This is a genomic window from Terrabacter sp. P2_E3, from assembly GCF_056403915.1.
This window is the reverse complement of record NZ_JBFUEN010000007.1, coordinates 57,672-169,890: the sequence shown is the minus strand read 5'-3', so window position 1 is coordinate 169,890 and position 112,219 is coordinate 57,672. Positions and strand designations below refer to the sequence as shown.

104 protein-coding genes and 3 tRNA genes (2 of these 107 only partly in view) are annotated in these 112,219 nt (G+C 71.1%); 48 read left to right on the top strand and 59 right to left on the bottom strand.

All coding sequences use genetic code 11. From position 1 onward, the window contains the following. The 3 genes from AC1DW8_RS11005 to AC1DW8_RS10995 form a co-directional block, all read left to right on the top strand. Window positions 1–18, top strand: partial view of a macro domain-containing protein gene (locus AC1DW8_RS11005; protein ID WP_478093957.1) — the 3' end only. The gene continues 837 nt to the left of window position 1, outside the view; the window shows 18 of its 855 coding nt (coding positions 838–855); its start codon lies off the left edge, out of view; its stop codon occupies window positions 16–18. Next, window positions 15–452 (top strand): HIT family protein, encoded by a 438-nt coding sequence (locus AC1DW8_RS11000; RefSeq protein ID WP_478093955.1) that lies wholly within the window; start codon window positions 15–17, stop codon window positions 450–452. Before AC1DW8_RS11005 ends, AC1DW8_RS11000 begins: the two co-directional genes overlap by 4 nt. A 630-nt stretch (window positions 453–1,082) precedes the next feature. Next, a complete protein-coding gene (locus AC1DW8_RS10995; protein ID WP_478093953.1) occupies window positions 1,083–2,834 on the top strand; it encodes an AIPR family protein in 1,752 nt (583 codons plus the stop codon). 400 nt (window positions 2,835–3,234) lie between these two features. Here the strand turns inward: AC1DW8_RS10995 and AC1DW8_RS10990 are convergent, their stop codons facing one another. The 3 genes from AC1DW8_RS10990 to AC1DW8_RS10980 all read right to left on the bottom strand — a co-directional run bounded on the left by AC1DW8_RS10990 (window position 3,235) and on the right by AC1DW8_RS10980 (window position 6,491). After that, the gene (locus AC1DW8_RS10990) at window positions 3,235–3,798 is read right to left on the bottom strand and encodes a hypothetical protein (protein ID WP_478093951.1); all 564 of its coding nucleotides are present in this window, start codon (window positions 3,796–3,798) and stop codon (window positions 3,235–3,237) included. Window positions 3,799–4,211: 413 nt separating this feature from the next. Continuing rightward, entirely contained in the window at window positions 4,212–6,119 is a 1,908-nt protein-coding gene (locus tag AC1DW8_RS10985) for a CocE/NonD family hydrolase (protein WP_478093950.1), read from the bottom strand. A 177-nt stretch (window positions 6,120–6,296) separates the two neighbouring features. After that, window positions 6,297–6,491, bottom strand: coding sequence for a hypothetical protein (locus AC1DW8_RS10980; protein WP_478093948.1), 195 nt, complete (start codon window positions 6,489–6,491; stop codon window positions 6,297–6,299). Window positions 6,492–6,720: 229 nt separating this feature from the next. Here AC1DW8_RS10980 and AC1DW8_RS10975 point away from each other — a divergent pair, with 229 nt between their 5' ends. After that, the gene (locus AC1DW8_RS10975) at window positions 6,721–7,578 is read left to right on the top strand and encodes a hypothetical protein (RefSeq protein ID WP_478093946.1); all 858 of its coding nucleotides are present in this window, start codon (window positions 6,721–6,723) and stop codon (window positions 7,576–7,578) included. Window positions 7,579–7,711: 133 nt separating this feature from the next. Here the strand turns inward: AC1DW8_RS10975 and AC1DW8_RS10970 are convergent, their stop codons facing one another. Beyond that, window positions 7,712–8,302 (bottom strand): sugar O-acetyltransferase, encoded by a 591-nt coding sequence (locus AC1DW8_RS10970; RefSeq protein ID WP_478094063.1) that lies wholly within the window; start codon window positions 8,300–8,302, stop codon window positions 7,712–7,714. 29 nt (window positions 8,303–8,331) lie between these two features. Beyond that, the gene (locus AC1DW8_RS10965) at window positions 8,332–9,354 is read right to left on the bottom strand and encodes a zinc-dependent alcohol dehydrogenase family protein (protein ID WP_478093944.1); all 1,023 of its coding nucleotides are present in this window, start codon (window positions 9,352–9,354) and stop codon (window positions 8,332–8,334) included. Window positions 9,355–9,525: 171 nt separating this feature from the next. On the opposite strand from AC1DW8_RS10965, the gene AC1DW8_RS10960 reads away from it, so the two are divergent. Beyond that, window positions 9,526–10,449, top strand: a complete 924-nt coding sequence (locus AC1DW8_RS10960) for a helix-turn-helix transcriptional regulator (protein ID WP_478093940.1) — start codon at window positions 9,526–9,528, stop codon at window positions 10,447–10,449. Further along, on the top strand, window positions 10,433–10,846 hold the full coding sequence (locus AC1DW8_RS10955) for a (R)-mandelonitrile lyase (RefSeq protein WP_478093938.1): 414 nt from the start codon (window positions 10,433–10,435) through the stop codon (window positions 10,844–10,846). Before AC1DW8_RS10960 ends, AC1DW8_RS10955 begins: the two co-directional genes overlap by 17 nt. A gap of 70 nt (window positions 10,847–10,916) precedes the next feature. On the opposite strand, the gene AC1DW8_RS10950 is transcribed toward AC1DW8_RS10955, so the two are convergent. Then, window positions 10,917–11,387, bottom strand: a complete 471-nt coding sequence (locus AC1DW8_RS10950) for an SRPBCC family protein (RefSeq protein WP_478093936.1) — start codon at window positions 11,385–11,387, stop codon at window positions 10,917–10,919. Between the two features lie 276 nt (window positions 11,388–11,663). On the opposite strand from AC1DW8_RS10950, the gene AC1DW8_RS10945 reads away from it, so the two are divergent. Then, complete coding sequence (locus AC1DW8_RS10945) at window positions 11,664–12,095, top strand: hypothetical protein (protein WP_478093934.1); 432 nt, start codon at window positions 11,664–11,666, stop codon at window positions 12,093–12,095. Between the two features lie 393 nt (window positions 12,096–12,488). On the opposite strand, the gene AC1DW8_RS10940 is transcribed toward AC1DW8_RS10945, so the two are convergent. Then, a complete protein-coding gene (locus AC1DW8_RS10940) occupies window positions 12,489–13,172 on the bottom strand; it encodes an alpha/beta fold hydrolase (protein WP_478093932.1) in 684 nt (227 codons plus the stop codon). A gap of 181 nt (window positions 13,173–13,353) precedes the next feature. Here AC1DW8_RS10940 and AC1DW8_RS10935 point away from each other — a divergent pair, with 181 nt between their 5' ends. The 3 genes from AC1DW8_RS10935 to AC1DW8_RS10925 all read left to right on the top strand — a co-directional run bounded on the left by AC1DW8_RS10935 (window position 13,354) and on the right by AC1DW8_RS10925 (window position 16,238). Next, window positions 13,354–13,722 carry a VOC family protein gene (locus AC1DW8_RS10935; protein ID WP_478093930.1) on the top strand — a complete coding sequence of 123 codons (369 nt, stop codon included), beginning with the start codon at window positions 13,354–13,356 and terminating at the stop codon, window positions 13,720–13,722. A 73-nt stretch (window positions 13,723–13,795) separates the two neighbouring features. Next, on the top strand, window positions 13,796–14,695 hold the full coding sequence (locus AC1DW8_RS10930) for a class I SAM-dependent methyltransferase (RefSeq protein WP_478093927.1): 900 nt from the start codon (window positions 13,796–13,798) through the stop codon (window positions 14,693–14,695). A 115-nt stretch (window positions 14,696–14,810) separates the two neighbouring features. Then, complete coding sequence (locus AC1DW8_RS10925; RefSeq protein WP_056823498.1) at window positions 14,811–16,238, top strand: hypothetical protein; 1,428 nt, start codon at window positions 14,811–14,813, stop codon at window positions 16,236–16,238. Between the two features lie 24 nt (window positions 16,239–16,262). Here AC1DW8_RS10925 and AC1DW8_RS10920 read toward each other — a convergent pair whose 3' ends face one another. The 4 genes from AC1DW8_RS10920 to AC1DW8_RS10905 form a co-directional block, all read right to left on the bottom strand. Beyond that, on the bottom strand, window positions 16,263–17,165 hold the full coding sequence (locus AC1DW8_RS10920; RefSeq protein ID WP_056780646.1) for a carbohydrate ABC transporter permease: 903 nt from the start codon (window positions 17,163–17,165) through the stop codon (window positions 16,263–16,265). Beyond that, window positions 17,162–18,157: a carbohydrate ABC transporter permease gene (locus tag AC1DW8_RS10915; protein WP_235508551.1), complete on the bottom strand. Its 996-nt coding sequence runs from the start codon at window positions 18,155–18,157 to the stop codon at window positions 17,162–17,164. The genes AC1DW8_RS10920 and AC1DW8_RS10915 overlap by 4 nt, the downstream gene beginning before the upstream one ends. Before the next feature lie 13 nt (window positions 18,158–18,170). Then, window positions 18,171–19,436 (bottom strand): extracellular solute-binding protein, encoded by a 1,266-nt coding sequence (locus AC1DW8_RS10910; RefSeq protein ID WP_235508550.1) that lies wholly within the window; start codon window positions 19,434–19,436, stop codon window positions 18,171–18,173. 162 nt (window positions 19,437–19,598) lie between these two features. Continuing rightward, the gene (locus AC1DW8_RS10905; protein ID WP_082620049.1) at window positions 19,599–20,399 is read right to left on the bottom strand and encodes a DeoR/GlpR family DNA-binding transcription regulator; all 801 of its coding nucleotides are present in this window, start codon (window positions 20,397–20,399) and stop codon (window positions 19,599–19,601) included. Window positions 20,400–20,529: 130 nt separating this feature from the next. On the opposite strand from AC1DW8_RS10905, the gene AC1DW8_RS10900 reads away from it, so the two are divergent. Beyond that, the gene (locus AC1DW8_RS10900) at window positions 20,530–21,429 is read left to right on the top strand and encodes an SIS domain-containing protein (protein ID WP_056780888.1); all 900 of its coding nucleotides are present in this window, start codon (window positions 20,530–20,532) and stop codon (window positions 21,427–21,429) included. A 146-nt stretch (window positions 21,430–21,575) separates the two neighbouring features. Here the strand turns inward: AC1DW8_RS10900 and AC1DW8_RS10895 are convergent, their stop codons facing one another. From AC1DW8_RS10895 to AC1DW8_RS10860, 8 genes are all read right to left on the bottom strand, one after another. Further along, entirely contained in the window at window positions 21,576–22,409 is an 834-nt protein-coding gene (locus tag AC1DW8_RS10895) for a class II fructose-bisphosphate aldolase (protein WP_478093923.1), read from the bottom strand. After that, the gene (locus tag AC1DW8_RS10890; protein ID WP_478093921.1) at window positions 22,406–23,362 is read right to left on the bottom strand and encodes a 1-phosphofructokinase family hexose kinase; all 957 of its coding nucleotides are present in this window, start codon (window positions 23,360–23,362) and stop codon (window positions 22,406–22,408) included. Before AC1DW8_RS10890 ends, AC1DW8_RS10895 begins: the two co-directional genes overlap by 4 nt. Further along, window positions 23,359–24,264, bottom strand: coding sequence for an ROK family protein (locus AC1DW8_RS10885; RefSeq protein WP_478094061.1), 906 nt, complete (start codon window positions 24,262–24,264; stop codon window positions 23,359–23,361). Before AC1DW8_RS10885 ends, AC1DW8_RS10890 begins: the two co-directional genes overlap by 4 nt. Window positions 24,265–24,393: 129 nt before the next feature. Further along, entirely contained in the window at window positions 24,394–24,669 is a 276-nt protein-coding gene (locus AC1DW8_RS10880) for a ferredoxin (RefSeq protein WP_478093919.1), read from the bottom strand. Beyond that, on the bottom strand, window positions 24,653–25,762 hold the full coding sequence (locus AC1DW8_RS10875) for an NADH-ubiquinone oxidoreductase-F iron-sulfur binding region domain-containing protein (protein WP_478093917.1): 1,110 nt from the start codon (window positions 25,760–25,762) through the stop codon (window positions 24,653–24,655). Before AC1DW8_RS10875 ends, AC1DW8_RS10880 begins: the two co-directional genes overlap by 17 nt. After that, entirely contained in the window at window positions 25,759–26,322 is a 564-nt protein-coding gene (locus AC1DW8_RS10870) for a ferric reductase-like transmembrane domain-containing protein (protein WP_478093915.1), read from the bottom strand. The genes AC1DW8_RS10875 and AC1DW8_RS10870 overlap by 4 nt, the downstream gene beginning before the upstream one ends. Beyond that, window positions 26,322–27,266, bottom strand: a complete 945-nt coding sequence (locus AC1DW8_RS10865) for an FAD:protein FMN transferase (protein WP_478093913.1) — start codon at window positions 27,264–27,266, stop codon at window positions 26,322–26,324. The genes AC1DW8_RS10870 and AC1DW8_RS10865 overlap by 1 nt, the downstream gene beginning before the upstream one ends. Beyond that, a complete protein-coding gene (locus AC1DW8_RS10860) occupies window positions 27,266–27,706 on the bottom strand; it encodes a hypothetical protein (protein WP_478093911.1) in 441 nt (146 codons plus the stop codon). Before AC1DW8_RS10860 ends, AC1DW8_RS10865 begins: the two co-directional genes overlap by 1 nt. A gap of 46 nt (window positions 27,707–27,752) precedes the next feature. On the opposite strand from AC1DW8_RS10860, the gene AC1DW8_RS10855 reads away from it, so the two are divergent. Continuing rightward, complete coding sequence (locus tag AC1DW8_RS10855; protein ID WP_478093909.1) at window positions 27,753–28,157, top strand: VOC family protein; 405 nt, start codon at window positions 27,753–27,755, stop codon at window positions 28,155–28,157. A gap of 12 nt (window positions 28,158–28,169) precedes the next feature. Here the strand turns inward: AC1DW8_RS10855 and AC1DW8_RS10850 are convergent, their stop codons facing one another. Then, window positions 28,170–29,132, bottom strand: coding sequence for an alpha/beta hydrolase (locus tag AC1DW8_RS10850; RefSeq protein WP_478093907.1), 963 nt, complete (start codon window positions 29,130–29,132; stop codon window positions 28,170–28,172). A gap of 160 nt (window positions 29,133–29,292) precedes the next feature. Between AC1DW8_RS10850 and AC1DW8_RS10845 the strand changes: the two genes are divergently transcribed. Continuing rightward, entirely contained in the window at window positions 29,293–29,868 is a 576-nt protein-coding gene (locus AC1DW8_RS10845) for a TetR/AcrR family transcriptional regulator (RefSeq protein WP_478093905.1), read from the top strand. 9 nt (window positions 29,869–29,877) lie between these two features. On the opposite strand, the gene AC1DW8_RS10840 is transcribed toward AC1DW8_RS10845, so the two are convergent. After that, a complete protein-coding gene (locus AC1DW8_RS10840; RefSeq protein WP_478093903.1) occupies window positions 29,878–30,222 on the bottom strand; it encodes an MmcQ/YjbR family DNA-binding protein in 345 nt (114 codons plus the stop codon). A 230-nt stretch (window positions 30,223–30,452) separates the two neighbouring features. Between AC1DW8_RS10840 and AC1DW8_RS10835 the strand changes: the two genes are divergently transcribed. Beyond that, on the top strand, window positions 30,453–31,280 hold the full coding sequence (locus AC1DW8_RS10835; protein ID WP_478093901.1) for a hypothetical protein: 828 nt from the start codon (window positions 30,453–30,455) through the stop codon (window positions 31,278–31,280). Here AC1DW8_RS10835 and AC1DW8_RS10830 read toward each other — a convergent pair. Next, window positions 31,247–31,813 (bottom strand): GNAT family N-acetyltransferase, encoded by a 567-nt coding sequence (locus tag AC1DW8_RS10830; protein WP_235508549.1) that lies wholly within the window; start codon window positions 31,811–31,813, stop codon window positions 31,247–31,249. The two genes, AC1DW8_RS10835 and AC1DW8_RS10830, sit on opposite strands and share 34 nt — an antisense overlap. A gap of 504 nt (window positions 31,814–32,317) precedes the next feature. On the opposite strand from AC1DW8_RS10830, the gene AC1DW8_RS10825 reads away from it, so the two are divergent. Continuing rightward, window positions 32,318–33,265 carry a S53 family peptidase gene (locus AC1DW8_RS10825; RefSeq protein WP_478093898.1) on the top strand — a complete coding sequence of 316 codons (948 nt, stop codon included), beginning with the start codon at window positions 32,318–32,320 and terminating at the stop codon, window positions 33,263–33,265. Between the two features lie 180 nt (window positions 33,266–33,445). Then, a complete protein-coding gene (locus tag AC1DW8_RS10820) occupies window positions 33,446–33,730 on the top strand; it encodes a hypothetical protein (RefSeq protein WP_056780606.1) in 285 nt (94 codons plus the stop codon). A gap of 117 nt (window positions 33,731–33,847) precedes the next feature. On the opposite strand, the gene AC1DW8_RS10815 is transcribed toward AC1DW8_RS10820, so the two are convergent. Then, window positions 33,848–34,672 (bottom strand): lysostaphin resistance A-like protein, encoded by an 825-nt coding sequence (locus AC1DW8_RS10815; protein WP_478093895.1) that lies wholly within the window; start codon window positions 34,670–34,672, stop codon window positions 33,848–33,850. A gap of 211 nt (window positions 34,673–34,883) precedes the next feature. Between AC1DW8_RS10815 and AC1DW8_RS10810 the strand changes: the two genes are divergently transcribed. Next, the gene (locus AC1DW8_RS10810; RefSeq protein WP_478093893.1) at window positions 34,884–35,600 is read left to right on the top strand and encodes a hypothetical protein; all 717 of its coding nucleotides are present in this window, start codon (window positions 34,884–34,886) and stop codon (window positions 35,598–35,600) included. A 10-nt stretch (window positions 35,601–35,610) separates the two neighbouring features. On the opposite strand, the gene AC1DW8_RS10805 is transcribed toward AC1DW8_RS10810, so the two are convergent. After that, window positions 35,611–36,135 carry a mycothiol transferase gene (locus tag AC1DW8_RS10805; RefSeq protein WP_478093890.1) on the bottom strand — a complete coding sequence of 175 codons (525 nt, stop codon included), beginning with the start codon at window positions 36,133–36,135 and terminating at the stop codon, window positions 35,611–35,613. Window positions 36,136–36,340: 205 nt separating this feature from the next. Between AC1DW8_RS10805 and AC1DW8_RS10800 the strand changes: the two genes are divergently transcribed. Next, window positions 36,341–37,756, top strand: a complete 1,416-nt coding sequence (locus tag AC1DW8_RS10800) for an FAD-binding oxidoreductase (RefSeq protein ID WP_478093888.1) — start codon at window positions 36,341–36,343, stop codon at window positions 37,754–37,756. 70 nt (window positions 37,757–37,826) lie between these two features. Here AC1DW8_RS10800 and AC1DW8_RS10795 read toward each other — a convergent pair whose 3' ends face one another. Together AC1DW8_RS10795 and AC1DW8_RS10790 are read right to left on the bottom strand one after the other, a co-directional pair. Beyond that, window positions 37,827–39,206, bottom strand: a complete 1,380-nt coding sequence (locus tag AC1DW8_RS10795; RefSeq protein ID WP_478093885.1) for an adenylate/guanylate cyclase domain-containing protein — start codon at window positions 39,204–39,206, stop codon at window positions 37,827–37,829. Next, window positions 39,199–40,986 carry an NAD(P)/FAD-dependent oxidoreductase gene (locus AC1DW8_RS10790; protein WP_478093883.1) on the bottom strand — a complete coding sequence of 596 codons (1,788 nt, stop codon included), beginning with the start codon at window positions 40,984–40,986 and terminating at the stop codon, window positions 39,199–39,201. Before AC1DW8_RS10790 ends, AC1DW8_RS10795 begins: the two co-directional genes overlap by 8 nt. Before the next feature lie 123 nt (window positions 40,987–41,109). On the opposite strand from AC1DW8_RS10790, the gene AC1DW8_RS10785 reads away from it, so the two are divergent. The 3 genes from AC1DW8_RS10785 (at window position 41,110) to AC1DW8_RS10775 (ending at window position 43,491) form a co-directional block, all read left to right on the top strand. Beyond that, window positions 41,110–42,345: a cysteine desulfurase-like protein gene (locus AC1DW8_RS10785; protein WP_478093881.1), complete on the top strand. Its 1,236-nt coding sequence runs from the start codon at window positions 41,110–41,112 to the stop codon at window positions 42,343–42,345. Then, window positions 42,342–42,839, top strand: coding sequence for a DUF427 domain-containing protein (locus tag AC1DW8_RS10780; protein WP_478093879.1), 498 nt, complete (start codon window positions 42,342–42,344; stop codon window positions 42,837–42,839). The genes AC1DW8_RS10785 and AC1DW8_RS10780 overlap by 4 nt, the downstream gene beginning before the upstream one ends. Before the next feature lie 163 nt (window positions 42,840–43,002). After that, a complete protein-coding gene (locus AC1DW8_RS10775; RefSeq protein WP_056780579.1) occupies window positions 43,003–43,491 on the top strand; it encodes a DUF1269 domain-containing protein in 489 nt (162 codons plus the stop codon). Window positions 43,492–43,529: 38 nt separating this feature from the next. On the opposite strand, the gene AC1DW8_RS10770 is transcribed toward AC1DW8_RS10775, so the two are convergent. The 3 genes from AC1DW8_RS10770 to AC1DW8_RS10760 are packed head-to-tail and all read right to left on the bottom strand — an operon-like array spanning window position 43,530 to window position 47,595. Next, window positions 43,530–44,024: a metallophosphoesterase family protein gene (locus AC1DW8_RS10770; RefSeq protein WP_478093877.1), complete on the bottom strand. Its 495-nt coding sequence runs from the start codon at window positions 44,022–44,024 to the stop codon at window positions 43,530–43,532. Further along, on the bottom strand, window positions 44,021–44,959 hold the full coding sequence (locus tag AC1DW8_RS10765; protein WP_478093875.1) for an FAD binding domain-containing protein: 939 nt from the start codon (window positions 44,957–44,959) through the stop codon (window positions 44,021–44,023). The genes AC1DW8_RS10770 and AC1DW8_RS10765 overlap by 4 nt, the downstream gene beginning before the upstream one ends. Further along, the gene (locus AC1DW8_RS10760; protein ID WP_478093873.1) at window positions 44,956–47,595 is read right to left on the bottom strand and encodes a molybdopterin-dependent oxidoreductase; all 2,640 of its coding nucleotides are present in this window, start codon (window positions 47,593–47,595) and stop codon (window positions 44,956–44,958) included. The genes AC1DW8_RS10765 and AC1DW8_RS10760 overlap by 4 nt, the downstream gene beginning before the upstream one ends. A gap of 109 nt (window positions 47,596–47,704) precedes the next feature. Here AC1DW8_RS10760 and AC1DW8_RS10755 point away from each other — a divergent pair, with 109 nt between their 5' ends. After that, window positions 47,705–48,640 carry a 2-dehydropantoate 2-reductase gene (locus AC1DW8_RS10755; RefSeq protein WP_478093871.1) on the top strand — a complete coding sequence of 312 codons (936 nt, stop codon included), beginning with the start codon at window positions 47,705–47,707 and terminating at the stop codon, window positions 48,638–48,640. A 56-nt stretch (window positions 48,641–48,696) separates the two neighbouring features. Here AC1DW8_RS10755 and AC1DW8_RS10750 read toward each other — a convergent pair whose 3' ends face one another. Further along, on the bottom strand, window positions 48,697–49,542 hold the full coding sequence (locus AC1DW8_RS10750; RefSeq protein WP_056823461.1) for a zinc metalloprotease: 846 nt from the start codon (window positions 49,540–49,542) through the stop codon (window positions 48,697–48,699). 141 nt (window positions 49,543–49,683) lie between these two features. Here AC1DW8_RS10750 and AC1DW8_RS10745 point away from each other — a divergent pair, with 141 nt between their 5' ends. Continuing rightward, entirely contained in the window at window positions 49,684–50,391 is a 708-nt protein-coding gene (locus AC1DW8_RS10745; protein ID WP_056780563.1) for a M50 family metallopeptidase, read from the top strand. A 239-nt stretch (window positions 50,392–50,630) separates the two neighbouring features. Here the strand turns inward: AC1DW8_RS10745 and AC1DW8_RS10740 are convergent, their stop codons facing one another. The 6 genes from AC1DW8_RS10740 to AC1DW8_RS10715 form a co-directional block, all read right to left on the bottom strand. After that, window positions 50,631–51,281, bottom strand: coding sequence for an LON peptidase substrate-binding domain-containing protein (locus AC1DW8_RS10740; protein WP_056823459.1), 651 nt, complete (start codon window positions 51,279–51,281; stop codon window positions 50,631–50,633). Window positions 51,282–51,365: 84 nt separating this feature from the next. Beyond that, window positions 51,366–52,367 carry a serine/threonine-protein kinase gene (locus AC1DW8_RS10735; RefSeq protein ID WP_082620043.1) on the bottom strand — a complete coding sequence of 334 codons (1,002 nt, stop codon included), beginning with the start codon at window positions 52,365–52,367 and terminating at the stop codon, window positions 51,366–51,368. Between the two features lie 333 nt (window positions 52,368–52,700). Further along, window positions 52,701–53,120, bottom strand: coding sequence for a hypothetical protein (locus tag AC1DW8_RS10730; protein WP_478093867.1), 420 nt, complete (start codon window positions 53,118–53,120; stop codon window positions 52,701–52,703). A 322-nt stretch (window positions 53,121–53,442) separates the two neighbouring features. Next, window positions 53,443–53,525: transfer RNA gene (locus tag AC1DW8_RS10725), tRNA-Leu, on the bottom strand. Between the two features lie 206 nt (window positions 53,526–53,731). Continuing rightward, window positions 53,732–54,556 (bottom strand): NAD-dependent epimerase/dehydratase family protein, encoded by an 825-nt coding sequence (locus AC1DW8_RS10720; protein ID WP_478093865.1) that lies wholly within the window; start codon window positions 54,554–54,556, stop codon window positions 53,732–53,734. Window positions 54,557–54,587: 31 nt separating this feature from the next. Next, entirely contained in the window at window positions 54,588–56,183 is a 1,596-nt protein-coding gene (locus tag AC1DW8_RS10715) for a MinD/ParA family ATP-binding protein (protein WP_478093863.1), read from the bottom strand. A 222-nt stretch (window positions 56,184–56,405) separates the two neighbouring features. Between AC1DW8_RS10715 and AC1DW8_RS10710 the strand changes: the two genes are divergently transcribed. From AC1DW8_RS10710 to pknB, 7 genes are all read left to right on the top strand, one after another. Next, a complete protein-coding gene (locus AC1DW8_RS10710) occupies window positions 56,406–57,191 on the top strand; it encodes an FhaA domain-containing protein (RefSeq protein WP_056823447.1) in 786 nt (261 codons plus the stop codon). A gap of 49 nt (window positions 57,192–57,240) precedes the next feature. Then, window positions 57,241–57,813 carry an FHA domain-containing protein FhaB/FipA gene (locus AC1DW8_RS10705; RefSeq protein ID WP_056780547.1) on the top strand — a complete coding sequence of 191 codons (573 nt, stop codon included), beginning with the start codon at window positions 57,241–57,243 and terminating at the stop codon, window positions 57,811–57,813. Window positions 57,814–57,817: 4 nt separating this feature from the next. Continuing rightward, on the top strand, window positions 57,818–59,254 hold the full coding sequence (locus AC1DW8_RS10700) for a PP2C family protein-serine/threonine phosphatase (RefSeq protein WP_056780544.1): 1,437 nt from the start codon (window positions 57,818–57,820) through the stop codon (window positions 59,252–59,254). 50 nt (window positions 59,255–59,304) lie between these two features. Beyond that, a complete protein-coding gene (locus AC1DW8_RS10695) occupies window positions 59,305–60,648 on the top strand; it encodes an FtsW/RodA/SpoVE family cell cycle protein (RefSeq protein WP_056823957.1) in 1,344 nt (447 codons plus the stop codon). Continuing rightward, a complete protein-coding gene (locus AC1DW8_RS10690) occupies window positions 60,645–62,105 on the top strand; it encodes a peptidoglycan D,D-transpeptidase FtsI family protein (RefSeq protein WP_056823443.1) in 1,461 nt (486 codons plus the stop codon). Before AC1DW8_RS10695 ends, AC1DW8_RS10690 begins: the two co-directional genes overlap by 4 nt. Further along, window positions 62,102–63,454 carry a serine/threonine-protein kinase gene (locus AC1DW8_RS10685; RefSeq protein ID WP_478093859.1) on the top strand — a complete coding sequence of 451 codons (1,353 nt, stop codon included), beginning with the start codon at window positions 62,102–62,104 and terminating at the stop codon, window positions 63,452–63,454. Before AC1DW8_RS10690 ends, AC1DW8_RS10685 begins: the two co-directional genes overlap by 4 nt. Window positions 63,455–63,542: 88 nt before the next feature. Next, window positions 63,543–65,393 (top strand): Stk1 family PASTA domain-containing Ser/Thr kinase, encoded by a 1,851-nt coding sequence (gene pknB, locus AC1DW8_RS10680; protein WP_478093857.1) that lies wholly within the window; start codon window positions 63,543–63,545, stop codon window positions 65,391–65,393. A gap of 90 nt (window positions 65,394–65,483) precedes the next feature. Here pknB and AC1DW8_RS10675 read toward each other — a convergent pair whose 3' ends face one another. From AC1DW8_RS10675 to AC1DW8_RS10665, 3 genes are read right to left on the bottom strand one after another with little or no spacing between them, the layout of a single operon-like run. Continuing rightward, window positions 65,484–66,122, bottom strand: coding sequence for an aminodeoxychorismate/anthranilate synthase component II (locus AC1DW8_RS10675; RefSeq protein WP_478093855.1), 639 nt, complete (start codon window positions 66,120–66,122; stop codon window positions 65,484–65,486). A gap of 31 nt (window positions 66,123–66,153) precedes the next feature. Continuing rightward, on the bottom strand, window positions 66,154–66,999 hold the full coding sequence (locus AC1DW8_RS10670; protein ID WP_478093853.1) for a DUF881 domain-containing protein: 846 nt from the start codon (window positions 66,997–66,999) through the stop codon (window positions 66,154–66,156). A gap of 52 nt (window positions 67,000–67,051) precedes the next feature. Beyond that, window positions 67,052–67,858: a helix-turn-helix transcriptional regulator gene (locus AC1DW8_RS10665; protein WP_478093851.1), complete on the bottom strand. Its 807-nt coding sequence runs from the start codon at window positions 67,856–67,858 to the stop codon at window positions 67,052–67,054. Window positions 67,859–68,260: 402 nt separating this feature from the next. Here AC1DW8_RS10665 and AC1DW8_RS10660 point away from each other — a divergent pair, with 402 nt between their 5' ends. Continuing rightward, on the top strand, window positions 68,261–68,512 hold the full coding sequence (locus tag AC1DW8_RS10660) for a cell division protein CrgA (protein ID WP_056780519.1): 252 nt from the start codon (window positions 68,261–68,263) through the stop codon (window positions 68,510–68,512). Window positions 68,513–68,815: 303 nt separating this feature from the next. On the opposite strand, the gene AC1DW8_RS10655 is transcribed toward AC1DW8_RS10660, so the two are convergent. The 3 genes from AC1DW8_RS10655 to AC1DW8_RS10645 all read right to left on the bottom strand — a co-directional run bounded on the left by AC1DW8_RS10655 (window position 68,816) and on the right by AC1DW8_RS10645 (window position 70,957). Continuing rightward, window positions 68,816–69,400, bottom strand: coding sequence for a P-loop nucleotide/nucleoside kinase family protein (locus tag AC1DW8_RS10655; protein ID WP_056780515.1), 585 nt, complete (start codon window positions 69,398–69,400; stop codon window positions 68,816–68,818). 7 nt (window positions 69,401–69,407) lie between these two features. Further along, window positions 69,408–70,358: a rhomboid family intramembrane serine protease gene (locus tag AC1DW8_RS10650; RefSeq protein ID WP_478093848.1), complete on the bottom strand. Its 951-nt coding sequence runs from the start codon at window positions 70,356–70,358 to the stop codon at window positions 69,408–69,410. Between the two features lie 80 nt (window positions 70,359–70,438). Continuing rightward, window positions 70,439–70,957, bottom strand: coding sequence for a peptidylprolyl isomerase (locus tag AC1DW8_RS10645; protein WP_478093846.1), 519 nt, complete (start codon window positions 70,955–70,957; stop codon window positions 70,439–70,441). 134 nt (window positions 70,958–71,091) lie between these two features. Between AC1DW8_RS10645 and AC1DW8_RS10640 the strand changes: the two genes are divergently transcribed. The 4 genes from AC1DW8_RS10640 to AC1DW8_RS10625 all read left to right on the top strand — a co-directional run bounded on the left by AC1DW8_RS10640 (window position 71,092) and on the right by AC1DW8_RS10625 (window position 79,793). Continuing rightward, on the top strand, window positions 71,092–71,757 hold the full coding sequence (locus AC1DW8_RS10640) for an Rv0909 family putative TA system antitoxin (protein ID WP_056780505.1): 666 nt from the start codon (window positions 71,092–71,094) through the stop codon (window positions 71,755–71,757). Window positions 71,758–71,881: 124 nt separating this feature from the next. Then, window positions 71,882–73,054, top strand: a complete 1,173-nt coding sequence (locus tag AC1DW8_RS10635; protein ID WP_056780503.1) for a hypothetical protein — start codon at window positions 71,882–71,884, stop codon at window positions 73,052–73,054. Window positions 73,055–73,566: 512 nt separating this feature from the next. Then, on the top strand, window positions 73,567–77,172 hold the full coding sequence (locus AC1DW8_RS10630) for a TIM-barrel domain-containing protein (RefSeq protein WP_478093843.1): 3,606 nt from the start codon (window positions 73,567–73,569) through the stop codon (window positions 77,170–77,172). A 179-nt stretch (window positions 77,173–77,351) separates the two neighbouring features. Further along, window positions 77,352–79,793, top strand: coding sequence for a carboxypeptidase regulatory-like domain-containing protein (locus tag AC1DW8_RS10625; protein WP_478093841.1), 2,442 nt, complete (start codon window positions 77,352–77,354; stop codon window positions 79,791–79,793). Window positions 79,794–79,877: 84 nt separating this feature from the next. Here AC1DW8_RS10625 and AC1DW8_RS10620 read toward each other — a convergent pair whose 3' ends face one another. Continuing rightward, window positions 79,878–81,050 (bottom strand): amidohydrolase family protein, encoded by a 1,173-nt coding sequence (locus AC1DW8_RS10620; protein ID WP_478093839.1) that lies wholly within the window; start codon window positions 81,048–81,050, stop codon window positions 79,878–79,880. 1 nt (window position 81,051) lies between these two features. Next, a complete protein-coding gene (locus AC1DW8_RS10615) occupies window positions 81,052–82,407 on the bottom strand; it encodes a type I glutamate--ammonia ligase (protein WP_478093837.1) in 1,356 nt (451 codons plus the stop codon). A 155-nt stretch (window positions 82,408–82,562) separates the two neighbouring features. Here AC1DW8_RS10615 and AC1DW8_RS10610 point away from each other — a divergent pair, with 155 nt between their 5' ends. Together AC1DW8_RS10610 and AC1DW8_RS10605 are read left to right on the top strand one after the other, a co-directional pair. Then, complete coding sequence (locus AC1DW8_RS10610) at window positions 82,563–82,955, top strand: effector-associated constant component EACC1 (RefSeq protein ID WP_157623328.1); 393 nt, start codon at window positions 82,563–82,565, stop codon at window positions 82,953–82,955. Continuing rightward, a complete protein-coding gene (locus AC1DW8_RS10605) occupies window positions 82,952–85,327 on the top strand; it encodes a caspase family protein (protein ID WP_478093834.1) in 2,376 nt (791 codons plus the stop codon). Before AC1DW8_RS10610 ends, AC1DW8_RS10605 begins: the two co-directional genes overlap by 4 nt. Window positions 85,328–85,475: 148 nt before the next feature. Here the strand turns inward: AC1DW8_RS10605 and AC1DW8_RS10600 are convergent. The 7 genes from AC1DW8_RS10600 to AC1DW8_RS10570 all read right to left on the bottom strand — a co-directional run bounded on the left by AC1DW8_RS10600 (window position 85,476) and on the right by AC1DW8_RS10570 (window position 93,685). Continuing rightward, window positions 85,476–85,551 (bottom strand) — tRNA-Ala (locus tag AC1DW8_RS10600). Window positions 85,552–85,569: 18 nt separating this feature from the next. Continuing rightward, on the bottom strand, window positions 85,570–85,749 hold the full coding sequence (locus AC1DW8_RS10595; RefSeq protein ID WP_056780483.1) for a DLW-39 family protein: 180 nt from the start codon (window positions 85,747–85,749) through the stop codon (window positions 85,570–85,572). 29 nt (window positions 85,750–85,778) lie between these two features. Continuing rightward, window positions 85,779–85,855: transfer RNA gene (locus AC1DW8_RS10590), tRNA-Ile, on the bottom strand. Between the two features lie 198 nt (window positions 85,856–86,053). Further along, window positions 86,054–86,719, bottom strand: coding sequence for a DUF3566 domain-containing protein (locus AC1DW8_RS10585; RefSeq protein ID WP_235508546.1), 666 nt, complete (start codon window positions 86,717–86,719; stop codon window positions 86,054–86,056). Then, window positions 86,716–89,505, bottom strand: coding sequence for a DNA gyrase subunit A (gene gyrA, locus AC1DW8_RS10580; RefSeq protein WP_478093832.1), 2,790 nt, complete (start codon window positions 89,503–89,505; stop codon window positions 86,716–86,718). The genes AC1DW8_RS10585 and gyrA overlap by 4 nt, the downstream gene beginning before the upstream one ends. 134 nt (window positions 89,506–89,639) lie before the next feature. Next, the gene (gene gyrB, locus AC1DW8_RS10575; protein WP_082620041.1) at window positions 89,640–91,856 is read right to left on the bottom strand and encodes a DNA topoisomerase (ATP-hydrolyzing) subunit B; all 2,217 of its coding nucleotides are present in this window, start codon (window positions 91,854–91,856) and stop codon (window positions 89,640–89,642) included. Window positions 91,857–92,263: 407 nt separating this feature from the next. Next, a complete protein-coding gene (locus AC1DW8_RS10570; RefSeq protein ID WP_478093830.1) occupies window positions 92,264–93,685 on the bottom strand; it encodes a M4 family metallopeptidase in 1,422 nt (473 codons plus the stop codon). A 271-nt stretch (window positions 93,686–93,956) separates the two neighbouring features. On the opposite strand from AC1DW8_RS10570, the gene AC1DW8_RS10565 reads away from it, so the two are divergent. After that, window positions 93,957–94,463 (top strand): SigE family RNA polymerase sigma factor, encoded by a 507-nt coding sequence (locus AC1DW8_RS10565; RefSeq protein WP_056780477.1) that lies wholly within the window; start codon window positions 93,957–93,959, stop codon window positions 94,461–94,463. Next, on the top strand, window positions 94,460–95,785 hold the full coding sequence (locus AC1DW8_RS10560) for a hypothetical protein (RefSeq protein WP_478093827.1): 1,326 nt from the start codon (window positions 94,460–94,462) through the stop codon (window positions 95,783–95,785). Before AC1DW8_RS10565 ends, AC1DW8_RS10560 begins: the two co-directional genes overlap by 4 nt. An 8-nt stretch (window positions 95,786–95,793) precedes the next feature. On the opposite strand, the gene AC1DW8_RS10555 is transcribed toward AC1DW8_RS10560, so the two are convergent. Continuing rightward, entirely contained in the window at window positions 95,794–97,272 is a 1,479-nt protein-coding gene (locus tag AC1DW8_RS10555) for a protealysin inhibitor emfourin (protein WP_056780472.1), read from the bottom strand. A gap of 60 nt (window positions 97,273–97,332) precedes the next feature. On the opposite strand from AC1DW8_RS10555, the gene AC1DW8_RS10550 reads away from it, so the two are divergent. Beyond that, window positions 97,333–97,854, top strand: coding sequence for a hypothetical protein (locus tag AC1DW8_RS10550; RefSeq protein WP_478093825.1), 522 nt, complete (start codon window positions 97,333–97,335; stop codon window positions 97,852–97,854). 24 nt (window positions 97,855–97,878) lie between these two features. On the opposite strand, the gene AC1DW8_RS10545 is transcribed toward AC1DW8_RS10550, so the two are convergent. The 5 genes from AC1DW8_RS10545 to AC1DW8_RS10525 all read right to left on the bottom strand — a co-directional run bounded on the left by AC1DW8_RS10545 (window position 97,879) and on the right by AC1DW8_RS10525 (window position 103,624). Beyond that, on the bottom strand, window positions 97,879–98,466 hold the full coding sequence (locus AC1DW8_RS10545; protein WP_478093823.1) for a DciA family protein: 588 nt from the start codon (window positions 98,464–98,466) through the stop codon (window positions 97,879–97,881). Further along, window positions 98,459–99,757 carry a DNA replication/repair protein RecF gene (recF, locus tag AC1DW8_RS10540; protein WP_478093821.1) on the bottom strand — a complete coding sequence of 433 codons (1,299 nt, stop codon included), beginning with the start codon at window positions 99,755–99,757 and terminating at the stop codon, window positions 98,459–98,461. Before recF ends, AC1DW8_RS10545 begins: the two co-directional genes overlap by 8 nt. Before the next feature lie 19 nt (window positions 99,758–99,776). Next, entirely contained in the window at window positions 99,777–100,913 is a 1,137-nt protein-coding gene (gene gnd, locus AC1DW8_RS10535; protein ID WP_056780463.1) for a phosphogluconate dehydrogenase (NAD(+)-dependent, decarboxylating), read from the bottom strand. Between the two features lie 139 nt (window positions 100,914–101,052). Then, entirely contained in the window at window positions 101,053–102,180 is a 1,128-nt protein-coding gene (dnaN, locus tag AC1DW8_RS10530) for a DNA polymerase III subunit beta (protein ID WP_056823375.1), read from the bottom strand. A 658-nt stretch (window positions 102,181–102,838) separates the two neighbouring features. Beyond that, window positions 102,839–103,624 carry a TetR/AcrR family transcriptional regulator gene (locus tag AC1DW8_RS10525; RefSeq protein WP_478093818.1) on the bottom strand — a complete coding sequence of 262 codons (786 nt, stop codon included), beginning with the start codon at window positions 103,622–103,624 and terminating at the stop codon, window positions 102,839–102,841. Window positions 103,625–103,742: 118 nt separating this feature from the next. On the opposite strand from AC1DW8_RS10525, the gene AC1DW8_RS10520 reads away from it, so the two are divergent. Continuing rightward, window positions 103,743–104,738 carry an NAD-dependent epimerase/dehydratase family protein gene (locus AC1DW8_RS10520; protein WP_478093816.1) on the top strand — a complete coding sequence of 332 codons (996 nt, stop codon included), beginning with the start codon at window positions 103,743–103,745 and terminating at the stop codon, window positions 104,736–104,738. A gap of 58 nt (window positions 104,739–104,796) precedes the next feature. Here AC1DW8_RS10520 and dnaA read toward each other — a convergent pair whose 3' ends face one another. Continuing rightward, entirely contained in the window at window positions 104,797–106,440 is a 1,644-nt protein-coding gene (gene dnaA, locus AC1DW8_RS10515; RefSeq protein WP_478093814.1) for a chromosomal replication initiator protein DnaA, read from the bottom strand. 542 nt (window positions 106,441–106,982) lie between these two features. Here dnaA and rpmH point away from each other — a divergent pair. From rpmH to rsmG, 6 genes are all read left to right on the top strand, one after another. Beyond that, entirely contained in the window at window positions 106,983–107,120 is a 138-nt protein-coding gene (gene rpmH / locus AC1DW8_RS10510) for a 50S ribosomal protein L34 (protein ID WP_020141619.1), read from the top strand. An 18-nt stretch (window positions 107,121–107,138) separates the two neighbouring features. Further along, window positions 107,139–107,489: a ribonuclease P protein component gene (rnpA, locus tag AC1DW8_RS10505; protein WP_056780456.1), complete on the top strand. Its 351-nt coding sequence runs from the start codon at window positions 107,139–107,141 to the stop codon at window positions 107,487–107,489. Beyond that, entirely contained in the window at window positions 107,486–107,860 is a 375-nt protein-coding gene (yidD, locus tag AC1DW8_RS10500; protein WP_478093811.1) for a membrane protein insertion efficiency factor YidD, read from the top strand. Before rnpA ends, yidD begins: the two co-directional genes overlap by 4 nt. A gap of 94 nt (window positions 107,861–107,954) precedes the next feature. Further along, the gene (gene yidC / locus AC1DW8_RS10495; RefSeq protein ID WP_056780454.1) at window positions 107,955–108,947 is read left to right on the top strand and encodes a membrane protein insertase YidC; all 993 of its coding nucleotides are present in this window, start codon (window positions 107,955–107,957) and stop codon (window positions 108,945–108,947) included. A 99-nt stretch (window positions 108,948–109,046) separates the two neighbouring features. Next, entirely contained in the window at window positions 109,047–109,772 is a 726-nt protein-coding gene (locus tag AC1DW8_RS10490) for a Jag family protein (protein WP_478093808.1), read from the top strand. Between the two features lie 72 nt (window positions 109,773–109,844). Further along, complete coding sequence (rsmG, locus tag AC1DW8_RS10485) at window positions 109,845–110,636, top strand: 16S rRNA (guanine(527)-N(7))-methyltransferase RsmG (protein ID WP_478093806.1); 792 nt, start codon at window positions 109,845–109,847, stop codon at window positions 110,634–110,636. 172 nt (window positions 110,637–110,808) lie between these two features. Here rsmG and AC1DW8_RS10480 read toward each other — a convergent pair whose 3' ends face one another. Continuing rightward, window positions 110,809–111,213, bottom strand: a complete 405-nt coding sequence (locus tag AC1DW8_RS10480) for a hypothetical protein (protein WP_156415684.1) — start codon at window positions 111,211–111,213, stop codon at window positions 110,809–110,811. A 366-nt stretch (window positions 111,214–111,579) separates the two neighbouring features. Between AC1DW8_RS10480 and AC1DW8_RS10475 the strand changes: the two genes are divergently transcribed. Continuing rightward, window positions 111,580–112,219: the 5' portion of a ParA family protein gene (locus AC1DW8_RS10475; protein ID WP_056780853.1), read on the top strand. 215 nt of this gene lie beyond the right edge of the window; the window shows 640 of its 855 coding nt (coding positions 1–640); the start codon lies at window positions 111,580–111,582; its stop codon lies beyond the right edge, outside the window.

Genomic DNA, 112,219 nt, shown 5'->3' with positions numbered 1-112,219 from the left:
CTGAAGAAGTCGTCGTGAACCACTTAGACGTCCCGGACGCCTACCCGTGCGCTTTCTGTGACTACCTGAGCGGCGTTCGCCCCTTCACGTTCCTTCACCGCGAGAAGCAGGCCGCAATCTTGGTGACGCGCGAGCAGCGTGGATCATCACACTTGCTCATCATCACCACGCGGCACGCGCCGACGGTTCTGGACATCACCGATGCTGAGTCTGAGGCCGTAATGCGCCTCATACGCGAAGCCGCGCGCGTCATTGACGAAGTAGAACGACGACCCGGAATCAGCGTTTGGCAGAACAATGGTGTTGACGCCCATCAGGCAATTCCGCACTTTCACGCACATGTCGCGGGAACGGTCCCCGGGGGTGGAACGGAGTGGGACCAGGTGCGCGAACTAACCCTCGAGGAGACCGAGGAGATCGCATCGAGGCTTCGACCAGCGCTACGACATTAGTCACGCTTACCACTAACCACGCCAAGGCGTGGTCGCCGGACGCCTCAACTCCACACTTGACCCACTTCGTCCGCGGACCGATGCTGGTTTGGTCGCGCTCGCCCGGCCAGGTTTGCATATGGGGTGCCATGTGGCCGCGACGTGTCGTAGCGCGGCCACTACCCACCCCCGCACGCTGCTCGCCGGCGCGGCACGGCAGACGGTGACTTCCCGGAGGGCACCGGGGTAACGACTCTGACTCCAGCGCGCCTGGCTCACAGCCCCGCATCAGCACTTCAAACAAGCCACTCCCCGCACCCGCCATCCTGCGCGCCAGAATGGGCCTACCGGCGGCGTCTTGACGCGGAGGAGAGCCAGTCTCGATATCCACGGCCGCCACAAGAGAGCCAGCAGCAACCAAGCACTGTGCCACTTCGCCGCCAGCCATGCTCCCCGCGCCATAGCACCCCGCGTTGACGCAATCGGCCACATACTGGTCGCACGCTCCCACGGACTGCAACTCCCCCGAGACATTGGTCCTGTCAGTGCCACTCGATTAGTTGTCCGGTACCTTTAATGCACCGACCAAGACCATGAGTTTCTCCCGCCGCGTCTTTCCCCAGAACAAACCCACTAGAAGTGGAGTGGCAGATGGCTGCAGCGCCCGACCCGCTGTCGAACGTTCAGGTCCTCCTTGAAACCCTTTTGAGGGAGCGCCACCAGTCGATGGCTCCGGACCGTTCGGACCAGGAATTCTTCGAACTACTCGCAGCGTCCGAGCTGCTCAAGGCATTCGATCTAAGCGTCGATGAGCTGCATGAAGGACTCATCGGAGGGGGAATGGACGGTGGCCTGGACGGATTCTATGTTCTTGTTTCTGGGGACCCTCTGTCCCCGACACATGGCAAACAAGGGAAGCGAAACCTGGACGTCGACGTCCTGATCTTCCAAGCCAAAGTCTCTCGATCCTTTTCAGGGACTGCGATTGACAAACTTGTGTCGACACTGAGCACCCTCTTTGACCTGTCGCGCGACATGCGTGAACTGCGGCGCCTATATAGCGAGAAACTGATTGAGCGAGTGGCGATGTTCCGCGACTTCTATCTGGACAACATCGGCAACATTGGCAACATGCGCATCCGTGTTTGTTATGTCACGCGTGGAGAGAACCCGCATCCTGCATTCGCGCCGCAAGTGGACACAATTGAGACTCTGTGTGGGCGACTCTTCCCGGGATCGGACGCACAGTTCGAATTCATCGGCGCGCCTCAACTGCTGACCCTCGTTCGCCAACCCCGGCCGGAATGGCTGACACTAGGCGTTTCCGAGGATCCACTTTCCTCGAATGGGCGCGGATTTATTTCCCTCGCTAAACTCTCCGATTTCGCGGCCTTCTTGACTGAGGGTGACGGTACGCGCCGACGCAGACTATTTTTAGCCAACGTGCGTGACTATGAGGGTGGGAATCGAGTCAATGCCGCCATCCTGGAGACGCTTGGACAACCAGGTGCCGACGATTTCTGGACCCTGAATAACGGCGTGACAATCGTCGCAGACGAAGTGCGCCAAGGGTACAGAAAACTTGCAATGCGAGAGCCTAAGATCGTCAACGGATTGCAGACATCAATGGCCATCGTGGAACATTCCCGCTTGAAGGACATGGAACTCGACGATCGGTCGGTGATGGTCCGCGTCGTGGTGCCCCAGGATGAAGCCGCAAGAGATCGCATAATTGTCGCGACGAACAGCCAGACAGGCATCACTGCTGGAGTTCTTCGCGCTGCTGAGTCTATTCACGCAGACATTGAAGATTACTTCAATGGGACCGAACTGGTCTATGAGCGGCGCAGAAACTCGTACCGAAACGAAGGATTTCCGCTCGATAAGATCGTCACCATTCCACAATTGGCAAGAGCGGTCACGGCCGCACTCCTGCAGGAACCAAACCTGTCTGCAAAAGTAAACTCGCACACGCGGCTGGTCGCGGACGATCGAAACTATGGGCGAATATTCTCAACGGAATACCCGCTCGGAACCTTCTTGGCATGCGCTCGGCTGACAAAGCGCATTGAAGGCTTTCTGGGTGAGAGCGGCCTTGACCATGAATTTGAGGTATACCACGGGCAAAAGAGGAAGACGCAGCTATGGTACACGCAGTGGCATGTAGCTATGATGCTCGCGGTGGCTTCAATTCCGGGTGGCCGTGTGACGCCAGAAGCGCTTGCTCGCATTGATGTCGCCGCGATTCCTGAAGAGACTATACGGTCAACGATTGGTCGGGTGAATACCTATTTTGGCCACGCGCGCAAGACATATCGCCGAACTGTCTACCAACTCACGAAATCAGGCCAATTGACGGACGGCCTACTCAAGCCCGCGGATAGGCTCGGCCCCGCAACCTAGGCCTCGCGGCCACGCTCGCTGTTAGAGACACGGTATTGCGTCGGTAGCGTCACCAGACGGCAGCCATGGCCAACAAGTATCTGGACGAGATCGTGGATCACCTCGTGTTGTTAATCGAGGAAGTGCACTCCGCTCCGCGAGTTCGCCCAGTGGTCCTTGGATCTGAGCCCGGAAGAGACGGTCGTTAGCCAGGGCCCGATCGCCCGTCACATGCGCGCCCGCGCTTAAGTGGTCCAGCCGTCAGGGATGGATCGGTCTCCGGCTCGAGTGATGGCCGAAAGACGCACCCCTTCGCCCGCGAGCCGGCCGATGCGTGTGCGGGCCCTGGTTCGAGCTTGATGCGTGAGCGGACCAGTGCGAGAACGGGTTGTCCAAGCCTGCGACAGCAGTGGGGATGACGCTAGTAGAGGCGAGGAGGATTGCCCTTCGCCTCTACAACGGCTCGGACGTAACCTTCCCACTTGGCAATCACATGCGCCCACGCGGGCCCGCTGAAGTACGGCTCAAGGTCACTACTGAGATCGACCTCGGGCATATATGTACCGAGCACCCCGCTTTCCAAGATCCCATCGGCTACGACTCCAGCCTCTCGAAAAATGAGCACGGGAAGTCCGATTTGATAGGCCATGGCTGGCTCGATATGGGCCCAAGGCGACGTAAGCCACACGTCTCGTAATGGGCGCTCTTCGATTCCCAGGTCGGATCGGAAGTTGCCGCTGCCTTCGCCAATGTGGGTACGACCGAAGGCAATCGTGATGAGGCCATTCGACTCGAGCATCAGGCGGCGGATGGCCTTCAATGGCGCGTCCATATCGTAGTCGGTTACCCCTAACGTGCGCGGCGCGAACCCCCGCTCGATCAGATGAGCGCGCACGCGGTCAACGAACGCCTGCTGCTTTTGTTGACAGGGCTTGGGGTAGCTCAAGAACACCGAGATGCCACTCTGCACGCCTTCGTCGCCCACTGAGGCTCCTTTCAAAAATGCGCGGCAAATCAGCGTGAAGGCTACCCGCCGTAACAGCCGCTCAAGTGATCAACAATCTCCATCGCAGGTCGTTCACGCTGCGGCCCCCAAGACGAACCTTGCCACATTTGTACCCGCCACCGAATCAGCTCGAGGCACGACGGGTCTCCCAACCGCGATCCTGGCCTCTCTACGTTTCGGTGTGACCCGGCAAGCGGCCGCGTCACTCCGCCGCGTTTGGGCGCACCGCACACGACGAGCGACCGCGTTGCGTCACGCATTTCATGCCTGCACGCTTCGGGGCGAACTCCTCACCGGGCTAAGGGGCGGCCCCCACTCCCTGCGTTCAGGAGTGGGGGCCGCTCGTACTGGAAGCCGGCGCTAGGGACTAGCGACCGCGCGTGCGCGGCGTATCACCGGGGCCAGAGGGTCTCGTCCAAGTCGGGCAGGGTGCCCTTCGCCAGGTTGTCGGTGTCCTTGGCGGTCAGGCGCCCGGGTGCGAAGCCGCTCATCGAGCCTGAGACCGGCAGGTTCAGCCGCGTGGAGCGCAGGTCGACGGCATACGTCCCTGCGCTGGTGTCGACGGCGATCACGCCGTTGCTCGCCCCGCTGACGACGAGTCCCAGCTGGTGGCCAGCTGGGACAACGATGTCGTTGGCGGCCAGCTCGACGGTGACCTGGTGCTGGCCGGCCCCGTCGAGGCGGGCCCAACCGCGGGCCAGCACCTGCAGCTGGGTGCTCTGCAGGCGACGCGTGACGTCCTTGTAGCAGGCGTCGTCCGTGGCGATGGACCCTCCCCAGCAAGTCTCCGTGGTCAGTGTCTGAGCCCCGTCACCGGAGGTGCTGACCCGGTCCATGGCGCCGTAGTCGACGAGCATGACCGACACCTGCCCGACCGGAGCCGAGTGGGTCACCGTCAGGTCGACCGTCGGCGTGCCCGAGATGCGGACGTCCTTCGTCACCGCTCCGGTGAGGAACTGCAACCGGTTCGGGTTGGCAGTCAGCGAGACGGCATTGGTCTCCGACAGGCGGGAGTTGTTGACGTAGGAGGCGGTGCCCGGGTCCTGCTTGCCGAGGGCCAGCGTGCCGTCCTCGCGTGGGTTGAGCGACATCGTGCGCGCGGACTGGATCGGCCACGTCTTGGAGGTCTCCCACTGGTCCGGGGCGGTCTCGACGCGGACGGCCGGCTCACGGTCGATCCCGTTGTCGATCCCCATGAGCTCGTGGTCGAACCACCGGTTGAGGGTGGTGACCCACTCATGCCGGTCGTGGTCGAACGGGTCGACGTGGCCGAGGCGGCTGAGCCACATCTTGCGCTCGACTCCGCTCTGCCCCAAGGCCTCCCACCACTTGGAGGCATTCATGGTCTTCACGTTGGTGTCCTGGAGCCCGTGGACGATGAAGACGCTCGCCTTGACCTTGGACGCGTCGTAGAAGGTGCCGTCGCGGTAGTCCCGCTCGGCCCAGAAGTCCGTGTAGGCGCCGGTGGAGTCGGCGTCGTTGGCGTCCATGTAGGCCAGCCGCGCCGAGCAGTCCGTCGGGATGGTGCGGCGCTGGGCGATGGTGCGCGAGAGGCTGCTCGCGTAGTGGCGCGACTTCACGGCGCCCTGCCAGCGGTTGTAGTCGTACCACGAGCTGATGGCGCTGATCGGCACGATCGTCTTGAGCCCGTCGACGCCGGTGGAGGCGACGCCGTTGGCGAGCGTCCCGTCGTAGGACTTGCCGATCATCCCGGTGCTGCCGTTGCTCCAGGTGGCCTGGACGAGGGCGCCGCTCGAGTCGTGGGCGCTGCCCTTGCCGTTGAGCCACTCGACGACCGCCTTGGCGGACTCGACGTCGGAGCGGCCGCCCTCGTCGGTGCACCCGGTCGAGCGGGCCGTGCCGGCCATGTCGACGGCGACGAACGCGTAGCCGCGGGGGACGAAGTAGTTGTCGTAGTAGAGCGGGAACTTCGTCGGGCTGCCGTCAGCCGCATACTCCTTGAACTCGCCGTCGTTGCCGCGGCCGAGGCTCAGGTAGTAGGGGCTGGCGTCCATGATGACCGGCACCCGCGCGGTGCCGTCGAGCTCGCGCGGCCGGATGATGTCGGTGGCGATGCGCTCTGCCTTGCCGTCCCCGTCCAGGTCGGGCGTGTCGACCCAGACGGTCTCGCGGATGGCGGTCGCGTAGTCGTACTTCGGCGAGGTCATCCCGTCGACGAGAGTGACGGGCGGGGTTTCGGTGACGCTGGGCGGTGCGGCGTTGGCCTCCCCGACAGTCCCCATGGCCAACGGTGCGGCCACGGCGAGCGAGCTGGCGAGGGCAAGGATCCTGGCTCTCATGTGAGTCCTTCCTGCCCCCGGAACCGGCGATGTCCCTTGAGGGTGAGGGGCTTTCTCAAAGTAGCGACGAAATGCCCGGAAAGGGAGGGTGCTGCGAACCGGATGCGATGCTGTCCGTTTGTCTGTCCGGCTGCCCCGACGACGACACCGACGACGATCGCTAGCGAGTCCGCCGGATCAGAGGAAGTCGGCCGGATCGAAGTCCCTGATGACGATGATCCGGATGCGTGGCAGCGACTCTCGGAAGGCCTGCACGTCGTACGCGAGGTCGAAGGTGGCGAGGCCGTGGGTGGTCAGCTCCAGGAACGCGCTGCTGCGGAACTCCTGGAAGCCGACGACCCCCACCCGCCGGCCGTCCAGCAGGTCGCCCATGTTCACCGGCTCGGCGGCCGGGCCGACTATGTCAGGTGCGCGGACCGATACGGGCAACAAACGGTCAAATTGCCTCACCCGGCCGCCCTCCTTCCAAGGCTGACGTCACTCGACAGACGTATTCCTGCCTCTCCTCGTGAAAGCACCCTGTTGTCCGAGCACGGACGCCGCACCACTACTCTCCTCACGATGTATCCGTGAGAGACAAGTCGATAGGGCGGGGAGCCGGGTGGCTGAGGACGTGCAGTACGAGCACCACGATGTGCGGGCGATCAGGGGCACCGAGGCGAGCAACATCGCCAAATGGGAGAAGGACGGCTGGGAGCTCGTCAACCAGAGTGCCGGGCTCTTGTGGACGGACCTCACCTTCCGCCGCCTCAAGCCGAAGACGGCCGGCACGTACCTCAAGGCGTTCGCACTACAGTGCTACGCGGCATTTCGTGGCTTTGAGCCGCAGACTCAGAAGCGCGCCGTGGCAGTGTGCGGGACCTTGGTCATTCTCATGGTGATCGCGGGCGTTGCCGTCGGGCTCCGTGCTGGAGGTGGCACTCCCGCACCGAGCGCGTCTCCCGGCACGTCGGTGGCGTCAGCCACCGAAACGCGTTCTGAGACGCCGAGCCCAAGTGCGACCACCACCGCACCTGAACCGGAGGCGTACAGCTACCACGGGCCGAAGTACGAGATCGTCTCGGTCGACGAGGGACAGACGGTGGCGAAGCTGGACCAGTACTGGATCTACACGGGCAAGCTCGATCAGTCGACGTCCAGATACAAGGACCAGGTCAAGCTGATCATCGCCGACATCGCGCGCGACCAAGCCACTGACAAGTTCTTGCTGGAAGTCGTCACGAGCAAGGAGATAGCCCTGGCAGAGTCCCCATCCACGATGGAGAACTTCGTTGCGGAACACGGGATGGACTACTTCCAGAAGGCCATCCCCAAGAAGGAAAAGACCGGGTGGGTCGCGTCATACACAGGTGGGTTTGACTCCAACGCCGTGGAACCGAGCGACACTGCTTTCGAGATCGTCTGGATGCCCGCCGGGACGCCGAAGTTCGAGAAGTGGCGGCCCGAAACAGGGGACTGACGCCGCTTTGATTGGTGCAGTCAAAGCCGTCTCCAGCCGGCAGACGTCTCCAGTCCGGGGCGGCCGTCAGTCGCGGTGCGTGCACTTGACCTCCGCTCAGCGCGAAGAGACGACTCTCGGCTGGCTCAGCACCTCAGAAGGATCCTCCATTGACGCTGAAGCCGGTCGGGCGGATGACCCTCGCGGGCACGCCGGCGGCGACGGTGTCGGCGGGGACGTCCTTGGTCACGACCGCGCCCGCCCCGATCACGGCGCCGTCCCCGATCGTCACGCCGGGCACGACCGTGACGCCGGCGCCCAGCCAGACGTTGCGGCCGATCGTCACCGGCGCCGGCTCCATGTCGGCGCGCCGAGCCGGGTCCATCGAGTGGTTGAGCGTCGTCAGCGTGCTGCCGTGGCCGATCAGCGACCCGTCGCCGATGCTGATGCCGCCGGTGTCCTGGAAGCGGCAACCCATGTTGATGAAGACGCCCTCACCGAGAGTCAGGTTCTTGCCGAACTCGGAGTAGAACGGCGGGAAGACCGTCACCGACTCGGCGACCTCCCGACCGGTCAGCCGGGACAGCAGCGCGCGCACCTCGTCCGGCGAGCGGTAGGCGCCGTTCAGCTCGGCGAGGACGCGCATCGCCTCCTGCGACGCCGAATGCATGAACGCGTGCGCCTCCGACCCGCCCTCGATGACCCGTCGCGCCCGCACGTGCTCGAGGAAGTCCTCCAGATCCAGCCGACCGCCGGGTGTCCGCTCCGTCGTCGTCACAGCGTCAGCAGCACCTTGGTCGCCCGGCGCTCGTCCATCGCCGCGTAACCGGCAGCAGCCTCCGAGAGCGGCAGGGTGAGGTCGAAGACCTTGCCGGGATCGATCGTGCGGTCCCAGATGAGCTGGATGAGCTCGGGCAGGTAGCGACGCACCGGCGCCGGCCCACCGAGCGTGTGGATGCCGGCGAAGAACAGCTCGATGCCGGGGATCTGCACGTCGTAGTTGACGCCGACGTAGCCGAGGTGCCCACCGCCACGGGTCGCGCCGACGGCCTGCATGAACGACTCGCGAGTGCCAACCGCCTCGACCACCGAGTGGGCCCCGAGGCCGCCGGTCAGCTCCTTGACCTTCGCGACACCGGCCTCGCCACGCTCCTCGACGATGTCGGTCGCGCCGTAGTAGCGCGCGAGCTTCTGCCTCTCGGGATGACGCGACATGGCGATGATCCGCTCTGCGCCCAGCTGCTTCGCGGCGAGGATCGCCATGAGTCCGACGGCGCCGTCACCGACGACCGCGACCGTCTTGCCCGGGCAGGCCTGCGCGGCGTCGGCCGCGAACCAGCCGGTGCCGAGCACGTCCGAGGCGGCGAGCAGCGAGGGGATGAGGTCCTCGTCCGGCTGCCCGGGGGTCGCCACGAGCGTGCCGTCGGCGTGCGGGATGCGGGCCAGCTCGGCCTGGGTGCCGATCCCGCCATGGACGAACTCGGCGTGGACGCACTTGGACTGGAAGCCGGCCCGGCAGATCTCGCACGTGTTGTCGGAGATGACGAACGACCCCACGACGAAGTCGCCCGCCTTGACCGTGCTCACCTCCGAGCCGACCTCCTCGACGACCCCGGCGTACTCGTGGCCCATGAGGGTGTGGTCGACCGGCTCGACGCCGCGGTAGGGCCACAGGTCGCTGCCGCAGATGCACGTCGCCGTCAGGCGGACGATCGCGTCCGTCGGCTCGATGATCCTCGGGTCCTCGCGCTCCTCCACCCGCACGTCGCCGGGTCCGTACATGACAACTCCACGCATCGCGTGAACTCCTTCAGCTCGCTTCTCGCGGGCAGACGCCCGCCGGGCCAACGGCCCACCACACGAGTGAACCCGCCGGCGAGCGGCCGAGGAAGTCCCTGTCGAGGCACGTACTGACAGGGCACCTCTCACGGCTCGGCCCACCCCTCGACGCGGCCTAGTCTCGAAGGCGTGGACAACCGCCAAGAGGTGCGCGAGTTCCTCATGACCCGCCGCGCCCGCATCACCCCCGACCAGATCGGCCTGCCCGTCAGCCGCGGCCGACGCGTGCCCGGCCTGCGCCGCAGCGAGGTCGCGACCATCGCCGGGCTCAGCGTCGAGTACTACGCCCGGCTCGAGCGCGGCCAGATCGCCGGCGCCTCGGCCGGCGTCCTCGACGCGCTCGCTCGCGCCCTGCAGCTCGACGACACCGAACGCGCTCACCTGCTCGACCTCGCGAGGGCAGCGGACGGCATACCCACGTCCGGGCGCCCGCGCCGACGCGCGGCCGGCAAGCCTGCGTCCCGGCCCAGCCTGCAGTGGGCCCTCGAGTCGATCCGCGACGCCGTCGCCTTCGTGCGCGACCCGCACCAGAACCTGCTCGCCACCAACGCGCTCGGCCGCGCCTTCTACTCGCCCGTCATCGGCGAGGGCGGCCGCCTGCCGAACCTCGCCCGCTTCCAGTTCCTCGACCCGGCCAGCCGCGACTTCTACCCCGACTGGGAGCTCTTCGCCGGGATGTGTGTCGGCATCATGCGCACCGAGGCCGGCCGCGACCCGCACGATCGCGGCCTGCAGGACCTCGTCGGCGAGCTCTCCACGCAGAGCGAGGTCTTCCGCCGGCTGTGGAGCGCCCACGACGTGCGCACCCACGGCACCGGCACCAAACGCTTCACCCACCCCGTCGTAGGCGAGCTGACCCTCGCCTACGAGGAGCTCGCCATCACCGCCGAGCCAGGCCTCGTCCTCATGGTCTACACCGCCGAGCCCGGCTCGCCCTCGGCCGAGCGCCTCCAGCTGCTCGCCTCCTGGGCCGCCGACACCCCGAGCCCCACCGCGACCACCGACAGCGCGATCCCCAACATTCAGAAGGAAACCCATGCAGATCACCCGTAGCTCCGTCGACACCGTCAAGGGCCCGAGCGACTGGTTCACCGGCGACGTCTACATCGACGCGGTCGCCGCAGCGCCCAGCCCGTCGCGCGTCTCGGCCAACCTCGTGCACTTCATGCCCGGCGCCCGCACCCACTGGCACCGCCACCCCCTGAGCCAGACCGTCTTCGTCACCGAGGGCATCGGCCTCTGCCAGCGCCGCGGCGGCCCGATCGAGGTCATCCGTCCCGGCGACCGCGTCCTCTTCGAGGCCGACGAGGAGCACTGGCACGGCGCCGCGCCCACCCGGCTCATGGTGCACGTCGCCATCAACGAGGGCGACGCGGACCACGACGTCGTGCAGTGGCTGACCCCCGTCACCGACGAGGAGTATGCCGCCGCCCCCTCGCTCACCGACTGACCGACCCAGCCCTGACGCCGACACGAGCAGCCCAGCAGGGGACGCGCGCAAGCCCGCGCTGACGGCCCTTTTACGAGGTCTCGGGAGAGCCCTCGAAGGAGCGCTCGAGGGAGGCGAGGGTGTGTGACCGCTCCCGCGTCACCATTCGCGCGGCGACTGGCTTGAACACGCGAGCCACGCCGTAGAGCTCCGCCTCGGCGGTGTGGTGGACGACCGTGGAGTCACCGTCGACCTCGAGCACGTAGCGCGGACGCGCCTGGGTGAGCGGGTGGCCGAAGATGCTGAACGTCTCGCTGAAGGCGAGGCGCGTCGACGGCACGTGCTCGGTCACCTCCCCGACGAAGCGACCCATCCGCGTCCGGTCGACATACGTCGTGCCCGACCGCACCGGCAGCGCGGACGTCAGCTCCGTGCCGCCGAACACGCCGTCACGGTGCATCCACTGCCGATAGCCGGGGAGATCGGCGAGCCGCTCGAACACCTCGCTCGCCGGGCGACGGATCACCGTCCGCGCCTCGAACCGAATCACGCTCCCAGCCATGAAGCCTCCTCGATCGGTGCGGCGACCAGTCCCAGCCTAGGCAGGTCGCGGTGATCTGCCTACACCATCACCGGGGGCGAGTGCGGACGGCACGTCCCTCGCGCGGTGGCGATTGCCGCGAGGGTCAGGACTGCAGTTTGCGGTGCGTCTTACCTCCGCGAGTCGACCCGGCCCCGACCCGCACACATGTCCGCACGGACGGGGTTCGACACACGTCAGCTGCACGAAGGTTTCAGGCGCTCGACAACCCAGCCCGATGTCGGGCAGCGTTGGGATATGGCTGAGACCAAGAAGACTGCGAAGAGCGGGTTCAGCGCGGAGGAACGCGCCGCGATGAAAGCGGCCGCCGCTGAGCGTAAGGCGTCACAGAAGCAACAGGACCTGGACAAGGCGCTCGCAGATGTGATTGCCCAGCTCCCGGAGGATGAACGGGTCATGGCAGAGAAGATCGATGCGATCGTGCGCGAGCACGCTCCGGAACTCGCGTCCAAGACGTACTACGGCATGCCCGGATGGGCACGCGACGGCAAGATCTGCGTCTTCATGCAGCCGGCGACGAAGTTCAAGGTCCGGTACTGCACGATCGGCTTCGACCCGACTGCGAACCTTGACGACGGCGACATGTGGCCGACCTCCTTCGCGATCCTGAAGATTGGACCTGCTGAGGAGGAGAAGATCATCGCCTTGGTGAAGCGGGCCGTCTCCTGACAACCGAGCTGTCTCCAAGGCGCAGCCAGTACCGGGCCCACTCTGGACGGGGGGGACCCCTCGGCGCGCCGCTGCCATCCCAGATGGGTGACGAGTGACTCGACGCCACGGAGGGTGAGGAACGGCGGAACGATCCCCCTGGTCATTTGCCATTCGTGCGTGGCGAACATGAAGACCGAATCATCAGCTCTCCGGGCTTCGTCAATCACGCAGCGGCGAACCGCGCGCTCACGACGTGCGTCACCCCGCCGCTAGCTGCCCATCCTGACCACGTGCGCTGTGACCCTCTCTGATGAGTTGATGCCGGCCTGAGCTGACCCGCTCATGGGCCGCCGGCGATATCGGCCAAAGTGCGAATGCGAGGGCTCGTCGGTAGCGCACGCGACGGACTCATCAGAAGTCGCCAGAGCGGGTTGTCCGCAGCACGTAGTCGGCCACCAACCGAGGCTGTACGAGTGGCAGCAAATGCCCACCCGGAAGGACGTCGACCTCGACGCCCAGCCGGTCGCGAGCGATCCGGCGCTGCAAGCCAACCGGGAAGAAACGGTCGTCCGCGCCCGCCAGGACACGGATCTTGACCGATGGCCAGGCCGTGAAGTCACAGACCGATTCAAACGCGACGTCCGCCTCGGCGCGCTGATACGGCTCACCTTCGGCGGCGACCTCGGCATCGACGTCGTGCAGAAAGTACGTCGCTACGTCGAAGGGACCGTAGCCACCAGCGCGGGCTGCCTCCTCTTGGGCTTCGAACGCCCCGGTGTGCGCCCACCATTCGCGAGCCGTCTCGCCCGGATCAGGGATCATCGCGTTGACCAGCACCACCTCCCGGACGGGCACCCGCTCGCAGACGAGCGGCACGGTGAAGCCTCCGAGCGACCCCGCGACGAGCACGACGTCCGAGCGTGAACCGATCGCGTTCACCACCAGCTCTGCGTAGCGGTGCAGGCCGGCGGCTTCGTCGTCGCCGGGCAGATCGACCGCGATCACTTGGTGCCCGGCCTCGAACAGGAACCTCGCGACTCGACTCCAGACCCACGCCGACCCACCTGCTCCCGGAATGAGCACGAAGGTAGGCACACCTGACTGTAACCAGACCGATAGGTCTCCGCTTGACCGTCGCACGACTGCGTCCAACCGCCGCCGGTGGGGAGCATGCCGCAATGAGTGGCGGCTGAACGCTGGCGCTCGATCCCCGTGTGATGCAACTGTTTCACGGGACGCTGCACCATGATTCGCGTGTCGGGAAGGAGCAGACGAGGTGTTCGGACATGTGAAACAGGTCGGATTCGTCGGCGTCAGTGACCTGGATGCCGCCGAGCGGTTCTACGGTGGCGTTCTCGGCCTCGATCTCGTGGACGCGCGACCGTTTGCGTTGGTCCACGACACGCCCACCAGCCAGCTTCGCATCGCAGCCGTGGAGGAGGTCCGCACAGCGCCCTACACGGTTCTGGGATGGATCGTCGCAGACCTGGACGGCGAGATAGACCGGCTCACCGCGGCTGGCGTCACCTTCAACCGCTACGACGGCATGGCCCAGGACGACCGCGCTATCTGGACCGCACCCGACGGCGCCCGGGTCGCCTGGTTCCACGACCCCGACGGCAACAACCTCTCCCTGCAGTCCTGAGCATTCTGCGAGACGCAGCGTCGCGCCCACGCCGCCCCAGCGGTCGCCGTGGAACCCGTCGTAGGGTCGGAGCGTGGAACCGGGACAACCGAGTCGGACGGCGGTCTTCGTCTGTCAGGGCCGCGCCGTGGCCGACGGATGCGCTGGGGTCGAGCCGTTCGCTGACCCCGTCGCCGAGCGGCTGTTGTCCGAGGCGGAGCTCGAGCCCGTCCGGCTGGCTCGACGCGGTGAGCTCCCCGACGACGGCCGCGCCCGGTTGGTGGTGCAGTCGGTGAGCGCCTGCGCCGCGGTGATGGCGCCGCGCACCGTGCTCATCGACACCGCGGTGAGCAGGACGCTCGAGCAGAGCGGGGCCTGGCAGGTCGTCCTTCTCGGCGCCGGGCTGGACGGCCGGCCGTGGCGCCTGCCCGCGTTGCGCGGGATCACAGTGTTCTCGCTCGACCACCCCGCATCCCAGGCCGACCTGCGCCGTCGAGCCGAGACCCTTCCTTCCCCGGTGTGCGACCTGCGGTTCGTGGCCGTGGATCTGACCCATGAACCGCTCGGTCCGCGGTTGGCCGCCGCCGGGCACGACCCGCTCCGGCCCACGGTGTGGATCTGGGAAGGCGTCATCCCCTACCTCTCGCGCCCGCAGGTCACCGCCACCCTCGACGCCCTCACCGGCATCTCCGCCGCCGGCAGCGTCCTTGTCGCGCAGTACCAGTCGCGCTCCCTGTCGGCACAGGTGGGGCGGCGCGTGGCCGGACTGGTCTCCCGCCTGTCGGGTGCCGTGTCCCCGTTGGCCGGCGAGCCCTGGCGGTCCCTGTGGTCCGAGCGACAGATCGCCCGGCTCCTGGCCGATCGCGGCTGGGTCGTCGACAGCGATGTCAGTCTGATCGAGAGCACGGCTCGCTACGACACCCCGCACGCCAGTGCCGGATCACTCGCCAACGGTCGAGTCGCCGTGGCTCGACTCGGAGCGCGATCGAGCTGACGAGCGGCGAGTCCGCTGGAAAGTCGCTGGGCAGAGCCCGCAGACGACCGGTTCGTCCACCGCACCTGCGTACCGTGTAGGCACCGCTCCTCCCTCCCGTGAAGGGGTCCGCACCATGACGGCACCGACCGCGGCGGCCACCGGCACCGCACGCACCGCCCGCCCGGGCTGGCTGCCGCCCCGGTGGCTCGTCGTCACCGCGGTGCTCGTCCTCGCCCTCGTGCTGACGGACGCGGTGTCGCAGGCCGTCGTGCCCTTCATCCGCCGCGACGACTGGCCCTTCCTCCTGCCGCCGCACACCCCGTTCGCCACGAGCGTCTACGCCAAGAACCTCTCCGAGGGCCGCTGGCTCAACTGGGCCTGGTGGGTCGGCGTCGGCCAGCACAGCACCCCGCTCACGGCGTCGCTGACGTACGTGACGGCATACGTCGTCTTCGTCGCGGGCCTGTGGCGCGTGCTGCGTCCGGTCGACCGCGCGCTGCACTGGGCGGTCGACGCGCTCCTCGGCGTCACGGTCTTCGCGTCGGCGCTCTGGGTGCAGCTGCTCTACTGGCCCGGCACCCTGACGCCGTCGGTCCTCATCGCGGCCGCCGCGGTGTGGACGCTGCCGTGGGCCTCGCGCACCCGGCCGAGGCTCGCGGTGTGGCTCCTGCTCGCCACCGTCCTGACGACCCTGACCTACCCGCCGGTGGGCGTCGTCCTCTTCCTCGCCGCCGTCGTCCAGCTGCGGACCCGCCCGTGGAAGGACGTGCTGCTGCTCGCCGGCGGTTACGTCGTGGCGTACGCCGTGGGCGTCGCCGTCATCTACGGCCTCAACGGCATCTTCTTCGGGCACCTCGGCCTCAAGATCGCCGCGTGGCGACACCCCAACCCGATCCACGACCTGCACACCCTGCGGGTCAACGCAGGCCGGTTCGCCCGCGAGGCGCTCCGCCTCGGCTCCGCGCTGTGGATCGCCGCCCTCGTCGGGATCGTCGCCGTCGTCGCCGCCTGGCTCGACCGCACGATCCGGCCGTTGCTGGTGCGCCTCGTGGCCGGGCTCGCGGTCGTCGTCGCGCTGAGCGCAGCGCAGACCGTGGTCACCGGCGTCGTCACCGACCCGCGCGGCGAGCTCTGGGCGTGGATGGCCGTCCTCGTCCCCGCGGCCCTGCTGCTCGGTGGCGCCGGGTGGTCGCCCCGCATCGGGATCGCCTGCCTCGCCGCGCTCACCGTCTTCGGCGTCCTGACGTGGCGGGCCAACATCGGCGCCCACCAGCAGACCCGGAGCGAGTATGCCGCCCTCGTCGACCGCGCGACCGTGCCGGGGCCGTCGGGCACCCGCCGCCCCGTCGTGCTCTACCAGGACCCGGCGCAACGAGCCACGAGCAAGGGCTCGATCATGGCCGGCACGCTGCGGATGATGGTGCGCCAGGCCCAGGGCGGCGTCGTGCCGCGCTGGTGCGCGCCCGCGGAGTGCGTGCGCATCAAGGCAGCCGGGACGCAGGTCGCCGACCTCGGGTCGGTCGTCGGCGTCGTCGTGCCGCCCCCACCGGCCTGGATCTGAGACCGGCCGGCGGGGACGCGTCGACTACTTGACGGACCCCGCGGTGAGGCCGCCGACGAGGTGCTTCTCGATGATCGCGAAGAGGATGACGACCGGCACGACGGCGATGACCGACGCCGCGAAGAGCTGGTCCCAGTGCTGCTCGTAGCCGGTGATGTAGGCCCGCATGCCGACCGTGAGCGGCTTCTTGTCGTCGTCGATCATGAGCGTCAGGGCCACGACGTACTCGTTCCACGCCGCGATGAACGTGAAGATCGTCGCGGTGACGAGGCCCGGCAGCGTCAGCGGCAGCATGACCCTGCGCAGGATCTGCCACCGGCTCGCACCGTCGAGGGCCGCCGCCTCCTCGACCTCGAGTGGGATCGAGGAGAAGAAGCCGTGCAGGATCCAGATCGCGAAGGCGAGGTTGAACGCCGCGTTCGTGAGGATGAGCGCGCCGTAGGTGTTGATCATGTTGAGCTCGAAGAACTGCCGGTAGAGGCCGACGACGAGCGAGGTGGGCGCGAACATCTGGGTCACGAGCACGAGCAGCAGAAAGAGACCGCGCCCCGGGAAGCGGTGCCGCGCCGTCATGAAGGCCGCGGGGATCGCGACGAGGATGACGATCACCGTCGAGCCGGTCGCGACGATGAGCGAGGTCTTGAGCCAGTTGAGGAACCGCTCGTCGCCGAGGATCTGGGCGTAGGTGTCCCACTGCCAGACCTTCGGCAGGATGCTCGGCGGCGTGCTCTTGACGTCGCTGCTCGTGCGCAGCGAGTCGAGCACCATGACGAGGTAGGGCGCGATGAAGACGAACGCGACGAGCGCGCCACCGATCGCCATGAGGATCCGCTTGCGCCGCTTGGGATCCCGGTTGTATGCCGTGGGGTTGCCTTGCGGCGCAGGCGTGCCCGCAGCGCTGGGCGCAGGAGCCGTCGTCGTGCTCATCGGCTCGTCTCCTCGCGCCAGTTGATGATCTTGAGGTAGATGCCGACGACGACGAGGATCAGCAGGACGTTGAAGATGCCCGCGGCCGCCGACATGCCCACGTCGTGTTCCTGGCTCTTGAAGGCCAGCTTGTACATGAACGTGATCGTCGTGTCGTGCAGGTAGCCGGGGTTGCGGTCGTTGAGGGTGTAGATGATCGGGAAGCTGTTGAAGACGTAGATGACGTTGAGCACCGTCGCGATCATGAGCGCCGGGCGCATGAGCGGGAGCGTGATGTTCCAGTAGCGCTGCCACGGGCTCGCACCGTCGACGGTGGCCGCCTCCATGACGTCGTCCGGGATCGCACCGAGGCCGGCGATGAAGACGAAGATCGTGAAGGGCAGCGACACGAAGACGCCGACGACCACCATCGAGAACATCGTCCAGCTGTCGTCACCGAGGAAGTCGATGGGCGTGCCGATGACGTGCAGGCTCAACAGGATGTGGTTGATGATCCCGTAGTTGTAGTCGTAGAGCAGGACGAAGAGCTGGCTCGTGATGACGAGCGAGGCCGCCCACGGGATGATGACGGCCCACCGGACGAAGCGTCGTCCCGGGAAGCTCTTCACGAGGAACTGGGCGAGCGCGAGGCTCAGGACGATGGTGATCGCCACGACCGCGACGACCCACACGACGGTGTTGCGCAGCACGGTGCCGAGGTCGGGGTGCTCGAGCACCTTGACGTAGTTGTCCCAGCCGGCGTCACCCTTGCGCAGTCCGGTGATGGAGTACTCGCCGCGCGAGGCGTCGAAGAGCTTGATCGCCGGGTAGAGCACGACGCCGAGGATGAGCGCGAGCGCCGGCGCGAGCCACAGCAGCGCGACGAGGGGGTGGACCTGGCCGATGCGTCCCGCGCGGCGCCGACGACCGGCGCGGGACGGCATACGCGAACGACGGTCCCCCGACCCCGCCACGGGGGCGGGATCGGGGGACACCGTGGTGCTGTCGCTCATCGGGGCTGGTGCCTCAGCCGCCGCTCTCGGCGGTCCGCTGCAGACCGTCGAGGGTGGCCTTCGGGGAGCCGTTCATGGCGCCACCGAGGTTCTGCTGGACGGCGAGCTTGACCTTGTCCCACGTGGGGTCGTCGGTCGGCGTGAGCTTCGCGTTGGGCAGCGTGTTGAGGTAGACCTGCAGCGCCTTCTCGTTGGAGAAGTACGCGACGCCCGACTTCGTGACCGGGAGGAAGCCCTCGGCCTTGATGAAGGTGTTGACCTGGTCGGGGGTGTAGTAGAGGTTGTAGAAGGCCTTGACCGCCTTCTCGTTGCCCGGCTTCTTGAACGCCATGAGGTAGTCGGTGACACCGAAGGTCTTGCTCTCGGTCCCGTCGTTGGACGGGAACGGCGCGACGGCGTAGTCGACCTTCTTGTCCTTGTCGAGGTCGGCCGCGAGCGGGCTGAAGCCGATGACCATGCCGGCGGTGCCGGACTTGAAGAGGTCGAAGGCGTCGGCGCGGTTGGTGCGGGCCGGGTTGTTCTGCGTGACCTTCTCGTCGGCGAGCTTCTTGAGGAAGTCGAGGGTCGCGACGTTCTTGTCGGAGTTGATGACCCAGTTGCCGTCGGTCTTCCAGTCGCCGCCGTTGTTGAACAGCCACATGGAGAACTCGCCCTGAGCCTCCTCGGGGCCGAGCGGGAGGGCGTAGCCGACCTTGCCGCCACCGAGGGCGGTGATCTTCTTGGCGTCGGCCTCGAGCTCGGTCCACGTCTTCGGCGGCGCGGCGATGCCGGCCTGCTGGAAGAGCGTCTTGTTGTAGAAGAAGGCGCGGGCCGAGGACAGGTCGGGGAAGCCGTAGAACTTGCCCTGGTAGGTGCCGTACTTGACGAACGTGTCGAGGATGTCGTCCTTGACGACGGCCGGGAGCACCGCGTCGGAGTCGTAGAGCAGGCCGTCCTTCGCGTAGCTGGCGTACGCGTTGAGGTTGAGGATGTCGGGGGCCTGGTTGTTCTGGATCATCGTCGATGACTGCTGGTCGATGTTGTCCCAGCTGACGACCTGCACCTCGAGGGTGTATCCGGTCTTCTCGTGGTACGTCTTGGCGAAGGCGTCCCAGAACGCCTTCGTGTGGTCCTTGGAGTACTCGGCCGCGACGAGCTTGATCGTCTTGGCCTCCTCGGCGGTGCCGCCGGCCGTGCCCCCCGGTGCCGTACCGGCACCTGTCCCTCCGCCGCATGCGCCGAGGGCGAGGCCTGCGATGGCCAGCCCCGCGACGACCACAGACTGCTTCGTCGACCTCATGTCTCTCCTTGGTTCGGTGCCGGACGTGGTGGCAACGTGATCACGCGCCGACCCGGTCACACAATTAGGCCAACCTAGAGGGGCGTCTTTGCCATCCGCAAGAGCAATTCTGACTGGATGTTCATCAATTCGATCACAATCACGCAAGGGGGCGTCGAGCGGTCAGACCTGGTGAATCTCGACACCGGCCTCGCGCAGCGCGTCCACCTCGTCGCGGTCAGCGCCCACCGTAGTGACGAGGTGGTCGATGCGCTCGGCGGGACAGATCGAGGCGAAGGTCCGCACTCCGAGTTTGTCACCCGTGGCGACGCAGATGACCTGTTTCGACCGTTCGATCATCGTGCGGATGATGGCGGCCTCCTCCTCGTGCCGGCACGTGGCGCCCTCGCGGGCCGACAGACCGTTGACGCCGACGATGGCGACGTCGAGCCACAGCTGCTGGAGCACGAGCGTCGCGAGCGGCCCGGTGACCTCGTAGGACTCGGGCCGCGCGACCCCGCCGAGCGAGACGCACTGGACGTGCGGGCGGAGCACCGCCTCGGTCGCGATGTTGAGGGCGTTGGTGACGATCGTGATCTCGCCGTCGGCCGCGAGGTCCTCGCGCGCCGTGATGGCCCGTGAGGTCGCGGTCGTCGTCGTGCCGCCGTTGAGGCCGATGACCTGGCCGGGCAGGACGAGCGCGGCCGCCGCCTCGGCGACCCGCGTCCGGTCGTCGTCGGCCATGCTGCTGCGGTAGCGGTAGGGCAGCTCGTAGGCGACGTTCGTCGCGACGACACCACCGTGGTTGCGGGCCACGAGCTGGCGTTTGGCCAGCTCGGAGAAGTCGCGCCGGATGGTGGCCTCGCTGACGCCGAGCAGCTCGGACGCCTCGCCGACGCCGAGTCGGCCGGTCGTCGCGAGGCGGTCGAGCATGATCGACCAACGGCTGGCGCGGTTGCGGGCGAGATCGCTCTCTTCGGTCACGCGCTGACGATACCGCGCAGTTCGAGCAATGGACATGTGCATCTATGCGCGTTTACGCTGTGTTTCGCGCAAACACAATCACCACCGTCACGGCGAGAGCCGTGTGACCGCCGAACCGTCGGGAGCCACCATGCCGCAGACCACGCACCTCGCCCAGGAGATCGCCACGCAGCCGGACGACTGGGAGCGCGTCGTCACGCGCCTCGACGACGTCGCGCGGCACCTCCCGCGCCCCGGTGAGCGGGTCGCGACGATCGGGTGCGGCACGTCGTGGTTCATGGGACAGGCGTATGCCGCCCGCCGCGAGGCGCTCGGCCAGGGCCCCACCGACGCGTATGCCGCCTCCGAGCACCAGCTCGCGCGCGGCTACGACCGCGTCGTCCTCATCAGCCGCTCCGGCACGACGACCGAGGTCATGGCCGTCGTCGAGGAGCTGCGCGCCTCGGGCACGCCGCACGTGTCGATCGTCGCGACGGCCGGCACCCCGGTGGCCGAGCGCTCCGACGCGACGGTGCTGCTCGACGACGTCGACGAGCAGAGCGTCGTGCAGACCCGCTTCGCCACGACGACCCTCGCCCTGCTGCGCGCCTCCCTCGGCGACGACCTGGGTCCGGTGGCCGAGCAGGCCCGAGCCGTCCTCGCGGAGGACGCGTCGGCGGCATACGGCCACCTCGCGCTGGCGGAGCAGGTCACCTTCCTCGGGCGCGGCTGGTCCAACGGCATCGCCAACGAGGCCGCGCTCAAGCTGCGCGAGTCGGCGCAGTTCTGGTCGGAGTCCTACCCGGCGATGGAGTACCGCCACGGCCCGATCAGCATCGCGGCGCCGGGGCGGGCCGTGTGGGCGTTCGGTGAGGTGCCGGAGGGGCTGCCCGAGCAGGTGCGCGCGACCGGGGCGCACTTCGAGCACCGCGACATCGACCCGCTCGCCGACCTCGTGCGCCTGCACCGGCTGTGCCTCGGCAAGGCCGACGCCGCCGGCCTCGACCCCGACGCCCCCCGCAACCTCACGAGAAGCATCGTCCTCACCTGACACCGTCGAGAGGCCAAAGTCTGCGGGTCTCGGCGACTCGAGAGGCCAAAGTTCGCGACGCACTTTGGCCTTTCGACGTGCGCCCACCCGCGAGCTTTGGCCTCTCGACGGTTGGGGAGCGGCCAGACGTGGCGGCCTTTCTACGGTCAGTGGAGGGCTAGGAGCTGCATCAGGCGGGCGGCCTCGTCCGTCACGGCGTCGCGGGCTGCGCCGAGGTACTTCCTCGTGTCGACCGTCGGCGACGCCGCGAGCCGCTCGGTCATCGCCTGCGTGAAGACCTGGTTGAGGTGCGTCGCGATGTTGACCTTGGTCATCCCGGCCCGCACCGCGGCCACGAGCCCCGCGTCGGGCACCCCGGACGAGCCGTGCAGCACGAGCGGCACCGGGACCGAGCGGCCCAGTGCCGCAATGAGATCCGTGTCGAGCTGCGCCGTGCGGTCGGTCATCGCGTGGCTGCTGCCCACGGCCACCGCGAGCGCATCGACGCCCGTGTCGGCGACGAACCGGGCCGCGTCGTCCGGGTCGGTGCGCACGCCCGGCGCGTGGACGCCGTCCTTGCCGCCGACCTCCCCGAGCTCAGCCTCGACGCTGACCCCGGCCGCGCGGCAGAGCTCGACGACGCGACGGGTCACGGCGCGGTTCTCGTCGTCGGACAGCGTCGAGCCGTCGAACATCACCGACGTCAGCCCGAGCCGGACCGCCTCCTCGACGAGCGAGACGTCCTCCGCATGGTCGAGGTGGACGACGACGGGCTGCGCACACGCGTCCGCGATGGCGAGCGTCGCCGCCGCGATCGGCGCGAGCGACCCGTGGTAGCGCACGCAGTTCTCGGAGATCTGCATCACGACAGGCAGCCCGACGCGCTCGGCCGCCGCGGCGTAGGCCTCGGCGTGCTCGAGCTGGATGACGTTGAAGGCCGCCACGGCACGGCCGGCGGCTGACGCCTCGGCGAGCAGGGGCGTCAGGGCGGAGCGGGTCACAGACGGATCTCCTCGATCTCGACGGTGGGGAGCAGACGGGTGACGTCGGCCGGGTCGACGGCGCCGGCGACGGGTTGGAGCACGGCCGCGGCCGACCAGGCGACGCCGCGGCGAAGGACCGAGGCCCACGCCTCGGGCCCCTGCGGCAGGTCGCCGTCGCCGTCGAGGTCGGCCGCGAGCGAGGCCGTCAGGGCGTCGCCCGCGCCAGTCGGGTTGCCCGAGAGCGGACGCGGCAGGTGGGCCCGGAGGGCGACGTCGTCGTGGACGAGGACGAGGCCGTTCGTGCCGTCGCTGATGATCGCGGCACGGGCGCCAGCGGCCACGAGGGCGCGGGCGGCCCCGGGCACGGACGGCACCTCGCCGCGGCCGAGCCCGGTGAGGGTCTGGGCCGCCTCGACCCGGTTGGGCTTGACGAGGTCGGGCCGCATGGCGAGAGCGCGCGACAGGGGAGCGCCGCTGACGTCGAGGACGATGCGGAGACCCACCTCGTGGGCCAGGCGGGTGACCCGGCGGACGAGGTCGGGATCGGTGCCCGGCGGGAAGCTGCCCGACACCGTCAGCGTCGACGCCTCCGGGGCGAGCGCCTCGATCTCGTCGGCGACGCGGTCCCACACCCGCTGCGACTGCCCGATGCCGGGCTCGTTGAGCAGGGTCACCCGGCCGCTCGCCTCGACGACAGCGACCGACCGGCGCGTCGGGCAGGGTGATGGGACGAGCCGGTGCGGCACCCGGCGGGCCCCGAGGTCGGAGGCGAAGAGGTCGAGGTCCATCTCGCCGACGGGCGCCACCGCGACGGACCGGCAGCCCATCGACGTCAGCACCGCGGCGACGTTGAGCCCCTTGCCGCCGGCACGCTCGCTGACGGAGGCGACGCGATGGGTCTCGCCGAGCGCGACGAAGGGGACGGCATACGTGATGTCGAGCGCCGGGTTGGGCGTGAAGGTGACGATCATCGACCGACGAGGTCCAGGGCGATGGTCGCGGCGCCGAGCGATCCGGCGCGGTCGCCGAGGGCGGCGGCGCGGACGGCGACGTCGTCGCGACCACCGAGGCGAGCCGTGAGGGCCGTGCGCAAGGGCTGGAGCAGGGTGTCGCCGGCGTGGACGAGCCCGCCGCCGATGAGGACGAGCTCGGTCCCGGCAGCCGCCACGACGGGGGCGACCATGATGGCGAGCGCGTCGATGGCCTCCTGCCAGATGCGTCGGGCCTCGGGCTCCCCGGCCTCGGCTCGTCGGGCGACCTCCTCGGCGTCACCGACGAGCCCGGTCGCCTCGGACCAGCGGCGCCCGATGGCGCCGGCGCTCGAGAGCGCCTCGAGGCAGCCGCGCTGTCCGCACGCGCAGAGCGGGCCGTCGGGCACGACGACGATGTGGCCGATCTCGCCGGTCCACAGCGAGCCGGTGACGAGCTGGCCCCGGCAGAGGATGGCACTCGCGAGACCCGTGCCGAGCGGCACGAAGAGCACGTTGTCGGCCTCGCGCGCGGCTCCGAGGCGGTGCTCGGCGAGCAGCCCCGAGCGCACGTCGTGGCCGATGGCGACGGGCACGTCGACGTGGGCGGCGATGCTGCCGCGCAGGTCGAGGTCGCGCCAGCCGAGGTTGGCCGACCACACCCCGATGCCGGTCACGTCGTCGACGAGCCCGGGCACGGCGACCCCGACGGCGAGCAGGTCGACGGCCTCGTCGACGCGGGCCGTCAGCTCGACGACGGCCTTGGCGGCGACCTCGCCGAGCTGCTCGCCGACCTTGTCTGGGGTCGGGCGGACGGCCTCGGCGAGCACCTGGCCGTCGGGGGTGACGAGGGCCGACTTGATCCGGGTGCCGCCGACGTCGATCCCGACCACTGCTTCGCGCATCACGACGCGCATTCTATGCGCATTACTGCACGATTGAACACTTGATCGAGCACATTTGGACACTTGAGTCGCAGCGCGGGCACGCCGCACAGCCTGCCACTCGCAGCCTTGCGCCGCTCGCGAAGTCGCTCAGCGCAGGTAGAGGGCCCGGGCCGGGCACAGCTTCACCGTCGTGTCGGCCGCCGCCCTGCCGTCGTCACCGACGACACGGTCGTCCGCGACGACCGGGTAGCCCCACTCGTCGAGGGTCACCCCCGCGAGCAGCTGCGCGCAGACGCCGTGACCCGAGCAGGCGACGCGGTCGACGGCCAGGTGCCGCTCGCGGACGAGCCCGAGGCGCCGGCGCGTGTGGTCGGCGCCGTCCTCGGTCGCGCGCTCGGCCGGCACGTCAGTGGGCGTGGACATCGGTCCCCCTCGGGGCGGTGCGGAGCTCGGCAGCAGGGCAGCGGCCGGCGCGGTGCTGCTCGAGGTGGTCGGCGAAGACGCGCAGCGCCGACCCGGCGAAGCCGGCCACGCCGTCGGGGAAGCGGCACGCTCCACGGCCGGGCAGCAGCCCGACCCGGGACACGACGCGGTCGTATGCCGTCCGGTCGCCTCCCGCGGCCAGCGCGCGCCAGTCGGTGGCGAGGGCGGGCAGCCCGAACATGCACGGGCCGCACTGTCCGGCGGACTCGCCCGCGGCCCAGGTGAGGCAGCGGTCGACGAACTCGAGCGGGCAGTCGCGGGGGTCGAGTGCCTCGACGACGCCCGGCCCGGTGCGGGCGCCGACCCCGGCGAGGTCGGCGTCGGACCAAACGAGGTCCGCCACGTGGACGGCCGCGACGAAGGTGCCGCCGAGGCCGCCGACGAGCACGGCCGGCGAGCGGTCGGGCAGGCCGCCGGCGAGGTCGAGCAGGTCGCCCAGCGGAGCGCCGGCAGCGGTCTCGACGACGACGCCGCGAACCGACGGGGTGCTGACGGCGACGAGCCGCGGCCCCGACTGGTCGGGCGTGCCGAACGACCGGAACCACGCAGGACCGTTGCGGGCGACCTGCGCCGCCCGCCAGACGGTCTCGGCGTTGAGCACGACGGTCGGGCTGACCCGGCGACCCTCGGAGTCACGACCTCCGCGCACGAACGGCTGCCGCTTCGTCATCGGACGGGCGAGACCGCCCTGCGCGAGCGAGATGATCGCCGACTCCTCGGAGGAGACGTAGCGCGGCGGCACCTCGAGCACGCGCAGCCCGGCCCCGGCGAGACGGCGCGCGGTCTCGGAGCCGCGGTGGGCGGCATACGTGACCGGGGCGCCGTCGACGACGAGGGCGGCGCCGTGGACGAGCTCGGCGAGGCGGTGCTCGACGACCCAGGCGTCCTTGGCGGCGCCGAGCTCGCCGTCGCAGGCGTTGACGACGAGGCGGGCGCCGTGGGCGTGCGCGGCTGCGACCTTGGTCGCGGTGCTGAAGGCCGCGCCGCCGCGGCCGGTGAGGCCCGCCTCGGCGAGCAGGGACGTGAAGGTCATGACCACTCCTGGGCTGCGACGGCGACGCGACGTTCGCGGTCACCGTGGGTGGAGGTGTAGCGCCAGGTGATGGCGGAGACGCCGACGACGGCGCAGGCGGCGGTCGTGCCGCGGAGGAGCAGCTCGCCGCTCGTGCCGAGTGCCAGGCCGTGGACGATCGCCATCGGCCAGAGCGCGTAGGAGAGCAGGTGCACGCGTCGCCACGTGCGCTCGGCGAGGCGGTGCCGCAGGGCCGAGGTGACGCCGACGGCGAGGAGGAGGTCGACGGCGAGCGTCCCGAGCCCGACCCACAGCGCCTCGTAGCCCGACGTGAACGGCAGGAGAGCCGACACGAGGTCGATGGACACGTACGTCTCGGCGATCGCGGTCGCGATGTGCGCGAGGAGGAAGACGCTCGTGCCGAGCGAGAGCCACCGGTGCAGGGCCATGACGATCGTCGCCGACTCGCCCGTGGGGCGCCGCCGGCCGGACGTCACGAGGCCGAGCACGACGACGACGGTGAGCAGCACGATGCCGACGACGCCGGTGGCGCGCGAGACGTACCAGAGCAGCTCGTTCATCAGGCAGCCCTCCGGGACACGTCCGGCCAGCCAGGGGTCGTGACGACGCGACCGTCGATCGTCTCGAGCCGCGCCGGGATGCCTTGTCGGGTCAGCCAGTCCGCGGCGTCGGTGCCGAGCACGACGGCGGCCGTCGAGGCGGCGTTCGCCTCGAGGCACGTCGCTGCGGCGCACGAGACCTGCGACCAGACGACGGGAGCGACGTGGCCGGTCCGGGGGTCGACGATGTGGTGGCGCGGACCGTCGTCGGTCTCCCAGACGCGCAGCTGGGTCGACGACGTCGCGATGGCCTGGCCGGTGCTCGTGACAACCTGCCGCGTGGCCCCCGACGCGTCCTCGATGCCGATCGCCCACCCGTGGGGCGGCAGGTCACCGGCGACCGCGACGTCGCCTCCGAGGTTGACGGCGAACCCGCCCGGCCGGGACTCGGCGAGGAGCGCAGCGACGGTGTCGGCGGCATACGCCTTCGCGGTGGCGCCGAGGTCGAGCAGCGTGCCGGGCGCGACGGAGACGCGGCGCGCGGAGACGTTCAGGTGCACTGTGTGCCAGTGCGGCACGCGCGCGACGCGCACCTGGTGGAAGCCGGCGCGGCGGCGCACGACGTCGAGGTCGTCGTCGTAGCCCTGGGCCGCGAGCGCCGACCCCACGGTCGGGTCGACGAGACCGCCGGTGAGGCGCGCGACGCGCAGCGCCGCCTGGAGGTATGCCGCGAAGGTCGGAGACACGAACGCCTCGGCGGGTGCCCGGCGGGCCCGCTCGGCCAGCAGGCTGACCTCGGAGTCGGGGCGGAAGCGGCTCACGGCGCGGTCGACCTCGCGCAGGTGCCGCCGGGCGATCTCGACGGCGTCGGCAAGGACCTCGGGCCGGGTGACGAGGACGGAGTTCGTCGTGCCGATGGCCTGGAAGGTGCTCGCCACGACGTGAGGGCTCGCGACGGTGTCCATCACGACCCACCCGAGCTCGTCTGGGCCTGGACGTTGCTGCCGCTCACGGGGGCGACGGCGCTGAAGCCGGAGCTCGAGCTCGAGTCGTCCGAGCTGCTCGAGTCGGACGAGGTGTCCGACGAGCCCGACGAGCCGGACGAGCTCGACGCGTTCGACGAGGTCGAGTCGCTCGTCCCGGACGAGGTCTGCGTCGCCACGGTCTGGGTCGCGTTCTGGGCGTCGGCGAGGTGGATGCCGATGGCGCCGACGAGGACGGTGGACGCGGTCAGCAGACCGGCGGTCCAGAGTCGGGCTCGGCGCAGGGGCGAGGGAGGGTGCTCATCGGGGGCTCCTTCGGTGGGGATGACTCCACCGTCGCGAGCACCCCTGTGCGCCTCCTGTGCCGTCGCCCTGCCTCCCCGATGACTTGGCCGGCCCCGCGTGACGCCGGCACACGGCATACGCAAACGGCTTGCGGCCGAAGGCGATCGGGACGACGCTGCGCTCATGGCACTGGGAATCCACAGCATCACGTTCGACTGCGCCGACGCGCGCGCCCTGGCGACGTTCTGGGCGGGCCTGCTCGGCTGGAACGTCTTCTACGACGACGACCCGGAGGTGGTCGTGGCCCCCTCCTTCCCCCATCCCGGCATGGGGCTGCTCTTCATCCCGGTGCCCGAGGGCAAGACGGCGAAGAACCGCGTCCACCTCGACCTCGAACCCGACGAGGGCACCCGCGATGACGCCGTCGAACGGGCCCTGGCCGCGGGTGCCGCCGTCCTCGCGGACCACCGCAAGGAGGACGGCACCGGCTGGGTGACGATGACCGACCCCGAGGGCAACGAGTTCTGCATCGAGCGCGGGCAGGCGGAGCGGGGTCTCCGCGCGTCCGCGGCCTACCGGATCGGCTGACCGCGCGGGGCCTCAGGCGTCTGGTGTTGCGTCCGGTGCTGCGTCCGGTGCTGCTTCCGGGGCTGCTTCCGGGGCTGCTTCCGGGGCTGCGTCGGGCCCGGCGCCGTGGCGGGCGAGGAAGGCGGCGGCGGCGTCGGCGACCTCGCGCCAGCCGCTGTCGACGACGAGCGAGTGCCCGCGCCCCGGGATCTCGATGATCTCGGTGGGGGCGGGGTTCTTCAGCTGACGCTTGTAGGAGGCGTGCGCGATGGCCCACGGCACGATGTGGTCCTTCTCGCCGCTGATGACGAGGAGCGGGCCGCGGTCGGGGTTGCCGGTGTCGACGCTGGCCTCGGTGCGCGGGTTGAAGTTCGCCGTGGCGGCCTGGAAGAGCGGGCGGCCCGGCGCCGCAACGGGATACGTGCGGTAGAGGTCGGCCGCCTCCTCGGCGCTGACGGCGTTGGCGAAGGCGTAGCGGTACTGGTCGAAGGTCAGCGAGACGTGCCGGTTGTAGTTGGCCGGGTTGGTCAGCACGGGAGAGCTCGCGCGCAGCGCCGAGACGGGGAGGGGCAGCACGCCGCGGAAGGGCGCCGGGTCGACGGCGACGGAGGCTCGGGCGAGACCCTGACCGGCGAGCTTCTGGGTGATGAGGCCACCGAAGGAGTGACCGATGACGACCGGCTCGCGGTCGAGCAGGCGGATGACGTCGGCGACGTGGTCGGTGACCTGGCCGACGGTCTTGCCGGCGAAGACCTCCGGGTGGGCACGGGCCTCCTCGACGGTCTCGGGGTCGTCGGGCCAGCCGGGGGCGAGCGTGGCGTAGCCGAGGGACTCGAAGTGCTCGCGCCACGCGTCCCAGCTGCTCGGGAGCAGCCAGAGGCCGTGGACGAAGACGACGGGCTGGCGTCCGCTCGCGTTGGCGGCCTCGACCTGGGCGCGCTCGGTGGCGGTGATGACGGAGGTGGCGGCGGGCGGGGCGGGTGGCGTGGTGCTCATGGGGTTCTCCCGTGCGGTGAGGGGTGGATGGGTCCAGCAGGCAGAACGATCGTTCTACAGTAGCCATTCCCGTCGACGCGCGCCAGAGGTCGGGCACACCGGTTTCCCCTCGGCCAACGGACCGCGCGAGCCGGTCGATCACCTGCGTTAGCGTGGCGACGTGGACGAGCCGACGACGACGCGGACCCCCGGCCGCGAGCGCCTGCTCGCCGCCGCCTCCCGGCTCTTCTACCGCGAGGGCATCAACGGCGTCGGCGTCGATCGCATCCTCGAGGAGGCCGGCGTCACCCGCGCCACGATGTACCGCCACTTCGCCGGCAAGGAAGCGCTCGTCGTCGCCTACCTCGAGTCCGAGGACGCCACGCTGCGCGGCTACTTCGCGGACGCCGAGGCCGACGGCGGCACCCCGACGGAGCTGCTCGGCCGGGTCATCGACACCATCGCGCTCGACATCACGAGCTACCACACGCGCGGCTGCCCCTTCATCAACGCGGCGGCGGAGTTCCCCGACGCCGACAGCGCGGTGCGGCGAATCGTCACCGCGCACCGGACGTGGTTCCGACAGTCCCTGTCCGAGCTGGCCCGCGCCGCAGGGCTGCCCGACCCCGAGGCCTCGGCCGCGGCGCTCGTCCTGCTCCGCGACGCCGCGCTCGTCGGGGGTTATCTCGACGGGGTCGAGGTCACGGCCCCGGCGTTCGTCGCGACGGCACGTCAGGTCGCCGGGCTCGACGCCTGAGGGTCCGGCTCAGTCGCCGGCGCGGGCGAGCGCCACGGTCTTGGGCACGACGAGTCGCCAGGCGTCGATGACGATCTCGCGCATCCGGTCGACGTCGAGCGCGTCGAGGCGCACCTCGACCCAGTTGAAGCGGAGGTCGGACCGGCGCGGCATGAGGAAGACGTCGGGCTCGCTCGCGACGAGCACGTCGCGCTCCTCCTTGGGGAAGGCGAACCCCATCAGCGTCTCGTCGGCGGAGAACGCGAGCCACACGATCTTGCCGACACGGAACTTCACGCGGTCGCGGACGAGCACCTCGTACGAGCGGGGGAGCTGCTCGGCCACGCGCCGCACGTCGTCGATGGTCACGGGCACCCCTCCACCCTGCCATGCACGCCGGGGCGACACGCCGTCCGAAGCCTCTGACTCCGAGGGACCGCTCGCTCACTCGCCGGGCACTCGCCCGGCAGCCGGCCCCGCACCCGCCCGACCCCTTCCGCGGACGCACGCGACGGCATACCCTGCCCCTGTCGCGACCTCGACGGCCCCCCGGGCCGGGCGGGCTGAAACGTCGACTCCCTGACACACCGACAAGGAGACGACGTATGCCGTCCAACCCCACCCCGCCCACCGTCCCGCAACGCCTGCTCGCCTTCCTCGACCGCCTCGGCGCCGAGCTCGACCGCCGCGGCGACGCGGTCGCGCTGCTCGGCCTCGGCTCGGTCGGCCGCGACCTGCACCGTCTCGACGAGCACTCCGACGCGGACTTCTTCGTCGTCGTCGACGACGCGGCCACCCGCGACCGCTACATCGCCGACATCGACTGGCTCGAGGCCGCGCACCCGGTCGTGTGGTCGTTCGAGAACAGTGACCTCGGCCGCAAGGCGCTCCTCGAGGGCGACCTCTTCGCCGAGTACGCCGTCTTCGCCCTCGCCGACATGGCGACCGCCTGCTACCCGCCGGGCCGCATCCACTGGAGCCGCGCCGACGCACCCGCCGGCCTCGAGGTCCCCACAGCTCCACTGCCGCAGCCGCCCTCGCTCGAGCACGAGGTCGGCGAGGCCATCACCAACCTCTACGTCGGGCTGCACCGCGACCTGCGCGGCGAGCGCCTCACCGCGACCCGCTTCATCCAGGGGTATGCCGTCGACCGCTGGGTCACGGTGCTGGGCCACCTGGGGCTCGGGCACGGCGAGCAGCAGGACGTCTTCGTCGTCGACCGCGGTGTCGAGCGTCGCTTCGGTCCCGACCTGCTGCCGCTGGCCGACCTCGTGCCCGGCTACGAGCGCAACGCCCACGCGGCTGCCACGCTCCTGCGCCTGCTCGAGGCCCACGTCGAGCTCGACCCGACGATCGTCGCGGCCGTCCGCGACCTCATCACCCGGTTGGCGGCCGACGCTCAGTCCCGGGCGGTCTCGAGCTCGAGCTCGTAGACGAGCAGGGTCAGCGTGGCGATCGGTGACCAGTCGCGCTCGGGGGCGCGGGTGAAGCCGAAGCGCTCGTAGACGCGGTGGGCTGCGTGCATCATCGGCTGGGTCGAGAGCACGACGCGGCGCCGTCCGAGGGCCCGCGACCGGTCGATGCACTCGCGGACGAGGGCCGTCCCGATGCCCCGGCCGCGACCCTCGGGCGCGACGGCGAGCGTGCGGAACTCGGCCTCACCCTCGCGCGCGACGTCGGCGAACGGGCCGGGAGCGCCGACGAAGGCCACGCCGCCGAGGACCGTGCCCGCGTCGTCGACCGCCACGAGGACCTCGGCGTGCTCGGCCCGACGCCCGACGTCGCGGAGCACGGCGAGGTAGGGGTCCGCGTCGCCGTAGTCGAGCAGCCCGTCGTCGAGGTAGGCCGCGGCCGTCAGCTCGCCGAGCCGTTCGTAGTCGTCCGGGCGCACCGCCCGGATCGTGAAGCCGTCCATGCGCGCCAGTGTCGCAGCCGCGGGCGGACCGTCGTCCGAGATGTCTCCCATGTGACCGGCAGGGTGCACCCAGCCGGTTCGCAGAAACCGCACCTACGTTCCGAGACGGCTCGAGCGAGCCGCCTCGGGGGCTACAGGGAAGGGGCACCATGCGCACACACACCAGGCGCACCAGGACCGTCGTGGGGGTGGGGCTCGCCGCGAGCGCCCTCGCGCTCGGCACGACCTTCGCGGCCGGGTCGGAGGCGTCGGCCGCCGGCACGGACGGCAGCGACATCGTCTACACCGTCCACCCACTGACGAAGCAGTTCTCCACGGGCACGAAGCCGGGCGCACTGCCGACACCGTCGCAGTGCGTGGCCAGGATCGGGCTCGCCTGCTACACGCCGGCCCTCATTCGCAAGGCGTACGACATCCCCGACGGGTGGACCGGCAAGGGACAGCGCATCGTCGTCGTCGACGCCTATGGCAGCCCGACGGTCCGCGCGGACCTCGACGTCTTCAGCCAGACGTTCGGCCTGCCCAAGGCCGACCTCAACGTCTACTACCCCGGAGGTGCTCCGCAGACGAGCACGGCCCACCAGGGCCCAGCCGCTCAGCTGGGCGGGGGAGACGAGCCTCGACGTCCAGTGGGCGCACGCCATCGCACCCGAGGCGACGATCAACCTCGTCGTCGCGCCGAACAACTACGGCAACGCGCTCAACGTCGCCGTGAAGTACGCCGTCGACCACGACCTCGGCGACGTCCTGTCGATGAGCTACGGCGCCGACGAGGCCGCGATCAAGGGCAAGGGCAACAACCTCCAGCTCCAGCAGTCGCACGCGAACTTCGCGGCGGCCGCCGCCAAGGGGATCTCGCTCTTCGCCTCCTCCGGCGACGACGGCGCCTCGAACGGCGGCCCGGCCCTCGCGGCCGGCTACCCGGCCTCCGACCCGCTCGTCACCGCGGTGGGCGGCACGAACCTCTTCGCGAGCGACACCGGCGCCTACCAGGGCGAGACGGTGTGGGGCGACGAGGCGTCGTGCGCCGTGCACCAGCCGTTCGGCTGCACGCTCGGCCCGATCGGCGCGACGGGCGGCGCCCCGAGCACGGTCTTCCCGGTGCCCGCCTACCAGGCCGGCGTCACCGGCAACGCGATGCGCACGACGTCGGACGTGTCCTACAACGCGTCGGTCTACACGTCGGTCTTCGTCTACGAGGGCTTCAACGCCAACCCGGACGACAACGGTTTCTACTTCTACGGCGGCACGAGCTCCGGCTCGCCGCAGTGGGCCGCGATCGGCGCCCTCGCCGACCAGCAGGCGGGTCACCGTCTGGGCGCCCTCAACCCGGCGCTCTACGCGATCGGCACCGGGGCGACGCACGCCCTCGCCTTCCACGACGTGACGTCGGGCAACAACGCCTGGCAGGGACCGGGCCTCGACGCGAAGGTCGGCTACGACGACCCGACCGGTCTCGGCTCACCGGACGTCTCGAACCTCGTGGGGCAGCTCATCCACTGACCCACCCCTCCGAGCACGTATGCCGTGTCGTGGGCCCCCCCCCGGGGTGCTGGGTGGCCACGGCCGCCTGCGGGTCAACCGATGTCCGGCTGCTCCCGGTGTGCGTCTTGCGCACTTCTTGCGGAGTTCTTGCCGGTGTGTCCGGCGGTGTCTTGCACCACGCGGACGAGAGTTCGCGACATGAACTCGGTGATCGTCGACGGAGCAGCCTCCCTGGCTGCGGCTTGGCCTCTCGCCCTTCTCACCATCCTCGTCGGCTCCCTCTTCGCCACGGCCTACGTCCGCGCCGGCCGGCCGACGGGCGCCGGGCCGCGTTGGGACGACGCCGGCCCGGGCCGGGCCTGCCGCGCGGCCGGACACAGCTACCTCAAGCGCGAGACCGGATGGTGCTGCTCGCAGTGCGGTGACGAGATCGCCGAGCAGACGTACGTCCCGCAGGTCGCCGGGGCGGGCGCCGGCGCCTGAGCGCACGCGTCCCAGCCGTGCGCGGCCGCGCCAGTGGTGCACGCTGCACGACGCACTCAGCGTCCGAGCGCGCACTGCTGGGTGCAGCCCGCACCGTTGAGCGTGTGACGCGGTGCGTCAGGCGGCGAGGCGCCAGGCGAGGACGCCGAAGAGCACGCCGAGCGCGTTCGTCGCCCAGTGCATGCCGACGCTCGCGAAGAGGCTGCCGCTGCGCCGGCGCAGCTCGCCGGCGAGGACTCCACCGAGCGCCGTGAACAGCACGGTGCCGCCGACGACGGCCGCCTTGGCGAAGGGGCCCAGCCCGGACACGGCGGAGCCGATCGCCTCGTTGCCGGTGGCCGAGGCCATGGCGGGGAAGATGTGCCAGAGGCCGAAGAGCAGGGACGACCCGGCGAGCACCTGCCACATCCGGGCGTGCCGGGAGAGGAAGCCCCAGAGCACCGAGCGGAAGGCGACCTCCTCGAGCAGGATCGTCCCGACGGGGATCATGACGAAGGCCGTCAACAGGGCACCCGCCGGGGGAAGGTGATAGCGGGCGTCGAGGAACGCGGTGCGCGTCGTCGGGAGCAGGATGCCGACGAGGTAGACGAGCCCGACGACGGCGATGACGCCGAGTCCCCAGCGGATGCCGCGGGCGTGGGTGTGCCGGGCGAGGCCGAGCTGGTGCCAGGACAGGCCCTGCCACCGGGCGAAGGCCAGGAGGGCGACGGCACCGACGGGGCCGAGCCACATGGTGTCCCAGCCGAGCACGTGGTTGGCGACGTTGACGCCGGCGAGGGCGAAGACGACGGCCACCGTGGCGGCCATGCGGGCGCGCCGTCCGCGAGCGATGAGCGCCAGTCGACGCAGCCGCACCGGGTCGTGACGACGGTCGTGCCGCACGTTCCGGGAGGTCGTGACGACGCCCTCGGTCGGGGACGCGACGGCGACAACGGGACTCACGGTTGGGCTGCTCATTACTCTCATTTTCGCACGTCAACCTGTGCGAGACCTGTGCTGGAACCGCCCCGCGACCCCGCCCGACACCCGGTTCACAGACGCCCCAGCCGACCCCACGGCCACGTCCGGCGCCGGAGATCGCGTCAGACATCCCGTCAGACATCCCGGGCCGTTTACGGACACATCGGGGCCCCTGTCGCCCTATCGTCTCCCCATGACGACATCTCCGGTGCAGGGGCCGGTGCTGGCGAGGGTGCAGCCGGACGCGTGGCGACGGCTCCGCTACGGACTCCTCGCGGCCTGTTTCGTGCTGCTCGGGTCCGGCCTCCTGCTCGGGTCGGCCCCCTCGACCTTCGGTGACCTCCGGGCGGGTGTCATGTCCGGCGCGGTCGACGAGGTGCACGTGTCGGGAGGACTGCCTTCGGGTGCGACGGGATACTCCACGGTGTCACTGACGTGGCGCGAGGGCGGCCGCAACAGGTTCGCTGAGGTCGTCGAGGTGAGCGACCCCACCGCGGCGTCACCGAGCGAGGTCGGTGCGCGCGAGGTGGTGACCGAGAACGTCGCCGAGACACTCCGCAGGCTCGGTGACGTCCACATCGTCACGGACACGTGGCGCGACCCCGGGCAGAAGCTCGCCGGATGGCGGGTGCCCGGGTGGCTGCCCGGGGTCGGGTTCGTGCTCTGGCTCGCCACCGTCGCCCTGGTGTCCAACGGCGCGCAGCCGTGGTGGGCCACCCGCTGGGCCTGGTTCTGGGCGCTCTTCTCCCCGGCTGCGGTCGTGGCCGTCCCGCTCTTCCTGCTCGTCTCGGGCCCGCCGCCCGGGGTCTCAGAGTCCGCATCGTCCGGGCGTCGGCTCACCGGCGGCTGGGCCTTCATTCTGCTCACCCTCGTGGCGCCCGCCGCATACCGAGCCCTCACCGGCCCCTGAGCGGACGGCCTCAGCGGCGACGCTCGACGAGGCCCCGGACGTACTCCGCCTGACCGAGGTGCTTGACCGCGTCGTCGAGGACGGAGACGAGGCGCACCGCCACCGTGACGGGCGGGTCCCAGCGGTCGTCGACGACGCGGGCGTATGCCGTGTCGTCGAGATCCTCGACGATCGCGACGGTGCGCTCGTGCACCGCGGCGTGGTAGGCCGCGAAGAGGGCCGGGTCGGCGACGGTGAAGCGGCCCACGTCGGCCGACGACATGCTCCAGCCGTGGGTGTCCGCCCGGTAGGGCAGCCCGAAGCGCTCGACCCAGCCGTCGCCCGTCCACGCCGACTCACTCGCGTCGGTCAGCTGCGCCACCTGGTCGTCCTGCTGGCGCGCGAGGTGCCAGACGAGCCACGCGATGTGGTTCGCGTCGGCGTCGGGGCGCCAGAGCAGCTCGTCGACGGAGAGGCCGTCGACGACCTCCGGCAGGCCGTCTCGGATGCGGCCGAAGCCGTCGAGCATCAAGTCGCGTGCGATGTCGGTCGTCATGTCGTCCACCTAACCAGCATGCATCCGACGCCGAAACAGGATCCGGCCGTGCCGGCACCACGCGGATCCGGATCCCTTGCACCAGAGGCGCGCCGGACGAAACGGACCTTTGCCACCCGATGTATCTGGACGGCCCCTCCGGTCTCTGAACCCCCGCGCCCACCACACGCAACGACGCCGGGCGCCCCGACCCAGGAGACCAGCAATGACGACCACCCTCACCCCCACCGCCCGACGGGCCACGAGCCTCGCCGGACTCTGCGACGGTGCGGTCCACCTCCCCGGCGACCCCGGCTACGACGCGGCACGGATGCCGTGGAACGTCGCCCTCGACCAGCGTCCGGCCGCCGTCGCCCTGCCCCGCACCGTCTCGGACGTCCAGGCCGTCGTCCGCGCGGCCGCGGCCGCCGGCCTCCGGGTCGCCCCCCAGAGCACCGGCCACAACGCCGGCCCGCTCGTCGGGCGTGGTCTCGAGGACGTCGTCCTCGTCCGCACCGAGCGGATGCGCGGGGTCAGCATCGACGCGACCCGCCGCATCGCCCGCGTCGAGGGCGGTGCCCTGTGGATCGACGCGACCGAGCCCGCGGCCGACCACCGGCTCGCGGCCCTGCACGGCAGCTCGCCGGACGTCGGCATCGCCGGCTACAGCCTCGGTGGCGGCATCGGCTGGTACGCCCGCAAGCTCGGCCTCGCCTCCAACAGCCTCACGGCCGTCGAGCTCGTCACCGCCGACGGCGAGCACGTGCGCGCCGACGCGACGCAGAACGTCGAGCTCTTCTGGGCGCTGCGCGGCGGCGGCGGCAACTTCGGTGTCGTCACGGCGCTCGAGTTCCGCCTCTACCCGATCGAGACGGCGTATGCCGGCATGCTCGTCTGGGACCGCGACCAGGCCGAGCGCGTGCTGCGTCGCTGGGCCGACTGGGCGCCCGAGGCCCCCGACGCCGTGACGACGTCGTTCCGCTTCCTCGACCTCCCGCCGCTGCCGGCGATCCCCGAGCCGTTGCGCGGCCGGTCCCTCGTCGTCATCGACGGGGCGGTGCTCGGCTGCGACGCGGAGGCCCGCGGGGTCCTCGGGATGCTGCGCGGCCTCGGTCCCGAGATCGACACCTTCGACCGCGTGCCGGCCCGGTCGCTGACCCGGCTGCACATGGACCCAGAGGGCCCGACGCCCGCCGTCTCGGACGGGACGCTCATCGGCGAGCTCGGCGACGCGACGATCGACACGCTCCTCGAGCAGGTCGGCCCCGGCTCGACGTCGTCGCTGCTCTCGACCGAGCTGCGCCAGCTCGGCGGCGCCCTGGGCCGTGCGCCCGAGGGCCACGGCGCCCTCGCGACGATCGACGCGGCATACGCCGTCTTCGCCGTCGCGATCGCGGCGACGCCGGAGCTCGCGATGCAGGGACAGCTCGACGCCCACGCGCTCATCGGCTCGCTCGAGCCGTGGTCGACGGGCCGCAGCTACCTCAACTTCGCCGAGAACGAGGCCGATGCCCGCACGGGCTACACCGAGTCGGCGTGGCTGCAGCTCAAGGGGATCCGGTCGGCCTACGACACCGACGACCGCTTCCTCGCCAACCACCGCGTCCCCCGCCTCTTCGAGGACGGTGCGGTCACCGAGTGACGACGCGAGTGCCGACGCGTTCGAGGTGATCGCGTGAGCCACGGGCCTCACGCGATCACCTCGACCGGAGTCAGAGGGTCACGAGGACGAAGGCCTCCACCGGTTCGCCCTTGCCCTTGAGGGCGAGGGCGCCGAGCGGCTCGGTCGTGGCACCGGGGAGCATCGCGAGGGTGTCGGCGGTGACCGCGACGCGCCCGACGGGGGCCTGGCCCTCGATCCGCGAGGCCACGTTGACGGCGTCGCCGATGACGGTGTGGGTGCGTCCGCCCTCGCTGCCGAGCACGCTGACGAGCACCTCGCCGCTGTTGATCCCGACCCGGAAACGCGGCCAGCCCGGGTGCTGGTCGGCGATCCGCGCCGTCTCGACCTGGAGATCCAGGCCGGCCTGCGCGGCCCGGCGGGCATGGTCCGGCTGGTCGCCGAGCCGGTTGAAGGTCGCCATGATCGCGTCGCCGATGAGGCGGTCGATCGTGCCGCCGTGCCGCTTGACGACGGCCGGGATCGCGACGGTGAAGTACGCGTTGAGCATGTCGGTGACCTCGCTCGGGTCGTGGCCCTCCGAGAAGGTCGTGAAGCCCTTGAGGTCGGCGAAGAGGATCGACATCTCGCGGCGCCCGGCGAGGGTGTCGGCGGTGTAGAGCGCGGCGTAGCGCTCCTCGTGCCAGGACTGCTGCGCCCCCCAGGCGACGAGGACGAACGCGGCGAGCATGAGGACGTGCCAGCCCCACCACGAGTAGTGCCAGTTCGGGGCCAGCACGATCGCGACCATCGCCTCGGCGAGGAGCACCATCGCCGAGGCCATCGCCGCGGGCAGCAGCCCACCGCGTTGCCACCAGAGGCGTACGTAGGTCACGGCTGCCACCCCGAAGAGCACGACCGACACGACACCCGCGACGACCATCGGCGGGGAGTCGCGGGCGAGCCCCGGCCCGGCGCCGAACGGCCCGAGCCGCAGCAGCGAGGCGACGCCCCACACGACCATCGTGACGAGCAGGGCGACGCGCAGCATCCGCGCCCGCCGCATCTCGGCGGCCGCCCGGTCGGCCTCCACCTCGCGCACCGACGCGACGGCAAAGAGCGAGCCGATGGCGATGCCGACGGGGGTGGAGATGTTGAACCCGGCCGAGGCGGTCTCGAGCAGCATGTGCGGGGTCGCGAGGGCGTGCAGCCCGAGGAAGCCCGAGGCGGACAGGAACGCGAGCGAGACGTACATGACGCGCACGTCCCCGCGTCGCACCGCCGCCGCCCCCGTGCCGTATGCCGTGAGCGCGCTGAGCACGGCCGCGCCGAGGACCATCCAGAAGTGGGTCGGGTCGTGCTGCCACTGCATGTCGAGCTGCTCGGAGAGCCGCAGGACGGCGAGGCCGAGCAGCGGCAGCGTCAGCGCGACGGCACCGACGGCCGCGCGTCGCCGGGCGCCGGGGCGTCCCTCGCCGGGTCCGTCAGCCATCGGGGTCGACCTGGGCTTCCGGGCTCCTCGACCGCGACGCCGCCTCGACGAGCGAGAGGTACTGGTGCACCTCCGACACGACGACCGACCCCTCGCCGACCGCGGACGCGACACGCTTGACCGATCCCGCGCGCACGTCCCCGACCGCGAAGAGGCCCGGCACCGAGGTCTCGTGGGCGCACGGAGGCCGCTCGAGGGTCCAGGCACCGGCCTCGCGCACGTCGGCGCCGGTCGGCAGGAAGCCCCACAGGTCGCGGGTGACCGCGTCTGGCAGCCACGCCGTGTGGGGCTGCGCGCCGATCATGACGAAGAGCCCGTCCGCCGGGATCGAGCGTCGGTCGCCGGTCGCGCGGTCGGCGACGACGACCTCGGACAGCCAGCCGTCGCCGGTCCCGTCGACGACGTCGGCGTTCGGGACGACCGTGATCGTGGGCGACGCCTCGATCTCGTCGATGAGGTAGCGCGACATCGTCGCCGAGAGGTCCGGGGTGCGGATGACGACGGTCACGTCCGCGGCATACCGCTGCAGGTGGAGAGCCGCCTGGCCGGCCGAGTTGCCGCCGCCCACGATGACGGTGTGCGCTCCGGCGAGTCCGTGCGCCTCGGAGACGTTCGCGCCGTAGTAGACGCCGGACCCGCTCAGGGCCTCGAGCGACGGCACCCCGAGGCGCCGGTAGGCGACCCCGGTGGCGAGCAGCACCGCCCGCGCCCGCACGTCACCCACGTCGGAGACCGTGACGACGAACCACGAGGTGCCGTCGGCGTCGGTGGTCCGGTCGATCGCCGTGACGCGCCGGGTCAGGACGAACCGCGCGCCGAAGACCCACGCCTGCTGGAAGCCGCGCTGGGCCAGCTCCGCGCCGGAGACCCCCCGCGAGAAGCCGAGGTAGTTGCGGATGAGCGAGCTCGTGCCGGCCTGGCCGCCGAGCGCGTGCTCCTCGACGCAGAGCACGGACAGCCCCTCGGACGAGCCGTAGACCGCGGCCGCGAGACCGGCCGGCCCGGCGCCGACGACGAGCAGGTCGACCTCGCGCACCTCGTCGTGCCCCCCATCGCCCCCGTCGCCCCGGGGCACCGAGAGGTCGGTCCCGATGCCCCAGGCCTGGCAGATCTCGACGTCGGTCGGGTCGAGCAGGACGCGACCGCCCAGCGCTGCGAGCCAGATGACGAGCGGACCATCCTCGTCGTCCGGGCGCGGGGCCTCGATCGCCCGGAGCAGGTCCACCGCCTCGGCCGAGCCGCGGTCGAGGTACGCGTGCGGGATCCCGTTGCGGGTCAGGAGGGTCCGGACCGCATGACCGCGCGGGTCGCGGGCCGCACCGACGACGACCACCTCGCGGCGGCGGTTCGCGACGGTGCGCGACCAGACCTGGACGAACTCCGAGACGGTGCGGCAGAAGAGCTCGTCCGGCGAGGTCCACGGCTGGAGCACGTAGTAGTCGATGTCGCCGAGCGACATGCCACGCAGGATCGCCTCGGCCGTGCGCCCGTCGGCCCAGGCGCCCCACGGCACGAGCAGGGCGCGGGCGGCGTCCGGGTGCAGGGTGCGCACCGACCGAAGCAGCTCGGCGCCCCCGAGGACGGGCAGCCACGGGTCGGCGAGGACGAGCGCGACGGGGTCGCGACGCTTGGCCGCGAGCTCGAGGTGGTGCAGGGCGACGGCGCTGTCGGACTCGCCGCGCACCCGGAAGTCCGCGCCGAAGCGCCGGGCCAGCTCGCCCTCGGTCCGGGCGAGTGCATCGAGGTCGTGGTCGACGACGAGCAGGAGAGGACGGGTCATGGAAACCCCCGTGAAGTGTGCGGGCAGGACGACGTGCGACCACCCCTCTGTCGACGGTAGGACGGTCCGCCCGCCTGCGGGTCCGAACGAACGATCTGCTCGCCCCTCGGCCAAGATGGGGCCATGGCACCACTGGGACCACCCACCGCGTACGACGTCGACCGGATCCGTTGGCATTTCCCCGCGCTGCACGAGGGTGCCGCGCACTTCGACGGCCCCGGCGGGTCCCAGGTGCCTGACACCGTCGCGACGGCGGTCGTCGAGACGCTCACCTCGGCCATCTCGAACCGTGGCACCGTCACGGCTGCCGAGCGACGTGCAGACCGCGTCGTCGTCGATGCCCGCGCCGCGATGGGCGACCTGTTGGCGGTCGACCCGGGTGGCGTCGTCTTCGGCCGCTCGGCCACCGAGCTGACCTTCCAGCTCGCCCGCACGCTCTCGTCGGACTGGGGTCCCGGCGACGAGGTCGTCGTCAGCCGCCTCGACCACGACGCCAACATCCGGCCCTGGGTGCTCGCTGCCGAGGCTCGTGGCGCGACGGTGCGCTGGGCCGAGTTCGACCCGGGCACAGGGGAGCTCAGCCCCGACGCGGTCGCCGCGGTCGTCGGCGAGCGCACCCGACTCGTCGCGGTGACGGCCGCGTCCAACCTCATCGGCACGCGCCCCGACCTCCCCGCCATCGCCGAGATCGCCCACGCCGCGGGCGCCCTGCTCTGGGTCGACGGCGTCCACGCGACCGCGCACGTGCTCACCGACGTGCCGGCCAGCGGCGCGGACTTCTGGGTCTGCTCCCCCTACAAGTTCCTCGGCCCGCACCACGGCGTCCTCGCCGCCGCGCCCGCGCTGCTCGAGACGCTGCGCCCCGCCAAGCTGCTGCCCTCGTCCGACGCCGTGCCCGAGCGGTTCGAGCTCGGCACGCTGCCCTACGAGCTGCTCGCCGGCACGACGGCCGCCGTCGACTTCCTCGCCGACCTCGCCCTCACCGACCCCTCGCAGCCCCGCCGTCAGCGACTCGTCTCCTCCTTCGCCGCGCTCGAGGCCCACGAGGACGGCCTCCTGGCCACGCTGGAGGCGCGGCTGCGCGCCGTCCCGGGGCTCACGGCACACGGCAACGCGCAGCGACGGACCCCGACGCTGCTCGTCACCGTGGAGGGCCACGACCCGCAGGACCTGCGCGTCGCCCTCGCCGAACGCGGCGTCAACGCGCCGGCCGGGCACTTCTACGCGTGGGAGGCCAGCCACGCGCTCGGGCTCGGCGCCACCGGGGGGCTGCGGATGGGACTCGCGCCCTACACGAGCGCCGACGACGTCGACCGGCTCGCGTCCGGGCTCGAGCAGATCTGCGGGGTGGCCCGATGAGCCGCCCGGTGCCGCTCCCGGCCGGCCCTGGCCAGGAGTCGGTCTGGGACTACCCGCGCCCACCGGCCGTCGACCTGAGCGGTGAGCTCGTCGAGGTGCACCTCGGCGGGGAGGTCGTGGCGCGCACCCGGGCCTCGCTCCGGGTGCTCGAGACGAGCCACCCGCCGACCTACTACCTCCCGCTCGACGCCTTCGTCGACGGTGCGCTCGTCGCCGCCCCGGGCAGCTCGGTGTGCGAGTGGAAGGGCCAGGCGGCATACTTCGACGTCGTCGGTGGCGGGCGGCGGGCGGCCCGGGCCGCGTGGACCTACCCCGACCCCGTGCCGACGTATGCCGTCCTCGCCGGTCACGTCGCCGTCATGCCGGGGCTCGTCGACGCGTGCTTCGTCGACGGCGAGCCGGTGCGGCCGCAGGAGGGCGGCTTCTACGGTGGGTGGGTCACCGATCGCGTCGTCGGTCCCTTCAAGGGCTGCCCCGGCTCGTGGGGCTGGTGACGGCAGACCTCACCCTGTGAGGGGGAGGATCGCGGGGGCGCCGCGCGGCAGGGTGGGTCTCGTGGGGGCTGCTCGTCCGCAGACGCATGCACGCTCCGACGACACAGCCTCGACCACCGTCGGTTGGCCATCCGGCCAGCGGCGTCACGCAAAGGAGCAGGACATGGCTGCCTTCACGGTTTGGAAGTTCGACACCCTCGACGGCGCCGCCCACGCCGAGTCCGTCCTCGAGGACTGTCAGGCGGAGGGGTTCCTCAAGGTCGTCGACCACGCCGTCGTCACCTGGCCCGAGGGCGACGAGCATCCCAGCATGAGCCACGGGAACGACGAGAAGTGGCGTGGCACCGGCTGGGGCGCGCTCTGGGGAGTCCTGGTCGGAGCGCTCTTCTTCGTCCCGGTCGTCGGGGGCGTCGTCGGCGCGGCCATCGGGGCGATCAGCAAGATGACGGAGGACGCCGGCATCACCAAGGAGCAGCTGGAGACGATCCGCACCGAGCTGACCCCGGGCACGTCGGCGCTCTTCGTCGTCACCGAGCAGGGCGACCTCGACCGCGTCGGCGAGCGCCTCCGCGGGATCCACAGCAAGCTCGTCGCCACCAACCTCACGGAAGGCGAGCGCCAGATCCTGTTGGAGACCTTCGGAGGTCGCTGAACCCAGCCTCGGGCGCGCCGGTCGGGCCGGTCGCGCGCTCAGCGCGGCAGCTGCTCGAACCGGGCGTCGACGAGCGCTCCGTCGCGCACGTCCAGCCACGCGAAGGTCCCGGCCGGCTGACGCCGACGGTCGGTCGGGGACCCGGGGTTGAGGATGCGGACCCCGTCGCCGGTCTCGTCGAGCGGGATGTGCGAGTGCCCGAAGACGACGAGGTCGGCCGTCGGGAAGCGTCGGCGCATCCGGGCGGTGCGCCCCTGGCGCTGCCCGCTGTCGTGGATCATCCCGACGCGGAGCCCGTCCAGCTCGACCTCCAGCGTCTCGGGGGCACCCCAGTCGGCGACCTCCGGGACGTCGTTGTTGCCCATGACGACGTGCACCGGCGCGAACGACGCCAACAGGTCGAGGACGTCGGGGGTGCAGACGTCGCCGGCGTGCAGGATGGCGTCGGCCGACCCGAGGTGCGGGAGCAGCGCCGGCGGGCAGGCCTTCCAGTGGCGTGGCGCGTGCGTGTCGCTGACGACGAGGACCCTCACGACCGCACGCGCTCGAGCACCTCGAGGACCGTGGCCTCGACGAGCTGCACCTTGTAGCCCGTCTCGGGGAGCGGGCTCGCGCCCTCGATGGCCAGGTGCGCAGCCTCGGCGAGCACGTCGTCGTCGAGTGTCGAGCCGGTCAGCAGCTCCTCGACGGCGCTGAGCCGCAAGGGAACCGGCGCCACGCCACCGATCGCGACACCGCACGACGTGACCGTGCCGGCGTCGTCGCGCACGACGCGGACCACCGCCTCGACGAGCGGCCACTCGGCCTCGAACCGGCTGATCGACCGGAAGTAGGCGGCCCGCTCGCCCGGAGCAGGAGGTGGCAGCGTGACGCGGGTCAGCACCTCGTCGTCGGCGAGCAGGTGGTCACGGCTGGGATCGGACCCGTCGCCGAGCACGTCGCCCACCCCGAGACCGTCACGCTGCGTCGTGTCGACGGTGGCGGCATACGTCAGCAGGGCCATCGCGAGGGACGACGGGTGCGGGTGGACGCACGGGGCGGTGTCGAAGGCGACGCCGTAGAGGTGGCGCCCGTCGCGCGCGGGGCAGCCGACGCCGCCCGACTTGAAGCACGACGTGTGCGGGTGCCGGAAGTACCAGCAGCGCGTGCGCTGGAGCAGGTTGCCACCGATGGTCGCGGCCGCACGCACCTGGGGCGTGGCCAGGCCCGCCGCCGTCAGCGCGAGCGCCGGGTAGTCGGCAGCGAGGTCGCGGGCCACGGTGGCCACCGTGACGCCGGCGCCGAGGCGCGTGCCGGCGTCGGTGCGCTCGACCGCGGCGAAGCCGGGGACCCCCGTCAGGTCGAGGACGTGCGGCGTGGCGCCCGTCGTGCGCAGCCGCTCCTGCAGGTCGGTGCCGCCGGCGCGGTAGACGAGATCGCCGGTGTCGTCGGGCCGCTCGTCGTATGCCGTGAGGATCGTGAGGCTCATCGCGTGACCTCCGTGCGGAGTCCCTCGAGCAGTCGGTCGGGCCGCACCGGGAGCGTCAGCGGTCGCCAGCCCGTGGCGTTGAAGATCGCGTTCCCGACGGAGGCCGCAGGGCTGACGGTGGCGACCTCGCCGAGGCCGACCCCACCGCCGGGCACGCGGTCCCAGCCCTCCTCGTGGAAGTGGATGTCGATCTCCGGGGTGTCGCCGAGCTGGGGGATGCGGTAGTCCTCGAGGTTGGCGGTCAGGGTGAGGCCGGTGTGCGGGTCGAGGACCTGGTTCTCGTAGAGCGCGAGCCCGATGCCCTGGATGATCGATCCCTCGCACTGGCTCCGGGCCAGGACGGGTGCGTGGATGCGGCCGACGGCGATGCCGCCGTGGACCCGGAGCACGCGGGTCTTCCCGGTGCGGGTGTCGACCTCGACCTCGGTGACATGCAGCGCCGCCGAGAAGCCGCGGCCGATCTGGATGCCGTTCATCGTCATCGGGACGGCTCGGAGACCACGGTCGCCCCCGCGCTTCGCCGTCGCCGACGCGCCGTCGGGGGCACGGCCGAGGTCGGTGCCGACCCGGTCCCGGAGGCTGGTGGCCGCCTCGACGGCGGTCGACCACAGTGACACCGTCGTGCGGCTGCCCCCGGACGCCGGGCCGTGGGCCGTGCCGCCGTGGGAGCGGCCGAGCCGGACCTCGACGTGGGACGGGTCGACGTCGAAGACACCGGCCACCGCCCGCGCGACGACCGTGCGGCTCCCGGTCCCCATGTCCTGCGCCGCCGTCGACGCGACCAGGTGTCCGGCCTGGACCGACACGACGACCTCGCAGTCGGGGTCGACGAGGTAGATCCAGTTGCCGGCAGCCACGCCGACGCCGCGCCGGAAACGCCCGGACTGGCTGCCCATGGCGGGTCGCCGCTCCCACGTCGGGAGCGCGCTGGCCCAGCGGTAGAGCGCCTGCCGCTTCTGGTTGCCGTCCCACTGGGCGCGCAGCCCGATCGGGTCGCGGCCGAAGCGGTGCGCGACCTCGTCGACGGTCTGCTCGAGCGACCAGGCGCTCGTCGGACCGCCGGGTCCCCGGAACGGCGCTCCGGGAGGCGCGTTCGTCACGACGTCGACGTCGCGGGCCAGGCGCGGGGTGCGCTCGTAGAGGAGCATCGAGAGGGCGGCCACGCTGTTGCCGATCGCGACCCCCGCGTGGCTGTCGGTGTCGACGACGAGCGCCTTGACGGCCTGCGTGTCGTCGTCGACGAGCATCGAGACGCGCGACCGGCTCCCCGGTCGGTTGCCGGTGCCGGTCAGCTCCTCGTGCCGGTCGAGCACGAGCCGTACCGGTCGACGCGCGAGGCGGCTCAAGGCGATCGCGCTCGTGGCCTCCGTCGTGAGCGAGAGCTTGGCCCCGAACCCCCCGCCGACGTGCTCGGCGACGACCTCCACCTGCGCGGGGTCGAGGTCGAAGCGGTCGGCGATGGCGTGCCGCATGAGGTCGACGCCCTGGGTGCTGAGCCAGACCCGCAGATGCTGTGGGTCGGTCCAGTCGGCGACGCAGGCGTGCGGCTCGAACGCCGTGTGCAGCTGGGCGGCGGTGTGGAACTCCAGCTCGACGAGGCCGCGTCTCCCGGCGGCGCGCGCGGCGCCGACGCGGCGTTTGGCGAGGGTGCCTAGGAAGGGGCTGCGCGAGGGTCCGTGGCGGTTGCCGTCCCAGGGTGCCGGCATCGACCCGCCCTCACCGGCGGACGGCGCGGCTTTGCGCTCGCCCCGGGTCGGGTAGACGAGCGGGGCACCCGGGCGCACGGCCACCTCGGGGTCGAGCACGAAGTCGTGGGCCGTCACGGGCACGACGAGCTCGCGCGCGACCCGGCGCGCCTCGGCGAGGGACTCCGCCGCGACGACGGCGATCGGCTGCCCGGCCCAGCGCACGCGTCGGTCGTCGCCGAGGACGTCGAGGCCGACGACGCCGTCGGGGAAGCGGATCGGGCCGACGGTCCCGGCTGCCACGTCGGAGCGCCGGATCGCGGCGTGCAGCATGCCGGGCAGGACGACGTCGGTCGTGTAGACCGCCGCGCCGGTGACCTTGGCCGGGGCGTCGACGCGCTCCACGTCACCGACCCCGCCGTCGTGTTCGCCGCGGCACGCGGCCGCGACGGCGCGGTAGATGCCCTCGTAGGAGCCGCACCGGCACAGGTGTCCGGCGAGCGCCTCGGCGATGACCTCGCGGCTCGGGCCGTCCGGCTCGTCGGCACCGTGCTCGGCCCGCCACCGGTCGTGGAAGGCGACGGCGTCGACGACGAACCCCGGTGTGCAGTAGCCGCACTGGAGCCCGTCGTGGTGGGCGAAGGCGCGTTGCACGGGGTGGAGGTCGTCGCCGTCGGCGAGGCCCTCGACGGTCGTGACGCTCGCGTCGCGCAGCCGGGTGGCAGGGGTGAGGCAGCCGAGCACCGGTTCGCCGTCGACGAGCATCGTGCACGCACCGCAAACCCCGCTCCCGCAGACGAGCTTGGTGCCGGTCAGCCCGAGGCCGTCGCGCACGACGTCCACGGCCGACTCCGTGCCGTCGACGTCGAGCACCCGCGCCTCGTCGTTGACCGTGGTGGTGAGCTCCATGAGGGCCTCCTGCGGCTGCGTCTCGACGAGACGGTGCGCCACGACGCTACCTCCGGGACCGGCCCGGGCGCGATGATGGTGTCGAGGGCTCGTGCTCGGGGCCGATGCACGGCCCCGACGAGCCGATCCGGGCGACGAGGAGGGTGCGGTCATGCGCATCGCGGTGCTGGGCACGGGCGGGATCGGCGGCTACTTCGGCGGGCGGCTCGCGGCGTCCGGGCACGACGTCACGTTCGTCGCGCGCGGTGCCCATCTCGAGGCCATCCGCGACCACGGCCTCGTCGTGACGAGCGTCGCCGGCGACGTCACCGTCGAGCCGGCACAGGTCACCGACGACGTGGCCTCGATCGGGGTGGTCGACGTGGTCCTGCTCGCCGTCAAGACGTGGCAGCTCCCACCGGTCCTCGCGTCGCTGCCCTCCCTCGTCGGCCCCGACACCGCCGTCGTCACGACCCAGAACGGCGTCGAGGCGCCCGACCAGGTCGCCGGCGTCGTCGGACGCGCCGCCGTGCTGCCCGGCATCGCCAAGATCTTCGCGTTCATCGACGGCCCCGGCCGCATCACGCACGCCGGCGGTCCGGCCTCGCTGGCCTTCGACGAGTGGTCGGCCGCTCCCGGCGCCGCCTCCGACCGGGTCACGCGGCTGCGCGAGGCCGTCACGGCGTCCGGCGCCGTCTCGCCCGTACCCGACGACATCTGGGCCGAGCTGTGGTCCAAGATGCTCTTCGTCGTGCCCTTCGGTGGCCTCGGTGCCGCCCTCGACGCGACCATCGGCGAGCTCCGCTCGCAGCCGCCCCGTCGCGCGCTCCTGCAGGACGCGATGCGGGAGGTGGAGACGCTGGCCCGGGCCCGCGGCATACGCCTGCCCGAGCGCGTCGTCGCGGGCACGATGGCGTTCGTCGACGACCAGCCGGCCGACGCGACGACCTCGCTCCAGCGCGACCTGCTCGAGGGCAGGCCGTCCGAGCTCGACGCGTGGACGGGCGCCGTCGTGCGCCTCGCCGGCGAGTCGGGTGTCGACGTCCCGCTGCACCGGCTGCTCCTCGAGGTGCTCACGTCACGCCACCCGGGAGCGCTGCTCGGCTGACCCCGGGACCCCGCCCCTGGCGTACGCCCTCGGCGGGCGCGGCGCGGTCGTGACGGTCAGAGGTCGGGGCGGCACACCCCACGGCCGAGGATCGCCAGCCCGCGCCGGTCCCCGTCGGCCGGTCCGGCACCGGCGCCGCCCGTCAGCGACATCAACTGCGACCCGTCGGAGACGTGGTTGAGCCCGAGGACGTGACCGATCTCGTGCTCGACGACGGCCCGCGCGGAGTCCCGGCGACCCGCCGCGAGCAGGTCGTCCATGGCCTTGGCATCGAGCCAGACGGAGCCGGTGACGTAGACGAGGGCCCCGTCGCCGGCCGCGCGCGGCGTGCTCCCGCCGAGACCGACCGTGCCGCCCGCGAGCCGCGGGATCTGGTCGGGCGTCGCGAACGCGATGTAGACGGGCGCCCAGCGGTCGCCGTAGCGGTCCGGCTGGTACGGGTCGCGCTCGGGCGCCGGCGCCTCGTCGGTCAGGCCGTCGTCGACGAAGCGCAGCCCGCTCGCCTCCGACATCGTCGCCACGGCCTCGCGCACGAGGGCGTCGCCGCTCGGCGGCAGGCCGACCGTGCTCGTCGTGAAGTGGATCGGCCGGCAGGGGTCGTAGGCCACCGGGTCCGTGCCGTTCGCCTGCATCCGCATGAACGTGTAGCCGCCCGTGCCGCCGGGCATCGTCGGCGGGGCGCCGAGCGGGGCCTGGGCGGCGCCGATGCCCGCGGGCGGCGAGTCGACGCCGAAGCCGTGCCGCGAGTCGAACGGTCGGGCCTGCCACAGCCAGAGCGGGACCACGACGGCCAGGACGGTGAGGACCACGGCGCCGAGCCACGCGGGCCGACGGCCGCGGGACGCGCTCGCGCCGGTGGCTCGGTGCCGACCGGGTGCGCGGACGAGGGACCCCTGACGCATGTCTTGCATGGTGCCGTGAACCGTCCGTCCTGTCGCCCCGAGAGCGTTCGCTAGCCGGCGCCTCACGCGCGACTCCTCATCCCGTACCCAACGGGACGCTGCCTCGGGCGCCCACATGGGCGTCGGCTAGGTTCTGCGTCCGTGGAGTGGTTCGAGGCAGTGCGCGAGCGGGTCGTCCCGGCGACGGGCGACGTCGCCCTGGCGGCGCCTCGCCTGCTCGTCGTCCTCGGCGTCGCGCTCGTGCTCGTCGCCGTCGAGCCCCTCTGGCGGGTCGTCCGGCTCGCCGTCACCCTCGTGCACGAGCTCGGTCACGCCGTCGTCGGGGTGCTCGTCGGCCGCCAGTTCACCGGCTTCGTCCTCCGGGGCGACATGTCCGGCCACGCCGTGACCCGGGGCCCCGTGCGCGGCGCCGGTCGCGTCGCGTCGACGTGGGCCGGCTACCCGATGCCGGCGCTGCTCGGCGCCGCGATGGTGTGGGCGGCCGAGCGCGGCTGGGCGGCCCCGGTCGTCACGGCCGGCTTGGCCGTCCTGCTCTTCGCCCTCGTCCGGGTCCGCTCGGCGCTCACCGTCGTCGTCATGGCCGTCGCCATCGCCGGCTCGGCGGCGCTGTGGTGGTGGCGCGACGACGCGCTCCAGACCCAGGTCCTCGTCGGACTCGGCGTCGTCCTCGTCATCGGCGCGTGGCGCCACCTCGTGGCCGTGCTCCAGGACCGGAGCAGCGGCAGCGACCCCGGGGTCCTCGCCTCACTGACCCACCTGCCCCGTTCCGTCTGGAACGTCTCGTTCGTCGTCATGTGCGCTCTCGCGACGTGGGTCGTCACCGCCGAGGTCGTCGCCACCCTGCGCTGAGCGGTGGACGGCGGCACCGACGATCGACGCACCGAGAAATGGGTAAGCGGTGCTCGGGTGGGGCCAGGGGGAGCCACCCGAACCACCTCGGGGGCACGCCGCATCCGGTGCATGGATGACCGCGGCAGCGGCCCGGCGGCATATACAGGGGGACCCAGGTATGCCGTCGGGCTGGGCCGCCCTCGAACGCGTCGTCGCGCTGCGGCGCGTCGCGTCGGTTCGCGTCAGTTCAGTTCGCGTCAGTTCAGGCTGAAGGGCGGGATCGGCGCCCGGCCCACCGCGCCCAGCGCGGAGGCGAACTCCCGCTCGCGCCGGACGAGCCGGATGCCGAGGCGCAGGCGGGACTCCGTGTCGCTGCTCGCGAGGAGGCGCTGGCGGTCGGCCACGTCGAGGCTCACGGTGTCCGGCACGGCATACGCCAGGGACCGGTCCTCGGTGGGGAGCTCCGGCTCGGCTCCGGTGGCCGCAGCGAAGGCGGTGAGCTCGGCGCGCAGCCGCGCCGCGAGGACGGTGATGGCCGGGACGTCACCGTCGGGCTCGGGCAGCCACGTGATGCGGGCCGTGGTGTACGGGGTGCCGGCGGACTCGTCGATCGCGTCGAGGCGGAAGCGGTCGGTGCCCTCCGAGACGGCGAGGAAGCGCTCGCCCTCCAGGGCTGCCGCTTGGACCAGCAGGGCACCGCAGCCGACGGGGTGCAGGGCGCGCACACCGTCGTCACCGACCTCGAAGCCCTCGCGGATCGCGATGACCCCGAAGACGGGCAGACGCTCGTCCTGGCCGTCGAGCAGGTCCTTGAGCAGCTGGACGTAGCGCGGTTCGAAGATCTGCAGCGGCATCCGCGCACCGGGCATGAGCACGGTGCCGAGTGGGAAGAGCGGCAGGGTCGCCATGGAAGCCAGACTAGGTCGGAACGGCGACCGTGGCAGGTGGGCTGTCGAGCCCTGGGTGCCCGGTGGGGCGCTCGGTCCCGACGCTCAGTCGCGGACTCCGGACGGCATGGCCTGGGTGGCGCCGAGCTGGTCGGCGGTCACGGCCGGGCCCGAGCCGGTGCGCTGTCCCGGGTCGCGGACCTCGCCGTGGAGCTCCTCCACCTCGTCGAGCATCTCGGCGGGCGAACCGTTGATGGCCGTCGCGAGACCCAGGGCCAGACCGCGCAGCTCTTGGTCGCCGAGGCCGAGGCGGACCGCCACGGCGGCGGCGTTGGCCGGACGCTTCTCGGGGTCCTTCTCGAGACACTCGGCGATGAGGTCGCGCAGGTCCTCGGGGACGTCGTCGGGCAGCGGCGGGGGCGGCTCGTTGACGTGGCTCAGGGCCGTGGCGATGGGGGTGCCGCGGTCGAAGGGGCGCTTGCCCACGAGCATCTCGTGGCCGACGACGCCGAGGGCGTAGAGGTCGCTCGCGCCCGTGGCCGCGTGGCCGAGGGCCTGCTCGGGGCTGATGTAGTTGGGCGTGCCGAGCATCTCGCCGTGCTGGGTGTGCCCGGACGCGTCGAGGGCGCGCGCGATGCCGAAGTCGGTGAGCTTCACGAGGCCGTCCTCGCGGACCATGATGTTGGCCGGCTTGATGTCGCGGTGCACGACGCGGGCCTCGTGGGCGACGCCGAGCGCGAGCGCGGCCTGGCCCATGATCGAGCGGACCTCGGCTGGAGGCAGCGGGCCGCGCTGGTTGAGCACGGCCGAGAGCGGCTCACCGGAGACGAGCTCCATGACGAGAAAGGCGAGACCCTGGTCCTCGCCGTAGTCGAAGACCGTCGCGATGTTCGTGTGCAGCAGCGCCGCGGAGTGGACAGCCTCGTCGCGGAAGCGGAGCGCGAAGAGCCGCTCGTGGTCGGCGTCGGGACGCATGACCTTGACCGCGACCTCGCGCCGCAGCACCGAGTCGGTGCCGGCCCAGACGTCGGCCATGCCACCGGAGGCGATGCGGCTCACCAGGTGGTAGCGGTCGCCGAGCACGAACCCTTCCTGCAGGCGGTTCATGTCAGTGGCACCGGGGCCTTTCGGTCTGAAGGTGCACGTCAGTTGACATCTCAGGGGCCTTCGTCAGCGGTCATGGTACGGGACCCGGCGATGATTGAACATTCACGGGTTTGGTCTCTGCTGAACCGTGCCCCCGGGCACGGCTCCCGCCTACATACCCCTCGGGTCAGCGCCTCGAACACCCGTTTTTGTGGCGCGTACGCCGATGCCCGGCGGCACACGATGGCGTATGCCGCCGGGCCGGGTCGGTCGTCGACGTGGCCTGGGTGGGTCCATGGGACGACGGGTCGAGCGAGGCGATCAGGCGGGGCGACCAGGCGGTGCCACGCGGGGTCAGGCGGGACGGCGCCGGTTCGTCGAGGCGATGAGGAGGCCACCCGCGACGACGACCGCTGCGGCGACGCCGAGACCGACCACGGGCAGGTCGGACGGCTGGGGCGTGGGCAGGACGATCCGGCGCGACACGGGTGCGACGACGGCGGATGTGCCCTGCTCGGCGGAGTTCGCCGATCCCGCGCCGGAAGCGGAGGACGCAGAGGATGCAGACGACGCGTCGGTGCAGGACACGACGGACCCGCCACCGACGTAGCCGCAGCTCGTCGACACGGACGAGGGCTGCGAACCGGAGACCGGATCGGGTCGCTCGGAGGCGAGGACCGGCCCGGCGACGGCCAGACAGACGATAGCGGAGGTGCCGAGCGCAGCGGCTGAGCGACGACCGAGTCGAGTGCTGGTGGAGGACTGACTGGACATGTGGCGCTCCTTTCACGTGGAGAGTCGACCCCGCACGGCCGCGCCATGGACCGCGATCGCTCCCGGGGGCGCCGGGCCTTCGAGGATTCCGTCGGGCCGTGACCGGAGCTGATCGAGCTGGGTGACAGGCAGACGCTCGATGGGGCGGTCAGATACCGAATTCGTCTGGTGTTGTGGTAGATCTCGGCGCGAGGGGGGAACCGTCGCCTCCGCTTCGCTCCGGCTCCTCCCAAATCCGCCTGCTCCATACGCGTGAAGACGAGGGCCCCCAGACAGCACGAAGGGCCCCGACCACATAGGTCGGGGCCCTCGTCTTCACGCGTGCGCGAGGGGGGATTTGAACCCCCACGCCCTTTCGGACACTGGCACCTGAAGCCAGCGCGTCTGCCATTCCGCCACTCGCGCGTGACAAGCAGACAGTGTGCTGTATGAGGCCCGCTATCGCCAAACCGGGCCCACGCTCAGCCGGCCACCTGCTCCGCGAACGTCCCTTCCAGACCGTCGAGGACGGTCGTGCGACGGCCGATGGAAGGCGTGATGGTGCTGCGTCCGGTGGGGTGATCACGCCACCGGAGGCAGGACCATCACGCACACCAAAGCGCGCGTGCTGCTCAGGAGCGGGACCGGGCGCCGCCGTGCGGCTCGCCCAGCCGGTAGTCGGGCGTGGCGAACCCGCCGCCGAGCACCCCGGGCGGACGGCTCGGGTCGCGCTGCTCGACGCCCGCGGCATACGCCTCCGCGTCGTCCTGCGGGTCGAAGCCGATCGCGAGTCCGGGCGCCAGGTCGACCCGGCGCCGCGTGTTGCGCGAGACGCCCCACACGACGTGGTGACCACCGGCCGACGTCGTCAGCGTCGCGAGCACGAGCCGCGCCATGTCGTCGGGGGAAAGCCACGACTGGAGCGAGCGCGGGCCGCCCGGCGCGTCGTCGAAGGTCATGATCCGGGCGCTGACGACCGTCATCGCGAAGCGGCCGGCATACAACCCACCGAGCGCCTCGAGCGCCGCCTTGCTGACGCCGTAGTACGTGTCGGGCGCGGGGAGCGGCATGCCCTCGGCGGCACCCGGCGAGTCCACCGGCACGTAGCCGGCCGCGTGCACCGAGCTCGCGAGGAGCAGCCTCGTCACCCCCGCCCGCTGCGCCGCCTCGCACACGGCGTGCGTGCCGTCGATGTTGACGGCGAGGATCTCGGCCCAGGACCGCTCGTCGGAGTGTGCGCCGAGGTGCACGACGAGGTCGGCGCCGGCGAACGCCGCCGCGTGGCCGTCGACGTCGCGCAGGTCGCACTCCACGGCTCGCTCGGTCGCGGTGTCGACGTCGCGGACGACGACCCCGAGGCCGTCGCAGAGGACGAGCCGGTGGCCGGCCGCGCGCAGTCGCGGGCGCAGCGCCGTCGCGATGCGCCCGGCGGCTCCGGTCAGCGCGATGAGGGCCACGTCAGCAGCCTCCCCGACCGGGCGACAAGCGTCAGAGGCCGTCGACGACGACGGCAGCCATCTCCATGCACGACTGGTGCGTCTTGGGGCTGATCTTCAGCGGGTCGAGGTGCAGGCCCGGTGCGAGCATCGGGTCGTAGGGGATGTCGACGACCGCGCGCACCCACTGCTCGAAGTGCTCGCGGGTGTGCACGCCGGCGCCGACGTCGTTGCCCTTGGCCGACGTGTGCGAGATGACGCAGACGGCGTTGCGCACGAGGTCGCCCCGGCCCATCGCGACGAGCGCGTCGAGGTTCTTGGCCGCGACGACCGACGTGTCGTCCTTGAGCGACGTCGCGAAGACGAGCATGTCGGCGCGGGCTGCGGCCGCGAGCCAGTTCGGCGACAGACGGTTGTTGCCGGTGTCGACGACGATCATCCGGTAGAAGCGTGAGAGCTGCGTGTGGAGGTTCTCGAACTCCGACTCACCGATGATGCGCATCGCCTCGTCGTCGTCGGCCGAGGCCAGCACGTCGAAGCTCAGGCCCCGCTGCTCGCGCACCCAGTGCTCGAGCTCGGACGTGCCGGCGTTGGGGTCGTTGGCGATCGTCGGCAGGGCACCGAGCAGGTCGACGACCGTGCGGTGGTGGCTCTGCGACGGTGCGCGCATGCCGAGGGTGCCCTCGGTCTCGTTGTTGTCCCACGCGAGCACCGAGCCCGAGCGGTAGCGGCCGAGGTAGCTCGCGAGCATCAGCGTGACGAGGGTCTTGCCGCCGCCGCCCTTGGTGTTGATGACCATGATCGTCTTGCGGCCGTTGAGCGGGCGGGCGATCCGGTCGATGCGGTCGCGCTCGAGCATCTCCTTGACGCTCGGGCCGAGGCCGAACGCCTTGCGCAGGCCGGAGTTGGCCTTGACCTTCTGGCGCTCACCCTTCGACCGGGCCGTGATGAGGTCCTCGGCGCTCGGGCGGTCGGAGTTGCCGGTGCGCGCCGCGGGGGTCAGGTCGTAGGACGGCTCCGCAGGGGACTCGACGTCGTGGCCGAGCTCGGCAGCCGCGGCGGCCACGTCGGGGTCGACGGCCGGCCGGGCGGCATACGCCTGCTGCGCCGCGGAGTGGTCGGTGGACGCCGCGGCCGCGGGACCGGGCACGGTGCCCGCCGCGTAGTCCGCGAGGCTCGCCCCCGCGGGGGTCCACCCGGTGTACGTCTCCTCGGGCTCGTCGCTGCTCGCGGCCGGCCACTCGGCGGTACCGGGGTCGGAGGGCTGCCAGTCGGTCCACGAGTTCGTCGCGCCGGAGGCGCCGGACGTGTCCGAGGCGCCCTGGGTCGAGCCGTTCTGGGCGTGGCCGTTGAGCTCGTGGGCGTCGCCGGCGGCGCTCTCGCCGCCGTACTCATAGGAGGCGGGCCAGTCGTCGGAGGCCGATGCTGCGTCGCCGGCGGCGACGGTCGGGATGGCACCGGTGTCGCCGGACTGCCAGGAGGTGTCCTCCCACGTCGAGCTCCACGGGTCGGCCGGCGCCTCGTCGGGCTGGGCCGCGCCGGCGGTCGCCGTCGGGATGGGAAGGGCGAAACCACCCGGGATGGAGTTGTTCGCCGAGAAGCCGGGGATGCCCTGGCTCTCGGTGTTTCCGGTCTCGTCCTTGCTCATCGAGCGCTCCTTGCTGGCCTAACCACGTGCGGGAACCCGCCGCGGGACCCCGGGTGATCGTCCCATGCTTCCGTCGCACATCAAACCCGCCGACCGGGGCTCACGGGGGCGAAACGGACGTTTCGCGGCACCCCGCGCCGACTGTCGGTTGGAGGCTCGGGGTGCTGACCCGGTTACGATGAAGCGCCCGACAGGAGCGCTCACCAAGGAGGAGGAGACGGCGTGGGAATCATCAACCGTGTCGAGCACGGTCTCGCCAAGGCTGTCCACGGTGCCTTCGCCAAGGCGTTCAAGTCCGAGGTGCAGCCCGTCGAGATCGCCTCGGCGATCCGCCGCGCCATGGACGACCGGGCGGCGCTGCTCGGCCACGGCCGGGCCATGGTGCCCAACCTCTACACGATCGAGCTGAGCCAGACCGACTACGAGCGGCTCGGCGACTATGAGGACGACCTGTCCGACGACCTCGTCGCCGCGGCGCAGGAGCACGCCGACTCGCAGGGCTACCAGCCCGGCGGCCCCCTCGAGGTCGCGCTCGTCGAGGGCGAGGGGCTCGAGACCGGTGTCTTCCGCGTGCGCCCGGCCACCGCCAAGCAGGCCGGGCGCGAGTCCGCCGCCCGCGAGCCGGCCCCGGCCGCACCGCGGCCGCAGACCACCAACGGCACGGCCATCGACGAGGCCCCGGTCCACCGCCCGGCACCCCGCTCCAACCCGTCCGCCCGTCCGTGGCTCGACATCGGCGGCGACCGCTACCCCCTCCTCGGCAGCCTGACGACGCTCGGCCGCGACGAGACCGCCGACATCGTCATCGACGACCCCGGGGTGTCCCGCCGCCACAGCGAGATCCGCGTGACGACCGACGGCCCGCACCTCGTGACCTCGATCCGCGACCTCAACTCCACCAACGGCACCTTCGTCAACGGCGAGCGCGTCTCGAGCCAGCGGCTCCAGGACGGCGACCGCCTGACGATCGGCCGCACGTCCGCGACCTTCCGCGCCGGACGCCGGTGAGCGCGATGACCCCCTTGGACGGCCCTCCGCTGATGACATCTGGTGACGCATGAGTGAACTCACCCTGACCCTGCTGCGGCTGGGTCTGCTCGCGCTGCTGTGGATCTTCATCTTCAGCGTCGTCGGCGTGCTGCGCACCGACATCTACGGCACGGCGGTGAGCCGTCGCGGGCAGCGCAAGGCGCTCAAGCAGGCCGCGAAGCAGGACCGCAAGGCGGCCCCGAGACGTACGCCTTCCCCGGCGGCCGTCGGTGCCGGCGCGGCGGGTGCCGCCGCCGTCACCCCCGAGGCGCCCGCTCGCAAGGGTCGCCGCGGCAAGGGCAACCCGACGACGCTCGTCGTCACCGAGGGCCCCCTGACCGGGACGTCGCTGCCCCTGCGCAGCGGCGGCATCCTCATCGGGCGCAACCCCGAGTGCGCCCTCGTCCTCGACGACGACTACGCCTCGGGCCGCCACTGCCGCATCCATCCCGACCCGTCGGGCCGCGACGGCTGGGTCGTCGAGGACCTCGGCTCGACGAACGGCACCTTCATCGGACGTGACCGGCTGACCGGGGCGCGACCCGTCGAGATCGGCACCACCCTGCGGATCGGCAAGACCGTCCTCGAACTGCGAGGCTGACCGGATGGCCATCGCTCTGCGCTATGCCGCGCGCTCCGACCTCGGCCTGGGACCCAAGTCCCGCAACGAGGACTCGGGGTATGCCGGGCCCAACCTGCTCGTGCTCGCCGACGGCATGGGCGGCCACGCCGCAGGCGACGTCGCCAGCTCGATGATCGTCGGCGAGCTCGCCCCGCTCGACGAGGAGGACGTGACCGCCGACCAGGCGATCCCGCTCCTGGAGGAGGCCCTCCACGCGGCGAACGCCAAGCTCACCAAGGCGATGCGGGAGAACGCCGACCTCGCCGGCATGGGCAGCACGACCATCGTCATGCTGCGCACCGGCAACAAGCTCGCCATGGCGCACATCGGCGACTCGCGGGCGTTCATGCTCCGCGGCGACACGTTCTCGCAGATCACGAAGGACCACTCCTTCGTCCAGCAGCTCATCGACGAGGGCCGCATCTCCAAGGAGGACGCCGGCCACCACCCGCAGCGCTCGGTCGTGACCCGGGTCATGACCGGCCAGCCCGACGACGAGCCCGACACCTCGCTGCGCGAGGCCAAGATCGGCGACCGCTTCCTGCTCTGCTCCGACGGCCTGTCCGACTTCGTCGGCGCCGACGTCATCGAGGAGATCCTCCGTGAGGCGCGCACGCCCGACGAGGCCGCCGACCGGTGCATCGAGGTCGCCCTCAAGGCCAGCACCCGCGACAACGTCACGGTCATCGTCGCCGAGGTCGTCGACGCCGACGGTGACGACCTGCCCACCACCGTGCCCCAGGTCGTCGGCGCCGCCGGCAAGCGGATGCGGGGCCGCACCCGTGCGATCCCGACGAGCCCTGCCGAGAAGGCCGCCGCCCTGTCGCGCGAGGCCACGGGCCGCGCCGAGCCCGACGACGACTCGCTCGAGCTCGCCGAGGACCACACGCGCTCGCGCCGGTCCAAGATCGTGCTGCGCACCATCGGCGTCATCGTCGTCGCTGCGATCCTCGTCGGCGGCGGGTATGCCGCCTGGGCCTGGTCGCAGAAGCAGTACTACGTCGCGACCGACGGAGCGCACGTCGCGATCTTCCGCGGCGTCTCCCAGGACCTCGGACCGATCAGCCTCTCCCACGTCGAGTCGCCGTCCGACGTCCTCGTCTCCGACCTGCCGAGCGACGTCCAGGCCTCGGTCGGCAACACGATCCCCGCGCGCGACCTCGCCGACGCACTCGTCAAGGTCGCTGCGTTGCGCGGCGAGGCGGAGCGCTGCCAGCGCCTCGCCGCCACCGGCACGCCGTGCGGCACGTCGCCGACACCGACGCCGGTGCCCACGACACCCCCGACGACGCCGAGCCCGAGCACGACGCTGCCGATCCCGCGGCCGTCGACGTCGCGCCCGAACCCGTCGATCACGACGCCGCCGGCCGTGGCCGCGCCCGCCGTCCGCCTCGTGGCACCCCTGGGGAGCCTCGCGTGACGACGACCGTCGAGCCCCTGACCCCGCGGACGCGCCGCGGCGCCGAGCTGATGCTCCTGATCCTCGCGATCGGCATCGTGCTGCTCGCCTGGGTCACGACCGACCTCAACCGCAACGGCACGGTGCCGGCCAACATCATCCCGATCGCCGGCGGCTTCACCGCGCTCGTGCTTGCCGTCCACCTCGTGCTGCGCTGGAAGGCGGCCTACGCCGACCCGGTGCTCCTGCCGATCACGACCGTGCTCAACGGGCTCGGGCTCGTCATGATCCACCGCCTCGACCTCGCCCGCGGCAAGCTCGGCACCGACGGTGACGCCTATCGCCAGATCATCTGGACGACGCTCGCCGTGGCCCTCGCCGTGGCCGTCCTCTTCGTGCTGCGCGACCACCGCCTGCTCCGCCGCTACACCTACGTGACGATGGCCGTCGGCTTCGTGCTGCTCCTGCTGCCGCTCGTCCCCGGCATCGGCCGCACGATCAACGGCTCCCAGATCTGGATCTCGATCGGCCCGCTCAACTTCCAGCCGGGGGAGTTCGCCAAGATCGCCCTCGCGATCTTCTTCGCCGGCTACCTCGTGCAGACCCGTGACGTGCTCTCCCTCGCCGGCAAGAAGGTCCTCGGCTTCACCTTCCCGCGCGGGCGCGACCTGGGCCCGATCCTCGTCGCGTGGGTGCTCGCGCTGCTCGTCCTCGTCTTCCAGAAGGACCTCGGCTCGGCGCTGCTCTTCTTCGGTCTCTTCGTCGCGATGCTCTACGTCGCCACCGAGCGCGTCTCGTGGATCGCCATCGGCCTGCTGCTCTTCGCCGCGGCCGTCGCCTTCGCCCTGTCGGCCTTCACGCACTTCCAGAAGCGCGTCGACCTGTGGCTCGACCCCTTCTCGCCGGACAACCTCGAGCGGTCCAACCAGCTGGCCAACGGCCTGTGGGGCATGGCCTCCGGCGGTCTCACCGGCACCGGGCTCGGCGCGGGTCGGCCCTACCTGACGTCCTTCGCCGAGAGCGACTTCATCTTCCCGAGCCTCGGGGAGGAGCTCGGCCTCTTCGGGTCCGTCGCGATCATCGTGCTCTACCTCATCTTCTGCGAGCGCGGCATCCGCACCGCCCTCGGCGTGCGTGACGGCTTCGGCAAGCTGCTCGCCATCGGCCTGTCGTTCTCCGTCGCCTTCCAGCTCTTCATCGTCATCGGCGGCGTCACGCGGGTCATCCCGCTGACCGGCCTCACGACGCCCTTCATGTCGCTCGGTGGCTCGTCCCTGCTCGCGAACTGGGTGATCATGGCGCTGCTGCTGCGCATCTCCGACCAGGCCCGAAGGCCGATGCCCGAGATCCCCGTGGGTGTCGCCGCCGACGAGCCGGCCCCGGCCGAGGTGACCCAGGTGGTGAGGCTGACGTGAACACCCCCATCCGCCGCCTGTCCGTGGTCATCGCCGCGCTCTTCACCGCCCTCCTCGTCGCGGCGACGATGGTGCAGTTCACGCAGGCGAAGACGCTCAACGGGATGGCGTCCAACAAGCGCACCCTGCTCGACAGCTACTCCCGCGAGCGCGGGTCGATCATCGTCGGCGGCCAGGCCGTCGCGAAGTCGGTGCCCGTCCAGGACCAGTACCGCTTCCTGCGCACCTACCCCCAGGACGAGCTGTACGCCCAGATGACCGGCTTCTACTCGTATGCCGTAGGCGCCCCCTACGGTCTCGAGCACGCCTCCGACGACCTGCTGTCGGGCGATGCCGACACCCTCTTCGTGCGGCGCGTCACCGACCTCATCACGGGTCGCAAGACGTCCGGCGCCACGATCGAGCTGACGATCGACCCCAAGGCACAGGCTGCGGCCGACAAGGCCCTCGGCGACAACAAGGGCGCCGTCGTGGCCCTCGACCCGAAGACCGGGGCGATCCTCGCGATGGTGAGCCACCCGTCCTACGACCCCAACCCGCTCTCGAGCCACGACCTCACCAAGGCCTCCAAGGCCTGGCAGACGCTGTCCAACGACAAGGACAAGTCCTACCTCAACCGCACCATCAACGGCGTCTACCCGCCCGGGTCGACCTTCAAGGTCATCACGGCGGCCGCCGCACTCGAGAACGGCGTCGTCAGTGACGAGAACTCCTCCGTGCCCGGCCCCGCCGAGCTCGACCTGCCGCTGACGAGCACCAACCTGCCCAACGAGGACGGCCGCCCCTGCGGGCCGGGCGACAAGACGACGCTCATCCACGCGCTCGAGATCTCGTGCAACACGACGTTCGGCTCCCTGGGACTCGAGCTCGGTGGCGAGAAGATCCGCGCCCAGGCCGCGAAGTTCGGCTTCGGTGACGCCCTCCAGATCCCGATGCGCGTCTCGGTGAGCTCGGTCCCGGCCGACCTCAACGCCCCGCAGGCCGCCCAGGCCGCGATCGGGCAGTACGACGTGCGCACCACGCCGCTCCAGATGGCCATGGTCGCGGCCGGCATCGCCAACCAGGGCCGGGTCATGACGCCCTACCTCATCGACTCCGTGCGCAGCGCCAACCTCGACATCATCGAGTCGACGCCCGACCCGGTGGAGCTGTCGCAGGCGACGTCCGAGCAGACCGCCTCGACCCTGACCAAGATGATGGTCTCCGTCGTCGACCACGGCAGCGGCGCGCGGGCGCAGATCGACGGCGTCGAGGTCGCGGGCAAGACCGGCACCGCGCAGCACGACCCGGGCAAGCCCCCGCACGCGTGGTTCATCTCGTTCGCACCGGCCACCGACGCCAAGATCGCCGTCGCCGTCGTCGTCGAGGACGGCGGCGTCACGGGCAGCGAGATCGGCGGTGGCCGCGTCGCCGCCCCGATCGCCCGCCAGGTCATGGAGGCGGTGCTGGGCCGATGACCCTCTCCACCGGCGCGACCCTCGGCGGTCGCTACACCCTCGGCACGGCCATCGCCTCGGGCGGCATGGGCACCGTCTGGGAGGCCATCGACGAGGTGCTCCGGCGTCCCGTCGCCGTCAAGGTCATGCGCCCGCAGGGCCCCGAGGACGACGCGTTCCTCGAGCGCTTCCGCGACGAGGCCAGGGGCAGCGCCTCGCTCCACCACCCCAACATCGCGTCCGTCTTCGACTACGGCGAGGAGGACGGCACGGCCTACCTCGTCATGGAGCTCGTGCCGGGACGCACGCTCGGCGAGATCATCCGCGAGAGAGACGGCGGTATGCCGGCCGAGGAGGTGCGCTCGCTGCTCGGCCAGGCCGCCCTGGCCCTGTCGGCGGCCCACGAGGCCGGCGTCGTGCACCGCGACGTCAAGCCCGCCAACATCATCGTCACGCCCGAGGGGCAGGCCAAGCTCACCGACTTCGGGATCGCCCGGGTCGGTGACGGGTCGGGGCACACCCTGACCGGTGAGGTGCTGGGCACTCCCGACTACATCAGCCCGGAGCAGGCCCTCGGCGAGCCGGCGACGGCCTCGAGCGACATCTACTCCCTCGGCGTCGTGGCGCACGAGATGATCACCGGCCGCAAGCCCTTCGACATGGGCACGCCCGTGGCGACCGCGATCGCGCAGGTCAACGACGCGCCGCCCGAGCTGCCCTCGACGGTGCCCCTGGACCTGCGGGAGGTCGTCGACGCGTGTCTCGCGAAGTCCGCGTCCGACCGCCCGGCCGACGCGCGAGCGGTGGCGGAGGCCGCCGGGGTGCCGCTCGGGTCCCTGCCCGGGGTCACGCCACCTCCGCTGGCAGCCGACTCCACGACCGTCATCCCCGCGGCCGACCCGACCCGCGCGCTGGCCGGCACACCGGCTGCGGGAGCCAGCCGCGCCGGTGCCTCTGCGGCCGGACTCGTCTCTGCCGCACGGGAGCTCGTCGGCGCCGAGCGTCGCGGTCCGTTCGCGCGCCCGTCGGAGACCGCCACGGAGCCTTCTGCGGGACGTCGCTGGGCCTGGCTGGCCGTCCCGGCCGTCGCCCTCGTGGCGTGGGGCGCCTTCGCGCTGGGCAGCGTCATGAACGGCGCCGCCGGGAGCCCGGCCGCCCGGCCGACGTCCCCCGCGACCACCACCCCGACCACCACCCCGGCCACGTCCGCGGCTCCGACTCCGACTCCGACCGCGAGCGCCTCCCGGGCGACCACGACGGCTGCACCGACCCGCTCGGCGACGAAGGCCACCGCCGCCACGAAGCAGACGAGCACCAAGCCGCAGCCCGCCCATGCCGGCAAGGGCAAGGGAAAGGGCAAGGGCAAGTGACATGACCGACCAGCCCGAGCAGCGCGATCCAGGCGCCCGACGAGTGGACCAGGATGACCCAGCACCCGAACGAGCAGAGGCCAACGACGTGAGCACCGCACCCCGTGTCCTCGGCGGACGCTACGAGGTCGGCGAGCTCATCGGTCGGGGCGGCATGGCCGACGTCCACCTGGGCCATGACACGCGGCTCGGTCGTCAGGTCGCGATCAAGATGCTGCGCTCGGACCTCGCCCGCGACGCGAACTTCCTCATGCGTTTCCGGCGCGAGGCGCAGTCGGCAGCCGGGCTCAACCACCCGGCGATCGTCGCGATCTTCGACTCGGGCGAGGACGACAGCGTCGTCGAGGGCCCCAACGGCACGCGGACGACCCTGCCCTACATCGTCATGGAGTACGTCGACGGCGAGACGCTGCGCCAGAAGCTGACCGACCAGCAGCAGCTCCAGCCGGCCGAGGCGATCCGCGTCACCGAGGGCATCCTCGACGCCCTGGCCTACAGCCACCGGATGGGCATCGTCCACCGCGACATCAAGCCGGCCAACGTCATGATCACGACCGGTGGCCACGTCAAGGTCATGGACTTCGGCATCGCCCGGGCGATCGCCGACACGGCCGCGACGATGACCCAGACCCAGTCGGTCGTCGGCACCGCGCAGTACCTCTCGCCCGAGCAGGCCCAGGGCCAGACGGTCGACGAGCGGTCCGACCTCTACTCGACCGGGTGCCTCCTGTTCGAGCTGCTCGCCGGCCGGCCGCCCTTCACCGGTGACTCGCCCGTCGCCATCGCCTACCAGCACGTCGGTGAGCTGCCGCAGCCGCCGAGCGTCTTCAACGACGCCGTCGCCGGTGACCTCGACGCCGTGACGCTGCACGCCCTCGCCAAGGACCGCGAGGCCCGCTACCAGGACGCCACGGCCTTCCGCGACGACCTCGAGAACGTCCGGCTCGGCCGGCAGATCAGCGCCGCGGCGCTCGGCACCGCAGCCGCCGTCGGGGCTGCCGCAACCCAGACCCTCCCGCAGGCGTATGCCGCACCGGGGACCCCGACCGCCGTGCAGGCCCCCGTCACCTCCCGGAGCGAGCGCTACGCGAACACCGCGGGCCTGCCCGCCGTCGGCCACGACGAGCTGGAGCAGGACGACCGGAAGGGCGGCACGGGCAAGGCGGTGCTCATCACCGGGCTCGTCATCGCCCTCCTCGCCCTCGTCGGCTGGGGCGGCGTGAAGTGGTTCGGCAACCAGACGCCGAGCGTGACGCTCGTCGCCGTGCCGACGATCGAGGGCATGCAGGAGGACGTCGCGGCGCGCACCCTGGCGACGAACGGTCTCCGCGGTGAGAAGTCCCCGGCAGCGAGCACGACGGTCACCGAGGGTGACGTCATCAGCCAGGACCCCAAGCCGGGGACGAGGATCGCGGAGCAGTCGGTCGTCAAGTACCTCGTGTCGACCGGTCCCGACAACCTCACCGTGCCCGACGTCACCGGCTTCAACAAGGACGACGCACGCACCGAGCTGGAGAAGCAGGGCTTCGTCGTGTCGGGCTTCCAGGAGGAGAACACCCCGGACCAGGCTAAGAACAAGGTGACGAAGACCGAACCGGCCGCCCAGGCCGTCGTCGCCAAGGGCTCGAAGATCAAGATCTTCTACGCCACCGGCAACGTCAAGGTGCCCGACAACCTCGTCGGCCAGGACTGGGCCCTCGCCGCCGTCGCGCTGCAGAACGCCGGCCTCAGCCCGGTCAAGCAGACCGTCGACTCCGACAAGAACCCCGACGAGGTGCTCTCGGTCGACCGGGCCGGCGACGTCGTCAAGCTCGGCACCCAGATCACCGTCAAGGTCGCGCGCACCCCGAACCAGACGGCGACCGTCACGGTGACGCCCCCGCCGCCCAGCACGACGACGACCAGCCCGGGGACCACGACCCCGCCGCCGACCCCCTAGGGTCAGCACCCGGCATACGGCACAGGGCCCCTCCCGACCGGGAGGGGCCCTTCGTCGTGCGTGCTGGCGTATGCCGTGTCGACCGTCGCGTCAGACGGCGGCGGTCACGAGGGGGCTGAGCCCCGCCGAGCGCTGCACGGCAGCGGTGTCACCGCACAGCGCGAGGAAGTTCGCGAGCATCCGGTGGCCGCCCTCGGTCAGGACGCTCTCGGGATGGAACTGCACCCCGTGCAGCGGCAGGTCGCGGTGGCGCACCGCCATCACGAGGCCCGAGTCGGTGCTGCCGGTGGCGACGAGCTCGCCAGGCAGGGTCGCCGGGTCGATGGTCAGCGAGTGGTAGCGGGTCGCGGTGAAGGGGCTCGGCAGGCCCTCGAGGACGCCGGTGCCGTCGTGGTGCACGAGCGAGGTCTTGCCGTGGAGCAGCTCCGGCGCCCGCCCGACGACCGCACCGGCGACGACGCCGAGCGCCTGGTGCCCGAGGCACACGCCGAACATCGGCTTCCCGATGCGGGCGCACTCACGGATGATGTCCATCGACACCCCGGCGTCCTCGGGAGTGCCCGGGCCGGGCGAGACGAGCACGCCGTCGTAGGCCGCGGCGTCGGTCGCCGGCACCGCGTCGTTGCGCACGACGGTGCACTCGGCGCCGAGCTGCTCGAGGTAGCCGACGATCGTGTAGACGAAGCTGTCGTAGTTGTCGACGACGAGGATGCGGGTGGGGCTGGTCATGCGGGGGCCTCAGAGGGGTGGTGGGGCGCGCTCAGCGGATCGGTGACGCGTACTGGAAGTCGACCGAGCCCGAGTATGCCGGGAACTCGATCGAGTTGTGGGTGTGCAGGGCGTAGCCGAGACCGACGGCGTCGACGTACTGCTTGTAGATGTTGACGGAGGCGTCGGCGTCGAGGCCCTGCTGCATGCGGTCGATGTCGCCGATGGCGGTGATCCGGTAGGGCGGGGCGTAGACGCGGCCCTGGAGGATGAGGGTGTTGCCGACGCAGCGGACGGCGCTCGTCGAGATGACCCGCTGGTCCTGGATCATCATCGCCTCGGCGCCCGAGGTCCAGAGCGCGTTGACGACGGCCTGGACGTCCTGCTGGTGCACGACGATGTCGTCGGCGGTGAAGCCGTCGGGCAGGGAGTCGGCGGTGCGCTTCGCGTCGTCGAGGGTCACCTCGAGGGCGGCGCCCCGGACCTTCGTCGTCGCGGCGGGGGCGGCGAGCTCGTCGGCAGCGCGGGTCAGGCTCGAGAGGTGCTCGTCGGTGGGGGCGTTCGTCTTCGAGAGCGCCTCGACCTCCTTCTGGAGCCCGTCGAGGACGCTCGCCTTCTCCGCGACGCGCGAGTCACCCTCCATGATCAGCTGGGGCAGGTCGCGGTCGGCGCGGAGGTCTCGGCCCTGCGCGGTCTGGAAGCTCATCGCGAACATCACGCCGGCGGAGGCCATGACCACCGGGACGACCAGCCCCCACGTCAGACGGGGTCGGCGGCGGGAGGGCGCGGGGGACGCTTCCACGTCGTTGGCGTCGCCGGCGTCGATGGCGTCGTCGACCGTCGCCGGTTCGGGCTGCTCGGCGTGCACGGGCGGCTCAGGCTGCTCGGCGTCCGTCATGACTCGTGTCCTCGCTCGCGCGGACCCTCCGCGCCGCCTCCATTGTGCCTCGTCACGGCTCGTGGACCGACCGGAGGTAGGGCGCGTAGGGGGAGAGCTCGCTGGTCTGGGTGCCTCCGCGGAGGGCGAGCGTCGCCGCGGCGCGGTTGGGCGCGCCGAGCTGGGTGACGAGGTGGGAGATCTCGGCCGCGACGGTGCGCAGCGAGACCCCGAGCTCGCGGGCGATCGCGGCGTCCTTGGTGCCCACGACGAGGCGCCGGGCGACGAGGCACTGCCGCGGGGTGAACGGCGGGCTCGTCCCCTCGGGGACGGCGGGCCTCGATCGGGCCAGGGTCTCGTGCCAGAGCGAGAGGACCCGGTCGACGACGTCGGACCGGGTGGCGAGCCACGCGGTGGGGAAGCCGTCCTCGCTGAGCGGTCCGGCCACGACCGTCGTGGCCTCGTCGGCGATGATGCACTGGAACTGCGCGGGCCCGACCCGGACGTCGGGCTTCTCGGACGACAGCAGCGGGTTGAGCCGCAGGGTGCGCTCCGTCGTGATCGTGAGCAGCGTGAGGCCGCGCTCGATCGAGCGCGCGTTCGTCGTGCGGCTGCCGTCGACCGGGTCGAAGTTCATGATCGGCTGGATCGACCAGACCGAGCGGCGGGTCAGCGGCTCGACCGCGGTCGCCAGGTTGCGCTCGATCTGCTCGGCGCCGACCCCGAGCCGGCGGAAGCCGGGGGTCCTGCCCCCGTCAAGACTGGTGACGGCGAGCCCGTTGACGACGGACGAGAGCTCGACGGCGGCCGCGGCCAGCGAGGGCGCTCGCAGCTGTGCGTCGTCCCTGCTCGGCCCGGAACCCGACATCGGGCTGGTCATCGCATCGTCCCCTGATCTGCTGTCCGTGACTGCCAGCATGCCCGGTTCCGGTCTCAGGTCAACTCGATGGACGCACCCCGTCCTGCAGGTTCGTGCAACGGAGGAAGCGCAGACGCGACACGCGGGCCTGCGCCTGTCATCCTCGACCCGGTCACCGGGTGTGGATCGGCAGCGGGCGGGGCGCAGACAGGGGGCGCATCCGCCCGCTCGCCGTCGACAGCCGAGCCACCCGTCGGGGTGCCCCTCGAGACCTTCTCGAGGGGCACCGCCGAGCGCAGGGGGCAACCGGACCGACCGGTCCGTCCGAGGGCATCGCCCCGATCACCGTGCCGGCACGCCTGCACGGGGACGCCGAGCGCGTCATTGGTTACCCTTGCCTCAACTCAGAGCAAGGAGAACGCAGTGCCCGAGTCCAAAGGCCGCGACCACAAGGCGGCGGCATACACCCCGCCCCGCACGAGCAAGGCCGCCGAGCCCAACCCCACCTGGTGGGCGCCCGTCTTCATCACGCTGCTCGTCCTCGGGCTGCTGTGGATCGTCGTCTACTACGTGACCGAGTACAAGTACCCCATCGGGTCCATCGGGGTCTGGAACCTCGGCATCGGCTTCGTCCTGCTCATGGGCGGCTTCATCATGACGATGCGGTGGCGCTGAGCCCACCGAAACCCCGCACCGACCCGCATCCTGAGGGCCGCTCCTGTCATCACGACGGAGCGGCCCTTTTGCACACACCCCACTGGGCGCCGGCTGTCCACACCWGTGGACAGCCGGCGCACGGCTCTCACGTCCACAGCTGTGGATGACGGCCGTGCACAACCTCCAGCGCGGATCGCGCGAGTTATCCACACAGTTGTCCCCAGCTGGGGATGAATGACACATGTGTAACTACATCCACAGGCTTATCCACACCCGGTGGACAACTCTCGGCTCCCAGGGTGGAGAAGGACCCGACGGCCGTCAGAGCCGCGGCAGCCCGAGCTCGTCGACGACCCGCTCGGCGGTGGCGCGGGCGTCTCCGTGCGCGTTGTCCAGGCGCAGGTGACGGTGACCCGGCAGCAGCTGCTCGCCGTCCCGCGCGGGGTCGGTGTTGAGGCGGGCCCGCGACTCGAGGTCGACGACGTGGGAGCGGGCCCACTCGACGTCGCGCTTGCTGCGCTTGTGGTCCATCCGGTCGGTGCCACCCTCGCGGGCCAGCCGCACGTCCTGGGGCGCGTAGAGCTCGACGACGTCGATCGGTGCGCCGGCTCGCTCGACCGGCTCGACGAGCTCGTGCAGCTGCGCGAGGTCGCCGGGGTGGTCGAGGTCGATGGCGAAGGTGAAGACGAGGCCGGGCAGGTCGGCGACGACCGACTCGGCGATGACCTCGCGGCGGATCAGGCCGTTGATCCGCTGGAACGAGGGCGTGCCGAAGTCGTAGACCCCGAGCAGCGGCTCGATCGACATGTGGTTGTGGAAGAGCCGGAAGCCCGTCAGGTCGCACACGGCACGGCCCACCGTCATCTTGCCGACGGCGGGCGGGCCGGTGACGCAGACGAGGTGCACGGCGACCTCAGCCGAAGATGCTGAGCTCGCGGATGGCCTCGGGCACCGTGAGGTACTTGACGACGGTGACGGCGACGAGCAGCACGAGGACGGCGCTGAGCGCGGCCCAGACGAGATGGCGTACGCCCTGTCGTCGGAAGACGACGATGACGCCGGCGCAGACGACGCCGGTGACGAGGCCGCCGAGGTGGGCCTGCCACGAGATGCCGGGGTAGAAGAAGCCGAAGGCCGCGTTGATGGCGATCGTCGCGTACATCGCCGCCGAGGAGCGTCCGAGGTGCCGGTTGAGGACGAGGAGCGCGCCGAAGAGTCCGAAGATCGCGCCCGACGCGCCGACGACCGGGGTGAGCCACGCGTCGTCGAGGCCGGCCCGCAGACCCGGGATCGTCGGCGATCCCGCGAGGAGCGTCACGGCGACCTGTCCGCCGATGCCGCTGATGAGGTAGAGCGCCGCGAACCGGGCCCGACCGAGCATCGGCTCGAGGTACTGCCCGAGGCTCCACAGCGCGAACATGTTGAGCAGGATGTGGAAGATCGTCGCGGGCGAGTGCAGGAAGGCCGCGGTGACGAAGCGCCACGGCTCGGTCCACCCGACGACCGGCGCGAACGCGAAGTTCTGCGTGACGCTCGGGTTGGCCCGCTGCGCGAGGTAGGCGACGGCGCAGATCGCGATGATCGTGTAGGTGACGACGGGCGTGCCGTCGGTCGCTCGCCCACCGAAGACGGTGCGCGCGCTCGGCGTCGTGCGGGCGGCCTCACGCACGCAGTCGACGCACTGGATGCCGACGGCGGCCGGGCGCTGGCACTCCGGGCACGCCGGTCGGCCGCAGCGCTGGCAGCGGACGTAGGCCTCCCGGTCGGGGTGGCGCGGGCACACGGACGGACCGGCAGCGGGCAGCGGAACCCCCGGCTCGAGCGGGGGCTGATCCTGCTGGCCGCTGGGTGGGTTGTCAGACAACGGGAGTCCCCCTGCCGGTCACGTCCGTGGGCGGTGGTTCGGTGATGCGGGTGGTGCTGTCGTGCGGGTGGAGCGGAGGCTCAGTCCTCGATGGAGACCGAGTTGATGACGACGTCCTCGACGGGCTTGTCGTTGGCGCCGGTGGCGACGGCACCGATCTTGTCGACGACGTCGCGGGACGCCTGGTCGGCGACCTCACCGAAGATCGTGTGCTTGCCCTGGAGCCAGGTCGTCGCAGCGGTGGTGATGAAGAACTGCGAGCCGTTCGTGCCCTTGCCCATGCGCTTGCCGGCGTTGGCCATGGCGAGGATGTAGGGCTTGGTGAAGTCCTTGTCGGGGCTGATCTCGTCGTCGAACGCGTAGCCCGGACCGCCGAAGCCCTGACCGATCGGGCAGCCGCCCTGGATCATGAAGTTCGGGATGATGCGGTGGAAGATCAGGCCGTCGTAGAACGGGGTCGGGTTGGTCCGACCGGCGTCGTCCTTGTACTCCTTCTCGCCCTTGGCGAGACCGACGAAGTTCTCCACGGTCTTCGGGGCCTGGTGCTCGAAGAGGTCGATGACGATGTCACCGTGGTTCGTGTGCAGGGTTGCCTTCATGGGCCCAATCCTCGCACGACCGAGCACGTATGCCGTCCGGGCGGGTATGCGGCAGGGGTGGCGGAACGCTGGGGGTGGACCCACCGTTGGCCTAGGAGAAGGATCATCCTCACAGCAGTCGAGGACGCGACCCGATGACAGCCGGCCCGGAGCCGGCGCAGGACGGAGTGCCGATGTCGTTCATGGACAAGCTGAAGAAGAAGGCCGAGGAGCTCGACCTCGAGACCAAGGCCAAGCAGCTGCAGGACGCCGCCACGCAGGCGGCGAAGCAGGCGCGTGAGAAGGCGGGTGACTACACCGCGCAGAACCGCGAGAAGATCGACGGCTACGTCGAGACGGCCACGACGAAGATCGACGAGAAGACCGAGGGCAAGTACGCCGACAAGGTGGCCAAGGTCAAGGAGCACGTCGGCCGCGGCGTCGACAAGGTCGCCGAGGGTCACACCTCGGGACCGTCGACCGCCACGGGCGCTGCCGCTGCGGCGGGAGCCACGGACGTGACGGGCGGCGAGCCCTTCCCGGTCGACCCCGACGCCCCGGCCCCGGTGTCGGCCAGCCCGCTCGAGGCCCCGGCCCCGATCGACCGTCCGACGCCGGTCGACGAGCGCGGCTTCGACGCCGCCGCCGGCGACGTGCCGGTCCCGACCCGCGAGGCGCTCACCGACACGACCCTCGAGGACACCGTCCTCGGTCTCGACCACCCGCCGACGGCTCCGGCCGCGCACCCGGGCGCCCCGGCTCCCGAGGACGCCGACGCCGCCCCGCACGTGCCGCGACCGCCGCACGACACCACGAGCTGAACGGAGCGCGTGACGGCATCCGCGATCGGGATCGGTGACGATGCCGTCCACGCACGGAGGCAACCGTGCGGTGAGTGGCCGAAGTTGGCAGGATGGGTAAGGACGAGTGGACTTAGGAGGACGTATGTTCCGAACCAAGCAGTCCCGCACTGAGGCTGCAGTTGACCAGGCACGCTCCGCAGCAGCCGATCTCGGCTCGGCGGCAGGTGACCGGATCGGCACGCTGAAAGACAGCGCCGCTGACACCGCGAGCGATGCCGCCGCAGCCGCCAAGGATCGCGCGTATGCCGCGAAGGACGCCGCGACGCCGGCTGTCCAGGATGCCGCCGGCGCAGCGCGTGAGCGGCTCGTGGCGGCCAAGGAGGCGGCGACGCCTGCGCTCCAGGACGCAGCCGACACGGCCCGTGAGCGCTTCTACGACGCTGCGGCCACGGCCAAGGACGCCGCGGGCGACGCGCTCCACGAGGCGGCCGACCGCGCCAAGCCGAAGGTGGAGGCCGCCCAGTCGACGCTCGTCGACACGGTGCTGCCCAAGGTCGGCGCGGCCATCGCGACCGCCGCAGCCGCCCTCGCGGCCGGCGCCGAGCAGGCTCGCGAGGCGGCCCAGCCGCACCTCGAGCAGGCAGCCGTCCAGGCCAGGGAGTCGGCTGCCGTCGGCGGCCACCGTGCCCAGGACGCCTATTCGGTGCTCAAGGGTGACGCGGTCGCCAAGAAGCGTGGCGGCAAGGGCAAGTGGCTCATCGCCATCGGCCTGACCGCCGCCGCTGTCGCGGCGGTCGCAGCCTTCCGCAAGCAGAAGCAGGCCGACGACCCGTGGGCCACGCCGCTCGACACGCGCGCCGGCGCCGGTGGCGGTGGCTCGACGACCTCGGCCCTGGCCTCCGACGCGGCGACGCTCAAGGACAAGGCGGCCGAGCAGGTCGGCCACGCCAAGGACGCCGTCACCGACGCCGCGAGCAAGGCCAAGGAGAAGGGCTCCGAGCTCGCCGACGCCGCCAAGGACAAGGCCGGCGACCTCGCGGCCAAGGGCCAGGCCGCCATCGCCGACGCGAAGGACCGCTCGGGCGAGGCCGTCGACGACGCGACCGACGCGACGACCGACGCGGTGGACGAGCTCGCGGGTGCACCCGCGACCGCCGAGGGTGAGGTCACCGCGGTCGACGCCGCGCCCGACTCCGACGCGATCACGTCCGATGCGGTCGAGGGCGGCACGATCAACGGCGCCTCGACGAAGTCGTCCCCGCGTGGCTCGGCCAAGGCCAAGCTCGCGCAGGAGAACGGCGACAGCACGAAGTGACACCCTCCGGTGCCGGTCCCCCCGGGGCCCGGCGCCGGACCGGAGGCACACAGAGAAGGACCCGGATGCCGTGGGCATCCGGGTCCTTCTCTGCTTGAGCTGGCTCGCTCCGACAGGGGGACAGAGCGAGCCAGCACATGCAGAAGGGCTGGGCGCGGTTCGTGCGGGCCCAACCCTTCGCTACCACCAGTCTAGACCCTGTCCGGCTGGTTGCGCGAGGGGCTCGATGAAGATTGCATCACATCAAGCGCGTCAGTTCGGTTCCTTCCACGCATCACACCCACGAGCTCCGGTGTCCCTGAAGGGACTCGGAGACTTGCTGCACCACCGAGCATGGCACCAGAGCCGGGGTTGCGCCAGAGGAAGATCCCGTGGATTCGCTGTGGGCTCTCGAGCAGGACGGAGATCGTCCAGGACTGTCTGATTTGCCCCGAACTCTTGACGCCCCTTTTCGCCCACCTCTACGGTCCTACCCACTGAGGGTGACTGAATGTGAGCGAAAGGATGCTTGAATGAGCAGTTTCAAACACACAGCGCGGAGAGGGGTGGTGGCCTTCGCGGGCGCCGCCGTCGCCCTCTCGGGCCTGGTGCTGGTCTCCGGCCCGGCACAGGCCGCCGATGCGCACCTCGGTGACGTCACGGCCTACAGCCGCAGCGGCGACACCTACACGTTCGGCTCGGGCGTGGCGAAGCTGCGCGTCGAGGTCGACGACACGGACCTGCTGCGCGTCCAGGTCGCGCCCGACGGCACCTTCACCGACCCCGCGTCGGCGGACCCGGCCGATCCGTCCGCTCCGGACGCCGACATCGTCGTCAAGCGGGACTACGCCGGCGGCGGGTCCAGCGTGACGGACACCGGCACGGCATACGTCATCTCGACGGCCAAGGCGCGGCTCACGGTCACGAAGTCCCCGATCACCCTCCGGCTGCAGGACGCGAGCGGCGCCGAGCTGATGCGTGAGACGGCGCCACTGGCGTGGAGCGCGAGCGGCATGACGCAGACCCTCGCCCGGGGAGCTCAGGAGCAGTTCTTCGGCGGCGGCATGCAGAACGGCCGCTTCAGCCATCGGGACACCTCGATCACGATCAGCCGCGACGACAACTGGGACGACGGCGGCAATCCCAACGCGGCGCCCTTCTACCTCTCCAGCGCGGGCTACGGCGTGCTGCGCAACACCTTCGCGCCCGGCACCTACGACTTCCACGCTCCGGTGCGCACGACGCACCAGGAGCAGCGCTTCGACGCGTACTACTTCGTCGGCGACACGCGGCAGGTGCTCGACGGCTACACCGAGCTGACCGGACGCCCGCTCATGCTGCCGATGTACGCGCTCGAGGTCGGCGATGCCGACTGCTACCTGCACAACGCCAACCGCGGTGAGCGCGAGACGCTGCGCGACACGACCGCGATCGCCGACGGCTACGCGGCCAACCGCATGCCGCTCGGGTGGACGCTCGTCAACGACGGCTACGGCTGCGGCTACGAGGACCTCCCCGAGACGCACGAGATGCTCGTCGACCACGGCTCCGAGCTCGGGCTGTGGACGCAGTCGGACCTGACGAACCAGCCGTACGAGGTCGCGAGCGGGGTGCGCGTGCGCAAGACCGACGTGGCGTGGGTCGGGCCGGGCTACCGCTTCGCGCTCGACGCGTGCGAGAAGGCCCGCGACGGGATCGAGTCGGGCAGCACCGACCGCGCGACCGTCCTGACCATCGAGGGGTGGGCAGGCACGCAGCGCTGCGGCGCGATGTGGAGCGGCGACCAGTCGGGCTCGTGGGACTACATCAAGTGGCAGATCCCGACGTATGCCGGCTCGACCCTGTCGGGGCAGCACGTGACCACGGGTGACATCGACGGCATCTTCGGGGGCAGCGCGGACACGTACACGCGTGACCTCCAGTGGAAGATGTTCCTCCCGATGACGTACGCCATGAGCGGGTGGGCGGCCAAGGACAAGCAGCCGTACCGCTACGGCGAGCCGTACACCTCGATCAACCGGAGCTACCTCGAGCTGCACGAGCGGCTGCTGCCCTACCTCTACACGCACACGGTGAACGGGTCCCGCACCGGTCTGGGGCCGACGCGTCCGCTCTACGCCAACTACCCGAAGGACCCCGCGACGTGGGGCGACGCGGCGAAGTACGAGTTCCTCGCCGGTGACGACTTCCTCGTCGCACCGGTCTACTCCGACACCACCGTGCGCGACGGCATCTACCTGCCCGAGGGGACGTGGGTCGACTACTGGACGGGCCGGCTCCACTCCGGCGGGCAGACGGTGAACGGCTACAAGGCGCCGCTCGACCGGCTGCCGCTCTTCGTCCGCGCCGGCGCCGTCGTGCCGATGTTCGCCGAGGGCACGCTCGACTGGAAGGCCGCCAAGGACTCGGGCCGCCTCGACCTCGACGTCTATCCGTCGGGCACGTCGACCTTCACGAACTACGAGGACGACGGCCGCTCGCAGGCGTGGAAGTCCGGCGCGAGCGCGTCCCAGCGCTTCGACGTCGCGGCGCCGGCGACCGGCAAGGGTCCGGTGACGGTGACCCTCGGGTCGGTGAACGGCTCGTACGCCGGCAAGCCTGCCGCGCGTGGCTACGGCCTGGCCGTGCACACGAACACGGCGCCCTCGGCAATTGCCGTCGACGGGGTGGAGGTCGGTGGCGTGGCCTCGACGTCGGCGCTCGACGCCACTGCCTCCGGGTGGTTCTACGACGCCGCCACGGGCGTCATCCACGTCAAGACGGCGTCGGTGTCGACGGGCACCTCGCACTCGGTGCGGATCACCGGTGCCGGCGCGGTCGGGGGCGCCCAGCCGGGTGAGCTGAACGCGACCCTCGACGTCACGGCCCCGGTCATCTCGGTGCCCGGGGAGGGCCGCGAGGTCTCGGCGACGTTCACGAACGCGACGGGCAAGCCGGTCCAGGTGACGTCGGCGTCGGTCGGCGTCCCGTCCGGCTGGACGTCGGTGGCCTCCGGGCCGACGACGGCCACGGACCTCAAGGACGGTGGCACGTTCACCGCCCGCTTCAGCGTGACACCCCCGGCAGGAGCGACACCCGGGCAGTATGCCGTGACGGCCTCGGCGGCATACACCGTGCGGGACGTCTCACGGACCGTCACGGACACCACGAAGACGCGGCTGGCGTTCCCGTCGCTCGCGAGCGCCTTCAGCAACGTCGGCGTCACGGCACAGGCGTCGCCGGCCGCCGGTGACATCGACGGCGGCGGCTCGAGCTTCATCGCCGAACGGCTTGCGGCGCAGGGCGTCTCGCCCGGGGCGAAGGTTCCCGCAAACGGCTTCGACTTCACCTGGCCGTCGTCGCAGCCGGGGACGAAGGACAACGTCGCGTCGGCCGGCGAGACGATCCAGGTCTCGGGGCGGGGCAACGCCCTGGCGTTCCTCGGGACGGGGACGAGTGGCTCGGCGGGTGGTGCGGCGACCGTGCACTACACGGACGGCTCGTCGGCCGCGGTGACCGTCGGCTTCCCGAACTGGTGCTGCCTCGCGACCGACACCTACGGCGCCAAGACGGCCGTCACGACGATGGGCAAGAACACGCCCACCGGAGCGGCATACCCGACCGTCGCGTACCGGCTCTACACGAAGACGGTGCGGCTCGACCCGGCCAAGGAGGTCACCGCGGTGACGCTGCCGGCCAACTCGGCGGTGCACGTCTTCGCGATGACCGTGGGCACCGAGGACGTCGTGCCGCCGCCGATCGCCGACGGGCAGTACTCGCTCGGCAACGTCGGGTCGGGGCTCGCCCTCGAGGCGCCGGGGGCCGACTCGGCCCAGCTCGGCACCGCGGCGGTGTCGTCGTCGGCCTCGCAGAAGTGGGTCGTGACGCTGCAGGACTCGGGCGCGTACCAGGTGAAGAACGCGCAGAGCGGGCAGTGCATGGACGTCTTCTCGAGCTCGCAGACGTCGGGCGCGCTCGTCGGGCAGTACACCTGCACCGGGACGACGAACCAGCAGTGGAACGTCACGCGGTCGGGCACGCAGCTGAAGCTGACGGCCAAGCACAGCGGACTGTCGCTCGCGGTCGACGGCTCCGGCAAGGTCGTCCAGGTGACCGACACCGGTGCGGCGACCCAGCGCTGGACGGCGACGGCGAGCTAACCGCCGCCGGGTCGGGCCCGGGACGGGCCCGGTTCGAGGTATTGCGCGCGTGGGAACGCGCACGTGAGTACCTCGAACCGGGCCTGCGCTATGTCCCAATCGTGTCGGTCCGCACTGCTACGTTCTGCTCGCCCGGCAGCCGCCGGAGCAACAGGGGACTCACAGAAGGCACCTCACACATGCGTTCAGCACTGCAGCGCGTGGGAGCGGCACTGGCGGGGGCGTTGATCGCCACCTCGGTCGTCGCCGCTCCTGCATCCGCCGAACCCGCCACCCTCTCGGGGACGGTCGTCGACGACGCCACGGGCGCCGCCGTCCCGGCCTGCGTCATCGTCTACGACACGTCGTACTCGTACATCGACCAGGCCTGCACCGACGAGCTCGGCGCGTGGAGCGTCACCACGACCGAGTCCGGCGTCGCCTACAAGGTCGAGATCCAGCCCTACGACGGCGTCCACCTGCCCGAGTGGGCCACGGACGCCGACGGCTTCGACTCGGCGGCCGAGGTCGTGGCTCCCGCAACCGTCGCGGCGCGGGTGGCCGAGGGCGCCGTCGTCACGGGGCACCTCACCCGGTCCGACGGCTCGCCCGCCGACGGCACCTCGGTGTCGCTGTGGCCCGAGAACGCTGCCGCCGCCACGGGTTTCGCCTACGTCTCGGACGGCACCTGGCGCGCGCTCGTCGCTCCGGGGAGCTACCAGGTCGAGTTCAGCAACCAGCCGTTCCACCAGTGGGCCACCGGTGCGGCTGACCGCGGAGCAGCCACGGTGTTCACCGCTGCTGCCGGTGCCGACACGACCGTCGACGACGTCCTGACCGTCGAGGAGGCGGTGTCACTCGAGGGGACCATCACCGACGCCCGGACCGGAGCACCCCTCGACGGCTGCGTCACGGCCTACGTCGCGGAGACGTACGACTACGCCTCCTCCGCGTGCACCGGATGGGAAGACGGCACGACCGGCCAGTGGAAGATCTACGGGCTGCCCGTCGGGGTCGGCTACAAGGTCGAGGTCAGCAGCTACGACGGGATCCACCTCGGCGAGTGGGCCCAGGACGCGTCCGACTTCGGCACGGCCGACGAGTACGTCACCCCGGCGACCGTCGACGTCGCCCTCGCCACCGGCAGTTCCCTGACCGGCACCCTGCGCGGGACCGACGGTCAGCCCGTCTCGGACGGCTACGTCTACATCGAGCCCGACGACGGCTCGCCGAGTCTCTACGCGTCGATCGAGATGGACGGGACGTGGCGGTCCGTCGTCGCTCCCGGCGCCTACCGCGTCGAGCTCTCGTCCGGAGGCGCGGACCAGTGGGCCGTCGGAGCCTCGACCCGCGACGAGGCCACGGTATTCACCGTCGGTGAGGGCGAGACCGTCGACGCGTCCGACCAGCTGCTGCCCGGAGCACAGGTCAGCGGCACCGTCACGAGCACGACCGGCGCTCCCGTCGAGGGCGCGTGCGTGGACGTCATCCGGATGCCCGTCGCTGACTGGCCCGAGACGGCGGGCCAGGCCTGCACCGACGCATCGGGCCACTACGAGGCCGACCTCTGGGGCGGTGGAGGCACCTTCACGGCGCGCATCTCCGACCCGGAGGGCCGGTTCGTCCAGGAGTACTACGACGACAAGGCGACCCTGACGGCCGCCGACACGTTCAGCGTCGTCCGTGGCCGGCCGACCATCGTCGACGCGGCCCTCGCGAAGGGCGCGACGATCAGCGGCCTCGCCGTCGACGCCAAGCTCGGCACGCCTCTCGCCGGCGCCTGCCCCGACGCGTACGTCGGCCACGCCGGCGCGCGCGTCGACGGCCAGGTCGCGACGTGCAGCGACGCGACCGGCCGTTGGACGGTCGCAGGCCTCCCGGCCGGGTCGTATGCCATCCACCTCGGGATGGGCCACGGCCCCTACCCGTCGGGTGACGTCTGGGCGTTCAAGGCGACCTCGCAGGCGACAGCCGACCTCGTCACGGTCAAGGCCGGCGCGACGAAGACGATCCGCAACGTCAAGATCGACCCGCCGGTGACGATCTCGGGCCGGATCACCGACCCGTTCGGCAACCCCGTGGAGGGGGCCACCATCAACCCGCGTGGGCAGCTGCTCGACCGCAGCGGCGAGTGCTTCGACTGCGCCACGACCGACGCGGACGGGCGCTACACGCTCGGCCCGATCGCGGCCGGCACCTACCGTCCGGTTGTCTACACCGGCTACTTCAGCTCGGGCACGTGGGCACCGGAGTGGTCGGGCAACTCGACGACGTACGAGGGTGCGACGCCGATCACGGTCAAGGCGGGGCGGTCCGCCGCCTTCTCGGCACAGCTCGCGCCGGCCAGCACGATCTCCGGCGAGCTCGTCAACGCCGATGGGTCTCCTGCCGGCGAGGGCTGGATCGGGTTCATCGAAAGCTCGACCGGTGCACACATGGGTGACTTCGACGTGTTCGGTGGCAACAACTTCCGGCCCGTCACCCTGCCGGCCGGCGACTTCCGCATCCACCTCGAGAACGCCTACACGGGCGAGGAGGCCTGGTACGACTCGTCGTCGACCGAGTCCGGCGCCACCGTCGTCACCCTCCGTGAGGGCGAGAACCGCTACCTGACGATCCACCTGCCGGCGTCGGCTCGCTGAGTCGAGCGCCGGGTCGGGCCCGGTTCGAGGTAGTCCGCGCGTGGAAACACGCACGCGACCACCTCGAACCGGGCCTTCGTCGTCTCAGGAACCGGTCGCCGGCAGGCCGTAGGCGCGGACGGCGTTGTCGCGGGCGATCATCCGGACGACCCTGCTGGCGTCCACGGCGGACCACTCGTCGGCGTCGACGAAGCCACCGACCACCCGGGCGATCGCGTTGCGCCACAAGCGTGCTCCGAGGAAGTGCAGCTCGGACGGACCACAGGCGTCCGAGCTGTAGAGCACCTGGCCGAAGGGGGCGAGCTCGAGGCTGCGAGCCACGAGCGCGGTCGCCCGCGCCCCTACGAAGTTCACCGAGAGCCCGACGTCGAGGAAGACGTTGCGGAAGGCCTGCGCGAGGTAGCCAGCCTGTCGCTCGAACGGGTAGCAGTGCAGCAGCATGACCGGCACGCGCGCGATCTCGGGCAGCCGGAGGAGGTCGGTGAGGAGCAGGGGGTCGGAGCGGCGCAGGTCCATGTCCCGGTCGCCGAGGCCGACGTGGAGCTGCAGGGGCAGTCCCAGCTCGGCCGCCTCGTGGATGCCGAAGGCGATGAGCCGCGGGTCGGTGAGTCGGACCGAGCCGGTGCGTGCCACGTCCCTGAGCCAGGCCGCGACGTGGCGTTCGACCTGGGCGTCGCTCGGACGGCTCAGGTCGACGTCGAACCCCGCACGGTAGGCGAGCACCGACTTCGCCGCGACGCCACCACGCGCCCGCTCGGCGAGCAGCGTGCGGAATGCGGCGGCATACGCCGTCGGTTCGATCCCGTCGGCCACCAGAGACTCGGCGAGCGACTCGAGCCTCACGACCTCGTGGGCGCGGCCGCCGCCGGTGGCGGCGAGCTCGGTGGGCGTCAGCAGGTCGTCCGCTCGATGCCCGGTGTCGACGAGCCAGTCGCTGACCCCCGCCGCGGCGAGGAAGCGCCGGTTGACCTCGTCCTCGCCGAGCTCGGACCGCCGGGCCCAGTAGTCGTCGGGACTCGCGTGGCGGTCGAGCCCGAGCAGGGGAGCGCACCACGCACGGACCGCGAAGCCCACCTGGCCGTCGAAGGGGTCCACGTCGGGAAGCAGGGGGTCGGTGTCGGCCTCGTTGAGCGCGTCGCCGTAGGCCGCCCGGCTGGGAGCCGCTCGGAAGGCGCCGTGCACGTGGTGGTCGACGAGGGGCGTGGCGGCGAGCTCGGCGAGCAGGTCGCGTGCGGCTCCGTCGAGGCCGAGCGTCATCTCAGATCGACCAGGTGAGTCGGAGACGCTCGCAGAGCTGCTCAGGTGCGAGGCCCGCGAAGGCGTCCCGCTCGTGGCGTCGGACGGCGAGCAGGGCTGCCGCCGCCCGCTCACCGAGGACGCGCTCAGCGACCGATCCGGTGAAGGCGTCGAGAATCGCACCCTGGTCGGTCAGGACGAGCGAGAGTCCGGTCCGCGCGCGGTCGGCGTCGTCGAGCTGCCCTGTGTCGCGGACGGTTTCAGGCGGGAGCGGCAACCGGCGCTGGATGCCGTCATGGATCAGGCCGAGCAGTACCGCCGAGGCGAGGTAGGGGTTTGCCGACGGGTCCGCGAGCTTCGCCTCGATGTTCGCGCCGTGCGGGTTCGAGGGTCCGCCGGCGAGGAAACGCACTGCGGCCTCGCGGTTCTCGGCGCCCCAGCAGATCGTCGCTCCCGACCACAGACCGGGTCGGAGCCTACGACCCGAGACGATCGAGCCCGTGAGGACGGCCTGCGCCCCGATGAGCCCGTCGAGAAGCCCGGCGATGGCGTGCCCACCCCGCGTCGACAGGCGGTGCGGCGTCGTGACGGCCGGGTCGTCGAAGAGGTTGACGCCCTCGGAGGCGAGGGAGAGGTGCTGGTGCGCGCCGTTGCCGACCGTGCTGGCGAAAGGGACCGGTGAGAAGGAGGCCGCCAGGCCGTGCGCGCGGGTGACGATCCCGATGACGGTCTTGAGCAGGACCACCGAGTCCGCGGCCTCGACGGGGCCTGCCGGCGCCAGCGACACCTCGAGCTGGTGGGGGCCGTACTCCGCATGGAGCTGCTCGATCCCGAGCCCGGCAGCCGTCGCGACATCGACGATCTCGGCGATGAGCGCCGATCGGTCGACGACGGCCGACAGGCCGTAGGGCGTCCATGCGCCGTGCGGGAGCGCAGAGCCGTCCGGTGCGACGAGGACGAACTCGAGCTCGTGGCCGACCCGGGCGGTCAGGCCGGCGGCGGCCAGCCGGGCGACCACCTCGGCCAGGACGTGCCGCGGCGCGGTCGGGTCCGGCTCGCCGTCCTGCGTCACCACGTGGGTGGGCCCAGCGGCCAGCCCACCGGGCAGCACGCGTACGCCCTCGGGCACGAGACGCATCCGCAGGTCGCCGACCGCGTCGTAGAACGGCGTGAACTGGATCGAGCCGTCGAGGGAGTAGCCGTGGTGGACCGGCGACATGCCGGCTCCGGCGGCGACGAAGGCGGCCGTGCGCTCGACGGGCATCGACTTCGCGTGGACGAGGTTGGAGGCGTTGGTCGCCCACCCGGCCACGACGCGTACGCCTTGGCGGGTGAGGGACTCGGTGAGGTCATCGGCGTCCGGCACGCTCGAGCTCATGACGGCAGTCTGCCCCCGCCCGACCCGTCCCGGCGCCCCAACGACCGGACCCGCGGGCCCGGGAGTGTCTCCTGACCTGTTGAAAGCCACGTCTCGCTCGCGCCGGGCCCCGCTACCATCGAAAGGAAGCGGGTCCGGCGCCGTGAGGTGGGCCGATGGGGACGAGCATTGACGTGACGCTCCACGAGCGTGGGGCCGATGCCGCGCGTGTCGACCTGCTGCACCGACAGTTCCGTCAGGAGCTGCGGCACGTGGACGCCGTCGATGTCGTGCCGTCCTCGGGACAGCTCCCCGGACCTGTCGAACCCGGCGCGCGCGGGCTGGACCCCGAGACGATGAACGCCCTGGCCGTCGCGGTGATCGGATCAGGTGGTCTCGCGGGGCTCATCTCGTCGCTGCGGGCCTGGCTCGGGCGCGCCTCCGAGGAGACGCGAAGCGTGCGGCTCGAGATCAGCGGCGACGTCATCGAGCTGTCCGGGGCCAGCTCGGTCGAGCAGGAGGACCTGCTCAGGATCTTCTTGGCGCGGCACGGGGCACCGCCGCCATGAACGACACCGCGGCGGCCGGCGCCCGGCGAGCGCTCATCATCGCCAACGACACCTACGACCACGCGAGCCTCGGCCAGCTGCGCGCCCCCGAGGCCGACGCGCGCGCCCTCGCGGCCGTCCTCGGCGATCCGGAGATCGGCGGCTTCGAGGTGTCGATCGTGCACAACGCCGCCTCCTACGAGGTGCAGTCGCACATCGACGACCTCTTCACGGAGAGTCGCCCGGACGACCTGCTGCTGCTGCACTTCTCGGGCCACGGGCTCAAGAGCGACTCGGGCGAGCTGTTCGTCGCGGCGCGCAACACCCGCCCGGACCGGCTGGGATCCACGGCGGTGCCGGCCGACTTCATCCAGCGCTGCATGCGCACCGCGCGGGCTCGCACCATCGTGCTCTTCCTCGACTGCTGCTACGGCGGTGCCTTCGGCGAGGGCGTCGCGGTTCGGGCGGCCGGACCGGTGAACGTCATGGAGAGCTTCCCGGCCGGGCGCTTGGGAGGCGGCCGCGGGCGCGCGGTGATCAGTGCCTCGAGCGCCATGGAGTACGCGTTCGAGGGGACGACCCTGACCAGCGACCACGAGGTCCAGCCGTCGGTCTTCACCTCGGCGGTCGTGCACGGGCTGCTGACGGGCGAGGCGGACCGCGACGAGGACGGCCTCGTGTCGCTGGGCGAGCTCTACGACTACGTCTTCGACCGGGTCCGAGAACAGAATCCCCGTCAGACACCCGGGCGAGACGTCGAGATGTCCGGCGACGTCTACCTCGCGAAGAGCCGCCACAAGAAGGTGCGGCCGGTGCCGATCCCGGAGGCGATCGTGGCGGCCCTGCGTGAGCCCGACCCGACCTACCGACGCGGTGCCGTCGTCGAGCTCCGCGACCGGCTCGGACACCCCGACCTGGGCGTTGCGCTCGGCGCACTCGAGGCGCTCCAGGCCGTCGCCCGCGCCGACACGAAGTCCGTGGCCGACGATGCCGCCGCTGTCATCGACGCCTCGGCACCCCGGGTCAGCCCTCCGGCCCTGGACTTCGGCGAGATCGCCTTCGGGGCTGCGGTCGCTGTCGAGCGCGAGCTGCACGTGGCCGGCGTGCCGCTGGCACGAGAGGTCCGCGTCGAGGCCGACCCACCGCTCAGCGCTGTCGTGGACGGTTCCGTCGTGACCGTGACCTTCTCCCCGACCGACAGGCCGTATGCCGGCAGCCTCACCCTGACGAGTCCGACGGGGTCCGTCATCGTGCCGGTCACCGCCTCGGTCGGACGTCGGACCGGGTTCCTCGAGTCACCTCCACGCCCGCCCGAGCCCGCAGCGACCGCGGCCAGCGTGACGGACCCCGACTCCCACTCGGGACCCGATGACGAGCAGTTCGTCGGTCGACGCCTGCGGCCCGTCGAGACCTCACGCGACGACGCGTCGGTGTCAGGGCCTGCGTCGGCGTCGTCGGCCACCGTCGTGGGACCGACCGCTGCACCGGCGGAAGCCGAGTCGGTATCCCCGCCCCAACCGTCCGCTCCACCCGCGACACCCGACGAGCCTCCCGGCTCCAGCGACCTTCCCGCGCAGCCCGACCCCGTCACGGCCGCCGCGGCACACCGCACGACGGCGCCGGCGTGGCGACGAGTCGCGGGTGGGGCGACCCTCGTCGGTGGCCTCCTCCTCCTCCTGAGCATCTTCCTGCCCTGGTTCGACGGCGGGACCTACGCCGACAACGCACCCGAGCAGCTCCCCGCAGCAATCACCCGTGGCCTGCTGGCTCTGGCCGCCGGGGTCACGATGCTCGTGCCCCGTGTCAGGGCAGCAGTGGCGGTGGCGCTGCTCACCTCGACCGGCGCCGCTTGCGGTGCAGGCTCGCTCACCCTCGTCGGGGTGTTCAACGCGTCCGGCGCCGACCGCGTCGACATCGGCTGGCTGGTGGCGTTGGTCGGTGAGCTCCTCGTCGGCGCAACAGCCCTCGCGACCCTGCTGGCCGTGACGTCGCGGACACGGGTGCCGTTCCGACGGTTCGACCAGCGTGCCTGGACCTCGGTCGTGGCCCTGGGTCTCGGGATCGCCACGACCGCCGTCTTCATCGCGTATGCCGTCCACGTCGCCGATCAGGCCTCGACGTACTGGGGGGCTGTCACCTTGCTCTGGGGTCTGTTGACCCTGGGGCTCACCGTGTCCTCGGTGCTGCTCGAGCCCGCCGTGGGCCGGGCGCTGCTCGGCGGGTGGGCCGTCGGCGCCCTGAGCTACTCGGTGTCGGAGTGGGTCTACCTCAACCGCATGGACAGCGATCCACATGCCGTCCCGGTGCTGACCTTCGCGTGCGGGCTGCTCCTGCTGGCAGCAGCGGCGCTCCGCGACGGGTCGATCGACGGACCGACACCTCCCGCCACCTGATCGGGCGTGACGTCGCGCATCAGATCGCGCGCTCGATGTCGTCAGGACGCACCGATCGCACGATCTCGCGCCCGAAGAGCCAGCTCCATCACGCCATGACCCAGCCCCGAGAGCACGAACGACCTCGCCCGATGGACGAGGTCGTTGCTGGTGGAGCCAAGGGGACTCGAACCCCTAACCCCCTGCTTGCAAAGCAGGTGCGCTACCAATTGCGCCATGGCCCCGAGTGGGGGAGAGCGGCCTCAGGCCGAGGTGTCGGCCTCGTCGGTCGCCGTGGGGGCGGTGGCCGGTGCGACGGGCGCCTGCACGTCGTCGGTGGCCTGGGTCCACAGGTCCTGCTCGGCCTGCTGCTGCTTCGCCTTCTTGCGAAGGAAGACGACGCCGGCGACGGCTGCACCGACGAGGGCGAGACGCTTCAGCATGCGAGGGATCCTCTCCGTGGTGGCGGTGATGGTGGGCCTAGGAGGACTTGAACCTCCGACCTCTTCCTTATCAGGGAAGCGCTCTAACCGTCTGAGCTATAGGCCCATCGTCACCTTCGCGCGCCTGATCCACACCATCAGAGATGACGACCGGACGCGAGGGGAAACGTTACCCGATGCACCTCGCCTCATACAAAACGGCCCCCGCCCGTGAGGGTAGGGGCCGCTTGCGTATGCCGTGTGGCCGCGTCCGCGACGCCGGCCGAGAGCCGACGGGGGCCGGCTCAGACCGGCCCGGACCGGCTCAGTCGTCGGTGAGCGTCAGCTGCACGCCGCCGACGAGGGCGGAGCAGATGTTGTAGAGGAAGGCCATGACGGTCGCGATCGCCGTCATGAGGATGACGTCGATGACACCGATGACGATCGAGAGCGACACGACGCGGCCGAAGCCGACGTAGTCCTTGATCGAGAACGGGTCGGACGTCGTCGTCTGGAGCGACTGGAGCACGCCCTCGATGTCGGTGAAGACGTTCATCGTCGACAGGATCATCCACAGGACGGCCGTGAGGATGACGCCGGCGATGCCGAGCGCGACGGAGAGCAGGAAGCTCATCTTCATGACCGACCACGGGTCGACGCGCGCGACGGCGAGGCGGACGCGACGCGGGCCCTTGGGCTTGCGGTGCGCGGTCGTGGTGCGCGCACCGGCGGCGGTCGACGACCCGGCGCCGGACTGGCCGGAGCCGACCCGCTGCGTCGGGGCCGTCCGGTTGGTGACCGCCCCGCGCGAGAGCGCGGTGGCCGGGTCCGCGCTCGAGGCACCCGACGTGCTGCCGGACGACCCGCTCGAACCGGTCGAGGCGTAGTAAGAGCCGTTCTGGCCCTGGTCGTCGGTGAAGCCGGAGCCGCTGCCCGTCCGGGTCGACGTGCCCGGGCTGCTCAGGGAGCCCTCAGGGCTGGTCGCGCTCATTCGTCACCTCCGTTGTCGGTGTCCGACGAGCTCGCCTCGTCACCCGACGTCTGGTCCGACGGTACGCCATCGGCGCCGGGAACCGTAGCGGGCGCTCCCGGAGCGGACGTCGCGTCGCCCTCAGCCCCCTCGCCGTCCTCGACCTCGCCCACGACGATGGCGGACTCGGCGTTGCGGGCCACGGCGACGATCGAGTCGCCCTTGTCGGGCGTCGCGAACTTGACACCCTGCGACGAGCGGCCGGTGTGGCGCACCTCGTCGACGCGCGAGCGCACGATCTTGCCCTTCTCCATGACGACCATGACCTCGTCGGTGTCGATGACCGTGAGGGCGCCGACGAGATCGCCGCCCTTCTCGGAGAGCTTGGCGACCTTGATGCCGAGGCCGCCGCGACCCTGGAGGCGGTACTCCGAGACCGGGGTGCGCTTGGCGAGACCGTTCTCGAAGACGACGAACACGTCGGGGCTCTCGCCCTCCTCGACGACCGACATGGCGAGCAGGTCGTCGCCGTCGCGGAACTTCATGCCCGTGACGCCCGAGGTCGAGCGGCCCATCGGGCGCAGCGCCTCGTCGGTCGCGGTGAAGCGCACCGACTGGCCCTTGCGCGAGACGAGCAGCAGGTCGTCGCGGTTGGAGGCCAGGCCGGCGCCGACGAGCTCGTCGCCCTCGCGGAGGTTGACCGCGATGAGGCCGCCGGAGCGGTTGGAGTCGTAGTCGGCCAGGCGCGTCTTCTTGACGAGGCCCGCGCGGGTGGCGAGGACGAGGTAGTCGGCCTTCGCGTAGTCACGGACCGCGAGCACCTGGGCGATCTGCTCGCCGGGCTGGAACGCGAGCAGGTTGGCCACGTGCTGGCCCTTGCTGTCGCGCGAGCCCTCGGGCAGCTCGTAGGCCTTGGCGCGGTAGACCCGGCCGAGGTTGGTGAAGAAGAGCAGCCAGTGGTGGGTCGTCGTCGTGAAGAAGTGCTCGACGACGTCCTCGCCACGCAGCGATGCACCACGGACGCCCTTGCCGCCGCGCTTCTGCGAGCGGTACTGGTCGACGCGCGTGCGCTTGGCGTAGCCGCCACGGGTGATCGTGACGACGACGTCCTCCTCGGGGATGAGGTCCTCCATCGACATGTCGCCGTCGAAGGGCACGATCGTCGTGCGCCGCTCGTCGCCGTAGCGCTCGACGATCCCGGCGAGCTCCTCGCTGATGATCTCGCGCTGGCGCACCGGCGAGGCGAGGATCGCGGTGTACTCGTCGATGAGTGCCTGCAGCTCGTCGTGGGCCTCGATGAGCTTCTCGCGCTCGAGGGCCGCGAGGCGGCGCAGCTGCATGTTGAGGATCGCGTTGGCCTGGATCTCGTCGATCTCGAGCAGCTCGATGAGACCGTCGCGGGCGATCTCGACGGTGCGCGAGCCCCGGATGAGGGCGATGACCTCGTCGAGCCGGTCGAGCGCCTTGAGCAGGCCACGCAGGATGTGGATGTCGGCCTGGGCCTTGCGCAGGCGGAAGGTCGTGCGCCGGACGATGACCTCGACCTGGTGGTCGACCCAGTGCCGGATGAAGCCGTCGAGCGGCAGGGTGCGCGGCACCTCGTCGACGAGGGCGAGCATGTTGGCGCCGAAGGTCGTCTGCAGCTGCGTGTGCTTGTAGAGGTTGTTGAGCACGACCTTGGCGACGGCGTCACGCTTGAGCGTGATGACGAGACGCTGGCCCGTGCGCCCCGAGGTCTCGTCGTTGATGTCGGCAATGCCGGAGATCTTGCCGTCCTTGACGAGGTCGGCGATCTTCATCGCGAGCATGTCGGGGTTGACCTGGTACGGAAGCTCGGTGACGACGAGGCACTGCCGGTTGCGGATCTCCTCGACCTCGACGACGGCCCGCATGATGATCGAGCCGCGGCCCGTGCGGTAGGCGTCCTCGATGCCCTTGTGCCCCATGATCAGGGCGCCGGTCGGGAAGTCCGGGCCCTTGATGATCCCGAGCAGCGCCTCGAGGAGGTCCTCGCGCGAGATGTCCGGGTGGTCGAGGTAGTACTGCGCGCCGGCCGCGACCTCGCGCAGGTTGTGCGCGGGGATCTGCGTGGCCATGCCGACCGCGATGCCGGCCGAGCCGTTGACGAGCAGGTTCGGGAAGCGGCTCGGCAGCACGGCGGGCTGCATCGTCTTGCCGTCGTAGTTCGGGACGAAGTCGACGGTGTCCTGCTCGATGTCGCGCACCATCTCCATCGCGATCGAGGCCATCCGGCACTCGGTGTATCGCGGTGCAGCAGCGCCGTCGTTCCCGCGGGAGCCGAAGTTGCCCTGACCGTCGACGAGGGGATAGCGCAGCGACCAGTCCTGCACGAGGCGCACGAGGGCGTCGTAGATCGCCGAGTCGCCGTGCGGGTGGTAGTGACCCATGACGTCGCCGACGACGCGCGCGCACTTGTTGTAGCCCCGGTCGGGGCGGTAGCCGCCGTCGTACATCGCGTAGACGATGCGGCGGTGCACGGGCTTGAGGCCGTCGCGGACGTCGGGCAGCGCGCGCGACACGATGACCGACATGGCGTACTCGATGTAGCTGCGCTGCATCTCGGTGTTGAGGTCGATCGGCTCGACCCGGTCGTGCTGCGGGAGGTCGGTCGGCACGACGACCGCCCTGGCGTTCGGGTCGCCGTCGTCGTCGTTCGCGTCGGTGGCGTCCGGGTCGGGCCCGAGGATGTCCTCGATGCTCGGGTCGGGCGTCTCGTCGCCAGGTGTCTCGTTGCCGGGCGTCTCGTTGACGTCGTCTCCGTCGTTGGGAGGCAGGTCGTCGCTCACGTCAGATCCCTTTGTCTCTCAGTCACATTCGTACAGTTCGTGGGGCACCGGTGATGGCGTATGCCGTGTCGTGCGTTTCACGTGGAACGTCCCGTCCCAGAGGGGCCGGGCGAACGGCATACGTCCTCGGTGGGCTAGATGTCGAGGAACTTCACGTCGCGGGCGTTCTTCTGGATGAACGAGCGCCGCGACTCGACGTCCTCACCCATGAGGACGGCGAAGACCTCGTCAGCCTTGGCGGCGTCGTCGAGCGTCACCTGCAGCAGCGTGCGGCTGTTCTGGTCCATCGTCGTCTCGCCCAGCTCGGAGTAGTTCATCTCGCCGAGGCCCTTGTAGCGCTGGATCGGGTTGTCCTTCGGCAGGCGCCAGCCCTTGCTCTCGCCGAGGGCGCGGAGGCCGTCGCGCTCCTTGTCGGAGTAGGCGAACTGGTGGTCGATGCCGTTGCTCCACCGCAGGCGGAAGAGCGGCGGCTGCGCGAGGTAGACGTAGCCGGCCTCGATGAGCGGGCGCATGAAGCGGAAGAGGAGCGTCAGCAGCAGCGTGCGGATGTGCATGCCGTCGACGTCGGCATCGGCCATCAGCACGATCTTGTGGTAGCGCGCCTTGTCGATGTCGAAGTCCTCGCCGATGCCGGTGCCGAAGGCGGAGATGAGCGCCTGGACCTCGTTGTTGGCGAGGATCTTGTCGATGCGCGCCTTCTCGACGTTGAGGATCTTGCCGCGGATCGGGAGGATCGCCTGGGTGTGCGGGTCACGGGCCTGGGTGGCCGAGCCGCCGGCGCTGTCACCCTCGACGATGAAGACCTCGGAAAGGCTCGGGTCCTTGCTCTGGCAGTCCTTGAGCTTGCCCGGCAGGCCGCCCGACTCGAGCAGGCCCTTGCGGCGGGTCGCCTCGCGGGCCTTGCGGGCCGCCATGCGCGCGGCCGCGGCCTGCACCGACTTGCGGACGATGTCCTTGCCCTCGTTGGGGTGCGCGCCGAGCCAGTGTCCGAACTCCTCGGTCATGGCGCGCTGGACGAAGCCCTTGACCTCGGAGTTGCCGAGCTTGGTCTTCGTCTGGCCCTCGAACTGCGGTTCGGCGAGCTTGACCGAGATGACGGCGGTGAGGCCCTCGCGGACGTCGTCGCCGGTGAGGTTCTCGTCCTTCTCCTTGAGGAGGTTCTGGCGGCGCGCGAAGTCGTTGACGAGCTTGGTCATCGCCGCGCGGAAGCCCTCCTCGTGGGTGCCGCCCTCGTGGGTGTTGATCGCGTTGGCGTAGGTGTGGACCGACTCGCTGTAGGCGTTGGTCCACTGCATCGCGAGCTCGAGGCTCAGCGAGCGGGCCTCGTCCTCGACCTCGATCGAGATGACCTCGGGGTGCACCGGTTCGCTGCGCTTGCTGCCGTTGATGTGGTTGACGTAGTCGACGAGGCCGTTGTCGTAGCGGTAGCTGACCCGCTTGGCCGTGAGCGTCTTCTTCTCGCCGGAGCCGGCGTCGGCCGCCGCGTCCTGGGGCTCGTCGTCCTCGGTCGACTCCTCGACGACCTCGAGGTCCTCGTCGAGGTCGTCGAGGTCGACGTCGCGCTCGCCCGCGGGCTGCTCGATGCGCTCGTCGACGAGGTTGATCGTCAGGCCCTTGTTGAGGAAGGCCATCTGCTGCATCCGGGCCCGGATGGTCTCGAAGTCGTAGTAGACGGTCTCGAAGATGTCGGCGTTGGCCCAGAAGGTGATCGTCGTGCCGGTCTCGTCGGTGGCCTCCTGCTTCTCGAGGGGCCCGTCGGGCACGCCGTCGGTGAAGCTCATCCGGAAGACGTGGCCCTTCTGGCGGACCGCGGCCTTGAGGCGGGTCGACAGGGCGTTGACGACGGAGCTGCCGACGCCGTGCAGGCCACCGGAGACCTTGTAGCCGCCGCCACCGAACTTGCCGCCGGCGTGCAGCTGCGTCAGGACGAGCTCGACGGCGCTGATCTTCTCGACGGGGTGGATGTCGGTGGGGATGCCGCGGCCGTTGTCCTTGACCCGGACGCCACCGTCGGCGAGGAGCGTGACGTCGATGGTGTCGGCGTAGCCGGCGAGCGACTCGTCCACGGCGTTGTCGACGATCTCGTAGACGAGGTGGTGCAGGCCGCGGGGACCGGTCGAGCCGATGTACATGCCGGGGCGCTTGCGCACGGCCTCGAGACCCTCGAGGACGGTGATCGCGCTCGCGTCGTAGTCGACGCCGTTGGGCCGGACGTCGGCCGGGACCGCCGGTGCCGCAGGGACCACGGGCGCGTCGGGGTCGGGAGTCGCGGTGTCGGGTGCTGCCACGGAGTCGGATCCGGTGGAACTGGGGGTGGTGCTGGTGGTGATCGGCTCGTCGGCGTCGGACACGGCTCTCCTCGATGGTCAGACCTCATGCGGGCGGCCCGACGTGGACGTCGAGCCGCAACCTCATCAGTCTAACGGTCCGGGGCCGTAAACCGTGCCCTCAGACGCGCGAAACGGGCACTTTCCGGCCCGAGAACCCGTGGATCCGAGGGGAGGATCACGCCCCGGGGATCCAGCGCCCCTCAGGCACCCTCACCCGCCGCATCGCCCTGCGCCACCTCGAGGCGTCCGTCCGCACCCATTCTCCTCCGTCCTGGGCGGCCCGAGAGCCGTCGTCCACAGGCCGTCCGGGCCCTGCCGCGACCCGAGCCGGGCACCAGAGAGGGCACCAAACCGGGGTATGCCGGGAGGCCGGGTCCCAGCGGAACCCGGCCTCGCGGCATACGACCTCGGTGGGGTGGCTCCCCGCGTCAGAGGATGCCGCGGGCGTGGAAGGCCGCGCGCACGGTGGCGGCGTCGGTCGCACCGTAGAGCGCGGTCGTGGCGTCGACCGTCTTCTGCGCTGCCGCGGCCCACGTCGTCGACGGGGCGTAGGAGAACTGGGCCTCGAGGATGATGCGCGTCGCCTTGTCCCGGCCGAAGGCCTTGTTGACGTCCCAGAGCGCGTGGCTCCAGATCTCGCCGTCGTCGTGCACCTCGCCGGTGCGGTTGGCGACGGTCTTGGTCGTGTCGAGGCGGCGGATGCAGTGCGGCGTCGTCGAGGTGTAGGAGGTCGAGTCCCAGTCCATGACGCAGACCCACGGCGTCGTGGCCGTGTCGGCCGAGTTGCCCTGCGACATCGTGGCCGCGAGGTAGTCGCCGAAGCCCTCACCGATGGCGCCCGCGTCCGAGCCGCTGCCGAAGCCCGGCACCTGGTCGTCCTGGACCGCGTGGCCGTACTCGTGCCACACGACCTCCTGGTCCTCGCCGTCGTCGACGCCGCCCGTGCCGATGGTGATGGTGTCCTGGCTCGGGGTGTACCAGGAGTTGTCCTGGGTCGTCGTGTTGACGCTGAGGTCCTGGGACTCGTGGTTGACGTCGGCGAAACCGAGCGACTGGATGTAGGCCTGGACCCGGTCGACGGCGTAGTAGCTGTTGACCTGCTCGAACCGTGTGTCGCTGCGGGTGTAGGGGAAGGAGAGCGTCGACGAGAACGCGGCGGCGTTCTTGCCCTTCTTGCTGTTCGTGACGTTGGCCCAGCTGCCCTTGAGGTAGCCCGAGCCGTCGAGGTTGGCGAGGGTCACCGTCTTGTAGGCCGACGCGGGGACGGCGCTGTCGGCGTTGTTCGCGTCCTTGAGCGACTCGTTCTGCAGGGCGACGACGGGGTTGGGGTCGAAGACCTTGCCCGAGCCGCTTGCGAGGACCCGCTCGTCGGTGACCTTCGTGACCCGGCCGCTGCGGGCGTCGACGAGCACCTGCTTGTCCTGGTCGGTCGTGACCTGCCAGGCCAGCGTGGCCGCGGCCCCGGCGGCTCCGGGGACGACGACGAGCCGGCTGCCGCGGGCGTTGCCGTGGCCCTTCGCGGCGGTGGCGGCGGAGGCGCGCGCGACACCCGGTGAGACCGAGGTGAGGCCGGTGACGGCACGACGACCGTCGTCGACCGAGGCGGCGGCGCCCGTGGCGTGGACGGCGTACCAGCCGCCGAGCACCGGCACGCCACGGTAGGTCTGGGCGTACCAGCTGTGCGAGCCGAGCAGGCTCTGGCGCACCTGGACGAGCGTGAGGTCCGCGGGCACGGAGGCCCCGGCCGTGGCGGGGGCCGGCGCGGCGACGGAGCCGGCGGCCGCCGTCGAGAGCAGGGCACCGACCGCGGCGACGACCGAGGCGGTGGCGATGAGCGGCGTACGACGCATGTCGAACCTTTCGAGGAGTAGAGGCCAACGACACAGGCAACCACGCGCGGGAGGTCCGCGTCCGGAAAGGATTCGTAAAGACTTCCCCTCGTTTCGGCAGGGCGGGCACCGGCGGCGGGACGACCCGGGCACACCACGCCTGATCGTGACGTCAGGCGCCACCGCGCGCAGGCTCGAGTCGGGACACTGCGCGGACAACCTTTCCGTGCGGATGACGGTCTGGATGGGTGCCGGCTCGTGCCGGACGAGCCGACAACAGGGGACGCAGGTCATGGACGATGCAGAGCGGAGGGCCGACTTCACGGCCTACGTCAGGGCGCGCGAGCAGTCGCTCGCCCGACTCGCCTACCTGCTGAGCGGGGACCGGGACGCCGCCGAGGACCTGCTGCAGAACGCGCTCGCCAAGGTCTACCGCCACTGGGACCGCGTGCAGGTCGCCGAGCTGCCGGACGCCTACGTGCGCCGGGTCATGGTCAACGAGAACAACTCCCGCTGGCGCGGACTGCTGCGCCGCCACGAGTCACCGAGCAGCCACGTCCTCGAGGTGCTCGACCCGCCAGGGGCACCCGGACTCGACCCGGCGACGTCGATCGACCTCTGGCACCACGTGCAGAGCCTGCCGCGCCAGCAGCGCGCGGCCGTCGTGCTGCGCTACTACGAGGACCTCACCGAGGCCCAGACCGCCGAGGTGCTCGGGTGCTCCATCGGCACCGTCAAGAGCCACACGAGCCGCGCGATCTCCGCGCTGCGCTCCCGGATGAGCGAGGCCACGGCATGAACCCCATCGACCCCGGTCTCAAGCAGGTGCTCGACGAGCGCGGCGAGGGCGTACGCGTCGTGGCCGACCTCGCGGAGCGCGCGATCGCCCGCGACCGCTCCAACCGACGCCGCGAGCTAGGCGGGACCGCGCTCGTGGCGGGCCTCGTGCTGGCCGTCGCCGTGCCGGTGGGGTGGTCCGCCGTGCGACCGACCGGTGACCGGCCGCTGCCCGTCGGACCGTCGGCGTCGACGACGGCCCCCACGGGGCGACCGTCCGCGCCGACCGGGAGCGCCAGCAGCGCCCCCACTCCCACGTCGATCCCGACCCTCACCGCCGACGGCGCCCCCGCGCCGGTCACGGTCCGCTTCGCCACGGGAGGGCCGACCGGGACCACGACCGTCCCCTACGTCGCGGACGGCGTCATCTACGACGGGACGAGGCAGATCGCGCTGACCGGCAAGCTGACCGGCGGCTCGCTCGCGCGGCTGGCCGGTGGCGGGTGGCTCGTGGCCCAGGGGGAGACCGGTGTCTACTACGTCGTGGACTCGACCGGGGCCAACACGGTGCGGCTCGACGGCGAGTCCAGCACGGTCAACGCCGACGGCAGCGTCTTCGTCATCGAGTCGCGAGGCTCGCTCACGGCGTACGACGCCGCGGGGGCCCGCATCGGCCGGCTCACGGCCTCGACGTGCGACTGTGCTCCTCAGGGGGTGGCCGACGCCGAGTCGCCCGGGTACGACGCCGTCGGGATCGTCGGGCCCGTCGTCTATGCCAGCCGAGGCTTCACCGGCAGCTCGGTCGCGTGGGACGTCGCCACGGGAACACGCCGAGCGGTCGCCGGATCCCCCACACTCGTCGATGCCGCCCGTGGGACGGCCCTCGTCGGCGTGGCACCGAAGCCGGGTTCGAAGCAGGTCTGCAACGAGCTGACGGACCTCACCTCAGGTCGGACGATCTGGCGGCTCTGCGGGCCGCTCGTCTTTCGGGCGTTCTCGGCGGACGGCGCCTACCTGCTCGCGACCGGCTACATCGACGGGCTCGACGACTCGCAGCTGGGCCCCGACCGGACGTTCCTTTATGGCGGACTGGTTGTCGTGCGCACCAGCGACGGCGCTGTCGTGATGGAGGGCGGCAGCAGCAGCGCACGTGGTGGCGCCTCACCCGTCAGCTATCGCCTGGGGGGCGACGGCACCGTCACCGTGCAGGTCGGTGCGACGACCGGGGACCGCAGCCTGCAGCGCTGCACCCTCGACGGCGAGTGCATCGTCGTCGCACCGGGTCGGGCCCGGGACACGGACATCCCCGAGGGGGAGGACCCGTACTTCCTCGCCGACAACTGAGCGCGTGCTCAGTCGTCGGCGAGGGTGCGCTCGAAGAGGGAGTGGATCGCCTCGGGCAGGTGGGGCTCCTGGAGCGTCACGTCGCAGCCGGCCTCGTCGCACACGACGGAGTAGATGTACGCGTCGGGGTGGGTGCGCTCGGTCGAGGCGGCGATGCGCTGGAGAGTCGGTGCGGCCAGCAGGTGCTGCCAGTCCTTCGCGTCCCGCTCGGACAGGTCGCCCAGGGCCAGGCGGCGTTCGCGGACCTGGCCGGCGAAGCCACCAGAGCGACGGAGGAGCACCTGGGCGTCGGCGCCCGGGACCTGTCCGGAGGGCCCGCCCCCTGCCGGACCAGGCGTCGGGGTCGAACCGCCGGCGCCGCCCGCCTCACCGACCGGAGCACCGGCAGCCGCGGTGAGCACGCCGACCTGCTCCCACGCCGAGCGCACGGCCGTCTGCTCGGCGGACCCGTCACCGTGGGCACTGCCCGCGGCGGCCACGGTGAGGCCGGCGAACGTCGCGAAGTCGCAGTCGGCCTTGATGCCGTCACCCGACACGACGGCATACCAGATCGCGCCCGGGCCCTCCCAGGCATTGCCGCCGATCGCGTCGGCCGCGAGCACGAAGGCGCGGTTGGGGATGCCGGAGTTGATGTGGACCCCGCCGTTGTCGTCCTGGGTCTCGACGTAGTCGTCCATGTGCGCGGGCTGCGGGTCCTTGCCGAGCCGTGGGTCGTCGTAGGCCGTGCCGGGGTTGCGCATGTCGCGCAGGGCGCGACCCTGGACCGAAGGGTTGAGCAGGTCGGCGCCGACGAGCCAGTCGGCCTGCGCGGCGCTCTGGCCGAGTGTCTTCTGCTTGACGAGGACGCCGAACACGTCGGAGATCGACTCGTTGAGCGCGCCCGACTGGCCCTGGTAGAGCAGGCCGGCCGTGTGCTCGGTGACGCCGTGGGCGAGCTCGTGCCCGATGACGTCGAGGCTCTGGGTGAACCGCTCGAAGACGACCCCGTCGCCGTCGCCGAACACCATCTGCGAGCCGTCCCAGAAGGCGTTGTCGTAGTTGCGGCCGTAGTGGACCGTGGCGAGCAGCGGCATCCCCTTGCCGTCGAGCGAGTCGCGGTCGTAGGCCGTCGACCACAGCTCCCAGGTCGCGCCGAGTCCGTCGTAGGCCTCGTTGACCGCGACGTCGCCGCTCGCGGCCGCGCCCTCGGTGCGCACCGTCGTGCCCGGGGTCGTCTGGCTGCCCTGGGCGTCGGCGATCGTGCGGTGCGGTCCCGTGCCGTGGGCCGTCGGCGACGTGACGTCCTCACGACGCGGGGCCCGTCGCGTGGTCGGGCGGGCTGTCGGCGTGTGCCGCGAGGAGCGCAGCTCCTCGTCGTGCCGGAGCGCCTCGCGGGCGTGGGCGGCCAGGGCCGGCTCGTCGCTGGCCGCCAGGGCCTCGAGCATGTAGGGCGGGACGATCGTGCAGTGCGGCGTCCGGGTCTGCGGCGTTGGCTGCGTCGAGGTCATGACGACAGTCTGCGTCGGAACACCGACACCCGCCCTCCGAGCGGTCCTACAGTTCGCAGCGTGATCACGATCAACGTCGGGGGCCGCGAGTACGACTCGTGGGACGCGCTGCCCGAGGAGGTGCGGGCCCAGCTGCTCGCCGCCGGTGTCGACCCGGGACCGGACGGACGCCTTGACTCCGTCGACCTGTCGCGTGCCCATGGCTCGGTCACGCGACGCACCACCGTCACCGGACCCGGCGGTGCGCCCCTGCCTCCCGTCGTCGCCGAGGTGCTGTCCTCCATCGCCGACGCCTTGGGCTCGGCGCTGCACGGTGCCGTCGGTCCGGTCGCGCCGACGGCCGGAAGAGGGCCGGCGGCCGAGCCGGACGCACCGCCGGCGCCGACCACAACCGAGAGCCTGCCCGCCGTCGAGCGTGCGGCCGTCGAGACCGACACCGAGGACACCGAGGACACCGAGGACACCGACGCCTCCGCGCCGGCGCGATCCCGGCGCGTGCCGCGGGTCCTCGCCTGGGTCGTCATCGCCGGCACCGTGCTGCTCGTCGCCACCGTCGTCGTCATCGGCCTGAGCGGGGTCTGAGCGGGGTCTGAGCGGCGCCGCCGATCAGCCGTAGGTGTCGCGCGGTCCTCGTGAGTCGGGGGAGCGACGGGCGCCGCGGTTCCACGACGGCGCGCTCGGGCCGACGACCTTGAGCTCGCTGACCGCGCCGGCCCCGATCTCCTCGTCGATCCGGGCGAGCAGCGACGAGGCGAGCAGGCGCATCTGCGTGGCCCAGGCCGTCGAGTCGGCGCGCACCGTGAGGATTCCGTCGACGAAGGTGAGCGGCTCGACGTGGCCGGCGATGTCGGGCCCCACGATCTCGGGCCAGCGGCCCATGACCGAGCCGACCGCGACGTCGACCTTCCAGCCGCGATCGAGCAGCAGCCGGTCGAGCTGGTCACCGAGCAGGGCCGGGTCGCGACCGTCGCGGGCCGAGCCGGACAGCACCGGCGCGTCACCGATCGGGCGGCGTCGCTTCTTCGGCCGCATGCCGGGGCGCAGGCCCTTCTCGGCCGCTCCGGCCCGCGCCCGCGCCAGCGCCGAGGCCGCGGCGTCGGCGATCCGGGTGTCCTCGTCGGTCGGCGCGGGAGCGTCCTCGGCACCACCGGCCGCCGTGTCGGGGGGCTCGGCCCCGGGGGCGTCGTCACTCATCGTCGCCCTCCCCACCCGACTCATCGCCGGGGGTGTCCTCCGCGAGGGCCTGAGGTGGCTCGCTCACGGACGCACCCACGGAGCCGACGGCCTGGACCTGACCGAGCACGACGGCATACGTCGTGCCGTTCTCGCGGAGCACGTCGGGCACGTCGGCTCCGACGGCGGCGGTGATGAGCACCTGCTCGCAGTCGGAGACGAGCGCCGCGAGCCGCTCGCGCCTCCCGGAGTCGAGCTCGGCGAAGACGTCGTCGAGAACGAGCACCGGGTCGTCGCCGAGGTCGCGGCGCAGGAGCCGGTATGCCGCGAGCTTGAGTCCCAGCGCGAAGCTCCAGGACTCGCCGTGGCTGGCGTACCCCTTGGCGGGCAGCTCGCCGAGCGAGAGGACGAGGTCGTCACGGTGGGGCCCGACGAGGGAGATTCCCCGCTCGATCTCGCTGGAGCGCACCTGCTCGAGGGTGTCGAGCATCCCGGTGCGCAGCTCCTCGATCTCGGGGACCTCACCGGCCGCGAGCCGCTTGGCGAGGTCCTCGTGGAGGGAGCTCTTGTAGGTGGCGCGTGCGTTCGAGGCGGCCGCGCTCACCGCGTCGTAGCACTCGGAGAGGTCGGGCACGAGGTCGCGCAGCAGCCGCAGCCGTGCGTAGAGCAGCTGGGCCCCGACCGAGGCGAGATGGTCGTTCCACACGTCGAGGGTGTGCAGGGCCGCCTCGCGGGCCTCGTCGACCGGCTGGTCGCCGTCGCGCGGCGGACGCGGCGGGCGACGGGCACCCTTGCGGAGCACCGGCGCCGCGGACTTGAGCAGGGCGTTGCGCTGCTTGAGGATCTTGTCGTAGTCGGACCGGACCCCCGACCACCGTGGCTGTCGCTGCACGAGCAGCTCGTCGAGGAAGCGCCGCCGCTCCGAAGGGTCGCCCTTGACGAGCGCGAGGTCCTCGGGCGCGAAGAGCACCGTGCGCACCGTGCCGAGCACGTCGCGCGGCCGCGAGACGGGGGAGCGCCCGAGGCGGGCGCGGTTGGCGCGACCCGGCGTGATCTCGAGCTCGACCATCGTCTCGCGGTCGTCGCGGACGATGGCCCCACGCACGATCGCCTGGTCCGCGCCGAACCGGACGAGCGGCTGGTCCGTCGCCACGCGGTGCGACCCGAGCGTGGCGAGGTAGCCGACCGCCTCCACGAGGTTCGTCTTGCCCTGGCCGTTGAGACCCACGAGCGTGGTGACGCCCGGCGTCAGCGCGAGCTCGGCGCTCGGGTAGCTGCGGAAGTCCTTGAGGGTCAGGTGACGGACGTGCAAGGAGGGTGCGGCGCTCTGCTCAGGCCTTCTTGGCGGTCTTCTTCGCCGCGCGCTTCTGGCCGCGCGCGGAGTCGGCCATGTCGGTGGCCGTCGTCGCCGACGCCCGACCGGAGGAGGCGGCCTTCTTCGCGGCGCCGACGTTGGCCTGCGAGGCCGTCGCGGACGCACGCTTGCTCGCCTGCTTCGTCGCGGAGCGACGCGAGGCGCCCTTCTTCGCGGCGGCCTTCTTGGCCGGGGCCGCCGGCACGTCGCCCTGGCGCAGCTTCTCGCCCTCGGCGATCGTCATGACCTGGTGCCCGCCGAACTGGCCGCGCAGCGCCGCGACGGCCTGCATCGTCGGCGAGCTCGACTGGCGCGAGGCGAAGCGCGCGAAGAGCGAGGCCGAGATGACGGGCATCGGCACGGAGAGGGCGATGGCCTCCTCGACGGTCCAGCGCCCCTCGCCGGAGTCGTTGGTGTAGTCGGACACGTCGTCGAGGTGGGGGTTCTCCTCGAGCGCGTCGACCATGAGGTCGAGCAGCCAGGACCGCACGACGGTGCCGCGGCTCCACGCCTTGAAGGCACCGGGGACGTCGGTGACGATGTCCTTCTTCTCGAGCAGCTCGTAGCCCTCGGCATAGGCAGCCATGAGGCCGTACTCGATGCCGTTGTGGACCATCTTCGTGTAGTGCCCGGCACCGACCTTGCCGGCGTGGACGAAACCCTCGTCGCGCGGGCCGTCCGGCCGCAGCGCGTCGAAGATCGGCATCGCCCGGGTGACCCACTTCTTGTCGCCGCCGCACATGAGCCCGTAGCCGTTCTCGAGGCCCCAGATGCCACCGCTGACGCCGCAGTCGACGTAGCCGATCTTCTTCTCGCCGAGCAGCTTGGCGTTCTCGAAGTCGTCGGTGAAGCGCGAGTTGCCGCCGTCGATGACGAGGTCGCCCGGCTCGAGCAGCTCGGCGAGCTTGGCGACGGTCTCACGGGTCGGGTCGCCGGCCGGCACCATGACCCACACGACGCGCGGGGCCTCGAGGGCCTTGACGAGCGCCGGCAGCGTGCGCACGTCGGCGACGTCGGGGTTGCGGTCGAAGCCGACGACCTCGTGGCCCGCGCGACGCAAGCGCTCGCGCATGTTGCCGCCCATCTTGCCGAGACCGATGAGACCGAGCTGCATGTCGCGAGCCTTTCTGCGGGGGAGTCTGGCGGGAAGCGTGCGGGGCGGAGCGGGTGGCGCGGTTCGAGGCTACGCCTGCCCGGCGGCATACGGCACCGGGCGCTCGGGTGCGCCGCGAGCGCGGTGCGGGAGGTGGGTGTCAGCTGGCGAAGCGGACCGGCATGAGGACGTAGCGGTAGCTGGTGTCGGGCTCGGAGTCGGCCTCGGCCTGGCCGGTCAGCACGGCCGGGCGGCTCGGCTGGGTGAACGAGAGACGGCTCCAGGCGGTGCCGACGGCGTGCAGGCCGTCGAGGAGGAACTGCGGGTTGAACGCGATCTGGATCTCGGGTCCGTTGAGCGTGGCCTCGACGGCCTCGGAGGCCTGGGCGTCGTCGCCGGTGCCGGCCTCGATGGCGACCTGGCCGTCGGTGAACTTCAGCAGCACCGGGGTGTTGCGCTCGGCGACGAGGGCGACACGCTTGACGGCCTCCTCGAGCGCCGCTGTCTCGACGACCGCCTCGGTGTCGACCGACGTGGGGAAGATCGAGGTGACCTTGGGGTACTCGCCGTCGAGCAGACGCGTCGTCGCACGGCGCTGGCCGGCCTCGAAGCCGATGAGGCCGTCGCCGCCCTGGCCGAGCGCGAGCTCGACGGAGCCGGACGCACCGAGGGCGCGTGCCGTGTCGGAGAGCTGGCGAGCCGGGATGAGCGCGACGTGGCTCGCGTCGGTGGCCGACGGGCTCCACGTCAGCTCGCGCATCGCGAGGCGGTAGCGGTCGGTCGCGAGGAGGGTCACCTTGTCGCCGTCGATCTCCATCCGCACGCCCGTGAGGATCGGCAGGGTGTCGCCCTTGTCGGCGGCGATCGAGACCTGGGCCACCGCCTGGGTGAAGACGTCGCCGGCGATGGTGCCGCTCGTCTCGGGCGAGAGCGGCAGCGTCGGGTAGTCGGCGACCGGCATCTCGCGGAGCGCGAAGCGGGACGAGCCGCAGGCGACGTTGACCTTGCTGCCGTCGGTGCTGACGTCGATCGGCTTGTTGGGCAGGTTGCGCGAGATGTCGGCGAGCAGGCGACCGAGCACGAGCACCTGGCCGGCCTCGGCGACGTCTGCCGGCACGGTGATGCGCGCGGACACCTCGTAGTCGAAGGCGGACAGCGTCAGCGTGCCGTCCTCGTTCGCGTCGACGAGCACGCCAGCGAGCACAGGAACCGGCGGGCGCGCCGGGAGCCCACGGGCCACCCAGGTCACGGCCTCGGCCAGGACGTCTCGCTCAACCCGAAACTTCACGGTGCACTCACTTCGACGGGGAAGGACATTGGGGCTCAGACACTAGTGCCTGCCGGTGACTGGCACCACAGACACTCCCCGAATCGCCGAGGCGGCGAAATCACACGATTGCCCGCCGGGTCCGTGGACCCTCTCGAGCCGGCCCTGGGCGTCCGGTCGGACCCTCGTTGTCGGGGCTCCCCTCTATGACTGGGATCTCGTCATAGTCATAGGTGCTGTGGATGCTGTGGACAACCGGCGTCGGTGCAGGTCAGCCTGCCGATGGGGGTGTGCACGGCGTGTGGGGTCGCGCCGGATGCGGCGGCCCCGCCCTGTGGACGGATCTCGGCCGTGCACATCGTCCTCACAGGAAGCCCGTGGGTTGTCCGCAGCTTTCCGGCCGTCGTCCACACGTTTCCACAGAGGCGTGTGGAAGAGCGGTCGGGATATGTCCGATTTGAAAGGATTGATGACTAGTCACCTGTGCACGGTCCGCCCCACGGCTTCCACAGAGTTGTCCACAGGCGGTGGACAACTCTGTGGTCCTCGGTCTCGTCGCGTCTACGGGCCTCGGGTCACGGGGAGGTCACGCTGTGCACACAAGTGTGGACAAACCTGTGGACGGATGTGGACGTATGCCGTGTGCCTGGGCGGGTGCAGCCGTCCCGGAGGGGGCCGACTAGTCACCGGCCGGCGCGATGACGCACCGTCGCGAGGCCGCGAGAAGACACTCGAAGAGGGCCTCGCCGTCCGGAACCGGCCCCAGCTGGGCGAAGACCTCGCTCGTCACGGCGCCGAGCAGCAGGGTCCAGGCGGCCAGGCCCTGGGTCAGGGCGACGGCGTCCAGCCGCGTCAGAGCGAACATCGGTGCCTCGAGCAGTGCGCCGACACCGGCCTCGGCGCGCGCCGGCACGAGGCCGAGCCGCCGGGGGTCGGCGAGCCGGTCCGCTGCCCGGACGTCGTCGAGCAGGGCGACGAGCAGGACGAGGACGGCAGTGCCCGGCTCCTCGGTGCGCTCGGACGGGGCCTCGTAGTCCGGGACCGGAGAGCCGTAGATGAGCGCGAAGTCGTGCGGCCGGTCGACCGCCCACGCTCGCAGGGCTCGACCGATGGCGTCCCATCGTGCCTCGAGGTCGTCGTGGGGGACGGTGTCGTGGGCGCGGCGGACGGCAGCGGCGAGTGACCAGTACGAGTCGACGATGAGGCGGGTGAGGAGCTCGTCGCGACTCTCGACGTAGCGGTAGATCCCGGAGGAGACCATGCCGAGGTCGCGGGCGACGGCGCGCAGGCTGAGCGCGGCCGCCCCGTCAGTGGCCAGGTGCTCACGCGCCACGCGGAGGATGTCGCCCTCGACGGCGAGCCGGTTCCGGGCGCGCTTGCCCAGCGGGCCGGCAGGCGTGTCGGCGGGTGCATCGGCGGGTGCATGGGCGGATGCGTCCGCGGGTGTGACGTCGAACGGGTCCATGGACCGAGCCTGCCACATCTCGCGCGAAAATGTGAGCAGTGCTCTTGCTTTCGTCGCCGACTGCTGTCACCCTCGAAATGTGAGCGGTGCTCACGCCACATCCTCGAAGGAGCAGACCATGACCCACCACCTCGTCCTCGGCGCCGGCGGCGTCGGCCGCTCGACGACCGCCGCACTCGTCGCCCTCGGCCACACCGTGACCCTCGCGTCCCGTTCGGGGCGGGTCGTCGAACGCCCCTGGCAGGACACCCACCCGGACGCGGTCGAGGTCGTCGCCGTCGACGCGAGCGACGCGTCCGCGCTGACGGCCCTGGCGCGCGGTGCCGCGAGCATCGTCAACGCCGTCAACCCGCCCAGCTACATGACCTGGGACACCGACTGGCCGCCCATCGCCGCCGCCACCCTCACCGCCGCCGAGGAGTCCGGAGCCGGCCTCGTCATCATCGGCAACCTCTACGGCTACGGCGAGGTCGAGGCGCCCATGCACGAGGACGACCCGCTGCGGCCGTCCGGTCACAAGGGCCGCATCCGTGCCGACATGTGGACCGAGGCGCTGGCCCGCCACGAGGCCGGCCGGCTGCGCGTCACCGAGCTGCGCTCGAGCGACTACTTCGGACCGGGCACGACGCCGCGGACCAGCTACCTGGGCGACGTGGTCATCGACGCGCTGCTCGCCGGCCGACCGCCCCTCGTGCCCGCCGGCCGGGCCGACGCGGCCCACTCGTGGACCTACGTCCCCGACGTCGGCCGGCTCGCAGCCCGGGTCGCCGCCGGCGACGACGGCTGGGGTCGGGCCTGGCACGTGCCGACCGCGCCGGCCCGCACGTTCGACGAGGCCGCCGGCGACGTCGCGCGCGTCGCCGGCGTCAAGCAGCGTCGGGTACGCGTGCTGCCCCGGCCGCTCGGCACCGCGGCCGGCATCGTCGTCCCCTTCATGCGCGAGCTGCGCGAGACCCGCCACCAGTTCGAGCGGCCCTTCGTCCTCGACTCCGAGCTCACCCAGCGCACGTTCGGGCTCGCACCGACCCCGTGGGACGAGGCGCTGGCGGCGACCGTGGCCGCCCGGCGCGCGGCCAAGGCTGCGAGGCCGGCCCACGCGGGAGCCGCGGCCTGACGCCGACGCGGCCCGACGGCATACGCCATCGGGCCGCGTCAGCGGGCGTGCTCGGGTGTCAGTGCGACTGCTGGCGGATCCGGTTGGTCAGCTCGGTGACCTGGTTGTAGATCGCGCGGCGCTCACCCATGAGCTCGCGGATCTTGCGGTCGGCGTGCATCACCGTCGTGTGGTCGCGGCCGCCGAAGTGCTGGCCGATCTTCGGCAGGCTGAGGTCGGTCATCTCGCGGCAGAGGTACATCGCGATCTGGCGGGCCGTCACGAGCTGGCGCGAGCGGCTCGAGCCGCAGAGGTCCTCGAGCGTCACCGCGTAGTAGGCCGCGGTCACCGCCATGATCGTCGCCGCGGTCACCTGGTTCGGCGTCTCGTTGGGCAGCACGTCCTTGAGCACGATGACCGCGAGAGGCAGGTCGACCGCCTGGCGGTTGAGGTTGCTGAACGCCGTGACGCGGATGAGCGCGCCCTCGAGCTCGCGGATGTTCGTGCTGAAGTTCGTCGCGATGTACTCGAGGACGTCGTCCGGCACCTTCATCCGGTCCTGGATCGCCTTCTTGCGCAGGATCGCGATGCGGGTCTCGAGGTCGGGCGGCTGGACGTCGGTGAGCAGGCCCGACTCGAAGCGGGTGCGCATCCGGTCCTCGAAGCCGGACAGCTCGCGCGGCGGCAGGTCACTCGTGATGACGATCTGCTTGTTCGCGTTGTGCAGCGTGTTGAAGGTGTGGAAGAACTCCTCCTGCGTCTGCAGCTTGCCCTGGAGGAACTGGATGTCGTCGATGAGGAGCACGTCGACGCTGCGGTAGCGGTTCTGGAACGCGCTCGCCTTGTCGTCGCGGATGCTGTTGATGAAGTCGTTGGTGAACTCCTCGGAGTTCACGTAGCGCACGCGCACGTTGGGGAACATCGTGCGGGCGTAGTGCCCGATCGCGTGGAGCAGGTGGGTCTTGCCCAGCCCGGACTCGCCGTAGACGAAGAGCGGGTTGTACGCCTTGGCCGGGGCCTCGGCCACCGCGACCGCGGCCGCGTGGGCGAAACGGTTGCTCGCGCCGATGACGAAGGTGTCGAAGGTGTACTTCGGGTTGAGCCTGGTGTCGCCCGGCGAGCTGGGCTCGGGGCGCTGCTGGAGGCGCAGCGGCCCGCTCTCGCCACCGCTGAGCGGGTCGGGGCCGAGCTCCATCCGCGTCTGCGCCTCGTAGGTCGGCTGCCGCGGCTCGTCGAGGTCGGCGCCGTTGAGCGCTGGTGCGCTCTCGGCGAGGTCGCGCAGCGGGTTGTGGGCGGCCTGGCCGTAGCCGCCGTTCTGGTGGCCGCCGATGGCCCCGGAGCCGTTGCCGGACGGGGAGCCGGAGCCGGCGCCCCCGATCTGTCCGGCGCCCGGACCGCTGCGCGAGCCGTCGTGGACCTGACCACTCGGCTCGTCGCTGATCATGCCGAGGTCGGTCTCGAGGCTCTCGTCGACCGAGACCGCGAGCTGGACCGGGTGGCCGAGCTGGCTCGCGAGGGCCTCGTGGATCTGCTCACGCACCCGCTGCTCGAGAAAGTCCTTGGTGAACGTGTTGGGTGCACGCACGAGCGCCGTCTGGTCGAGCACGCCGACGAGGCGGCACAGCCGGACGAAGGCGCGCTCCTGGTTCGACAGGCCCACCGAGTCGAGAGTGCCGAGCGTCTGCTGCCAGATCTGCGCGTAATCGACGCCTGTCTCGGCCACCTGATCCCACCTGCCCCTGAGTCAATTCCGTTGCACCTGTTGCGATCCCGGCTCGGTTCGTCTCGAGCAAGGGCTCGAGTGCGCCGGGGTCGGACCTGCGGGGTCCGTCCGTGTCCTGGTGAACGATGCCCTGTTGTCCACACGTTTGTCCACAGCCTGTGCATGGGGTGGCGAGGATCGTGAGAGTCGAAAACCTACAGCCGCAGGCTCGCCGGTGACAATCGAGTCGTCCACAGATCTCCGGCCGGACGGCGTGTCGGCTTGCAATCGCCGTGGGACCTTCGAGGATCGTGAGTTTTGGTCTGCTCGCCCGGGGCGGCTCCGTCGGTTTGACCCTCTCTCGACGGCTCCCGTATCGTTGACCGAGCGTGTCTGCGACCTCTTTCGCATGCCCATGGCCCCGAGCCCGGCCCAGCCGGACCCCCTCGGCCCTCCACGGGCTTGCCGATTGCGGTCGCATCGGCCACCGACAGCCCCACAACGGGAGCCGGACCGACGTCGTCGTGACGTCGGACGGGCCCCTGCAACCTACGGAGAACCTCGTGAGCAAGCGCACCTTCCAGCCGAACAACCGTCGCCGCGCCAAGACGCACGGCTTCCGCCTGCGCATGCGCACCCGCGCCGGCCGCGCCATCCTCGCCCGCCGCCGCAGCAAGGGCCGCGCCGAGCTCTCGGCCTGAGCAGCCGGAGGCCGCGGCGTGCTGCCGGCACGTCACCGACTGCGTGAGCGGACGGACTTCACGACGGCAGTACGCGGGCCCGGCGCCAGCAGAGCAGGCGGGCGACTCATCGTCGTGCATGCCAACCGGACCGATGCGCGTGCGGAACTTCCGCCGCGCGTCGGTTTTGTTGTGTCCAAGGCCGTCGGCAACGCCGTCGTGCGCAACCGGACCAAGCGCCGGCTGCGCGCCAGCGTCGCGACCCGGCTGACCGGCATGCCGACCGGCCTCGACCTCGTCGTGCGCGCCAACCCGGCCGCGGCGGAGGCGACGTGGGACGAGCTCGACCTCGCCGTCGGGCGCCAGCTCGAGAAGGCGTGCCGGCCATGAGCCCCACGGTCAACCAGGTGCTCGCGGCGCCCCTGCTGCTGGCGGTCCGCTTCTACCAGCGGTTCGTCTCCCCACTCTCCGGACCCAGCTGCCGCTTCTACCCCAGCTGCTCGGCGTATGCCGTCACCGCGCTGACCCGGTTCGGACCGTTACGTGGTGGTTGGCTCGCGATCCGCCGGCTCGGCCGCTGCAACCCGTGGAACCCGGGCGGGGTCGACCCCGTTCCCCAGACGTGGGCGACGCGAAACGACGTGCGGCCGGAGGACTTCCGTCCGGCCGGAACCGCCGAGGACGAGCACGACCACCAGCACGACGAGCACGCCCCGCACCCAGTCCCGCACGCGGTCTCCCACCGCGAACCCACGACCTGACCAACCGGCATATGGTTGCCGATCAGTGGTGAGTGGCCCAGACACCTCGAGCCCGAGCTGAACCGGCCGGCCCACCAGACCACAGAGGAAACACGTGATCGACTTCTTCAACACCCTGCTCTATCCGATCAAGCTCGGTGAAGCCTGGGTCATGTACGGCTGGCACTGGCTCTTCGACAAGATCGGCCTCAACGGTGACCTGGCCGGCTGGGCCTGGGCCATGTCGATCGTCGGCCTCACGGTCGTCGTCCGACTCCTGCTCATCCCGCTCTTCGTGCGCCAGATCCACTCCTCCCGCCGGATGCAGCTCATCCAGCCGGAGATGCAGAAGATCCAGAAGAAGTACAAGGGCAAGCGAGACCCTGAGTCCCAGAAGGCCCAGCAGGCCGAGATCATGGATCTCTACCGGCGCACCGGGACCAACCCGTTCAGCAGCTGCCTGCCGATCCTCATCCAGAGCCCCTTCTTCTTCGCGCTCTTCCAGCTGCTCAACAACCTCAAGGCCCAGGCCGAGGGGGTGCCCGGCCACGACGCGATCGGCCCGATCACCCGCGAGGTGGCGGCGCAGATCGAGAGCTCGACGATCTTCGGCGCCAAGCTGTCGGACTCTTTCCTGACGCCGGGAGCCTCCCTCAACGTCAAGATCCTCACTGCCGTCCTCATCATCCTCATGTCGGCCACGACGTTCACGACGCAGTACCAGCTGATGCGCAAGAACATGCCCGCAGCCGCTCTGGACAACCCGTTTGCGAAGCAGCAGAAGGTCCTGCTGTACCTGATGCCGATCTTCTTCGCGATCTCGGGCGTCAACTTCCCGATCGGCGTCCTGATCTACTGGCTGACCACCAACCTGTGGACCATGGGCCAGCAGTTCTACGTCATCCGCAACATGCCGGCCCCCGGGTCCGAGGCCGAGCGCGCCCGCCGTGAGCGGATGAAGCGCAAGGGCAAGGACATGCAGGAGCTGACCGTGCCGGGCCTCGAGTCGACCGAGACCGTCCCCGACGACGCGGTCAAGTCGGGTCAGCGCCAGCAGCCGAAGGGCAAGAAGCGTGCCCGCACGCAGCCGACCAAGAACCGCCGCTGAGGTTCATCCACACACTTGTCCACATTGCCTTGGGGCCTCTGACCTGCGAAGACGTGAGTTGTCCACAGATCTGCCCCCCGGTGAACGAAGGAGTTTCCAATGAGCGACACCCAGGCCACGGACGTCGAGACGCCCACTGACGCCACTGCCGAGCCCATCACCGGAAAGACCACCGGCGAGACCACCGAGCAGGTCACCGAGGTGCCCGAGTCCACCCCGTCGGTCGAGGTTTCCCGGAGCGACGAGGCGTTGGAGACCGCCTCGTCGGCCGAGAGCTCGGACGCGACTGCGGACTCCGACGAGCCCGAGGTCGAGGACCAGGGCAACAAGGCCGACAAGGGCGAGAAGAAGTCGCGGGTCCGGATGCTCGAGCGCGAGGGTGAGGTGGCGGCCGACTTCCTCGAGACCCTCCTCGACATCGCCGACCTCGACGGGGACATCGACGTCGACGTCGACGGCGACCGAGCTGCGATCGCCATCGTCGACTCCGACGAGGGCCGCGTCCCGCGTCGCCTCGTCGGGACCGACGGCAAGGTGCTCGAGGCCCTGCAGGAGCTGACCCGACTGGCCGTGCAGGTCGAGACCGGCGAGCGGAGCCGCCTCATGCTCGACATCGCCGGCCACCGCGCGCAGCGTCGTTCGGCTCTCGTCGAGCTGGCCAAGGTCGCCATTGCCGAGGTGCAGGAGTCGGGGACGAAGCGCGCGCTCGAGCCGATGACCGCTTTCGAGCGCAAGGTCGTTCACGACGAGGTCGCAGCCGCCGGTCTCGTGTCCGAGTCCGAGGGTGTCGACCCGCACCGTCACATCGTCATCCTTCCTGCCTGACCACCCCCCGTTTCACGTGAAACGGGAATCGACCGCTGCATCCGAGACGGCATCCACGAGGAGTGAGAGCGCGTGACCCACGATGCTCTCGACCCGGCGGAGCTGCCCACGACGCCGGCCGCGGCATCCGCGGTCTTCGGGGACCGGCTCGCGCTGGCCGAGCACTTCGTGGCGATCCTGGCGGACACCGGGATCAGCCACGGCCTGATCGGCCCTCGTGAGACACCGCGGCTCTGGGACCGTCACGTGCTCAACTGCGGCGTCGTCCACGAGGCGATCCCCCGGAGCGGGGAGACGCAGCAGGTCATCGACGTGGGGTCGGGTGCCGGTCTCCCCGGTCTGGCTCTGGCCATCGCGCGTCCCGACCTGGACCTGCACCTCGTCGAGCCGCTCGCCCGGCGCACCGGGTGGCTGTCGGGCACCGTCGCCCAGCTCGGTCTGACGAACGTCACGGTGCACACGGCGCGGGCCGAGACCATGTGGGACCGGCTGCACGCCCCGTGGGTCACGGCCCGGGCGGTGTCACGCATCGTGCAGCTCGCCGAATGGACGCTCCCGCTGCTCGAGTCGGGCGGCAGCCTGCTGGCCCTGAAGGGGAGCAGCGCCGTCGACGAGCTGGCCGAAGGACGTACGGCACTCACGCGTCTCGGCGTGATCGACGCCGAGGTGCACGAGTACGGTGGGGACCTCCTGGGTGACCCCACCATCGTGCTCCGGGCGACGATCGGCGAGGTCGTGGACCGTCGACGGTTCCGCTCGCGCCAGCCGTCCAGTGCCGGTTCGGCCCGCCGTCGGGCTGATCGGCCGCGCGGTTCGCGACGCTCCGGCCCGGAAGCGGGCGGGCGTCCGCGCCATCAGCCATGATCGTGTCCAGACCATTTCGATGGATGACCCTCGCGGATCCTGCCGCGGGCCGTCCCTCAACCCCGGAGGTGCACTCCCTGTGACGATGTCGACCAACCTGGGCTGGCCGAGTGAACCCGAGCCAGGACCGGAGCACCGACGTCTCGGGTGGCTCGCGCGCATGTTGGGCGTTTCACGTGAAACGAGTGACGGGCAGCAGGCAGAGTCGGGACGCGAGACGTCGGGCGACGAGACGCAGGCAGCGAACGCTGCCGAGGCGGCGCACTCCGGCACCGGCGAGGTCGCGGATACCCTGTCTCCGGCGGACGCCACGTCCGGAACCGATGACGTGGCGGGGACGCACGACGAGGGTGCGGTCGACGAGAGCACCGTCGACACGGAGCCCGTCGACACCGAGCCCGTCGACACGGAGCCCGTCGACACGGAGCCCGGCGACGACATCGCTTCGGATGACGGGGCCGGCGAGCGTGGCCCCGGGACGGTGGAAGCGCACGTCGAGCCCACGTCGTCCGACACCGAGGCGCCGGGCGCGCAGCCCGATCCCCTCGAGCTCGGGCACGACCTTTCGGCCTCCCACGAGCCGCTGCCGTCGACCGAGCAGCCGCTCGCCGACGAGACCGCGGCCTTCGGTGAGGGTCAGGTGATCGAGCCCGCTGCAGGAGCGGCACCCGACGACCGGCCGGTCGAGGACTCGGGTCTCACACCCTCGGAGGCCGAGGTTCCGGGGGTCGAAGCGGCGCACGACGAGCTGCCGGCCCCTGTGGACAACGCGGTGGATGACGCTCCGGGAAATGCCTCTGTTGAACGGGAAATCACGTCGAACGAGGCTGGGGACAACGCTGTGGACGAAGCCCGACGCGCCTCCGAGCTCAGGGCCGACCATGCCGATCGTGAGGCCCTCGCAGCGGCCATCCCGACCGCCGGCCAGGACACGCCGCTGGCGATGGAGCTCGCCGAGAACGCCCGTCGCCGCATCCAGCTGACCGGTCGTCCGTTCCCGAAGCCGGTGGGTCCACGGGTCCTCACCGTGGCCAACCAGAAGGGCGGCGTCGGCAAGACGACGACGACAGTCAACGTCGCGGCCGCCCTCGCGCAGTCGGGACTCAAGGCCCTCGTCATCGACCTCGACCCGCAGGGCAATGCCAGCACGGCCCTGGGGATCGACCACCACGCCGAGGTGCCGTCGATCTACGACGTGCTCGTCGAGGGGACCCCGCTGCTCGATGTCGTGCAGCGGTGCACCACGGTGGAGAACCTCTACTGCGCACCGGCGACGATCGACCTCGCCGGTGCCGAGATCGAGCTGGTCTCGCTCGTGGCGCGTGAGTCGCGCCTCCAGAAGGCGATCACTGCCGCAGCCGAGGCCGGACACGAGTTCGACTACATCCTCATTGACTGCCCGCCCAGTCTGGGCCTGCTCACCGTCAATGCCATGGTCGCCGCCAGCGAGGTCTTCATCCCCATTCAGTGCGAGTACTACGCCCTCGAGGGTCTCTCGCAGCTGCTCAAGAACATCGACCTCGTCAAGCGTCACCTCAACCCGGCGCTGCACGTCTCCACGATCCTGCTGACGATGTACGACG

What these genes read in the sequence shown, in the direction of transcription:
- AC1DW8_RS10995 (WP_478093953.1), top strand. Translation starts at nt 1,083, where the DNA reads ATGGCTGCAGCGCCCGACCCGCTGTCGAACGTTCAGGTCCTCCTTGAA.
- AC1DW8_RS10985 (WP_478093950.1), bottom strand. Translation starts at nt 6,119, where the DNA reads ATGAGAGCCAGGATCCTTGCCCTCGCCAGCTCGCTCGCCGTGGCCGCA.
- AC1DW8_RS10980 (WP_478093948.1), bottom strand. Translation starts at nt 6,491, where the DNA reads ATGGGCGACCTGCTGGACGGCCGGCGGGTGGGGGTCGTCGGCTTCCAG.
- AC1DW8_RS10965 (WP_478093944.1), bottom strand. Translation starts at nt 9,354, where the DNA reads ATGCGTGGAGTTGTCATGTACGGACCCGGCGACGTGCGGGTGGAGGAG.
- AC1DW8_RS10955 (WP_478093938.1), top strand. Translation starts at nt 10,433, where the DNA reads ATGCAGATCACCCGTAGCTCCGTCGACACCGTCAAGGGCCCGAGCGAC.
- AC1DW8_RS10950 (WP_478093936.1), bottom strand. Translation starts at nt 11,387, where the DNA reads ATGGCTGGGAGCGTGATTCGGTTCGAGGCGCGGACGGTGATCCGTCGC.
- AC1DW8_RS10945 (WP_478093934.1), top strand. Translation starts at nt 11,664, where the DNA reads ATGGCTGAGACCAAGAAGACTGCGAAGAGCGGGTTCAGCGCGGAGGAA.
- AC1DW8_RS10925 (WP_056823498.1), top strand. Translation starts at nt 14,811, where the DNA reads ATGACGGCACCGACCGCGGCGGCCACCGGCACCGCACGCACCGCCCGC.
- AC1DW8_RS10920 (WP_056780646.1), bottom strand. Translation starts at nt 17,165, where the DNA reads ATGAGCACGACGACGGCTCCTGCGCCCAGCGCTGCGGGCACGCCTGCG.
- AC1DW8_RS10915 (WP_235508551.1), bottom strand. Translation starts at nt 18,157, where the DNA reads ATGAGCGACAGCACCACGGTGTCCCCCGATCCCGCCCCCGTGGCGGGG.
- AC1DW8_RS10910 (WP_235508550.1), bottom strand. Translation starts at nt 19,436, where the DNA reads ATGAGGTCGACGAAGCAGTCTGTGGTCGTCGCGGGGCTGGCCATCGCA.
- AC1DW8_RS10900 (WP_056780888.1), top strand. Translation starts at nt 20,530, where the DNA reads ATGCCGCAGACCACGCACCTCGCCCAGGAGATCGCCACGCAGCCGGAC.
- AC1DW8_RS10890 (WP_478093921.1), bottom strand. Translation starts at nt 23,362, where the DNA reads ATGATCGTCACCTTCACGCCCAACCCGGCGCTCGACATCACGTATGCC.
- AC1DW8_RS10885 (WP_478094061.1), bottom strand. Translation starts at nt 24,264, where the DNA reads ATGCGCGAAGCAGTGGTCGGGATCGACGTCGGCGGCACCCGGATCAAG.
- AC1DW8_RS10880 (WP_478093919.1), bottom strand. Translation starts at nt 24,669, where the DNA reads ATGTCCACGCCCACTGACGTGCCGGCCGAGCGCGCGACCGAGGACGGC.
- AC1DW8_RS10875 (WP_478093917.1), bottom strand. Translation starts at nt 25,762, where the DNA reads ATGACCTTCACGTCCCTGCTCGCCGAGGCGGGCCTCACCGGCCGCGGC.
- AC1DW8_RS10870 (WP_478093915.1), bottom strand. Translation starts at nt 26,322, where the DNA reads ATGAACGAGCTGCTCTGGTACGTCTCGCGCGCCACCGGCGTCGTCGGC.
- AC1DW8_RS10865 (WP_478093913.1), bottom strand. Translation starts at nt 27,266, where the DNA reads ATGGACACCGTCGCGAGCCCTCACGTCGTGGCGAGCACCTTCCAGGCC.
- AC1DW8_RS10860 (WP_478093911.1), bottom strand. Translation starts at nt 27,706, where the DNA reads ATGCCGTGTGCCGGCGTCACGCGGGGCCGGCCAAGTCATCGGGGAGGC.
- AC1DW8_RS10855 (WP_478093909.1), top strand. Translation starts at nt 27,753, where the DNA reads ATGGCACTGGGAATCCACAGCATCACGTTCGACTGCGCCGACGCGCGC.
- AC1DW8_RS10850 (WP_478093907.1), bottom strand. Translation starts at nt 29,132, where the DNA reads ATGAGCACCACGCCACCCGCCCCGCCCGCCGCCACCTCCGTCATCACC.
- AC1DW8_RS10835 (WP_478093901.1), top strand. Translation starts at nt 30,453, where the DNA reads ATGCCGTCCAACCCCACCCCGCCCACCGTCCCGCAACGCCTGCTCGCC.
- AC1DW8_RS10830 (WP_235508549.1), bottom strand. Translation starts at nt 31,813, where the DNA reads ATGGGAGACATCTCGGACGACGGTCCGCCCGCGGCTGCGACACTGGCG.
- AC1DW8_RS10820 (WP_056780606.1), top strand. Translation starts at nt 33,446, where the DNA reads ATGAACTCGGTGATCGTCGACGGAGCAGCCTCCCTGGCTGCGGCTTGG.
- AC1DW8_RS10810 (WP_478093893.1), top strand. Translation starts at nt 34,884, where the DNA reads ATGACGACATCTCCGGTGCAGGGGCCGGTGCTGGCGAGGGTGCAGCCG.
- AC1DW8_RS10805 (WP_478093890.1), bottom strand. Translation starts at nt 36,135, where the DNA reads ATGACGACCGACATCGCACGCGACTTGATGCTCGACGGCTTCGGCCGC.
- AC1DW8_RS10800 (WP_478093888.1), top strand. Translation starts at nt 36,341, where the DNA reads ATGACGACCACCCTCACCCCCACCGCCCGACGGGCCACGAGCCTCGCC.
- AC1DW8_RS10795 (WP_478093885.1), bottom strand. Translation starts at nt 39,206, where the DNA reads ATGGCTGACGGACCCGGCGAGGGACGCCCCGGCGCCCGGCGACGCGCG.
- AC1DW8_RS10790 (WP_478093883.1), bottom strand. Translation starts at nt 40,986, where the DNA reads ATGACCCGTCCTCTCCTGCTCGTCGTCGACCACGACCTCGATGCACTC.
- AC1DW8_RS10785 (WP_478093881.1), top strand. Translation starts at nt 41,110, where the DNA reads ATGGCACCACTGGGACCACCCACCGCGTACGACGTCGACCGGATCCGT.
- AC1DW8_RS10780 (WP_478093879.1), top strand. Translation starts at nt 42,342, where the DNA reads ATGAGCCGCCCGGTGCCGCTCCCGGCCGGCCCTGGCCAGGAGTCGGTC.
- AC1DW8_RS10775 (WP_056780579.1), top strand. Translation starts at nt 43,003, where the DNA reads ATGGCTGCCTTCACGGTTTGGAAGTTCGACACCCTCGACGGCGCCGCC.
- AC1DW8_RS10765 (WP_478093875.1), bottom strand. Translation starts at nt 44,959, where the DNA reads ATGAGCCTCACGATCCTCACGGCATACGACGAGCGGCCCGACGACACC.
- AC1DW8_RS10755 (WP_478093871.1), top strand. Translation starts at nt 47,705, where the DNA reads ATGCGCATCGCGGTGCTGGGCACGGGCGGGATCGGCGGCTACTTCGGC.
- AC1DW8_RS10750 (WP_056823461.1), bottom strand. Translation starts at nt 49,542, where the DNA reads ATGCGTCAGGGGTCCCTCGTCCGCGCACCCGGTCGGCACCGAGCCACC.
- AC1DW8_RS10740 (WP_056823459.1), bottom strand. Translation starts at nt 51,281, where the DNA reads ATGGCGACCCTGCCGCTCTTCCCACTCGGCACCGTGCTCATGCCCGGT.
- AC1DW8_RS10735 (WP_082620043.1), bottom strand. Translation starts at nt 52,367, where the DNA reads ATGAACCGCCTGCAGGAAGGGTTCGTGCTCGGCGACCGCTACCACCTG.
- AC1DW8_RS10730 (WP_478093867.1), bottom strand. Translation starts at nt 53,120, where the DNA reads ATGTCCAGTCAGTCCTCCACCAGCACTCGACTCGGTCGTCGCTCAGCC.
- AC1DW8_RS10715 (WP_478093863.1), bottom strand. Translation starts at nt 56,183, where the DNA reads ATGAGCAAGGACGAGACCGGAAACACCGAGAGCCAGGGCATCCCCGGC.
- AC1DW8_RS10705 (WP_056780547.1), top strand. Translation starts at nt 57,241, where the DNA reads ATGAGTGAACTCACCCTGACCCTGCTGCGGCTGGGTCTGCTCGCGCTG.
- AC1DW8_RS10700 (WP_056780544.1), top strand. Translation starts at nt 57,818, where the DNA reads ATGGCCATCGCTCTGCGCTATGCCGCGCGCTCCGACCTCGGCCTGGGA.
- AC1DW8_RS10695 (WP_056823957.1), top strand. Translation starts at nt 59,305, where the DNA reads ATGCTCCTGATCCTCGCGATCGGCATCGTGCTGCTCGCCTGGGTCACG.
- AC1DW8_RS10685 (WP_478093859.1), top strand. Translation starts at nt 62,102, where the DNA reads ATGACCCTCTCCACCGGCGCGACCCTCGGCGGTCGCTACACCCTCGGC.
- AC1DW8_RS10675 (WP_478093855.1), bottom strand. Translation starts at nt 66,122, where the DNA reads ATGACCAGCCCCACCCGCATCCTCGTCGTCGACAACTACGACAGCTTC.
- AC1DW8_RS10670 (WP_478093853.1), bottom strand. Translation starts at nt 66,999, where the DNA reads ATGACGGACGCCGAGCAGCCTGAGCCGCCCGTGCACGCCGAGCAGCCC.
- AC1DW8_RS10665 (WP_478093851.1), bottom strand. Translation starts at nt 67,858, where the DNA reads ATGACCAGCCCGATGTCGGGTTCCGGGCCGAGCAGGGACGACGCACAG.
- AC1DW8_RS10645 (WP_478093846.1), bottom strand. Translation starts at nt 70,957, where the DNA reads ATGAAGGCAACCCTGCACACGAACCACGGTGACATCGTCATCGACCTC.
- AC1DW8_RS10640 (WP_056780505.1), top strand. Translation starts at nt 71,092, where the DNA reads ATGACAGCCGGCCCGGAGCCGGCGCAGGACGGAGTGCCGATGTCGTTC.
- AC1DW8_RS10635 (WP_056780503.1), top strand. Translation starts at nt 71,882, where the DNA reads ATGTTCCGAACCAAGCAGTCCCGCACTGAGGCTGCAGTTGACCAGGCA.
- AC1DW8_RS10630 (WP_478093843.1), top strand. Translation starts at nt 73,567, where the DNA reads ATGAGCAGTTTCAAACACACAGCGCGGAGAGGGGTGGTGGCCTTCGCG.
- AC1DW8_RS10625 (WP_478093841.1), top strand. Translation starts at nt 77,352, where the DNA reads ATGCGTTCAGCACTGCAGCGCGTGGGAGCGGCACTGGCGGGGGCGTTG.
- AC1DW8_RS10620 (WP_478093839.1), bottom strand. Translation starts at nt 81,050, where the DNA reads ATGACGCTCGGCCTCGACGGAGCCGCACGCGACCTGCTCGCCGAGCTC.
- AC1DW8_RS10615 (WP_478093837.1), bottom strand. Translation starts at nt 82,407, where the DNA reads ATGAGCTCGAGCGTGCCGGACGCCGATGACCTCACCGAGTCCCTCACC.
- AC1DW8_RS10610 (WP_157623328.1), top strand. Translation starts at nt 82,563, where the DNA reads ATGGGGACGAGCATTGACGTGACGCTCCACGAGCGTGGGGCCGATGCC.
- AC1DW8_RS10605 (WP_478093834.1), top strand. Translation starts at nt 82,952, where the DNA reads ATGAACGACACCGCGGCGGCCGGCGCCCGGCGAGCGCTCATCATCGCC.
- AC1DW8_RS10595 (WP_056780483.1), bottom strand. Translation starts at nt 85,749, where the DNA reads ATGCTGAAGCGTCTCGCCCTCGTCGGTGCAGCCGTCGCCGGCGTCGTC.
- AC1DW8_RS10585 (WP_235508546.1), bottom strand. Translation starts at nt 86,719, where the DNA reads ATGAGCGCGACCAGCCCTGAGGGCTCCCTGAGCAGCCCGGGCACGTCG.
- AC1DW8_RS10570 (WP_478093830.1), bottom strand. Translation starts at nt 93,685, where the DNA reads ATGCGTCGTACGCCGCTCATCGCCACCGCCTCGGTCGTCGCCGCGGTC.
- AC1DW8_RS10565 (WP_056780477.1), top strand. Translation starts at nt 93,957, where the DNA reads ATGGACGATGCAGAGCGGAGGGCCGACTTCACGGCCTACGTCAGGGCG.
- AC1DW8_RS10560 (WP_478093827.1), top strand. Translation starts at nt 94,460, where the DNA reads ATGAACCCCATCGACCCCGGTCTCAAGCAGGTGCTCGACGAGCGCGGC.
- AC1DW8_RS10555 (WP_056780472.1), bottom strand. Translation starts at nt 97,272, where the DNA reads ATGACCTCGACGCAGCCAACGCCGCAGACCCGGACGCCGCACTGCACG.
- AC1DW8_RS10545 (WP_478093823.1), bottom strand. Translation starts at nt 98,466, where the DNA reads ATGAGTGACGACGCCCCCGGGGCCGAGCCCCCCGACACGGCGGCCGGT.
- gnd (WP_056780463.1), bottom strand. Translation starts at nt 100,913, where the DNA reads ATGCAGCTCGGTCTCATCGGTCTCGGCAAGATGGGCGGCAACATGCGC.
- AC1DW8_RS10525 (WP_478093818.1), bottom strand. Translation starts at nt 103,624, where the DNA reads ATGGACCCGTTCGACGTCACACCCGCGGACGCATCCGCCCATGCACCC.
- AC1DW8_RS10520 (WP_478093816.1), top strand. Translation starts at nt 103,743, where the DNA reads ATGACCCACCACCTCGTCCTCGGCGCCGGCGGCGTCGGCCGCTCGACG.
- yidD (WP_478093811.1), top strand. Translation starts at nt 107,486, where the DNA reads ATGAGCCCCACGGTCAACCAGGTGCTCGCGGCGCCCCTGCTGCTGGCG.
- AC1DW8_RS10490 (WP_478093808.1), top strand. Translation starts at nt 109,047, where the DNA reads ATGAGCGACACCCAGGCCACGGACGTCGAGACGCCCACTGACGCCACT.